This is a genomic window from Caballeronia sordidicola (assembly GCF_001544455.2).
Lineage (GTDB): Bacteria > Pseudomonadota > Gammaproteobacteria > Burkholderiales > Burkholderiaceae > Caballeronia > Caballeronia sordidicola.
This window is the reverse complement of the sequence record NZ_FCOC02000025.1, coordinates 1-86,183: the sequence shown is the minus strand read 5'-3', so window position 1 is coordinate 86,183 and position 86,183 is coordinate 1. Positions and strand designations below refer to the sequence as shown.

At 57.3% G+C, this 86,183-nt stretch carries 70 protein-coding genes and 3 pseudogenes; 41 read left to right on the top strand and 32 right to left on the bottom strand.

The features are described 5' to 3' along the window. Nucleotides 1-201: 201 nt before the first annotated feature. On the bottom strand, nt 202-1,650 hold the full coding sequence (gene mdtD / locus AWB64_RS26955; RefSeq protein WP_075643363.1) for a multidrug transporter subunit MdtD: 1,449 nt from the start codon (nt 1,648-1,650) through the stop codon (nt 202-204). Nucleotides 1,651-1,823: 173 nt separating this feature from the next. Between mdtD and AWB64_RS26950 the strand changes: the two genes are divergently transcribed. Continuing rightward, nucleotides 1,824-3,227 carry a CoA transferase gene (locus tag AWB64_RS26950; RefSeq protein ID WP_099050605.1) on the top strand — a complete coding sequence of 468 codons (1,404 nt, stop codon included), beginning with the start codon at nt 1,824-1,826 and terminating at the stop codon, nt 3,225-3,227. A gap of 12 nt (nt 3,228-3,239) precedes the next feature. On the opposite strand, the gene AWB64_RS26945 is transcribed toward AWB64_RS26950, so the two are convergent. The 6 genes from AWB64_RS26945 to AWB64_RS26920 form a co-directional block, all read right to left on the bottom strand. Continuing rightward, nucleotides 3,240-3,986, bottom strand: coding sequence for a GntR family transcriptional regulator (locus AWB64_RS26945; RefSeq protein ID WP_060858466.1), 747 nt, complete (start codon nt 3,984-3,986; stop codon nt 3,240-3,242). A 106-nt stretch (nt 3,987-4,092) separates the two neighbouring features. Next, on the bottom strand, nt 4,093-4,674 hold the full coding sequence (locus AWB64_RS26940; RefSeq protein ID WP_060858465.1) for a DinB family protein: 582 nt from the start codon (nt 4,672-4,674) through the stop codon (nt 4,093-4,095). A 121-nt stretch (nt 4,675-4,795) separates the two neighbouring features. After that, complete coding sequence (locus tag AWB64_RS26935) at nt 4,796-6,010, bottom strand: MFS transporter (protein WP_060858464.1); 1,215 nt, start codon at nt 6,008-6,010, stop codon at nt 4,796-4,798. A 199-nt stretch (nt 6,011-6,209) separates the two neighbouring features. Then, nucleotides 6,210-7,163 carry a LysR family transcriptional regulator gene (locus AWB64_RS26930; RefSeq protein ID WP_060858463.1) on the bottom strand — a complete coding sequence of 318 codons (954 nt, stop codon included), beginning with the start codon at nt 7,161-7,163 and terminating at the stop codon, nt 6,210-6,212. A gap of 133 nt (nt 7,164-7,296) precedes the next feature. After that, the gene (locus AWB64_RS26925) at nt 7,297-7,947 is read right to left on the bottom strand and encodes a 2-hydroxychromene-2-carboxylate isomerase (RefSeq protein ID WP_060858462.1); all 651 of its coding nucleotides are present in this window, start codon (nt 7,945-7,947) and stop codon (nt 7,297-7,299) included. A 74-nt stretch (nt 7,948-8,021) separates the two neighbouring features. Continuing rightward, nucleotides 8,022-9,485, bottom strand: coding sequence for a TAXI family TRAP transporter solute-binding subunit (locus AWB64_RS26920; protein ID WP_060858461.1), 1,464 nt, complete (start codon nt 9,483-9,485; stop codon nt 8,022-8,024). Between the two features lie 722 nt (nt 9,486-10,207). Here AWB64_RS26920 and AWB64_RS26915 point away from each other — a divergent pair. Further along, nucleotides 10,208-10,570 carry a BON domain-containing protein gene (locus AWB64_RS26915; protein WP_060858460.1) on the top strand — a complete coding sequence of 121 codons (363 nt, stop codon included), beginning with the start codon at nt 10,208-10,210 and terminating at the stop codon, nt 10,568-10,570. A gap of 247 nt (nt 10,571-10,817) precedes the next feature. Continuing rightward, nucleotides 10,818-12,941, top strand: a complete 2,124-nt coding sequence (locus tag AWB64_RS26910) for a D-(-)-3-hydroxybutyrate oligomer hydrolase (protein WP_060858459.1) — start codon at nt 10,818-10,820, stop codon at nt 12,939-12,941. An 8-nt stretch (nt 12,942-12,949) separates the two neighbouring features. Here AWB64_RS26910 and AWB64_RS26905 read toward each other — a convergent pair whose 3' ends face one another. Beyond that, the gene (locus tag AWB64_RS26905; RefSeq protein ID WP_060858458.1) at nt 12,950-13,678 is read right to left on the bottom strand and encodes a DUF2242 domain-containing protein; all 729 of its coding nucleotides are present in this window, start codon (nt 13,676-13,678) and stop codon (nt 12,950-12,952) included. Nucleotides 13,679-13,842: 164 nt separating this feature from the next. On the opposite strand from AWB64_RS26905, the gene vapB reads away from it, so the two are divergent. The 4 genes from vapB to groL all read left to right on the top strand — a co-directional run bounded on the left by vapB (nt 13,843) and on the right by groL (nt 16,775). Next, complete coding sequence (gene vapB / locus AWB64_RS26900) at nt 13,843-14,106, top strand: type II toxin-antitoxin system VapB family antitoxin (protein ID WP_060858472.1); 264 nt, start codon at nt 13,843-13,845, stop codon at nt 14,104-14,106. After that, a complete protein-coding gene (locus AWB64_RS26895; protein ID WP_060858457.1) occupies nt 14,103-14,528 on the top strand; it encodes a type II toxin-antitoxin system VapC family toxin in 426 nt (141 codons plus the stop codon). Before vapB ends, AWB64_RS26895 begins: the two co-directional genes overlap by 4 nt. A 206-nt stretch (nt 14,529-14,734) precedes the next feature. Further along, nucleotides 14,735-15,025, top strand: coding sequence for a co-chaperone GroES (locus tag AWB64_RS26890; protein ID WP_031362728.1), 291 nt, complete (start codon nt 14,735-14,737; stop codon nt 15,023-15,025). Between the two features lie 106 nt (nt 15,026-15,131). Then, complete coding sequence (gene groL / locus AWB64_RS26885; RefSeq protein WP_060858456.1) at nt 15,132-16,775, top strand: chaperonin GroEL; 1,644 nt, start codon at nt 15,132-15,134, stop codon at nt 16,773-16,775. A 126-nt stretch (nt 16,776-16,901) separates the two neighbouring features. Here the strand turns inward: groL and AWB64_RS26880 are convergent, their stop codons facing one another. The 3 genes from AWB64_RS26880 to AWB64_RS26870 form a co-directional block, all read right to left on the bottom strand. Next, complete coding sequence (locus AWB64_RS26880) at nt 16,902-17,261, bottom strand: hypothetical protein (protein WP_082850642.1); 360 nt, start codon at nt 17,259-17,261, stop codon at nt 16,902-16,904. Nucleotides 17,262-17,316: 55 nt separating this feature from the next. Beyond that, a complete protein-coding gene (locus AWB64_RS26875) occupies nt 17,317-18,057 on the bottom strand; it encodes a DUF72 domain-containing protein (protein WP_244164217.1) in 741 nt (246 codons plus the stop codon). A gap of 103 nt (nt 18,058-18,160) precedes the next feature. Then, nucleotides 18,161-19,030: a hydroxymethylpyrimidine/phosphomethylpyrimidine kinase gene (locus AWB64_RS26870; protein ID WP_060858453.1), complete on the bottom strand. Its 870-nt coding sequence runs from the start codon at nt 19,028-19,030 to the stop codon at nt 18,161-18,163. Between the two features lie 353 nt (nt 19,031-19,383). Here AWB64_RS26870 and AWB64_RS26865 point away from each other — a divergent pair, with 353 nt between their 5' ends. Next, the gene (locus tag AWB64_RS26865) at nt 19,384-19,554 is read left to right on the top strand and encodes a rubredoxin (RefSeq protein WP_025527884.1); all 171 of its coding nucleotides are present in this window, start codon (nt 19,384-19,386) and stop codon (nt 19,552-19,554) included. 388 nt (nt 19,555-19,942) lie between these two features. Next, a complete protein-coding gene (locus tag AWB64_RS26860) occupies nt 19,943-21,298 on the top strand; it encodes a hypothetical protein (protein ID WP_060858452.1) in 1,356 nt (451 codons plus the stop codon). Nucleotides 21,299-21,302: 4 nt separating this feature from the next. Here AWB64_RS26860 and AWB64_RS26855 read toward each other — a convergent pair whose 3' ends face one another. Continuing rightward, nucleotides 21,303-22,790: a cryptochrome/photolyase family protein gene (locus AWB64_RS26855; protein ID WP_060858451.1), complete on the bottom strand. Its 1,488-nt coding sequence runs from the start codon at nt 22,788-22,790 to the stop codon at nt 21,303-21,305. Nucleotides 22,791-22,819: 29 nt separating this feature from the next. Here AWB64_RS26855 and AWB64_RS26850 point away from each other — a divergent pair, with 29 nt between their 5' ends. The 10 genes from AWB64_RS26850 (at nt 22,820) to rfbD (ending at nt 31,009) form a co-directional block, all read left to right on the top strand. Beyond that, nucleotides 22,820-23,398, top strand: a complete 579-nt coding sequence (locus tag AWB64_RS26850) for a YqgE/AlgH family protein (RefSeq protein ID WP_060858450.1) — start codon at nt 22,820-22,822, stop codon at nt 23,396-23,398. Next, entirely contained in the window at nt 23,395-23,859 is a 465-nt protein-coding gene (gene ruvX / locus AWB64_RS26845) for a Holliday junction resolvase RuvX (protein ID WP_060858449.1), read from the top strand. The genes AWB64_RS26850 and ruvX overlap by 4 nt, the downstream gene beginning before the upstream one ends. Then, a complete protein-coding gene (pyrR, locus tag AWB64_RS26840) occupies nt 23,856-24,371 on the top strand; it encodes a bifunctional pyr operon transcriptional regulator/uracil phosphoribosyltransferase PyrR (RefSeq protein ID WP_060858448.1) in 516 nt (171 codons plus the stop codon). The genes ruvX and pyrR overlap by 4 nt, the downstream gene beginning before the upstream one ends. Before the next feature lie 77 nt (nt 24,372-24,448). Continuing rightward, nucleotides 24,449-25,480 (top strand): aspartate carbamoyltransferase catalytic subunit, encoded by a 1,032-nt coding sequence (locus tag AWB64_RS26835; RefSeq protein ID WP_060858447.1) that lies wholly within the window; start codon nt 24,449-24,451, stop codon nt 25,478-25,480. 3 nt (nt 25,481-25,483) lie between these two features. Then, nucleotides 25,484-26,785 (top strand): dihydroorotase, encoded by a 1,302-nt coding sequence (locus AWB64_RS26830; RefSeq protein ID WP_060858446.1) that lies wholly within the window; start codon nt 25,484-25,486, stop codon nt 26,783-26,785. Between the two features lie 15 nt (nt 26,786-26,800). Next, nucleotides 26,801-27,610 (top strand): lysophospholipid acyltransferase family protein, encoded by an 810-nt coding sequence (locus AWB64_RS26825; protein WP_099050604.1) that lies wholly within the window; start codon nt 26,801-26,803, stop codon nt 27,608-27,610. A gap of 1 nt (nt 27,611) precedes the next feature. Next, on the top strand, nt 27,612-28,679 hold the full coding sequence (rfbB, locus tag AWB64_RS26820; RefSeq protein ID WP_060858444.1) for a dTDP-glucose 4,6-dehydratase: 1,068 nt from the start codon (nt 27,612-27,614) through the stop codon (nt 28,677-28,679). Continuing rightward, entirely contained in the window at nt 28,669-29,562 is an 894-nt protein-coding gene (rfbA, locus tag AWB64_RS26815; protein WP_060858443.1) for a glucose-1-phosphate thymidylyltransferase RfbA, read from the top strand. Before rfbB ends, rfbA begins: the two co-directional genes overlap by 11 nt. Then, on the top strand, nt 29,547-30,098 hold the full coding sequence (gene rfbC, locus AWB64_RS26810) for a dTDP-4-dehydrorhamnose 3,5-epimerase (RefSeq protein WP_060858442.1): 552 nt from the start codon (nt 29,547-29,549) through the stop codon (nt 30,096-30,098). Before rfbA ends, rfbC begins: the two co-directional genes overlap by 16 nt. 8 nt (nt 30,099-30,106) lie before the next feature. After that, nucleotides 30,107-31,009, top strand: coding sequence for a dTDP-4-dehydrorhamnose reductase (gene rfbD / locus AWB64_RS26805; protein ID WP_060858441.1), 903 nt, complete (start codon nt 30,107-30,109; stop codon nt 31,007-31,009). 35 nt (nt 31,010-31,044) lie between these two features. Here the strand turns inward: rfbD and AWB64_RS26800 are convergent, their stop codons facing one another. Further along, on the bottom strand, nt 31,045-31,911 hold the full coding sequence (locus tag AWB64_RS26800; protein ID WP_060858440.1) for a symmetrical bis(5'-nucleosyl)-tetraphosphatase: 867 nt from the start codon (nt 31,909-31,911) through the stop codon (nt 31,045-31,047). Nucleotides 31,912-32,350: 439 nt separating this feature from the next. Here AWB64_RS26800 and gmd point away from each other — a divergent pair, with 439 nt between their 5' ends. Beyond that, a complete protein-coding gene (gene gmd, locus AWB64_RS26795) occupies nt 32,351-33,388 on the top strand; it encodes a GDP-mannose 4,6-dehydratase (protein ID WP_060858439.1) in 1,038 nt (345 codons plus the stop codon). A gap of 11 nt (nt 33,389-33,399) precedes the next feature. Beyond that, on the top strand, nt 33,400-33,993 hold the full coding sequence (locus AWB64_RS31755; RefSeq protein ID WP_157766716.1) for a hypothetical protein: 594 nt from the start codon (nt 33,400-33,402) through the stop codon (nt 33,991-33,993). Nucleotides 33,994-33,995: 2 nt separating this feature from the next. Here the strand turns inward: AWB64_RS31755 and AWB64_RS26785 are convergent, their stop codons facing one another. From AWB64_RS26785 to AWB64_RS26775, 3 genes are read right to left on the bottom strand one after another with little or no spacing between them, the layout of a single operon-like run. After that, nucleotides 33,996-35,111 carry a glycosyltransferase family 4 protein gene (locus AWB64_RS26785; RefSeq protein WP_060858437.1) on the bottom strand — a complete coding sequence of 372 codons (1,116 nt, stop codon included), beginning with the start codon at nt 35,109-35,111 and terminating at the stop codon, nt 33,996-33,998. Between the two features lies 1 nt (nt 35,112). Continuing rightward, nucleotides 35,113-35,862, bottom strand: a complete 750-nt coding sequence (locus tag AWB64_RS26780) for a glycosyltransferase family 2 protein (RefSeq protein WP_060858436.1) — start codon at nt 35,860-35,862, stop codon at nt 35,113-35,115. 11 nt (nt 35,863-35,873) lie between these two features. Continuing rightward, a complete protein-coding gene (locus AWB64_RS26775) occupies nt 35,874-36,827 on the bottom strand; it encodes a GDP-L-fucose synthase family protein (RefSeq protein WP_208603321.1) in 954 nt (317 codons plus the stop codon). Nucleotides 36,828-37,463: 636 nt separating this feature from the next. Between AWB64_RS26775 and rfbF the strand changes: the two genes are divergently transcribed. The 8 genes from rfbF to AWB64_RS26735 all read left to right on the top strand — a co-directional run bounded on the left by rfbF (nt 37,464) and on the right by AWB64_RS26735 (nt 44,661). Continuing rightward, nucleotides 37,464-38,240, top strand: coding sequence for a glucose-1-phosphate cytidylyltransferase (gene rfbF / locus AWB64_RS26770; RefSeq protein WP_060858435.1), 777 nt, complete (start codon nt 37,464-37,466; stop codon nt 38,238-38,240). Continuing rightward, nucleotides 38,237-39,310, top strand: a complete 1,074-nt coding sequence (gene rfbG, locus AWB64_RS26765) for a CDP-glucose 4,6-dehydratase (protein ID WP_060858470.1) — start codon at nt 38,237-38,239, stop codon at nt 39,308-39,310. The genes rfbF and rfbG overlap by 4 nt, the downstream gene beginning before the upstream one ends. 12 nt (nt 39,311-39,322) lie before the next feature. Next, a complete protein-coding gene (gene rfbH, locus AWB64_RS26760; RefSeq protein WP_060858434.1) occupies nt 39,323-40,645 on the top strand; it encodes a lipopolysaccharide biosynthesis protein RfbH in 1,323 nt (440 codons plus the stop codon). A gap of 9 nt (nt 40,646-40,654) precedes the next feature. Further along, a complete protein-coding gene (locus AWB64_RS26755) occupies nt 40,655-41,479 on the top strand; it encodes a transketolase (RefSeq protein ID WP_060858433.1) in 825 nt (274 codons plus the stop codon). Beyond that, complete coding sequence (locus tag AWB64_RS26750; protein ID WP_060858432.1) at nt 41,476-42,393, top strand: transketolase family protein; 918 nt, start codon at nt 41,476-41,478, stop codon at nt 42,391-42,393. Before AWB64_RS26755 ends, AWB64_RS26750 begins: the two co-directional genes overlap by 4 nt. 3 nt (nt 42,394-42,396) lie before the next feature. After that, a complete protein-coding gene (locus AWB64_RS26745; RefSeq protein ID WP_060858431.1) occupies nt 42,397-43,332 on the top strand; it encodes an NAD-dependent epimerase/dehydratase family protein in 936 nt (311 codons plus the stop codon). 71 nt (nt 43,333-43,403) lie between these two features. After that, a complete protein-coding gene (locus AWB64_RS26740; RefSeq protein ID WP_208603320.1) occupies nt 43,404-43,727 on the top strand; it encodes a GtrA family protein in 324 nt (107 codons plus the stop codon). After that, a complete protein-coding gene (locus AWB64_RS26735) occupies nt 43,720-44,661 on the top strand; it encodes a glycosyltransferase family 2 protein (RefSeq protein WP_060858430.1) in 942 nt (313 codons plus the stop codon). The genes AWB64_RS26740 and AWB64_RS26735 overlap by 8 nt, the downstream gene beginning before the upstream one ends. A gap of 155 nt (nt 44,662-44,816) precedes the next feature. Here AWB64_RS26735 and AWB64_RS26730 read toward each other — a convergent pair whose 3' ends face one another. Both AWB64_RS26730 and AWB64_RS26725 read right to left on the bottom strand, forming a co-directional pair. Beyond that, entirely contained in the window at nt 44,817-46,460 is a 1,644-nt protein-coding gene (locus tag AWB64_RS26730) for a DUF6311 domain-containing protein (protein ID WP_060858429.1), read from the bottom strand. Nucleotides 46,461-46,815: 355 nt separating this feature from the next. After that, a complete protein-coding gene (locus AWB64_RS26725; protein ID WP_060858428.1) occupies nt 46,816-48,459 on the bottom strand; it encodes a DUF6311 domain-containing protein in 1,644 nt (547 codons plus the stop codon). 218 nt (nt 48,460-48,677) lie between these two features. Here AWB64_RS26725 and AWB64_RS32800 point away from each other — a divergent pair. After that, nucleotides 48,678-48,985, top strand: a pseudogene (locus AWB64_RS32800) (hypothetical protein); the annotation flags it as partial. Between the two features lie 1,340 nt (nt 48,986-50,325). On the opposite strand, the gene AWB64_RS26720 reads toward AWB64_RS32800, so the two are convergent. Next, a complete protein-coding gene (locus AWB64_RS26720) occupies nt 50,326-51,612 on the bottom strand; it encodes a class I SAM-dependent methyltransferase (protein ID WP_060858427.1) in 1,287 nt (428 codons plus the stop codon). Between the two features lie 301 nt (nt 51,613-51,913). Between AWB64_RS26720 and AWB64_RS26715 the strand changes: the two genes are divergently transcribed. Next, nucleotides 51,914-53,827: a hypothetical protein gene (locus tag AWB64_RS26715; RefSeq protein ID WP_060858426.1), complete on the top strand. Its 1,914-nt coding sequence runs from the start codon at nt 51,914-51,916 to the stop codon at nt 53,825-53,827. Between the two features lie 146 nt (nt 53,828-53,973). Here AWB64_RS26715 and AWB64_RS26710 read toward each other — a convergent pair whose 3' ends face one another. From AWB64_RS26710 to AWB64_RS26675, 8 genes are all read right to left on the bottom strand, one after another. Then, nucleotides 53,974-54,828: a glycosyltransferase family 2 protein gene (locus AWB64_RS26710; protein ID WP_060858425.1), complete on the bottom strand. Its 855-nt coding sequence runs from the start codon at nt 54,826-54,828 to the stop codon at nt 53,974-53,976. Further along, the gene (locus AWB64_RS26705) at nt 54,825-56,474 is read right to left on the bottom strand and encodes a glycosyltransferase family 4 protein (protein ID WP_244164215.1); all 1,650 of its coding nucleotides are present in this window, start codon (nt 56,472-56,474) and stop codon (nt 54,825-54,827) included. The genes AWB64_RS26710 and AWB64_RS26705 overlap by 4 nt, the downstream gene beginning before the upstream one ends. Before the next feature lie 6 nt (nt 56,475-56,480). Continuing rightward, entirely contained in the window at nt 56,481-58,028 is a 1,548-nt protein-coding gene (locus tag AWB64_RS26700) for a class I SAM-dependent methyltransferase (protein ID WP_157766715.1), read from the bottom strand. A gap of 2 nt (nt 58,029-58,030) precedes the next feature. Continuing rightward, on the bottom strand, nt 58,031-58,867 hold the full coding sequence (locus tag AWB64_RS26695) for a class I SAM-dependent methyltransferase (protein ID WP_060858423.1): 837 nt from the start codon (nt 58,865-58,867) through the stop codon (nt 58,031-58,033). Between the two features lie 25 nt (nt 58,868-58,892). Then, complete coding sequence (locus AWB64_RS26690; RefSeq protein ID WP_060858422.1) at nt 58,893-60,206, bottom strand: hypothetical protein; 1,314 nt, start codon at nt 60,204-60,206, stop codon at nt 58,893-58,895. Continuing rightward, on the bottom strand, nt 60,203-61,648 hold the full coding sequence (locus AWB64_RS26685) for an ABC transporter ATP-binding protein (protein WP_060858421.1): 1,446 nt from the start codon (nt 61,646-61,648) through the stop codon (nt 60,203-60,205). The genes AWB64_RS26690 and AWB64_RS26685 overlap by 4 nt, the downstream gene beginning before the upstream one ends. Beyond that, nucleotides 61,638-62,462: an ABC transporter permease gene (locus AWB64_RS26680; protein ID WP_060858420.1), complete on the bottom strand. Its 825-nt coding sequence runs from the start codon at nt 62,460-62,462 to the stop codon at nt 61,638-61,640. The genes AWB64_RS26685 and AWB64_RS26680 overlap by 11 nt, the downstream gene beginning before the upstream one ends. A gap of 72 nt (nt 62,463-62,534) precedes the next feature. Further along, entirely contained in the window at nt 62,535-63,950 is a 1,416-nt protein-coding gene (locus AWB64_RS26675) for a mannose-1-phosphate guanylyltransferase/mannose-6-phosphate isomerase (protein ID WP_060858419.1), read from the bottom strand. Nucleotides 63,951-64,824: 874 nt separating this feature from the next. Between AWB64_RS26675 and AWB64_RS26670 the strand changes: the two genes are divergently transcribed. From AWB64_RS26670 to AWB64_RS31750, 8 genes are all read left to right on the top strand, one after another. Further along, entirely contained in the window at nt 64,825-65,982 is a 1,158-nt protein-coding gene (locus AWB64_RS26670; protein WP_060858418.1) for a glycosyltransferase family 4 protein, read from the top strand. Between the two features lie 201 nt (nt 65,983-66,183). Next, nucleotides 66,184-67,143, top strand: coding sequence for an NAD-dependent epimerase/dehydratase family protein (locus tag AWB64_RS26665; RefSeq protein ID WP_060858417.1), 960 nt, complete (start codon nt 66,184-66,186; stop codon nt 67,141-67,143). 9 nt (nt 67,144-67,152) lie between these two features. Beyond that, nucleotides 67,153-68,178 carry an MraY family glycosyltransferase gene (locus AWB64_RS26660; RefSeq protein ID WP_060858416.1) on the top strand — a complete coding sequence of 342 codons (1,026 nt, stop codon included), beginning with the start codon at nt 67,153-67,155 and terminating at the stop codon, nt 68,176-68,178. Beyond that, on the top strand, nt 68,168-70,036 hold the full coding sequence (locus AWB64_RS26655; RefSeq protein ID WP_060858415.1) for a polysaccharide biosynthesis protein: 1,869 nt from the start codon (nt 68,168-68,170) through the stop codon (nt 70,034-70,036). Before AWB64_RS26660 ends, AWB64_RS26655 begins: the two co-directional genes overlap by 11 nt. Before the next feature lie 608 nt (nt 70,037-70,644). After that, nucleotides 70,645-71,073 carry a transposase gene (locus tag AWB64_RS26650; protein WP_060858414.1) on the top strand — a complete coding sequence of 143 codons (429 nt, stop codon included), beginning with the start codon at nt 70,645-70,647 and terminating at the stop codon, nt 71,071-71,073. Next, nucleotides 71,049-71,399 (top strand): IS66 family insertion sequence element accessory protein TnpB, encoded by a 351-nt coding sequence (gene tnpB, locus AWB64_RS26645; RefSeq protein WP_060858413.1) that lies wholly within the window; start codon nt 71,049-71,051, stop codon nt 71,397-71,399. The genes AWB64_RS26650 and tnpB overlap by 25 nt, the downstream gene beginning before the upstream one ends. A gap of 121 nt (nt 71,400-71,520) precedes the next feature. Further along, nucleotides 71,521-73,119, top strand: a complete 1,599-nt coding sequence (gene tnpC / locus AWB64_RS26640) for an IS66 family transposase (RefSeq protein ID WP_060858412.1) — start codon at nt 71,521-71,523, stop codon at nt 73,117-73,119. Nucleotides 73,120-74,026: 907 nt separating this feature from the next. Then, a complete protein-coding gene (locus tag AWB64_RS31750; protein ID WP_157766714.1) occupies nt 74,027-74,206 on the top strand; it encodes a hypothetical protein in 180 nt (59 codons plus the stop codon). Between the two features lie 746 nt (nt 74,207-74,952). On the opposite strand, the gene AWB64_RS26630 is transcribed toward AWB64_RS31750, so the two are convergent. The 4 genes and pseudogenes from AWB64_RS26630 to AWB64_RS26615 form a co-directional block, all read right to left on the bottom strand. After that, nucleotides 74,953-75,408: a hypothetical protein gene (locus tag AWB64_RS26630; RefSeq protein ID WP_157766713.1), complete on the bottom strand. Its 456-nt coding sequence runs from the start codon at nt 75,406-75,408 to the stop codon at nt 74,953-74,955. Nucleotides 75,409-78,606: 3,198 nt separating this feature from the next. After that, the gene (locus AWB64_RS26625; RefSeq protein WP_060858409.1) at nt 78,607-78,948 is read right to left on the bottom strand and encodes a hypothetical protein; all 342 of its coding nucleotides are present in this window, start codon (nt 78,946-78,948) and stop codon (nt 78,607-78,609) included. A 170-nt stretch (nt 78,949-79,118) separates the two neighbouring features. Beyond that, nucleotides 79,119-79,572 (bottom strand): annotated as a pseudogene (locus AWB64_RS26620) (zinc-finger-containing protein). A gap of 327 nt (nt 79,573-79,899) precedes the next feature. Further along, on the bottom strand, nt 79,900-80,364 hold the full coding sequence (locus AWB64_RS26615) for a hypothetical protein (RefSeq protein ID WP_157766712.1): 465 nt from the start codon (nt 80,362-80,364) through the stop codon (nt 79,900-79,902). A 2,212-nt stretch (nt 80,365-82,576) separates the two neighbouring features. Between AWB64_RS26615 and AWB64_RS26600 the strand changes: the two genes are divergently transcribed. After that, complete coding sequence (locus tag AWB64_RS26600; RefSeq protein WP_082850638.1) at nt 82,577-83,791, top strand: integrase domain-containing protein; 1,215 nt, start codon at nt 82,577-82,579, stop codon at nt 83,789-83,791. A 796-nt stretch (nt 83,792-84,587) separates the two neighbouring features. Here the strand turns inward: AWB64_RS26600 and AWB64_RS26590 are convergent. Further along, a complete protein-coding gene (locus tag AWB64_RS26590) occupies nt 84,588-85,607 on the bottom strand; it encodes an IS110 family RNA-guided transposase (RefSeq protein WP_060858404.1) in 1,020 nt (339 codons plus the stop codon). A gap of 248 nt (nt 85,608-85,855) precedes the next feature. Here AWB64_RS26590 and AWB64_RS26585 point away from each other — a divergent pair. Beyond that, a pseudogene (locus AWB64_RS26585) lies at nt 85,856-86,183 on the top strand (helix-turn-helix domain-containing protein); the annotation flags it as partial.

The window sequence follows — 86,183 nt, the reverse complement described above, 5'->3', positions numbered from 1 at the left end:
CGTGCACGCTTGGTCTCCTTAAGAATTAGCGGTTGGAAGGCGTTTTCTTTGCTTCGTTTCTTTTTCGCCGTTGGAAAAAGAAATGAAGTCCCGCCACGGACAGTGGCTAACAGTGCTAAAAAAATCAGCCAAAACAGAACGCGCGAAAGCCCAAAACGCAGCAACCCCCACCCAATCCCACCCTCAAGCGCCAGCGAAACCCTAATGCGCCTCCGAAGGATCCGTCTCCATACTCTTAACGGCTCGAATCTCCGGCGCAAGCTGCGCAAAAATCCACGCTGACGCGGCAGTAATCACGCCCACGCAAAGGAACGTAGCGTGAAAAGCGGGAAGTGAATTCGTCTCGGTGACCTTCGGCAAGATCCCTGTAAAAGTCGCAAGAACCGCCCCGGCGATGGTCACGCCAAGACTCATCGAAAGCATCTGCACGAGCGAAAACAGGCTATTGCCGCTGCTGGCGCCCCCCGTACCGAGATCCTTGAGCGTGAGCGTGTTCATCGCGGTGAACTGAATGGAATTGACGCCTCCAAAGAACGCCAACTGTATCAACCGCAACCAAAGCGGCTGCCCGGCGCTCGTGAGCGAAAAACTCGCCATGGTCAACCCGACAAGCACCGTATTCACGACCAGCACGCGCCGATACCCCCGCGCCATGATCAGCTTCGTCACAATGCGCTTGGACACCATCCCCGCTGCGGCCACGGGCAACATCATCAGGCCGGCTTCGAAAGCGGAATAACCCAGGCTGATCTGCAGCAGCAAAGGCAATAGATATGGCATCGCGCCGCTGCCAATCCGCGCGAACAGATTCCCAAGCAAGCCAACGCTGAACGTATGGATCTTGAACAGATCGAGCGAAAAGATGGGCTGCGGCACCCGCACCGCATGCAACCCGTAAGCGACAAAACAAGCAAGGCTCAGCACCAGCAACACAAGCACGATGGCGTGCTGCAAGCCAAGATCGGCGAGGCCATCGAGCGAAATGGTCAGCGCGACCATGCCAACGGCGAGCAGCAGATAACCGGCAAGATCGAAAGGCGCGGTGGCGGGATTGCGGCTATCGGGCATGAAAAGCCGGGTCGCAACGCAACCGATCACCCCCACGGGCACGTTGATCAGGAAGATCCAATGCCAGGACGCAATCTGCACGATCCAGCCGCCAAGCGTCGGCCCGATAAGCGGTCCAATCAGCCCGGGAATCGCCACAAACGACAACGCCGATAAATATCGCTCAGCGGGAAACACGCGCAACACGGCAAGCCGTCCGACCGGCAGCAACATGGCGCCGCCCACGCCCTGCACCACGCGATAGATCACCAGTTGCATCAGCGTATGGGCGTTCGCGCAGAGCAACGACCCAATGGTGAAGATCAGGATGGCGCTGAAGAACACGTGCCGGGTGCCGAATTTATCGGCGAGCCAGCCGGAAAACGGGATCACGGTCGCCATGGTCAGCGAGTAGGCAATCACAACGCCCTGCATGCGCAGCGGCGCTTCGCCAAGACTGCGCGCCATGGCAGGCAACGCCGTGTTGACAATGGTCGAATCGAGCGTCTGCATGAAGAAGCCGGTGGCGACGAGCCACAGCATGATCGTGAGCGCTTGCGGAGAAGGGGAGGATGCAACGTTCGAGCGGATTGTGACGGGCATGAAGGCGGCCGGCGGAAGGAGTGACGTGATTTTACGTGGATGCGCCAGAGGAGCGGGCAGCGATTTACCGGGCCCCGCAGGTAACGTGCCGCCTGCCTATACCACCCGGACGCCATACAATCGAGACTCGTACGAAGTGAGCATACTAAGTGAGCATCCTGAAAGGAGCCGCCATGAATTTCGCCTTGAATCCGCTTACGGCGCTTTGGCAACTCGCCGGCCGCAATGCCGAAACGCTCAGCTATCTCACGCTGTCCGGTGACGAACGGCAATTGCCGTCGGTGTATCGGGTGAGCGCGCTGGCCTCGGCGAGTATCGGCGCGGCGGCGCTCGCCGCCGCCGATTGCTTCCGGCAGCGCACGGGCCAGATGCAGCATGTCGAACTCGACGCCCGCCGCGCGGCAATTGCGTTTCGCAGCGAACGCTACCTGCGCATCAATGCCGATCCCGCGCCCGAGCTGCGCGATCCGCTGATGGGTTTCTACGAGACGCGCGATGGCCGATGGATCCAGCTTCATACGAACTTCAAGCATCATCGCGATGGCGTGGTAAAGCTGCTCGGCTGCGCGAACGATCACGCCGGCGTGAGCGAGGCGATCCGCGGTTGGGACGGCGCCACGCTCGATGAAGCGCTCGCCAGTGCAGGCCTTTGCGCCGCGCTGATCCGCACGCCGCAAGAATGGGCGACGCTGCCGCAAGCCCGGGCGATCGCCGAAACGCCGCTGCTCGAAATCATGAAGATTGGCGATGCGCCGCCTGAGCCCGTCGGCCAGCCTGACGAAGGCGGCATTCAACGGCCTCTATCCGGCGTCCGCGTGCTGGACCTGAGCCGCATCATCGCGGGGCCGGTGGCGGGGCGCACGCTTGCCGAGCACGGCGCGGACGTCCTCCTGATCAACGGTCCACATCTGCCGAACATTGCGCCGCTTGTCATCGATAACGGCCGTGGCAAGCGCTCCGCCACAATCGATCTGCGCGATGAAACCGGCCGCGAAACGCTGCGCGCGCTGTCGAAACATGCCGATGTGTTTCTGCAAGGCTATCGTCCCGGCGCGCTTCAGGACAAAGGCTTCGGCCCGGAGGAAGTCGCGAGGGACAGGCCGGGTATCGTGTACGTGACGGTCTCGGCGTATGGACACAAGGGACCGTGGTCGCAGCGCCGAGGGTTTGACAGCCTCGTGCAGTCGGCGAGCGGCATTGCGTGGACCGAAGCGCAAGCGGCCGGCCAGACGAACCCGCGTCATTTGCCCTGTCAGGCGCTCGATCACGCGACCGGTTATCTCGCGGCATTCGGCGCGATGACCGCGCTGCAGCGCCGCGCGGAGGAAGGCGGAAGCTGGCATGTCCGTGTGTCGCTCGCGGGGACGGGGCGCTGGCTGCAATCGTTGGGATTGATCGAAGACGGGCAGAAGATCCACGATCCGCAAATCGACGACGTTCGCGATGCGCTTCAAACCATCGAATCGCCGTTCGGCTCGCTCACGTGTACACAGCCGCCAGAACGCATGCCGATGACGCCGCCGTTCTGGAGCCTGCCGCCTGTGCCCATTGGCACGGACGAGCCGCGCTGGACATAGAACCGGGTCCGATTACTTCCGCAGCTCCGCGACGAAGTCGTAATAGTCGTTGCGGCAGTAGGTATCGGTGAGTTCGATCGGGCGCTGGTCGGCCGTATAACCTACGCGTGTGATCAGCAACAGCGCGTCGTGCGGCGCGATCCCCATTTGCGCCGCGATTTCATCGCTCGCATTCACCGCGCGAAAATGCTGCAAGGCGCGCACGATAGACAGATTGCGCTGCTCGAGAAAACTGTAAAGCGAATCGCCGACAGCTTGTGGATCAGGAATCAGCGCCGCCGGAAAGGTCGAATTTTCCACCGCCATGACAATGCCATCGGCCGTACGCAAGCGCCGCAAGCGTGCAACGGCCGCCGCCGGCGACAATCCAAGTTGGATCACTTCGTCGCGATTCGCGGGTTCGATCACGCGCGAAAGCCACTTCGAGCCGGGCGTGAAACCACGTCGACGCAGCATCTCGCTGAAGCTCGACAGGCGCGAAAGCGGGTCTTCATAACGCGGCGTGATGAACGATCCCGCGCCTTGCGTGCGTCGTATGAGTCCTTGTTCGACCAGCAGCGCAATGGCCTTGCGCGAGGTGATCCGCGATACCCCCAGCGCTTCCGACAGCACCCGCTCCGAAGGCAGCGCTTCGCCAGCGTTCCAGCGGTTATCGTGGATCGCGTTGCCGAGCTTGCGGGCGAGTTGCAGATAAAGCGGCGTGTCACTGTCCGGGTCCGGGCGCAAGTCGCGCCAGCGGTCTTCCGATGTGGAGTTCATAGAGCGCAGGAAGTGAGGACCAAGCGGCGATTCTAAGACAAGCAGCGCAACGGTGGTTTGGTTTCGTTCGCAATAGCAAACAGTCCGTTGCCGGTGATCCCGTGTTTCAGCCCCAGACTTGCCGCTCGCTCAGGCCCATTTCGGCGAGGTCGGTGGCGCGTAGCGCGGTGTCCATCTCGCAGAAGAATTCGTCGAGTTGTGGCGGCGCGACCGCGGTTGCCGAGAGCATGGCGTGCGCTTGCCCACGATGATGGATCTGATGCTGAAAGAGATGGCCGAGCAGCCGCGTGCGCGTTTCGCGCTGCGTGGCGCGCGGGCGTATGATCGTGACGGGGCGCTCGAGGGTGGTATCGGTGAGATGCTTGGCGTATTCAATCAGCCGATGATCCGCGAGCCGTTGTTCGCGCTGCAGGTCCGCACAGGCCGCGTAGTGTTCTTCCGGCTCGAAGAACGTCGCAATGTCGCCGTTCGGAGGCTTGCCGTGAAGTTCTCGCTCCAGTGCATCGATGTAAAGCCAGTCCACCGTCAGGTTGTGATTGAGCGTCGCCTTGATGGACGGAAAGAACCCCGTTCGGGGCGCGACGAACGCTTCCTGGCTTAGTTGCGAACACGCTTTCAACAAACGATGGTTCGCCCACGCGTTGTTATAAGCCATGCTGAGAAAATGGCGGGATAGCGGATTGGACATGAGCTTGGCTCCCGAAGCAGGATCGCCGGAAAATTATGGCATGCCTCGAAGTCCTGCCGGCCAATGCAAAACGTCCGCGTAAGCGGACGTTCTCAACGCGCTTTGCCGAATCGCCGAACCTTCAGGCCGTTGCCGCGCCGCCCAGTCCGCGCCCGGTGCGCATATACAGCGCGACCGTCAGCGCCACGCCTGCCGCCGATGCAATCGCCGCAAACAGGTACACGGAACTGAAGCCGAATTCGCCGGCGACATATCCGGCCAGCGGCCCGGTCACGCCCAGCGAAAGATCGAGAAACACCGAATACGCCGATAACGCCGCGCCCCGGCTCGCAGGCGGAACAAGTCCGACCGCTTCCACGCCGAGCGCCGGAAAGATCAGCGCGAAACCGAAGCCGGTCAGCGCCGCACCGGCCAGCGCGAAGGCCGGATCGGCGGCGAGCCAGAGCATCAGCAGGCCGACGCACTCGAACGCGAACGAGACAATGGCCACGCGAAAACCGCCAAACATCTTGATGGTGTTGGCGAACAACAGCCGCGCGCCGACGAACATCGTACCGAACACGGTCAGCGAAAGCGCTGCGTTCGGCCAGTTATGCGCGGCGTAAAAGAGCGTGATGAACGTGGCAATGGACCCGAATCCCGCCGATCCCAGCGCGAGCCCCATGCCGTGCGGCAATACGCGAAAGAACACGCTGCGGTACGACATGCGCTCGCCGTGAACCACCGGCACGGGCCCCATGCGCGTGGCGAGCCAGTAGCCGAGGCCGCCGAGCGCAATCACGAACGCGCCCAGCGATGCAAATCCGAGCGCGTGCTCCATCGCCACGCCAAGCGGCGCGCCAAGCGCGAGCGCGCCGTAGGTCGCAATACCGTTCCACGAGATCACGCGTCCGCTCTGGCTGGGCCCGACCCGTCCGATACCCCACGTGATCGCGCCCGTTCCGACCAGACTCTCGCCGAAACCGAGCACCAGGCGGCTCACGATTAGCAGCGCGAGACTCACCGGATGCCACTGTTCGGCGAGCGCGGCGCAGAGCAGGAGCACGCCGCTGATCGCGCAGGCGGTCAGTCCGCGCAGCACGGTCTGCTTCGGGCCGATGCTGTCGGCGGCGCGCCCCGCGAGCGGACGCGAAGCCAGGGTCGCGAAGTACTGCACGCTGATCGCCACGCCCGCCATTATCGATCCGTAGCCGAGGTCCAGATGCACGAAACCCGGCAACACCGCGAGCGGAATGCCAATGGTCAGGTAGCAAATGAACGTGAAAACGACGACAGCGACAATTCGCCCGGTAATGGCGAAATCGGCACGGCGGGACAACGGAGCTTCGGTGGACATTGGGGTAAGTGCGGGGTTGATATTGCTGAAAAAGCGTGATTTTCCCACAGGTTTGGCCGCGGCGTATGGTCTGTGCGATATTTCTGCAGTCTCTTAATGCGCGGAGATCCTTAACCAGCAAGGGATTGGCGGATTTTCGCGGTCCCATTAAAAGTTTGCTGCGGCGCGGAATCGATACCGAAAACGAAATTCCTACCGCTTAATCCGGCGCAGGTTGGCCGGTAAGCTCCTGGGAAACATCGGTCATCAAGGCTTGCAGCCAGGTCAGATCGGTTGGGCGGCTGACATCGGGCAGGGACATCAAATAGCTTTCGATAGGCGGAAATTCGATCGGCGACTCCATCACCACGAGCGGCAACAGCGCTGCATAGTGCAAGGCGAAGCGGCGTGTCGCGGTGAAGATCAGGTCGGATTGCAGCAGCGTTTGCGGCACGAGACCAAAGTAGGGCAGCGTGACCACCACGCGCCGCTTGATGCCGGCGCTCGCCAGGCCAATATCGATGGGATGCCGTTTCGCCCCGCTATAAGCGGTCGGCGCGAGGTGCGCGGCAAGCGCGTAACGCGCGGCTGTCAGCGGTTCCCGCGCGAGCGGATGCCCACGCCGCATGAGGCACACGAAGCGATCGGTGAAAAGCGCGCGGCGGGCAAAACGCGGTTCCGGGTTTTCCCAGTTGCCGACAACCAGATCGAGATCGCCGTCGTCCAGCGCGCGTTCGTGATCGAGCGTGGGACTGAGCGATTCGATTTCCAGCCGCGCATTCGGCGCCGCCGTGCGGAATGCGCGGATCATCGTCGGCATGAAAAAGTCGTTCAGATAATCCGGCGCGGCCACACGGAACGTGCGTCGCGAGGTGGCGGGATCGAAGACGCCATGGGGCGTCGCGACGAACTCAACGTCGCGCAGCGCGCGCTGCGTGGCGGGCAGCAGGGACGCGCCATACTCGGTCGGCACCATTCCCTGCTTGCCGCGTACCAGAATTGGGTCGCCAAGAAGGTCGCGCAGACGCCGCAGCGCCGTGCTGATGGCCGGCTGGGTCTGGTTTAGTCGCAGCGCGGCTTGCGTGACGCTGCGCTCGGTCAGGAGCGTCTGCAGGACGCGGATCAGCCAGATATCGAGGGAATCGGTCGATGCTGAATCGTCGGGATCGTTCATTGGCGAGGAGCTCGGGCGGGCCCATACGTGAAACATGGCGATGCACGCCGGAGCCGCTACGGTAAGCCCGGCCCGTCCCGCGCGCCATAGCGTGGCCGCTATGCGCGGGATAGGAGCAGTTGCCTGAGCCGCGTTAGATTTGCGGCGCGGTCCTCGGCAGGTTGCTGATGCGCTGTACTTCGGCGCCGTCGAGCCAGTTTGGCGACCGGGCCACGTAGAGCGCCATCGGCAAGGTGTCTTCGCCCCAGAACAATTGCTGGTTCACCACGAAGGTCGGCACGCCGAACACGCCGAGTTCGATCGCCCGCTCAACGTTTGCCTGCAGCGTCGCCTTGACATCCTCGAGTTCGATCATTTTTGCGCCGTCGGGCAGACCGACATGGCGGCAGAGATCGTCGAAACCTTCTTCCGTGGATGGATCGCGGCCTTGTTTCCAGATAAACCGGAAAATCTCGCGGATACAGCCAATTTCCCCGCCCGACGCCACTGCCAGCCGCAGCGCCTTGCTGGAATTGAACGGATGCGACGGCGGCATCTTGAACGGAATGCCCAACTGTTCGGCCCGAAACAGCGCGTACCGGTACATGAAGACGCGCTTGGGCGGGATGGAGCCGGGCATCGGCTGGCCCCAGTGCTTGAGCAGCAACAGGTAATCGATCGGCAGCACCTCGAACGGCATGTTCGGCCACTTTTCATGCTGTTCCAGCAACAGATACGAAAAGGGAGAATTGAAATCGAAAAAAAAGTACGGCTGGCGCGGATCGGTGGAAGGCGAGGCGCTCATCTGAATCTCCCTGGCATGTGGTGCCCTTCACGCGGCACCTGAAATTCAGGTTGCCGTCGTTTCAGCTTTCGATATTACGTGGTGTGCTGAACGCTGTCTGCCTGTGTGTCGCGCGCGGCGCTTTGAACGAGGGTCAAACGCTGCCGTACGAAGCCGATATGTTCCCGCAGCACATAGAACTGGTCGGCATAGGCGAGCGGCATTTTCATCTGATTCACCTTTCCTTCAATGTCGTCCAGACGCTCGATCAAGGCGTCGCGCTGGACGGTGTCCGGGTCGGTCATCGCTTCGCGCTCGATGGCGATCAGCGCGCCATAGATCTTGTAGATGCGCGATCTCACGCGCCACCGGTAAAGTCCCGGCACGAGCCGGAAGCCCGGGATCAGCACCACGATAATCGGCACCAGCAGCACGATCACCCGGTCCGCCAGGCTCGCGATCCAGAACGGCAAGGTTCTATACAGGAAGCCCTTGCCGGATTTGTAGTAACGCTCGGCGTCGTCGCTGATGCGGAACTCGTGCGCGAGCGGCGCGGGGAATTCGTTGGCCGACTGCATCAGGTTCGCGCGGCCGTGGACTTCCTTCGCAGCTTCGATCAGGAGGTCGGAAAGCGCCGGGTGCAGGCCGTCCCGGGCAATCAGTTCGGCGGTGGGCGCGATCAGTCGGATGCGATGCGCGGGCAGGTTTTTGGCCAGATCGAAGGCGCCCATCGGCAATTCGAGCACCTTCAGGTAGGGAAAGCGGCGCGCGTAGGCGTCGGCCTGGGTGAAGTCGAAGAAATGGATGCCGGGCGTCCTGTACAGCTTGCCCATGGTCGGCGGCTGCGCCGAATCGCCCGTGAGAAACGCGGCGTCGATAGTGCCGTTCGTCAGCGCGTCAGCGGCGGCGTCGCCCGCGAGCGGCAGCAATTCGGTGTCGCCGCCCGGTTCGATGCCGTTCGCTTTCAAGACCGCCAGCGCGAGCGCCCGGGTGCCGCTGCCTTCGGTGCTGATGGCAAGGCGCTTGCCCTTGAGTTCGGAGAGCCGCGTGAGCGGCGCCCCGCGATAGAACACCGCCAGCGGCACGTACGACACGCTGCCGAGCGAGACGAGGTTCTCGCGTTTGTCGGCCGCGCCCGATGACGCTCCGCCCGGCACGCCGGCGGCGGCAGCCGACATGCCGCCTTGCACGAAACCCACGTCCACGTTCGAATTCGGATCTTCGAGTTTCTGCAGGTTATCGAGCGATCCTTGCGATTCCAGCACGTTCAGCGTGATGCCGTTGCGCGCGAGAATCTTCTTGTATTGCTGGGCGTTGTTCCAGAAGGAACTGCCCTTGGTTCCCGCCGACATGGTCAGCGTGCTGGGCGGCGCGGGCTGGATCAGGCGCACGGCAAGATAGATGGCCGCCGCGCTGACCAGCAGGATCGGACCGAATGACACCGCGAGATCGCGCCAGGAGATGGCGACGAAACGCGCCATGGAAGGCTTGATGCGCCGGGCGCGCGATTTTGGCGGAGCGTCCGGAGCGGAAGGTTTCTGGCCGGGAGATTGGATCATTGTCGAGTGCGTTGAAGCGGGGCTTGAAGCGCCACGCCAAACCATTAAAGCCGCGAGTCTTTTAAATACGGAAATAAAAAAGCGGATAAGGAAAAGGGAAAACCCTTATTCACTAAACACAGGGGTTATTCGGTATTCGCGTGAATATCGCCGGGAGAATGCAAGGAGAATGGGCGCACTGCGGTTACGACCCAATGCCTGTTTCAGCCGGCCCGAATTGTCGCCGATGGTACATGATCGGAAATCCGGCCGAATCAGGGGCACGCCCTAAGCCATGTTTATCCAGTATGAATTTTGTCGCGAGCGTCACGATAAACCCACGGATGCGTGTCATCGTGTTAAATGCTTTGCGCTTCTTGCAAGGCTGGATTAAATTGACGTTCGCCGCCGCAGAACCAGCGTCCGCGCCGCCCAACCGGCATTTCGGAGCAAACACTCCGTGCAGAACCGGCAGCGTCGCGCGATGTGCAGCAGCTCGTGTCCTGAGTCAACGGAGTGATATCCGTACAAGAACGGCCGGACATTCGTTTTTTTTTCGCCAGTCTCTCGCAACACCGTGTCGCCAGCATCGCCGGCTTTACCTGTGTGTTTCGACTTTCAAAGGTCGGGATTCATTGGGCGGGCCGCAAGATGTCGTAGCAAGCCGCTGGGTTGATGCGGTCCAAAAGAAGCACAAAGAAGTACAACTTTGCGAAGTCCAAAGCGAAACAAAAGGAGAAACCATGAAAGCAGTCGATATGTTGAAGGCGCTGGGCGTCGTGCTGTGCGTCGCGGTGGCGTCGAGCGCTTATGCTCAATCAAGCGATGCCGCGGCCACCACGGACGCGGCAACCGCCAAGGCTACGGCCAAGACCACCAAGAAGACCGACCGCAAGCTCGGTCTGGATGTGCGTCGTGCGTTGGGCAAGGCGCAGGGCATCGACGTGTCGAACATCTTCGTGCGCGCACGCGGCGGCGCTGTGACCCTGACGGGTTCGGTGCCGGACGGCGCGCAGATTCCGCAGGCCGAAGAAGTCGCGAAGGGCGTCGCCGGCGTGAAGTCGGTGTCGAACAAGCTGTCGCTCGCACCGCAAAACGGTTCGTGATGCAGGTCTGAACCTGCCGCCTTCCGAATGCCGCCGCATTGCTGTTGGCAACGCGGCGGTTGAAGGGGTTAAGTGGTTCAAAACGGGCTCCGGCGCTTCATGCGCTGGAGCCCGTTTTTATTTGCCGTCCTGATTTTGAAGGGTGGCCGGGTATTGCCGGGTAGCAGCGCCGCGCCGGTTTGTGTTTGAGTGACGCCAGTGCGTGGAGAACAAGCGCGCCCGGACAATAAGAATTCAGGGAGATGCCATGAAGCTATTCTTGGAGGCCACGACGCCCGTCGTGGCTGCGGCACGGATAACGGCGCTTGCTGCCGTGGCGGTTGGACTCGTGGCTTGCCACGGCAACGACGACAACAACAATGGTTCGCAAACCAATTCATTGCCGAGCTTTATTTCGGGTAGCGTCCGCACGCAAACCTACGACGGCAACACCGACGACCTCCTGACAGCGGGCCTTGGCAAGACCGGGCTGGCATCGGCGAGTGTGCCTGCCGTTGCCAACGCCTTGTCACCGACTGCGGAGGAGCTTAGGCGGCTCGCGATCTATTCGAACTATCGCGCGCTCGTGGATATGTCCGCGAACGGCGGCTACGGCCGTTTCTGGGGACCCAACGTGGACCTGAACGGCAACGATACTCTTGGCGAAGGCAAGATCGCCGGCAAGGAATATCTCGCCTTCGCCGACGATGGCAGCGGCAAAAAAAACGTGAGCCTGCTCGTGCAGATCCCGGCGAGTTTCAATCCGGATCAGCCGTGCATTGTGACGGCTACATCGTCGGGTTCTCGCGGCGTGTACGGGGCGATATCGGCGGCGGGTGAATGGGGCTTGAAGCGCGGCTGCGCGGTCGCCTACACCGACAAAGGCAGCGGCAACGGCGCGCACGAACTGGCGACGGACCTCATCACCCTGATAGACGGCACCTTGTCCGGCGCGGCGGCCGCGGGCAAGACCAGCGAGTTCACGGCGAATCCGGGCGCGACGAGCATCGCCGCGTTCAATGCGCAATTTCCCAATCGATACGCTTTCAAGCACGCGCACTCGCAGCAGAATCCGGAGAAAGACTGGGGCACGAATACGCTTCAGGCGATCCAGTTCGCATACTGGGCGCTCAACGATACCTACGGCTCACTCGACGGCACTACCCGAAAGACGCGATATAACCGCGGCGATGTGACGACCATAGCGGCGTCGGTGAGCAATGGCGGCGGCGCGTCGCTTGCCGCAGCCGAGCAGGACACGCAAGGCTGGATCACGGCTGTCGTGGTCGGCGAGCCGCAGATCAACCTGAAGGTTCCTTCGCAGGTATCGGTGCGCCAGGGCGGCGTGCCGGTGGCGTCGTTCGGACGGCCGCTCGCCGACTACATGTCGCTCGCCAACCTGCTGCAGCCTTGCGCGGCGCTCGCGCCGGCGGCCGCCGGCGCGCCTTATCTCACCGCGTTGCCGCTGACCACGACGACCGCCATACGCACAGCCCGATGCGCGTCCCTGGCAGTCAACGGCGTGATTTCCGGCGGCGATGTGACGAGCCAGGCGAACAGTGCATTGGCCCAGTTGCATCAGGCCGGCTACCTGACGGACTCGGACCTTCTGCAGGCGGCCATGTGGGATTCGCAGGCCGTGCCCGCGGTTGCCGTGACTTACGCCAATGCCTACACGCAGTCGAGCGTGACCGACAACCTGTGCAACTTCAGTTTCGGCACGACCAATGCGCTTACCGGCGCGGCGGGCGTGACGCCGCTCGTTTCGCCCATGCCAACGGTCTTTGGCAACGGCAACGGCGTGCCACCGACCAATGGCATCAATCTCGTCTATAACGCGGGGAATTCGGGCGCGGCGGATCACCGGCTCGCCACCGCCGATGCCAGTTTTGCCGGCGCGTTCTGTGTGCGCGGCTTATGGACGAACGGCGACTCGCGGATGACGGCGAGCGTCGATGCAATCCGGGTGAATGCGAACCTGCGCGGGAAGCCGGCGATCATCGTGCAGGGCCGCTCGGACACGCTCGTGCCGATCAACCATGCGTCGCGCCCGTACGCCGCCATGAACAAGCTCGCCGAGGGCAACGCGAGCAACCTGTCGTTCTACGAGGTGACGAACGGCCAGCATTTCGATGCTTTCTTAAGCGTCGCGGGTTTCGATAATCGCTTCATCCCGCTGCACTATTACAACCTGCAGGCGTTGAACCTGATGTGGGCGCATTTGAAGAGCGGCGCGCCGCTGCCGCCTTCGCAGGTCGTGCGTACTGTGCCGCGAGGCGGCGCGGCGGGGGCGGCGCCGGCTTTGTCGGTGGCGAATCTGCCGGCGATTTCCGCCGCGCCCGGTGGAAACGAGATCACGTTCGGGGGCGGCGCGGTGAATGTGCCGAACTAGGACGCGCTTCAAGGCGTTGGCGATGACGCGGGCGCGGGCGCTGGCTGTACCGCGGCCGTTGCTGCCGTTGCTGCCGTTGCCGGCGCATTCACAACCGGCGTCTGCACGACGATAGGCGTCGGCGTGAGTTCAGGCGAATTCAATATCAGCGATGGCGCGAGCGGACGGCTGGTGACATCGTCGCCGGGAATGGGGGAACTGCGCGGCACGGTGCGCAGATAATGGCCGACAAGACCAAAAAACCGGTCATAGAACTTCCCTGCGGGCACGGTTTCGCTTGAGATCTTGACCATGGAATCGCTGTTCGAGCGGATCGGCAGCGACAGCGACCCGAGCACGCTCAATCCAACGCTCGCCGATGTATCGCTTTTCTTCAGCGTATAGCCGTCCTGCACGGCATTCACATACGCGATGCTCGTATTGCTCGCATTCTCACCGGGCGTGCAGACCACGTGAAACGACACTACGACGTGCGTTTCCGGCGTTGGCTGGAAGTTCTTGGTGGCATCGACGGTATCGGGTTGCGCCATGGTCGTCATGTAACCCTGGCTCAGCAACGCCCGGCGCGACGCTTCGCAGGTTTCCTGGCTGGTCGCGTCGTAGTTGTGCGCGAAGGGACTCACGCCGGTGGAGAACATTTCCGCCTGATAACTCGGCGTGGGCGCGGCCTTGCCGCCGCATGCAACGAGAAACAGCGCGGGCAGGGCGAGGACGAGGCGGGAAAACGGGTTGTACATGACAGTCGGCGGGACGAAACAAAGGACATCGGCGGCGTAGATTGTAGTGCGGGGCGAGGGCGGACGTAAAAGGCATTAATTTACAAGGCATTAACTTGACATATGTCGACATACGCCTTACCTTTGATTTCTCGCAGCGCGTTTTCAACACGGAGGGGTTTTCAATGCGAACCGTATCTATTTTCAAAAACAATGCAAATCAGGCCGTCCGAATTCCAAAAGATATGCAATTCGAAGGAGTAACCGAACTTGAGATCCAACGTGAAGGGGACACCATTTTGTTGCGCCCGGTTCGGCCAAACTGGACTTCGTTCGCTGCCGAACCTATCGCGGACAGCGACTTCCTGATGGAGCGATCTAACGTTATCCAGACCGGACGCTTTGATCTCTCCGGCATGGATGATGAATCAGGAGAGCCTGCCCGGTGACACAGTTGTACATGCTCGACACAAATATTTGCTCGTTCATCATGCGAGAGCGCCCAGCGGAAGTCCTGGCCAAGTTGCAAAACTGCGTTAATGCCCAGAACAGAATCTTTATTTCTGCAATTACGTACGCAGAAATGCGTTTTGGCTCGATCGGGAAAAAGGCTTCGCCAAAACACGCCGGCCTGGTTTCCGCATTCGTTGCACGGCTGGACGGAATATTGCCTTGGGATGGCTCGGCCGTCGATGAAACAACGCGCGTGAGAGTCGAACTGGCAAGTAGAGGCACGCCGATTGGCGACAACGATTCCGCGATTGCCGGCCATGCGTTGGCCGCCGGTACTGTCTTGGTGACGAACAATGTCCGGGAATTCATCCGCGTGCCCGGCCTGCGGATCGAGGACTGGGCGACGCCCGCACCCTAGTACAACCGCAGCCTCGCGCCCTCGGACATCTATTTATCGTCTTTCTCCCACACCCTTCTTGAAATTACCGATCGCTGTGCCATATACTTGGCACTCGTCGCACGAGAGTGCTAACAGTTTTCCGGCCGGTGGTTTCATATGCGGTTCAATGAGCCGCCGTACGGGTTTCCCGCGTTTTTATAGTCTCAGTTAAGAGAGGAGTGTGTATGAACCTTCGTCCTTTGCACGATCGCGTCATCGTCAAGCGTCTGGATCAGGAAACCAAGACTGCCTCGGGCCTTATCATCCCCGACGCTGCAGCCGAAAAGCCGGATCAAGGCGAAATCCTGGCCGTCGGCCCGGGCAAGCGCGATGACAAGGGTACGCAAAACGCCCTCGACGTCAAAGTGGGCGACCGCGTGCTGTTCGGTAAGTACGCTGGTCAGACCGTCAAGGTCGACGGCAATGAACTGCTCGTGATGCGCGAAGAAGACATCATGGCCGTTCTGGTCAAGTAATCACCTTCAAGCCTGCGGCTCCCGGGCCGGTGCGATCGAGTCGCTCATGCGAGTCTCGCCCAGCCTGGAAAAGCCCGAAAACTGAAACGAATCAAGGAGTTTGAATATGGCAGCTAAAGAAGTCGTATTTGGCGATATCGCCCGTGCAAAGATGGTTGAAGGCGTGAACATCCTGGCCAACGCGGTCAAGGTCACGCTGGGCCCGAAGGGCCGCAACGTGGTTCTGGAACGCAGCTTCGGCGGCCCGACGGTCACGAAGGACGGTGTTTCGGTCGCTAAAGAAATCGAACTGAAAGACAAGCTCCAGAACATGGGCGCGCAAATGGTGAAGGAAGTTGCTTCCCGCACCAGCGACAACGCCGGCGACGGCACGACCACGGCTACGGTTCTGGCCCAGTCGATCGTCCGCGAAGGCATGAAGTACGTTGCATCGGGCATGAACCCGATGGACCTGAAGCGCGGCATCGACAAGGCAGTGACCGCTGCTATTGAAGAACTGCGCAAGATCAGCAAGCCTTGCACGACGAACAAGGAAATCGCTCAAGTTGGCGCGATTTCGGCCAACAGCGATTCGTCGATTGGTGACCGCATTGCAGAAGCAATGGACAAGGTCGGCAAGGAAGGCGTGATCACGGTTGAAGACGGCAAGTCGCTGGAAGACGAGCTGGACGTGGTTGAAGGCATGCAATTCGACCGTGGCTACCTGTCGCCGTACTTCATCAACACGCCGGAAAAGCAAGTTGCCGTGCTCGAAAACCCGTTCGTGCTGCTGCACGACAAGAAGGTTTCGAACATCCGTGACCTGCTCCCGATCCTGGAACAAGTTGCGAAGGCTGGCCGTCCGCTGCTGATCATCGCTGAAGATGTAGAAGGCGAAGCACTGGCCACGCTGGTTGTGAACAACATTCGCGGCATCCTGAAGACCGTTGCTGTCAAGGCTCCGGGCTTTGGCGACCGTCGCAAGGCCATGCTGGAAGACATCGCGATCCTGACCGGTGGTCAAGTCATCGCTGAAGAAACCGGCCTGACGCTGGAAAAGGCGACGCTGGCTGAGCTGGGTTCGGCCAAGCGCATCGAAGTGGCGAAAGAAAACACCACGATCATCGACGGCGCTGGCGAAGCGGTGAACATCGAAGCGCGCGTGAAGCAGGTTCGCACGCAGATCGAAGAAGCAACGTCGGATTACGACCGTGAAAAGCTGCAGGAACGCGTAGCCAAGCTGGCTGGCGGCGTTGCAGTGATCAAGGTTGGCGCTGCTACCGAAGTCGAAATGAAGGAAAAGAAGGCACGTGTTGAAGACGCACTGCACGCAACGCGCGCGGCTGTGGAAGAAGGCATCGTGGCTGGCGGCGGTGTTGCGCTGATCCGCGCTCGTCTGGCACTGAAAGACCTGAAGGGCACGAACGCCGATCAGGACGCCGGCATCAAGATCGTGCTGCGCGCAATGGAAGAGCCGCTTCGCCAGATCGTCACGAACGGCGGCGAAGAAGCCAGCGTCGTGGTGGCAGCGGTTGCAGCCGGTACGGGCAACTTTGGCTACAACGCAGCAACGGGCGAGTACGTCGACCTGGTGGAAGCCGGTGTTGTGGACCCGACCAAGGTGACGCGTACGGCACTGCAAAACGCGGCATCGGTGGCAGGTCTGCTGCTGACGACCGACTGCGCCGTGTCGGAACTGCCGAAGGAAGATGCGCCGATGGGCGGCGGCGGAATGCCGGGCGGCATGGGCGGCATGGGCATGGACATGTAATTTCGGCGTCTGCCGGAATTGCGTGAGAACGCGGGCTTCTTCGGGAGCTTGCGTTTGCCTGAAGAAAAACCCGCATCGGGCAACCGATGCGGGTTTTTTCATTTCATTTGACCTGCGAGGCGCGCGCTATTTGCTGTTCTGCTCGCGCATCTGTTCGGCGGCCGCCTTGTAGTCGTAGGTTGGATAGAACTCCGTTCTGTAGCCGCCCCACGCGGTGTTTTCGATAGCGCGGTTCACTTCGCGCAATTTGTCGGCGGGAACGCGCAATGTCACAACCTGGCCGATCCCCATCATCACGTACCACGAAACAACCTGAACGCCCGGTGGCGGAAACGCCTTGAAGTAGCCCTGTTCCTTCAACTGCTGGTTGATCTGCGGCAGCGTTTTGGATTCATCGTGCTTGAGGAAGATGGTGAGCAGGAAAGTTCCGTCGCCGACCGGCGCGGCCGTATTCGTTGCGCCCGGCGCGGGCGCTGTCTGCGCCATTGCCGATGTCAAACCGCCAGCCAGAAACAAAGCAGCGCTCAGCCACTTCATGTACTCACGCATCGATTTTCTCCTTTGCGGCAACAGGTCGTTTGGGACGGGCATTCACTGCACGGCGGCTTTTAACGCGTAACGCGTTGAACTGCGCGGCGCCGGCGGCGGTGTTGTCGAAGATGCACCATACCTCGCGCGCTTTCTTCGCCCGGTCGTGCAGCGTGAGCGCGAGGGCATCGAGATAAGGATATTCATAGGATGACCGATACACCTCCGGCGAGCCATGCAGCCGGAAGTACCCAAGAGACGTATCCGCCCGATGCCTGATCGCGCAATCGTCGGGCTGCGGATCGGCATCTACGTAAGCGATGGTTTTCGACTTCAGCAGCGTGGCGGCGTCTTTCGCGAACCAGCTTTCGTGACGTGCTTCCAGCGCAATGGGAATCCGGGTGCGCTCGCGCATCGATGTAAAAAACGCTTCGGCTTCGTCAGCGTTGAACGCGAGACTGGGCGGCAATTGCACGAGCCAGCAACCGAGTGCATCGCCCAGTTGGGTTGCGGATTCGAGGAATGCGTCGAGCAGCGGTTCGCAGGAAACGAGACGTGCATCGTGCGTAATGGCTTTCGGAATCTTCACCGAAAAGCGAAACGTGTCCGGCACGCTGTCGCGCCATCGCGCATAGGTTTCGGGACGATGCGGCCGATAAAAACTCGAGTTGATTTCAACGCACGTCAGCACCTGCGAGTAGCGGGCGAGATGCGTGCCGTCGCCGGGGAAATGTTCGCCGACGGCATCCGACAATCCCCATCCGGCGCAACCTATGCGGACTGCACCGGGGTGTTTCTTGAGTGACGGGAGCGAAGCTTTGCGCAGCGGCATATTTTAGTTTCGCTCCAGTTCAGTGTCAGTGGCGTGCTTCGCCGGGTGCGACGGGCGGCGCGTCGACCACCACGGGCGGCGTCTCTTCGTCATCGTTCGAACGGGCCCAAAAGAATCGATCCGGCAAATAAGCGCCCATGCCGGGCCTGAAGGCGGCTCGCGTCGCCTGAAAAACGTATTCTTGCGCTTCGCGCGCGGCTTCCGCCGGTTCCTGCCCGTTTGCCAGCAGCGCGGCAATCGCCGAGCCGAGCGTGTCGGTAATCCCCATCATGCGATGTTCGGTGCGATCCCATGTGTCCTGCCGGATCTGGCCTTCCTCGCCGTACAGCGTGTTGACGTGCCGGTGCGTGCCCGTTTCCGTTGCCAGGATGTACTCGCAGCCTTGTGACAGCAGATGCGAAATCGCGGCGTCGAGCGTGGGCGCTTCGGCGTCACCGTCGGGCTGCGCGAGTTGCAGGAGGGTAGCCAGATCGGCGACCAGCATGGTGGTTTGCGGCACCAGCAAATCGGCCATCGACTCCCGCAATTCGTCCGCAGCCAGCACGTGTTCGTCGTCGAGCGTGAAATCAGGGGCGAGGATCAGCGGCACGTCATCGTAGTCCGCAACGACTTCCGCTATGGCGCTCACGACCTCCGCGCGCGTCGCCGCGCCGATCTTGAACGCCGCCACGGGCATATCTTCCAGCAACATGCGGGCCTGGGTGCCCACGGTTTCGGGATCGAGACCGGTGACTTCGTCGCAGGTCGCGGAATCGCGCACGGTAAAGCCCGTGAGGACGGTCAGGCCGTGGCAGCCCATGCTCGCGAGCGTCAGGAGGTCCGCCTGCAGGCCGGAGCCGCCGGTCGGGTCGGACAGGCCGAAGGTAAGAACAATAGGAGGGGTATCGCTGGGCATCGAGTGACTTTTTCTGGTCTTTCGGCTAAAGCGGGTCTGCGCAGCCGGAAAAATGGGTTGGTGCAAACGGCACGATTATGCGGCCTAAAGTCGCCTCGCCACACCATCCAGGCACTTTTTCCGGCGATCAGGCGCAATCGGCCCGGAAGTTGAGCGAACAGAAACGGCGCACAGGGTGCAATACTTGCTGCGATGACGGGCGCGCCAGTCGCGACAGTGCGGGCGCATGCCGTTGATCCCGATCATGGTGAACACCCGGCCGATCGTCTAACGCTGCTGCATTGCTAGGCATCGCGGCGGCAAACCGGTACCATCATGCACTCATTTAACCGACTCCCCGACGCGACATAAGCATGGAATACAGAAGCTGGATGTGCCTGATTTGTGGCTGGATTTATGACGAAGAAGCCGGTTTGCCAGAGGAAGGCATCGCGCCCGGCACTCGCTGGGAGGACGTTCCAATCAATTGGACATGTCCCGAATGCGGCGCCCGCAAGGAAGACTTCGAGATGGTTCAGATCTGAGCACAGGCTCGGGCGGGTTGCAGGAAAACCGGAAAAACCGCGCCGCATGGATGGGATGCCGTCATGCGGCGCGCGTTGTTTACAGTAGTAGAAGCTCTAGTTTCAAACGCGCTGAGTCAGCGCGGAAAGGACGTGCGGTACAACGTGGCGCCACGAGGCGGCAAGCAGCGCGACCACAGGCGCGGGTTCTGGCTTGGAGTATCCGGCCAGACACGCTAAAAAGCGCCAATCCGCAGAAGTGTTCGGCCAGGGAAAACGATTCGGCAAACGTAGGTCCGGGTGTGTATCGCAAGATGTGAGCAGCATGTTGTAAGCGGGATGTGCCCGGGTTCGACCCTGATCCATCCGACGAAACGGCCTGCGCCGTCTGTCGGCTCGTGAGCGTTCCATGACTACTCTGTCCGGCTTGACCAACACGTTCCACGCATTGCCCAATCCGCGCGGCGGCGCGGTGCGGATTGCAGAAATGGCGCTGACCGACGCGCAGCACGCGTTCATGCGCGACGGCGACACGCTCGGTGTCTTGCGCCGCGCCATTGGCGCGTTGCAGGCGGCGGGCTGGCTGCCCGCGCAGCGTTTCGCCGAAACGCTGGTGCTGGTGTCGCCGCTCGCGGGGTTATCGGAGAAAACGCGCAACCAGTTTGCCGAGGCGTTACGCGACTTCGGATTCGCGGTCGAGCGCCGCAACTTGCGTGAACTGGCGTGCTCCACGCTGCTTTTCGATCACTATCGCGGGCTGCACGCGCTGATGGCGACGCATACCCGCGCGGCACCGGTTTCCTTCGATGACCTTGCGCTCGCTGGCCGCGCTATTGCGCCTGCCACGCTGCGGGCCGTGTCCGAAGAGCGCCTTGCGCGCGTGCGCGCGCATTACGAACGCGCGCTGCTGGTGCTGCTGCGCTCCAGGGTGGACGAGGAGACCGGGCGCGCCGAAACCACGTCCATCCTCGACGCGTGTCTCGCCGATCTCGCCGGCCCCGATCCCTACGACTTCTGGCGTCTTGCCGGCGCGGTGGTGCAGGCGCTGCGCTTGCAGCCAGACGCCGACAACGCCGCCGACGCTCGCCGCCTATACGCGCGCTTCAACCTGATACTCGCCGACCAGGCGCATGGCCTGACGCACGCGCCCAAATCCCTCGTGCGCGCGGCGCTCGCGTTGCTGTGGCGCGATTACGCGTTATATGGCGCGTCGGCGGAGGATTCCGCCCAGGTCGACGTGCTGCGCGACTACGGCCTGACTGTCCACTGGCATGTCGCGGGTACGCAGGCGTCCGAGGACGCGTGGGAAAAAACTGCGGAGCAGGCGCGCGATGCATCCACTCGCGACCTGGGCGTGCTGCGCGTGAACGCGGCGGCCTACGAGGATTTCCTGGCGAGCGCCGAGCCGGCCATCGGCGCATTGATCGAGCATGGGGCGGCAGCCCGGGAAGCGGGGCGTATCGATGTGCAGGCGGCCATCAAGGCAGCCGACGCCGCATACCGGCTGGGCTCGGCGGCATGCGCGCTGGGCCTGGGCCACGTCGCGCTGCTTGCCGACACACTGGGCCTTGCTTGGCGGCGAATTGCATACGAGGCGCAAATGATGACCGGCGGGCAGCCGCTGGATGCCGCCGTGCCCGAGCGCGCCGCTCAAGCGCTCGGAGCCATGCTGCATCAGGCGGCGGCCGGGATTGCGCCGTCGGAGGGCGGCGCATCGGTGGCGGCGCTGACGGTGATGATCGAGCGCGGCCTGGCGGTGCGCTGACTTTTCATTCGTCGTCGGCGGCGTCGGGTCCGAAAGAAGCGCTTTTTACCACCGCATACCGCGCCAGCGTGGTCTTGCGGGCGGTATCGTGATCGACTACGGGCATGGGGTACTCCGCGCCCAACGAGATTTTCGCCGCCTTCAGCGCGTCCGGCTTCGCTTTCCACGGTGCGTGGATGTCTTTGTCGGAGAGGGCGGCGAGTTCCGGCACGTAATGGCGTATGAACTTGCCGTTGGCATCGAATTTCTCCGACTGCGTGATCGGATTGAAAATGCGGAAATACGGCTGGGCGTCGCAGCCGCTGGAAGACGCCCACTGCCACCCGCCATTATTCGATGACAACTCGAAGTCGTTCAGCAGCGCTTCGAAATACTGTTCCCCGCGACGCCAGTCCAGCCCGAGATCCTTCGTGAGAAAACTCGCGACCACCATGCGCAGCCGGTTGTGCATATAGCCCGACGAATTGATCTGGCGCATGGCGGCATCGACTAACGGATAGCCCGTGCGGCCTTCGCACCATGCGGCGAAATTGCTGTCGGCGGCGTCGCCGCTTTCCCATTCGATACGGTCATACACCGCCTTGAACGCCTGGTGATCGCCGGGCACGCCGACCTGCGGAAAATGGTGCAGCACGGAAAAGTAAAAATCGCGCCAGATGAGTTCGGACAGCCATGTCTCGGCGCCCCGGTTGCCGTGGCGCTGCGCGTCATGCGCGGTCCGGGCAAGCGCGCGAACCGAGATCGTTCCGTGCCGCAAATGCACGCTGAGGTAGCTCGGACCTTTCACCGATGGAAAATCTCGCGTCCGGTCGTAATCGGCCATACGGTCGTGGAAATCATCGAATAGCTGATAGGCGCCGCTCGTGCCTGCGGGCAACGCTGGCGCGTGCTCCTTGCTGAACCCCAGCGCTTCCAGCGATGGAATCCCGTGCTTCACGCCGGCCGGCGGCTTGGCCAACGCGGACAAATTCTCTTCCGACGCGTACGGTTTCAGCGCATCCGGCGTAAGCGATGCCAGCCAGTTGCGCTTGTACGGCGTGAAAACCGTGTAGGGCTTGCCGGCGCCCGTCAGCACATCGTCCTGATGAAAAATGGTCTGGTCCTTGAACGTGAAAAACGCAACGTCCGCGCTTGCCAGTTTTTTCCCGATCGCCTCGTCGCGCGCTTTTGCGGACGGCTCATAATCGCGATTGGCGAATACGGCGTTCACGCCGCATTCGCGCGCGAGCTCGAGAATTTCATGCAATGGCACGCCATGACGCACGATCAGGCCGCCGCCGGCTTCGCGCAGCGACTTGTCGAGTTCGATCAGGCTGGCATGAATAAACGGCACGCGGCGATCGTTTTTCGATAAAGGCGACAGAATTTCGCGGTCGAAAACGAAGGCGCACAGCACCCGGCGACAGCGTGTTACTGCGTGATAGAGTGCAGCATGGTCTGCTACGCGCAGGTCTCGCCGAAACCAGACAAGTCCCAGTTCAAAGTCGGCCATCAAGTATCGCCTTTGTTAAAATCCGAATCATGTCCAAGACACCCGATCGCATCAACTTGACCAATCAGTTCCTGATCGCCATGCCCAGCATGGCCGATCCCACGTTCTCGGGGACTGTAGTCTACCTTTGCGATCACAGCGAGCGTGGTGCGCTCGGCCTGGTGATCAACCGGCCGACCGACATCGACCTCCAATCGCTTTTCAATCGAATCGACCTGAAGCTCGAGATCGAGCCGCTCGTGCATTTGCCCGTCTATTTCGGCGGACCGGTGCAGACGGAGCGCGGTTTCGTGCTGCACGATCCCGCCGATGGCGATGTCTACACATCGTCCATGAGCGTGCCCGGCGGCCTTGCCATGACCACGTCGAAAGACGTGCTCGAAGCGGTTGCGAGCGGCAAGGGTCCCGAGCGCTTCCTGCTCACGCTCGGCCATGCCGGCTGGGGCGCGGGGCAACTGGAAGAGGAAATTTCCAAGAACGGCTGGCTGACGGTGGAAGCCGATCCGCGCATCGTCTTCGACGTGCCTGCCGAGGACAAGTTGCAGGCGGCGTTGTCGTTGCTGGGGGTGTCGCTGTCCATGCTGTCGGGCGAAGCGGGCCACGCATGACGGGTGACGGCGGGGGTGACACACGTATTGAAGCTACGTTGCTTGCCTTCGACTACGGCGAAAAGCGCATTGGCGTGGCGGTTGGCAATACGTTGACGCAGCATGCGCGGGCGCTCACCGTGCTCGAAAACCGCAGCCGGGAGTATCGGTTCGAAGCGATTGGCCAGTTGATCGCCGAGTGGAATCCGCGCACCGTGGTCGTCGGCCTGCCCATGCACCCGGACGGCACGCCGCACGAAATGACCCAACTGGCCACGCGTTTTGGTAACCAGTTGAACGGCCGATTCAGTGTGCCGGTGAGCTGGGTGGACGAGCGGTATTCGTCGGTGGAAGCGAAGGCCGAATTGAAGCGCAACGGCGTGAAAACGAACGCGAAGGGCCGTTATGACGACATCGACGCCGAAGCCGCCCGCGTCATTCTCCAACAGTATTTCGACCAACTTTCCGACGATCGATCATGAGTTCCATTGACGCCGAGGCGTTGTACCGCGAGTTGCTCGGGCAGGTTCGCGCGGCTTATGGTGAATCGCTTTCGCAAGCCGGCGCTCCCGTGCTTGCCGGCATCTACAGCGGCGGCGTCTGGCTCGCCGAGCGGCTGGCGAAAGATCTTAACGTAGCCGGAATCGGCGTGATCAACGTGTCGCTGCATCGCGATGACTACGCGAAGAAAGGCTTGCATAGCCAGGCCAGCCCGACTTCCCTGCCGTTCGAAATCGATAACGCGAAAATCCTGCTGATCGACGACGTGCTGTCCACCGGACGCACCGTGCGCGCCGCCGTCAACGAGCTTTATGACTACGGCCGCCCGGCACGGGTCGAACTTGCCGTGCTCGCCGATCGCGGCGGCCGCGAATTGCCCATGGCTGCACGCTTCACCGGCGGCATGGTCGATGTACCGGCGAACGCCAATCTCGTGCTCACGCAGCGCGACGACGGTTCGCTTTCGTTCAGCATTGAAGCACGCACGGAATAAAGCACGTCCATAAGCGCGCGCAGGCACGCGCGATAAGCATCTCTTCTTGTCACGAATCAAGCACGACCAGGATCCACATGAACACGGCCACTCAGGGTTCTGCCGAAAGCCGGGCGCCGGACAGAAAGCCGGCGGCAACGCGTCCCGGCTTTCTCAAGGGCAATCCGCAGCTTACGAAAAACGGCGAACTCAAGCATCTGCTCACCATTGAAGGACTGCCGCGCGCCATCGTCACGCATATTCTCGATACCGCCGAACAGTTCGTCAGCGTGACCGATCGCGAGATCAAGAAAGTGCCGCTGCTGCGCGGCAAGTCGGTCTTCAACCTGTTCTTCGAAAATTCCACGCGCACCCGGACCACGTTCGAGATCGCCGCGAAGCGCCTTTCAGCTGATGTGCTGAACCTGAATATCAATGCATCGTCCACGAGCAAGGGCGAGTCGCTGCTCGACACCATCAACAACCTTTCGGCCATGCACGCCGACATGTTCGTCGTGCGTCATGCGTCGAGCGGCGCGCCGTATCTGATCGCCGAGCATTGCGCGCCGCACGTGCACGTGATCAACGCCGGCGACGGGCGCCATGCGCACCCGACGCAAGGTCTGCTCGACATGTACACCATTCGCCACTACAAGAAGGATTTCCGGAATCTGCGTGTGGCAATAGTCGGCGACATCCTGCATTCGCGGGTTGCGCGTTCGGACATTCATGCGCTGACCACGCTTGGCGTGCCGGAAGTTCGGGCTATCGGGCCGCGTACCTTGCTGCCGGGCAACCTCAACGAGATGGGCGTGCACGTCTATCACAACCTAGACGAAGGCCTGAAGGGTGTCGACGTGATCATCATGTTGCGGTTGCAGAACGAGCGCATGAGCGGCGCGTTGCTGCCTTCGGCGCAAGAGTATTTCAAGTCGTGGGGATTGACGCCCGAGCGTCTCGCGCTGGCTGCGCCCGATGCCATCGTGATGCATCCGGGACCGATGAATCGCGGCGTCGAAATCGATTCGCAGGTCGCCGATGGTCCGCAGTCGGTGATTCTCAATCAGGTCACCTTCGGGATCGCCGTGCGCATGGCGGTAATGGGCATTGTTGCGGGCAACAGCGATTAATCCATGAACATACATATCCAGGGCGGAACGCTCATTGACCCGGCCGCGGGCACGGAAACCCTTGCCGATGTGTTTATTTCGGCGGGGAAGATCGTGGGTATTGGCAATGCGCCCGCTGACTTTCACGCAACGCGCACCTTCGATGCAAAAGGACTCGCCATTGCGCCGGGTTTTGTCGACCTGAGCGCGCGGCTTCGCGAGCCCGGATTCGAGCACAAGGCGACGCTCGAATCAGAAATGGCGGCGGCCGCGGCGGGCGGGGTGACGAGCCTCGTGTGTCCGCCCGACACCGATCCCGTTCTCGATGAACCCGGTCTCGTGGAAATGCTGCGTTTTCGCGCGCAGAAGCTGCATCAGGCGCATGTGTATCCGCTGGGCGCGCTGACCGTAGGGCTCAAGGGTGAAGCAATCACCGAAATGGTCGAGTTGACGGAATCGGGATGCATCGGCTTTTCGCAGGCCGACACGCCTATTGTCGATACCCGCACGCTGCTGCGCGCGCTGCAGTATGCGACCACTTACGGTTATGCCGTGTGGCTGCGGCCGCAGGACGGCTACATGGCGCGCGGCGGGGTGGCGGCAAGTGGCGCGGTGGCGTCGCGGCTCGGCTTGTCGGGCGTGCCGGTTTCGGCGGAAACCATTGCGCTGCACACCATTTTCGAGCTGGTCCGCGTGTCGGGCGCGCGCGTGCATTTGTCGCATTTGTCTTCTGCGGCGGGCGTGGCGCTCGTGCGTCAGGCAAAGGCCGAAGGCCTCGCCATAACCTGCGATGTCACCATCAACCACGTTCATCTGACGGATATGGACATCGGTTATTTCAACTCGCAGTTTCGCCTCGATCCGCCGCTGCGCTCGCAGCGCGATCGCGACGCGATTCGCGCGGGACTGGCCGATGGCACCATCGACGCGATCTGTTCCGATCACACACCGCTCGATGACGACGACAAGCTGCTGCCTTTCGCCGAAGCTACGCCGGGCGCGACGGGTCTGGAACTGCTGCTGTCGCTGACGGTGAAGTGGGCGCGCGAGGCCAATGTGCCATTGTCCAAAGCGCTGACGCGCATCACGAATGCGCCGGCCAGCGTGCTCAAGCTGGACGCGGGACGCGTTGCAGTGGGCGACACGGCCGACCTTTGCCTCTTCGATCCCGCCGCCGAATGGCTGGTCGAACCGGCCACGCTGAAAAGCCAAGGACACAACTCGCCGTTCCTTGGTTATGAACTGCCGGCGCGCGTGAAGGCGACGATTGTCGCGGGACATATTGCGTATGACGCGCCGCATGAAACGCTTTATGAAACGCGATAGCGGCTGGGGATCCTGATCATGTTCGCCTTTCGCAAGCTCCATATTGTTGCGCATCTGCTGCACGGTATGTTCACCGTGGCGACGCGCTTTCCCAAGGCGACGCCGCAAACGCGCATGGAACTGAACCGCGCATGGTCCATTGAAATGTTGCGTCGATGCGGCATGAAACTCGTGGTTCACAACGATCAGGCGCGGCTCGACAGCGGCGCGCTGGTCGTCGGCAATCATGTGTCGTGGATCGATATCTACGTGGTCAATGCATGGCGGCCGACGCCGTTTGTATCGAAAGCGGAAGTGCGGCAATGGCCGGTGGTCGGGTGGCTTGCACAGCAACTCGACACGATCTTTCTTCAGCGCGAAAAACGCAGCGATGCAAAACGCATCATGCATGAGCTTTCCGAGCGCCTGAAGCGCGGCGAATTGATGTGCGTGTTCCCGGAAGGGACTACATCGGCGGGCACGGAGTTGCTGCCGTTTCATTCCAATCTGTTCCAGGCGGCAGTGTCGGCGGGATGTCCCGTACAGCCGATTTGCCTCATGTACGAAGATGGGAATGGCAGGCAGTCGGAGGCGCCGGCTTATATCGATGACCTGACGCTGGGTTTTACGCTCGACGCCATGCTGCGCGACAAGCCGCTGACCGCGCATCTTTACGTCTGCGACGCGATCGCCGCGGGGGCTGATCGAAGGGTGCTGGCGAAGGATGCGCAGGCGGCGGTGGAGACGGCGTTGCGCAGGATGCAGGCGGGGTTGAGCGTGGCGCCGGTGGTCGAGGAAGAAGCGGCCCATTCTGCGGATCTTGAAGGGCTTACGCCCGGGCACTGACATGATTCTTGTGACGGGCGGAGCTGGCTTTATAGGCGCGAACTTCGTGCTTGAGTGGCTCCGCGCGTCGAGTGAAGCCGTGCTCAACGTCGACAAGCTGACCTACGCCGGAAACCCGCTCACGCTGAAGCCTTTGCAGCACAATGGCAATCACGTTTTTGCGCGCGTGGACATCTGCGACCGTGCGGCAATCGATGCGCTGCTTGCTCGCCATCGACCTCGCGCAATCCTGCATTTCGCGGCGGAAAGCCACGTGGACCGATCGATACATGCTCCCGCCGAGTTCGTGCAAACCAACGTGGCCGGCACATTCACGCTGCTCGAAGCGGCGCTTTCGTATTGGCGCTCTTTGCCCGATGCCGGACAGGCGGCGTTTCGCTTCCTGCATGTATCGACGGATGAAGTCTTCGGTTCGCTCGCGCCCGGCGACGCGCCTTTCTCCGAGACCGCACGGTACGCGCCGAACAGCCCTTATTCCGCGACCAAGGCCGCTTCCGACCACCTCGTGCGGTCGTATCACCACACGTACCGCTTGCCCACCATCACGACTCACTGCTCGAACAACTACGGCCCTTATCAGTTTCCAGAGAAGCTGATACCGCTGATGATCACGAACGCGATCACCGGCGAGTCGCTGCCGGTATATGGCGACGGCATGAACATTCGCGACTGGTTGCATGTCAGCGACCACTGCGCCGCGATCCGCGAAGTGCTGTCGCGCGGCCAGATCGGGGAGACGTACAACATCGGCGGCTGGAACGAAAAGACGAACCTCGGCGTTGTGCACACAGTGTGCGACTGGCTCGACCGGCTGAAGCCGAGAGCGGCGGGGTCATATCGCGATCAAATCGCGTTCGTGAACGACCGGCCGGGACATGACCGGCGTTACGCTGTCGACGCTCGCAAACTCGAGCGGGAACTCGGCTGGAAGCCGGCGGAAACGTTCGAAACGGGTATCGAGAAAACGGTCCGCTGGTATCTGGACAATCAGGCGTGGGTTGGCGACGTAGTTTCCGGCGCTTATAGAACGGCATGCTTCGACACGGCAAGGATCGGCGATGGCGCGTAAAGGCATCATTCTGGCCGGTGGCACCGGAACACGGCTTTATCCAATCACGCACGTGGTCTCGAAGCAATTGTTGCCCGTGTATGATAAACCGATGATCTACTATCCGCTATCCACGCTGATGACAGCGGGGACTCGCGAAGTCCTGCTCGTTTCGACGCCGCACGACGCGCCGCTGTTTGAAGCCATGCTCGGCGATGGAAGCCAGTGGGGCATGGACATCCAGTACGCCGTGCAGCCAACGCCCGATGGGCTAGCGCAGGCGTTTATCATCGGCGAGCGGTTCATTGGCGCGGATCCGTGCGCATTGATTCTCGGCGACAATATTTTTTACGGTCAGGATCTCGACCGCCGCCTCGCGCAGGCGGATGCGAGAACAGAGGGCGCTATAGTCTTTGCGTACCATGTGCAGGATCCCGAGCGCTACGGCGTGGTGGAATTCGACGCGGATTTTCAGGTGGTATCGATTCATGAAAAGCCCCGGGTGCCTCGCTCGAGTTACGCGGTCACAGGCCTTTATTTCTACGATAACGACGTTTGCCGGATCGCCCGCAACATCAAGCCATCCGCGCGCGGCGAACTGGAAATCACCGATGTCAACACGGCGTACCTCGCGCAACAGAAGCTCGAGGTTCAAATCCTGGGCGGCGGTTTTGCATGGCTCGACACCGGCACGCCCGACTCGCTGATCGACGCTGCAACATTCATTGCAACGTTGCAGAAGCGCCAGGGTTTGATGATTGCGTGCCCTGAGGAAATCGCTTTTCGCAGTGGCTGGATCGATGGCGAGCAGGTCTCGAAGCTTGCCGCGCCACTCGCGAAAAACGCTTACGGCCGATATTTGCTCAACCTTCTCACGCATCAAGTCGCATGGCCCTCAAAGTAATCGCCACCGCGCTGCCGGAGGTCGTGATCGTTGAACCGGAAGTATTCAGCGACGCCCGCGGCTTCTTCTACGAAAGCTTCAACAGCCGCGATTTTGGCGAGCATGTGGCGGCAGGCATGGAATTCGTGCAGGACAACCATTCGCGTTCGGCGCGCGGCGTATTGCGCGGACTGCACTATCAGATCGAGCGTCCGCAGGGGAAACTCGTTCGGGTCGTGGAAGGGGAAGTGTTCGACGTCGCCGTCGATTTGCGCAAAAGCTCGCCTCGCTTCGGCCATTGGACGGGCGTGAGTCTATCGGCGGAGAATCGACGGCAATTGTGGATTCCACCAGGGTTCGGGCATGGTTTCGTGGTGCTGTCGGCATCGGCGCAATACTTGTACAAGACGACGGATTACTGGTATCCGGAACATCAGCGAAGCATTGCATGGAACGATCCGGCAATCGGAATCCAGTGGCCGATAGATTTCGAGCCAATGCTTTCTGAAAAAGATGCTGCGGCGGTGAGACTGGCCGATGCCGAACATTACGCATGAGCGCTGCAATGACGGTCCGGGATTTGCCGAAGCCGACCATTCTGCTGACGGGCGCGACCGGCCAGATTGGTTTTGAACTTGTGCGCAGTCTGCAAGGCTTGGGTCGTGTCGTGGCGTTCGATCGTGCTGGACTCGATTTATCGGACACTGCGCGGATAGGACAAGTGGTCAGCAATGTCGCGCCCGCAGTGATTGTGAACGCGGCGGCTTATACCGCTGTCGATGCAGCGGAAACCGATGTTGCTGGCGCGATGCGATTGAACGCGGAAGCGCCGGAAGCGCTGTCGCGGGTGGCGAAACGTCTCGGTGCGTTGCTGGTGCATTACTCCACGGACTACGTGTTCGATGGCGTCAAACCCGGTGCGTACGTGGAGGATGACGCGACGAATCCGCTGAATGTCTATGGCGTCAGCAAACTGGCGGGAGAGCAGGCGATTGCGGCGTCGGGTTGCGCGTATCTGGTTTTTCGCACGAGTTGGGTCTACGGCGCCCGGGGCACGAACTTCCTTCGGACCATGCTGCGGCTTGCCGCCGAGCGCGACGAACTCAGCGTAGTGAACGATCAAATAGGCGCGCCAACGTGGTCGGGAACCATCGCCGACGAAACGGCCATCGCGCTGTCGCAGCTACTTCGCGGTCAGCGCGAAGACTGGTTTCGCCGCTCGGGCGTCTACCACCTCACGGCTGCGGGATCGACCTCGTGGGCTGGTTTCGCGCAGGCGATCTTCGATAATTCGAGGCAGCCGGCCAAGCCCGTGATCAAAGGCATTCCAACGATTTCGTACCCGGCTCCCACCGTGCGGCCGTTGAACTCAAGGCTTTCAAACGGCAAGCTGGCGGATGTTTTCGGCATCGAGCCGTCCCCTTGGGACGAAGCGCTGCGCCAGTGCATGGCGCAATCGCAGCTTTGAGGCGGTGATTGCGTTAATCAGGCGTTAGTCGTGCATCAGTCGATTACAGCGCGGCAGTTCGAGCAATCGACCTGCGTCACTTTGCGTTCGGCTGGGTCGCTTGCGAGCCGGATTGCCGTGAGTTGTTCGCCCCAGACGCAACCCGAGTCCAGTCCGATGATGTTGTCGCGAACGATCAGTCCGATCGCCGCCCAATGACCAAAAATGACGGTTACGTCCGATGTCCCGCGCGAAGGCACGTCGAACCACGGCATGAATCCGGCAGGACCCGAAGCTACGCCGCCGCTGGACGAGAAATCCATGTCGCCTTCGGGCGAACAAAAGCGCAGGCGCGTGAGCGCATTGCATATCACGCGCAGCCGGTCGGCGCCTTTGAGCTTCGGTTTCCATCGGGTCGGCTCGTTGCCGTAGAGGCTCGCGAGCGTTTCCTTCCAGTTGGGCGCGCGCAGGGCGCGCTGGAATTCGTCGGCGAGTTCCAGCGTGGTCGCCACGTCCCATTGCGGCAACACGCCGGCGTGGACCATCAGCATGCCGTGATCGAAATGCGCGATGGGACGATGCCTGACCCAGTCGAGGAGATCGGCGGCGTCGGGCGCGGCGAGGATATCGTCGATGGTATCGCCTTTCTTCGATTTACGAATACCCGCCGATACGGACAACAGATGCAGGTCGTGATTACCGAGGACGGCAACGGCGCGGTCACCGAGCGCGATCAGGTCGCGCAGCGTAGCAAGCGATTCCGGGCCGCGGTTGATGATGTCGCCGGCGAACCACAGCGGCGTGGTGTCGCTGGGCGCGGTTTTCGCCAATAGACGCTGGAATGCTTCGCGGCAGCCCTGGATGTCGCCGAAGGCGAGGGGGACCGTCGGATGGGCCGGATTTTGCGAAAATAAAGATGCCATGTAGGAATGATGCGAAGAATGAATCTATTACCGGCCCGGACGTGGCGGGTGAGCCTTATCAGGACAAAGTTGCGGGTGGTGCTGACGCTGCAAACCGACATGGCATAGTAACCGACGCAGCGAAGTGTCTGTGTAGTCGGATGCGGACTTCGTGAGACGGAAGAGCGCCATATTCACCGGGCTTTAATAATTTTTGAACAGTTTTTTCAGTGCTTACAATCGGGGCGTTTACGAGAAGTTTTCCCCGCCCGGGCGGCGTAAAGCTTGCTACGGGGGTGTTTCGCATTCATTGCCAGATTTGCTTGCCTGTGCTCACGGCCGGATAAGCATACGTCTAGGCCGACGAAGCGGTTTGCGCGTCGGATATAATCAGCACCATTTTTAAGCCATTCTCCACCATTGCGCCGGATTTGCTTGATGGTGGGTTTTTCCAAGGGAGATGGAATTGACGAGCGCAGTTGTTACGGGCATTACGGGGCAAGACGGGGCGTATCTCACTCAATTGCTGTTGGAGAAGGGATACGACGTACACGGTACCTATCGGCGCACAAGTTCCGTCAACTTTTGGCGCATGGAGGAACTTGGTGTCCTGAACCATCCGAAGCTGAACCTAGTCGAGCACGATCTGACCGATCTGGGCGCAACCATCCGCTTGCTCGAAATGGCCCAGCCTCGTGAAGTGTATAATCTCGCGGCACAAAGTTTTGTCGGAGTCTCGTTTGACCAGCCCGCTACCACGGCAGAAATCACCGGCGTAGGCGCGTTGAACCAGCTGGAAGCAATCCGTGTTGTTGATAGATCGATTAGGTTTTATCAGGCTTCTACTTCCGAGATGTTCGGGAAGGTCCAGGCAATTCCTCAAAAGGAAGACACACCGTTTTATCCGCGTAGCCCCTATGGCGTCGCGAAGCTGTATGCCCACTGGATTACGATCAATTATCGTGAGTCGTACGATATTTTTGGTTCCAGCGGCATTCTGTTTAATCACGAGTCGCCGTTGCGCGGCCGAGAGTTCGTGACGCGCAAGATCACCGATTCAGTGGCAAAGATTGCACTTGGCAAGCTGGATGTGCTCGAACTGGGCAACATCGATGCGAAACGCGACTGGGGCTTCGCTAAGGAATATGTCGAGGGCATGCATCTTATGCTTCAGGCCGACGAGGCGGATACATTCGTGCTTGCCACCAACCGGACAGAGACGGTTCGCGATTTCGTCACCATGGCGTTCAAGGCAACTGGTGTTGAATTGAACTGGCGCGGCGCGGGAGAAAAGGAAGAGGGCGTCGATTCGAACGGCAAAGTGCTGGTACGCGTAAATCCGAAGTACTACCGTCCGGCCGAAGTTGAGCTGTTGATCGGCAACCCCGCAAAGGCAAAGGAAAAGCTTGGATGGGAACCGAAGACTACACTGGAGCAGCTTTGCAAAATGATGGTCGAGGAAGACCTACGCCGCAATAAGGCGGGTTTTTCGTTCTAAACGAGTAATTCGTGCATTGGGACCAGGCTAGTGTTTCGTCAGATCGGCCGAAATACAGTGGAACCACCAACCCAACTGATTTTGTGGGAGGTGGCTCTGCTGTCGATCGGTGTCGAGAGTACTCGCGACTCGAAGATAATACTGTCAAGCGTTTGGTCGGTTATGCTGATCAAATCGATGCCCGAATTCTTATTCACGCCGTTATTGGTTCTTCGGCCGGCATGCTGCGATTCCTCATAAAAAGGGCGATCTATGCACTTTGTCATCGTGAACCATCGATGAGCCGGGTAACCTCGCGCAGCTTGAATTTCATTTGGAATCCAAGGCGCGTTCAAACTCGCGAAGGAAAAAGTGAGGAGACGAATCTGTTTCCGACGAACGACTGGTTTTCGGAGACCGTCAACTTTCGCTTTGAGTTTGAGGAGGTGATTTACCGTGGTCTTATTAGTCACGCGGCTTTGCGCGAGCACTTTCACGCTGCGGATACCGACGATGGCCCCATGAACGCTTTCGTTCTCAATTCAGCACTCATCGCCGGCATTGCGGCTACACGGGTTCGCACTGCCGAATCTGGCGTGGTCAGGATCGAATCCTGCGATATCTGACGTCAGCGTGAAGACTCGTAAGCAATTCGCTTATACAGATCGACATACGAGTCGGCCATCTTGTCCGCAGTGAAAAGCTTGCAGAATCGTTGCTGCGCCGCAGATCCAAATCTCACTGCGAGCGCTTCATCGTGCCACATCTGGTCGATTGCATTTCGTAGCGCGGCGCGGTTGCATGGGGGCACGACAAGCCCGGTTTCATTAGCCATGTTCACATAAGACGTTCCAGTGCCAATTTCGCACGAGATCATCGGCTTGCCGAACATAGCTGCTTCCAGCAGTGAAATGCCGAATGCTTCCGATCTCAGATGCGACGGAAAGAGGAGCCCATAGCACAGCGTAAGCAGGGCGACCTTGTCTTCATCAGGCAGTGCGCCGACGAAATGCACGTTGCGCAAATCCAGCGCTGCAGCCTGCGACTTCAATTCATTCTCGAGAGGGCCACCACCCAGGATGACGACGGTGTAGTCGGAGCCCTTCAGGGCGTCCAGCAGGACATGCAAGCCCTTGTAGTAGCGCAGCATGCCAACGAACAGAAAGAACTTGGGTCCGACGCGAGCCCGCCATTTGGCCACTCTGGCTTCAGTTGCGGGAGGGTAAGCTTGCGTGTTTAGCCCGAAAGGGATCACCTCGACCTTGTCTGCGAACCGCTGCAATACCACGCTGCTCTTCGCGTACTGCGGCGAGGTCGCAACGATGCGCGTGACGCTGCCGAGAAAACGCATCATCAAAGGCCGATAGAAGTGCAGGAGCGTTTTCTGCCGGACTATATCCGAGTGATAGGTGACGACCGTCGGCTTGTTCAAACGTGTGAGGAAATGCGCCATGTCCATGAACGGCCACGGGAAGTGGTAGTGGATCACGTCCGCGTGCTGGGAGAGTTCCTTCAACCGGGAGAGTGACGACAGCGAAAATGCCGACGACGCAATATTGAGATCGAGCCGCGCTCGATAGTGCATGTGGTCGCCCAGATCCACTGTTGACGTGTTGCGGCTGACGGTGAGTACGTCGCTTGCTACACCCCGGCGGGCGGAGCCGCTGCAGATCTCACCGATCACCTGCTCGATGCCACCCATCGTATCCGGCTTATAGGTCTTATAGAAATGAAGAACTCGCATGCTAGCGGATGAGGGTCTTCCACCAGACGGCGTAAGGCTGGGCGAGCCACCACTTCAACGGTACATGGCCATGATGGCGGCGCACTGTCTCCATCGCTTCCTTGTAGTGCAGGCGGCGATGAATACGCGTTTTGGTTTCATCGTGGTTCCGGTTGACCGCGACTTCTTCATCGACAAAACCAAGCGGACCACCGGTGCGATAAAGACGCCACCAGAGGTCGTAGTCGAGCGCCATCTTCAGGGACGTGTCGAGGCCTCCGACTGCGGTCCAAGCGCTGCGCCGGACCAGTGACGCTGGCTGGGTGATGACGCAGCGTGTTGCCATGCGGCGCTCGTTAAACGGTTCGACCCACGCGGGAGTGCGCCGACCAGTAACCTCATCGAGATGCAGCGCCTTGCCGTACGCGGCTGGCCACATGGAGTGCCGCTCTAGTGCTGCGACGAGTTTGCCGAGGCCACCGGGCAATAAGAAGTCATCGCTATTGAGCCAGCAAACATACGGTGCTGTACCCAGGGCAATGCCTTCGTTGATTGCCGCAGCCTGCCCGTCGTCCTTGTGACTACGCCAGCCTGCAAGCTTCGATTCCCAATTTCGAATGATAGAAACCGAATTGTCTGTCGAGCCCCCGTCCATCACGAAGATTTCGGTGGGGACACTTTGCGAGGCTATCGATCGAAGGGCGTCTTTGAGGAAGCGCCCTTGGTTGAACGAAGGAACGACGACAGTAACGGCGGGCTTGCGATTGGGCATACGTTGGTGAGCTACCGCTTGTCCCCGTTCAGGAAACTTTGATAGGCGAGGCGCAAGCCTTCTGGCAACTCGGTCTTCGCTTTCCAGCCGAGCGCCTTCAGTTTGTCAACAGACAGGAGCTTGCGCGGTGTGCCGTCGGGCTTTGTGGTGTCAAATGTCAATTTTCCGTCGAAGCCGACTGCCTCGATCACCGCTTGCGCTACTTCGCGAATCGTGACGTCCGTTCCTAGGCCGATGTTGAACAGGCCGGACGGCACACCGGATTCCATCATGAAGACGCAGGCGTCGGCCATGTCGTCGACATACATGAATTCGCGGCGCGGCGTACCTGTGCCCCAGACGACCAGTTCGTGATCGCCGCGCAACTTCGCTTCGTGCGCCTTGCGAATCAGCGCCGGCAACACGTGGCTCGTCGCGAGGTCATAGTTGTCGTTGGGACCGTAGAGGTTGGTCGGCATGGCGCTCGCGTACTGCGTACCATATTGGCGGTTGTACGCGTCGCAGAGTTCGACCCCGGCAATCTTAGCGATGGCATACGGCTGATTGGTCGGTTCGAGCGGACCGGTCAACAGGTAGTCTTCGCGGATAGGCTGAGGGCACTCACGCGGGTAAATGCAGGATGAACCGAGAAACAGCAGTCGCTGGACACCTGCTTCGTAGGCCGAATGGATAACGTTGTTCTGGATGGCGAGGTTCTGAAAGATGAATTCGCCAGGATACGTATTGTTCGCGTAGATGCCCCCGACTTTCGCCGCCGCGAGGAAGACATAATCCGGTTTTTCGCGCTGCATGAACGACCGCACGGCGTGATTATCTTCAAGATCCAGTTCCGCGCGCGTCGCACTCAGGACGTTTTCATAGCCGCTGGCATTCAGGCGGCGGACAATTGCTGAGCCGACCATGCCACGATGACCGGCGACGTAGATTTTGGAAGCTTTGGTGATGGTTGCTGTGGTCGTCGACATTACTTTCCTCGTACTCCTTTTGAACGTTCCCACCGATCATGCGGTACTTGCATTGTGCGCGCATTCTGCGTCGGCGCTGCAAGCACCGGGCGCACCGCGCGCCGTATGCGGCATTTTTCAACAAACTCACATCATATCGCCAATGCGTCGGCGACATTTAGGTCTTGGTGCGCCTCGTGGTACCCTCCGTCGTCCGTGCACAACAGCCTGCCCCGCGCCGCGGTGAAACTAGCGGTCGCTTTTTGCCGACAGCCAAGGGGTCAAGCGAGGGCGATTCTTTGATCAGTTTGCTATTGGTTTCGAACCGGGCTATCATTATAAGCAAATTTCCCGCTCATATGTTTTTCATTTCCGATGTCTGTATCGATGTTGATTATGGGGGCACAGGGATTGTTTAATGAAAAAAGAGATAAAAATTGGATAAGCTTGTTATTAACTCGGTTCATTGTGATTTGACAGCTAAATTAACTTTAAATTAAAAATCCGAGTAACGCTTCGTCCTCCGGATAATCTAGATTAATATATTTTGATAGTTTCTAAATTTTAACAAGCGTTATTTTTTAAAACGATGTTTCGAGATTGCTATTTCGATAGCGACATTTGGTTAATTCGCGAAATATAAGGAAAGCGTCTTTAATGAAAGCTGTAATCCTCGCTGGCGGTCTTGGAACTCGAATCTCTGAGGAAACGCACCTCAAGCCGAAGCCAATGATTGAAATTGGGGGGAAGCCGGTCCTCTGGCACATAATGAAGATCTATTCACATTATGGGATTAATGATTTCGTGATTTGCTGCGGGTACAAAGGTTATGTGATCAAGGAGTATTTTGCAAATTACTTCCTCCATATGTCGGATGTTACGTTCGATATGGAGCACAACCGGATGGAGGTACATCAGCGCTTTGCGGAACCGTGGCGAGTGACGCTCGTGGACACGGGCGAAGAAACCCTCACCGGGGGGCGTTTAAAGCGGGTTGCGCAATATTTGGATCGCGATGAACCATTCTGTTTCACTTATGGCGACGGTGTTGGCGACGTGAATATCAGCGAGCTGATTTCGTTTCATAAGTCTCACGGTTTAAATGCAACCCTCACCGGCGCGAATCCTCCGGGTCGATTTGGTGCTTTGGATATTGCCAGCGACGCAAAAGTTACCGCATTTCGTGAAAAGCCCACGGACGCAAGCGGTATGATCAATGCCGGGTTTTTTGTGCTCTCCCCTGAAGTTATCAACTACATTGACGGAGATCAAATAAGTTGGGAGCGTGAGCCTTTGGAGCGCCTCGCCAACGAGGGTCAGCTCGCGGCATTTTCACACCATAGTTTTTGGCAACCGATGGACACGCTCCGGGATAAGAATTTTCTCGAGGAACTTTGGGCAAGTGGTAATGCGCCGTGGAAGGTATGGAAATGAATCCAAAGTTCTGGGCAGGCAAGCGCGTTTTTCTAACGGGCCATACGGGTTTTAAAGGTAGTTGGATGTCTCTCTGGCTGCAAAGTCTTAATGCCGAATTGACGGGTTTTGCGCTGCCGGCGCCGACACACCCTAGCCTTTTCGAAGAAGCCAGGGTAGCCGACGGCATGAAATCAATAACCGGTGACATCCGTGACCTGGCTGCAATCCAGCGAGCCATTCTTGATGCGCAGCCGGAAGTCGTCATACACATGGCCGCACAGCCGCTGGTGCGTTACTCATATCAAAACCCCGTGGAAACCTATGCGACCAATGTCATGGGCACGGTGCATCTGTTGGAAGCGGTCCGCGCTGCTCCGGGTGTGAAAGCTGTTGTCAACATTACCACTGACAAATGCTATGAGAATCGTGAGTGGGCGTGGGGTTATCGGGAAAACGAGCCAATGGGAGGCTACGATCCGTATAGCAACAGTAAAGGATGCGCGGAGCTGGTAACGTCGGCGTATCGTTCTTCGTTTTTCAATCCGGCGGCCTACTCACAACATGGTGTTGCCCTTGCAACTGTCCGGGCGGGCAACGTGATCGGTGGCGGAGACTGGTCTCAGGATCGCCTGATTCCGGACATCCTAGGTGCGTTCGAGGCGGGTCGTGTAGTCAGCATCCGCAATCCTCACTCCATCCGACCGTGGCAACATGTTCTCGAGCCGTTACACGGTTATCTAACCCTCGCCGAACGGCTTTATGCCAACGGTCCGGATTACGGGGAGGGTTGGAACTTCGGGCCTATCGACGATGATGCAAAGCCGGTCGGCTGGATCGCAGAACAAATGGGTCAAATGTGGGGCGCTGATGCAAAGTGGCAAGTCGACGCAGGCGATCATCCGCATGAAGCAACTTATCTAAAACTTGATATCTCCAAGGTTCGTACCCGCCTTGGATGGCGCCCTTCTTTGCGGCTGACCGAAGCCTTGAAGCTCGTCGTCGACTGGTCCAAGCAGCGCCAGCGCGGTACCGACATCCGCACGCTAACGCTGGATCAGATTCACGCCTATCAAAATTGCGACGAATAACTCCCCCTTACCATGCAAAACGCCAATACAAACGCCATTCGCGCGCAGATCGCCAAGCTGGTTGAAGAATATGCGGCCATCGCGCTCGCATCCCAACCCTTTCTGCCGGGGGCATCTGTGGTCCCGCCGTCCGGAAAAGTGCTTGATGCCTCGGAGCTTAAGCTCATGGTCGAGGCGTCGCTTGACGGCTGGCTGACCACTGGTCGATTCAACGACGAATTCGAAGCGAAGCTCGCTGCGTTTCTCGGCGTGCGATATCTCATTACCGTAAATTCCGGCTCGTCGGCTAATTTGGTGGCGTTTACAACGCTCACTTCTCCTGCGTTGGGCGAGCGCGCAATTAAGCCGGGCGATGAAGTGATTGGCGTTGCAGCAGGCTTTCCCACCACGGTCAACCCGATCCTTCAGTTTGGTGCCGTGCCGGTATTTGTAGATGTCCAAATTGGAACTTACAACATCGACGCGAGCAAGATTGAAGCCGCGATCAGCCCTAAGACGAAAGCGATCATGCTGGCGCACACGCTAGGGAATCCGTACAACCTGGAAGTTATCACTGCGTTGTGCAAGAAGTACAATCTCTGGCTGGTGGAAGACTGCTGTGACGCGCTTGGCTCGACTTACAACGGTCAACTGGTGGGGACCTTCGGCGATATTGGAACATTAAGCTTCTACCCGGCGCATCACATCACAATGGGTGAAGGCGGCGCGGTCTTTACGAATAATCCCGACCTGAAGCGCATTGCTGAAAGCTTCCGCGATTGGGGCCGCGACTGCTATTGTGCACCGGGCAAGGACAATACTTGCGGGCGTCGTTTCAGTCAGCAATTCGGTTCCTTGCCGGAAGGCTATGACCATAAATACACATATAGTCATCTCGGCTACAACCTTAAAATTACCGACATGCAAGCCGCATGCGGCCTCGCTCAACTTGAAAAGGCGTCGCGTTTTATTGCGCAGCGCAAGGAACATTTTGCATTTCTCAAGGAGCGTCTGGCTAGCTGCGAAGAATTCCTGATTCTGCCGGAAGCCACGCCAAACAGCGATCCGTCGTGGTTTGGTTTCCCAATTACCTTGCGCGAAGGCTGCCCAGTCAGTCGCGTCGATTTGCTGCAATACCTGGATCAGAACCGGGTCGGAACCCGTCTGCTGTTCGCAGGTAATCTCACGCGCCAACCGTACATGACGGGACGCAATTATCGCGTGAGCGGTGACCTAACCAATACCGACATTGTGATGAACGACACCTTCTGGGTTGGTGTACAACCGGCGCTGACCGAGCCAATGATGGAATTCTCGGTGAGTAAGATCGAAGCATTCCTGGGCGTAAATTTCTGAGTAGTGACCATGACGAGTTCGCCAAATCCCGCCTTCGACGTCAAAATGCTGCGGACAACCGTGCTAGAGATGGCTTACGCCGGTTCGACCGTTCATATCGGCTGTGCGTTTTCGATTATCGAACTGCTTGCAGTGTTGTATCGGAATTATCTGCGGTATCCGGGCAACAACCCGCATGCATCGGATCGGGACTACCTTGTTCTAAGCAAGGGCCACGGGGTGATGGCGCAGTACGCCTGCATGCGTGAGCTGGGATGGCTTCCTGATGAAGCTTTCACGGGTTACTTTTCGGATGGCAGCAATCTCACGGGGCTATCCGATTCCCGTATCCCAGGGCTTGAAGTTACGTCGGGTTCACTCGGGCACGGATTTTCCGTCGGCGTGGGTCTTGCGATGGGCGCGAAGCTGAGTGGCACCGGCCAGCGCACGTTTGCCCTGGTTGGCGACGGCGAGCTCAACGAAGGCCCCATCTGGGAAGGTGCGCTGTTTGCGGCACACAACAAGTTGAAGAACTTTATGGTCATCGTCGACGAGAACGGCTTCCAGGCGATGGGACGCACCGACGAGGTTCTTGGACTGGGTTCGATCCAGGCGAAATTCGAGAGCTTCGGATTCGAGACAATGACAGTTGACGGACACGACGAACGGGCTATCGACGAAGCGATTGTCCAGCTCAGTTCGAGCACATCAAATGCGCCGAAGGCCCTTGTCGCGCGGACTGTCAAAGGTAAAGGCGTGCCATTCATGGAAGGGGATAACATCTGGCATTACACGCGTTTGAATTCGGAAACTTATGAAAAGGCCTTGGCGGCCGTCGCCGGAGGCGTGCAATGAGGGACGCATTTTCTGACACGCTCGTCCGGCTTGCGACCGCGGACCCTAAAGTCCTTCTTTTGACAGGCGATCACGGTTACGCGCTTTTCGACAACTTCCGCAAATCATGTCCGAAACAGTACATCAACGCAGGCATCGCCGAGCAAAACATGATCGGCATGGCTGCGGGGCTGGCACGCGCGGGTTTTCGCCCCATTGTCTACGGACTCAGCGCGTTCGTGCCGGTGCGCGTATTGGAGCAGATCAAGCTTGACATCGCGCACGACCTTCTACCGGTGATTCTGATCGGTGACGGAGCGGGCTTTGTCTATGCCCAGCTTGGAACGAGCCATCAGTCCACGGAAGATATCGCGTGTGCGCGTTCGATTCCGGACTTATCGGTGTATTCGCCCGCTGATCGGTTTGAGTTGACCGCTTGCATGGAAAGGGCCTACAACGCCAAGGCGCCCATCTATATCCGGATGGGCAAGTCGGACCGTGGCGACGTGCATGTTGACAACCTTCCCGAGGGCATCAATGGGCTGCTGGAGTTGAAGCGCGGGGAGGCCCAGAATATTGCGTTTATCGCGACCGGGTCGATGGTGCGAACCGCGCTCGATATCGCACGGGAGCGCTACCCACGCGCCGCGGTCTGGAGCGCGCCGGTTATCAAGCCAATCGATAAATCCCAGGTCGTCGACATCTGCCGCCTTAGCAGCGTGATAGCCGTGCTTGAAGAACATTCGGTGCTGGGCGGTCTCGGGTCGGCCATTGCCGAAATTGCGTCGGAGCTTGCGCCCACGCGTGTGCTTCGCATTGGCGTCCGCGACCAGTTCTCGCAGCATTGCGGATCATATGCGTATTTGTTGAAAGAGCACGGGCTTGATCAACCGGGGATCGAAAAGAGGCTCGAAGACTATTTGTCGGCGAACTGAGTCATGCGCATTGCTATCCTTGGCGCAACCAGTCAGCTCGGTAAAGACCTCACCTTGTCATTCATGACGGGTGCCGATGAATTAGTGCTATTCGCCAGACGCCCGGGAGCCGTCACACAGTGGCTCGAGAGCATCGGCGCGCCGGGCCGGTATCAGGTCGCCGACTTTGACCGGTTCGACCAGCACGATCGATTCAACGCAGTGATCAATTTTGTCGGCGTAGGTGATCCCGCGCAGGCGGCAGCGATGGGCGCGTCGATTTTCGATATCACGCTCAAGTTCGACGAACTCGCACTGACCTACGTCCGTGCGCATCCCGAGTGCCGCTACATTTTCTTCAGTAGCGGCGCTGCTTACTGCTCTCGCTTCGATCAGCCCGTTGATGCGTCGACGCGCTCGCTGGTTGCGATCAACCAGCTTCGCCCGGAGGACTGGTACTCGATCGCAAAGCTTCACGCAGAGTGTCGTCATCGATCACTGCCGGAGCTGCCGATTGTCGATATACGCGTGTTCAATTACTTCAGTCGCACGCAAGACATGACGGCGCGTTTTTTTATCACCGATACGGTTCGCGCCATTCAATCCGGCAAAACTCTCGCGACATCCGCGGAGAACATCACACGCGATTATCTGGGACCGGACGATTTCTATCAGCTCGTGCAGCGGATTTTAAACGCGCAGCCGGCGAACGATGTAGTGGATTGCTACACGAAGGCGCCGGTCGAAAAGTTGACGTTACTTTCGGAATTGCAGCAGCGCTTCGGACTGAAGTATAGGGTAACGACGGATCCTGCGGTAATCAATGCTACTGGCGCGAAGATGCATTACTATTCGACGAATCGCAAGGCTGAAGCATTTGGATATACGCCCACCAAAAATTCGCTCGACAATGTGCTCGATGAGTTGGCCCTGGTATTTTCCACGGGTAACGGCCGGTGATCAAAGTCGAGAGGTTGGCGTTTCGTGACTTACTCCGGCATCAGTTTGTGCGATTTCTGATGGTTGGAGTCTTGAACTCCGCATTTGGATACGCATGTTTTGCGGCGCTCCTCTATTTTGGACTTCACTACGCGCTGGCGCTTCTTCTGGCGACAATACTGGGTGTCGCATTCAATTTCAAAAGTACAGGTGCGTTGGTTTTTGGTTCACATGACAACCGGCTGATCTTCCGTTTTGTCGCCTCGTATGCCGTGGTCTACGCGGCCAATGCCCTTGGCATCAAAATGATGGCGCAGATCGGGTGGCCACCCTATGTGGGTGGAGCGGTCATGATTCTTCCTATGGCTGTATTGGCATTTTTCCTGAACAAAAGGTTCGTATTTAACTATGGCTAAGCTGATAAGCATTGTCACTCCCTGTTACAACGAGGAAGGCAACGTGGAGGAACTCTATCGGCGTATTGCCAAGGTGATGGAGAATTTGCCGTACGAGTACGAGCACATTTGTATCGACAATTGTTCTACAGACAGCACGGTTGCTAAGCTTAAAGTTTTGGCAGCACAGGACAAGCGGCTGAAAATCATTATTAATGCCCGAAATTTTGGTCATATAACGTCGCCTTACCATGCGTTGCTGCAATCGCATGGCGACGCTTGTATCCTCATTGCTTCCGACTTGCAGGACCCCCCCGAGATGATAGTAGACTTCGTCAGGAAATGGGAAGAGGGTTTCAAAACCGTGCTCGCGGTCAAGCCGGAGAGCGAAGAGTCGACGGTAATGTTTTTTATCAGGAAAACGTACTACCGCATGATCTCGCGGATTTCGGAAGTTTCGCTGGTGAATAATGCGACCGGCGCGGGTCTGTTCGATAAAGTTGTTATCGAGATTCTTCGAAAACTGCAGGATCCCTACCCGTACTTCCGCGGACTGCTGTGCGAGATCGGTTTTCCGATTGCAACGGTTCCGTTCAAGCAGCCGAGGCGGCAGCGAGGTGTGACGAAGAACAATTTCTACACGCTTTACGATATAGCCATGCTTGGGATCACGAACCATTCCAAGGTTCCACTCCGTCTCATGGCTATGGGCGGTTTCCTGCTCGCTATCATCAGCATGCTCGCCGCGCTCGGTTTCCTGATAGCGAAGCTGATCTTCTGGAATTCTTTTCAACTTGGCGTTGCACCCATTCTCATTGGGATGTTTTTCTTCGGCGCGATCCAAATGTTGTTCATTGGGTTACTTGGAGAATACATTGGCTCCATTCACACGAAGATTCGCAATATGCCACTGGTTATTGAGTCAGAGCGGATTAATTTCGACGTGCCGGAGTAACAGCGCTTTGGTCGATAGGTTTGCGCAGGCCAGTGGCACCCCTTCACTGATACTGAATTATCTGCGATACGACAAGCTGCCTCCGGGCGGCTTGTTTTTTTAGAGGTCCGAAGAACACTCACGTAATTTATTTTTCCGGGCGAGCTCGACGACTTCTATTGCGGCGAGGACGGTACTTCGATCACTTCCGCGTCGCCCACTTTACGAGTTGGCCAGTGCAGCGCGTGCAATTGCTCGGTCAGGACCGCGGGCGTACCGCTTTCCACCACGATAGATCCCACGCCGTGGTCTATACAAAACGCGAGCACATTTGTTTTGAAATCGGGCTGTGGGACAGGCAGTGTCGCTGCGGAAAAATAATCGATGGCAGGCCAGGCCTCAAACGCCTTCGGCGTGAAGCCGACATAACCGCCTGCCATTTTGAAGCGGAAGTCCGCACGTAGCTGCCACAAAATCGAGTTGCCAGCGCGTCCGTATGGAAGGACGACGACTGTTCCTCTCTGGTTCAGGCGGTCGACACTGGCGGGATCGGAAAAAACCGTGGGCGTGCTGTATGAGACGAACGAGAAGGCACCGGGGTTGGGGAGGATGAAAATGGCAGCGAGCAGAGCGAATGCATACTTTACACGGGAGGGTGATCGAGCGAGCCAGGCGCTTACGAATACGGCGATGCCGAGCGATGTATAGAGCGCAAATCGGCTGGGTAACGCGTGCTTTAGAAGGGGTAGGAACATTGCGATGATACCGGGCAATGGCATCTTGAAATGATGCCCGGCGATCCAGACGATCGGACCGAGTGACATGAGGGCTGCGATCAGTGTTGTCCAACCGAGCGGCCGTCCCCATGCTTCTTGTCTGGCACTGCGGAACGCGATGATGGCGACGACGATCAGGGGGACGCCGAGATATGCATTCTGTTCGGACGCGGTTGCGCTAAAGCGACGCGTGAAGCTGGCGAGTGCGTCTCCGCCTAGCCAGACTGTTTGCATTGGTACAAGAAAGCCGAGCACGTCGTTTGAAAAAACGATCGGGCTATTGATGATCTTTGGAAGCTGTTTCGAGCCGAGCCACAGGCTGTAGAACGCGGGAGACAGCAGAACGATACATATGGCGGCAGAGATCAATGTGTCGATTGCCAGTCCTTTCATGTCCAGGCTGGTGCGCATGGACAGGTAGAACGCGACGTAAGCGACAGAGCCGAAAAGCGCTGACGTTGCGAGGACTTCCATCGAGATTCCGAATTGCAGAAGCACAATTAGCGACAGCGTAGTGACGAACGACCGTTTGCTAATCTCGCGGTTCGCGCGGCGAACCGCCATGAGAGCGATCAGTGGAACCAGCGCAACAACCGTCAGGCTGATGTGCCCGAGTACATGGCTGCTGATGTAAGGCGAGAACCCAAAGATGAAACCACCGATAGCCGCGGGCCGCCCGTTCTTGACTAGGTATCGCAACAGCAGGAAGGCGCTGTACGCGTTGAGTGCGGGAGCGGCGAGGCAGAGAACGCTCCAACTGGTCTCGGCGCCCTTCAAAGCGGTCACTGGCCACATGAGGATCGCGAGCGTGGGGATCGAGTTTGCCCACAGCACGCTGAAACCCGTCGGACTCCACAACAAGTGAGTCAGGAATGGATCGACCCCATGCGATATCGCGTAGGGCCACCACTTCAGAAACCAAATGTACGCGATGGGATCCGTTCCAGGTTGGAAGACGCTTCCAGTGCTAATGCCATGACTGAAAAGCGCGAGCGAAGCGGCAAGGTATCCGACAAGCGGCAGGACAACGGAGAGTCTACGCATTTGATGGCGCGTCCGAAGAGCGGAGCATCCACACCGAAGCCGCTGCACATCGGTTTTCAATAAGCGTCGCATCCTCACACGGCGCGGGCGCGGAGAGAAGATTATGCAGTTTCATGAATCTCGTAGGCATTTATCGGTACATGCGCCTCGATCCGGGACTGCTGGGCAGCAAAATGGTCGCACGACGAAATCGGCCGGAAACTGTACGTAAGCATTTCCGGTCGCAGCTTGTGGCGGAAATGTCAGCCTTTTAGTCTTTTCACAACACTGTATAGACCTTCGTTCAGGCGAGTCTTGGCGCCAGCACGATGGCAGTCGAATCGAAATTTGCGCGGAAAGCATCGGCGCCAAATGTTCAAAGATTAGGAACCCTGACAACAGTCGTATCCCCATACGCATCTTTCGGCCAAGGGAGATTCGATACTGCCGTTGCCAAATACTTTGAGGCCCCCGGCGCAAGAACGATCGCGGTGACACGGTTGCTCGCGCAAAATTCTGCGACTGCCTGATTAAAGGAGTCTTGGTTTGGGGCTTGCTCGGCATCATAGAGATACATCATCGCTTTGTACTTCCATTGCGACTGCGGCACGAACCCTACATATCCTCCGGCCATCTTGAACGCCATGCCTGAGTTGAGTTGCCATAACATGGAATTGCCGAGATAGCCATAGGGAAGTACGACAGCGTTTGCGTTCGTACCTAGCGCCTGCATTACCTCAAGCTTCGAGAGCGCGGCCGGTGTGGTGACATCTCCGAACGCAAACCATTTTGGGTTGGGCAGTAGAAAGAGAAGCGAGGCGAGCGTGGCAGCGTATCGCGCTTTCCTGCTACCTGTACTTATCGATAGCCAGATGCCAATGTAGATCGCTATAACTAGCGAGACATATAGCGTGAACCGCGTAGGTAGTGCATGCCTGATGATCGGAACTTTAGTGAATATCAACCAAGGGAGCGGGATTCGAGTATTGATGCCGGCAAACCAGAGGACCGGTCCCAGACTACAAACCGCAGTCACCGCGAGCGTAATCCAAAGAGGTTTTGACCATCGTTCCTGTGCGCTGGCGCGGATTGCCAGAATCAGGATTACGAGGATCCCTATTCCAATATAAGCGCCTTGCTCCGAAAAATTTCCGGTGAACCTAGCCGCCAACGATTGAAGTGAATCGCCGCCCAGCCATATTGTAGGGTTTGGAACCAGCAAGTTCAGCAGGTCAGCGGAGAACATCTTCGGACTATTGATGACGCTCGGCAGTTCTTTCGATCCGATCGCCATGTAATAGAGGGCGGGCGAGAGTACCAATACTGCTATTACACTAGCAATAACCGTATCCGTGGCGAGGCCGAATAGGTCATGCGAATTTCGATAACGGCCTCGAAAGATCAAAAAAGCAACAAGTCCGAAGAAGGCGGAACTGGCGAGCACCTCGGTCGATATCCCAAATTGCACGATCGCCATGGATGCCATAACCGTGATATAGGCTATACGGGTGAGTTCGCGCGCCGCACGCTTCACCACCAATAACACCGTCATTGGAACAAATGGAACAAGACTCAGGCTTATGTGCCCTAATTGCTGGGCAGTGATATAGGAAGCGAATCCAAAAATCAACGCCGCCATGAACGAGGGTATCGTCTGCTTCGTCAGGTAGCGAATCAGCAGGAAACAGGCATAAGCATTAAGTGCTGGCGTAAGCAAGTTGATGATGTTCCAACTTCGGACAGCGCCGAGCGTGAGGGTGATAGGCGAAAAAATCAACGCCAGAGACGGAATCGAGTTAGCCCACCACATTGGGAACCCGGTGGGATTCCAGATGTAGTCTGATACAGATGGATTGATGCCATGAGACAAGGCGAACGGCCACCAGTTCAGACACCAGATATATACGATCGGGTCACCCCCGGGCTGGAATATCTCTCCATTTCCAAACCCGCGTCCATAAAGCAAAAACGAAAGCGCAAGATATCCGAGCAGCGCTATGAGACTTGTTTTTCTGGTCATTGTGTTACACACACCCGTGCTGGACGGCGAATTCGTGGGTCCGAACCGCAAGGGCCGCGATAAAAATAACACGCCCAGCGATTTCCGTGTTCCTTAGCCAAAATTTTTTGAGGAGTCTACATCAAGTCTCTAAAACGGTGAAATCCTTAATTCGGCAATATGGGTAGAACGCGCGAAACACCTGTCAGCCTTCACGCGAAACGCGTGTCCAGCTTCCACGAAATACGCATGATACCCGTGAACACGCCTATTACGTCGTCTACGTACTCCGTACCAAGGGTACCCGCCAGACGCGGGTCAACGTCGCCGGCAGCCGAAGGGAAATCGAGGTTGGATTTGAGGCCGCCAAGGGCGAATGCGGCCTCGACAACATGAGGTGCGTCGCTGGCAGGGCTGGTACCGTCACATCACGCTGGCGTTGCTGGCGCACGCGGCGCTTGCTGGCTTGAGGGCACAGGCCAAAAAACAGCGGAAGGTTCACTGCCATTCAGCGTCCAGCAGATCCGCCGGTTACTGTGTCGACTGATGTGGCGAACGCTCCACTCCATTGAGCATTTGATGTCGCGGTCAATATGGCGGCGTCGACACCAGTACCGCGCCCGGCAATGCCATTACCGACGACGCGGCGGCGTGCCCTCGGCATATCTACGGCTGTAGTAATAAGCCAAGTCCACCGACCATGACCCAGTCGTATGCTCAGACGACTAGAGCGTCTCCCCAGATCTCGAAGGAAACACCCGCTCCTCGTATTCAGGCAAAAATTTTCCTTCATGTTGCAATCGCATGTTGCAACCGGGGAACGCAATATGCTGAATATATCGATGAGTGGATTCAATTCCTTCCCAAGCGTTGTATTCCGCTTTGCTAACAACCATGTTACCGCCGCCATAGAAGCTGACTACGTACCGCGGAAAGGCGGTTGGATCACAAACCGGATAATTAGAACGAATCGGTGCGTCTTCGGTGGGAGTTGTTATGACTGCATCGGTCATGGGAAGTAAAAAGGTAGGTTACACATTTTGGTATTATAACTAAGTGACTACATTGTAGTTTGCGCGGAGCCGCAACTGGTCGCTAGCGTTGGTTTCTCGCACTGGACCGCTCTCGTACAGGAGGGACGTTAATCCGGCGACCAAGGCCAAGGAGCGTTGCGTCGCGCATGTGACTGCTGTCGACATCCGTGCGTTTGTAACGTGGTGCCATCGGGAAGTACTGAATAGTTACCGACTGCCCATTCAACAGTGCGATCAAATTTAAAGCCAGTCTGGTTTGGATGGTTTCGCTTACAGCCATGCGAAACCCGTCTTGATATCTGAGTTTTATTGCCATGGCCCCGATACTTAGACGTTCGCCCTTCGTGAACTGACGCGAAACATCTTCGCGCTTAGCTATTTATCTCATTGGGCTGGTGCGCTGAGCGTCGCCCGCCGTGGTGCGGCCAGATTTTTCGTAAAGTGGATATCCACGTGCCAACGCCCGAAATTGATGAGCGACTCTCGCCGTTCTCCTCTCCTAAGTCTCGCTTGCCTGCCCAAATTCCACTCGAGCCGCCGGGGTTTCGTGCTCCAATCTATTTGCGCGTACGAGACATGATGTCGACGATGTTGAACGTGCTTTCGCGCCCACGAAGCTCTTGTTTGAACCATCGGGAGGCTCCATGGAGCGAATGCCGTAACGGTGTCGCCACCGAATCCGGTACATTGGCACGACTTGCTGCGGCGGGCTTCGAACTTCCCGGAAGAAGACATCGCAACGACTAGTCTTGTTCCACCGGTGCCGATTGCATCGAGATCGGGGCTGGTAAAACCGAGGCGTCACGGGAAACCATCATCGTTCGCGTAATGCCGCCGAGTGAGCACTTGGTGATCAGATCCAGTGGAAGCCGACTGCCAACATAACAGCTACGCCGAGCGCGATCGCTGCGATGCCGCCCGCGAGCATCCTGAATTTGCGCGTGAGATTGATCGCGATTTCAATTCGGAAAGCCTTGATGCTGTCTTTGATTTCGATGGAATCAACAGATCTCAGTTGCCAGAGGGCAGCCTTCAGTTCGGTGATTTCCGTGCCCGACATGACGCGCATCGCTTCTTTCAATTCATCGAACTCTCCCCGCACCTGATTCAACGTGCTCAATACGTGGTGAAGCCCTTCGCGTTGTTCGACAGCGACGGCTTCAATAGTCAAGCCCTGCTGTTTGTCGATCCCGGCTACCCGCTGGTCCAATTGCTCGAACCGCCGGTGAAGTACGGCAGCACTCCGTTCTATAGCAGACAGTTGCGCCGTCATCGCGGCGTCGAATGCCTGTGGGTCGAATGCGGGTAGAGCGATTGCCGGCCGAGGGTCCAAATTTCTTTTGAGTGCCTCGGACAGGTCCAGCAGCGCCTTACTTCTTTCGGACTGCGCGTCTGGAGGTTCAACAAACTCGGTAATTTTTTTTGCAACAGCGATGCTCGTTAATCCGGTCGATGTCTCGTAAGCAAGCGAAATGGCATGCCGCACTTGCTCTAGCGAACCGTCCGTACTGCTGATTTCGGTGAGCGGCATCTGTGTCAGGCGAAGATACTGTCCGACGCTTCCAAAACCCGCCCGCTGCATCAATTTTTGCTGCAACGACCACGGCATATCCTTTTCAGTCGTGCCGTATTTTTTCATGACCGCAATGCTGTCTTCGGTGGTCGAGTGACCAGCGCCCGGTTCAACAGTGACTAGAATCCCGCCGTCGTTGAGCGCGGCGAAGATATTCTTTACGACCTTGAACTCATCGTCGGCGTGATGGAGTGAATCGTAGATTACGGCTACATCGAAACCGGTGGGAACGGTGCCTGCCTCGTAATCGCAGACCTGGAACGAAAGACCATCACGCGCCCGGCGGTTGGCAAGTTCGATCATGTCGGGGCTGATATCGAGCCCCAGCACCTCGTAGCCGCGACTGGCGAACAGTTCGCTTGTCCATCCGCTTCCAACACCAACGTCCAGCAGTTTGGCGGGCGGGGCAGGAAGAAGCCTCATCACTTGCGCAATGTCCATCAGATATTCGCCGCACCGTTCGTCCGAGAATGGTTTGCGTGCAAGATAGTCCATGAAGTCATCGGTGGAGAACGCTTCTACCTGCGCAACTTTCTTGATGTAATCAATTTCGTCAGCTTTTGCCATGTGTCTTCACTACGATGTTGGCTTAAGGTTGTTCGGAGGAGAGCAGAGGGTCTAAATCTGGTTCGCACATTGCCAACATAACGCAAGATCATAACAAAACGATGCAATAAAATCATGGACCTCGCGCTGTGGCCCGTATGGAGATAACTACCAAATACCGTCCAATTCGCCTGTAAAAAGCTGTAACATCCACCCGGCTTAACAATAGCCTTTACACAAACTCATGAATATCAGAATAGGTAAAAATCTGGGTTGGACAGCGCTCATTGCATATTGTGCCTCGGGCACTGCAGCGGTTTTCATGCTCATCCTTAGCATTAAAGGCCTCAGCCCGATCGATGATCATCACTTCCTGATCAATCTCTTCCAGGGTAAAAGGTTCGATCTGTATATCGATCGTCGTTTAGGTCGATTTTTTCCAGCGACCGCGCAGGAATACGCATTGGTATCAGCCGTTTTCGGACCCTCGTCATGGCTGTTTCATCTGATCGAGGCCCTCAAGACAGCGGCATGCGGAGCGCTGCTGCTCTATTGCCTCACCCAAACGGGTGTCTCGGCATGGTTTGTCGCTGCAACCTGGAGTGCTACGTTTTTTTCCATCGCCTTTGCGGATTCTTCGGTACGCTTGTTGGTCGGAGAATTGAACGACCTCCTTCTTACACTGATTCTAATTGCCGCTTTAATGCGCCGCGATCAGACCGCGGCGTATTCGCGCAAGCATGTTGTCTTTGTTGGCATCGGAGTCGTCGCACTGGTGGCGGGATTCTTTTACAAGGAGGTCATCTTCACGATGGCGCTCGTACTAGGGGCCGCCGAGTTACAGCGGTATCGCCTCCGCAAGGAATGCCCAATTCCGTTGTATCCCTACCTATTGATTGCGACCGCACTGGCCTATCTGGGCTGGTACGTATGGTGGCGCGGGATCGGTGCGGGCGACTCGTACATCAGCATTCATCAGATAGGTATCTGGGATGCTATTCGGACTTTTGCGCAAAACGATCCTGTCGTTGTGTTCGTGGTTTTGCCGATAGCAGCTATCCGCCTGTGGACGATTATTAGGCAGCCGCAGAGGCAGACACTGTACGACTCGTTTCTTCTGACAGCGTCCGCATACGCCTGCGTCTTCCTCATGCTGAAGATGTATTCATCCTATTATTTCCTGCCGGCCTATGGCTTTGGGCTGTGCGGGGCCGCTGGGGTGCTTGCTTCAACGCCGGCTAAACGGGCGCGAACTTGGGTGGGGGCCATTATCGCTTTACTGGCGGCGAATAATGCGACGGTTGCGTTCTCGGATATTCAGACGGTCAGGCAGGTCGCAAACAACTATCAGCGGTTCGTAAATGCGACTACGGACTGGATTGCCTCGCATCCGAAAAATGACGGGAGTCCGCGCAATCTCGTGCTTGTCGGAAGCAGCTTCGGCAGCCGGATCGAGATCGTCATCAGCTTGCAGCGTTTCTTTCGCTATGTCGGACTTTCCGATTCGATGTGGAAGGTCCGCGTTACTGAACCCACCACAAACGCCTTGGTCAGTTCGATCTATGGTTTCAAAGATAACGCATCCTATCCTCCGGGCGTCGGAGATCTTGTTGTGTACACGCCTTTTCAGGACGTTGTATCCCGGCCGCCGCTGTTGTCGCCCTCTTATCAGGATGTATTTCGCAGTGGGTCAGACTGGGCATTGCCTCGGTGGACGCTTTGGGATTGGACTAAGTTGTGCATTGCGAAGGGGTCAGCCTGCGCGTCATATGTCTCCGAGGCTCGCGAATATACCGGCTACGATGTCATGTTAAAGGATCGTGAACCGGCTAAATCTGACTCTGCATCGATTATTGCTGACCCGTCATATCGAGTAGGTCCCATTACGTTGCCGCAACGTTTGAAGGCGGGACAAGGCTACCAGCTGGCAATATTGATTCAAAACACCGGAAAACAAATTTGGCCAATTGAAGTTAGCCCGGCGTCGAACAAGATAGTGGATTTGAGTTATGCATGGATTGATCAGAAAGATAGTGTGGCCATGTACGGCGATCGCGCTATTTTTCCTGAGCCCATGCAGCCGGGGGACGTAGCAAAAATCACCATGACCATAAAGGCGCCGGTTACGCCTGGCCGATACAAGCTGGTGATAAGTCCATTGCAGGAGGGTGTCGCGTGGTTTTATACCGATCCGCTCAATCGCTCCAATGACAATCGCGAGTTCGATATTTTTTGATCAGGCTGCCCGGAAGTGTTTGGCAGCCGAGGGTGACTTTAGCGAATCTGAGGCTCGGAAGCGAGAGAGCCCCCGGCCAAGGGGGGTTCCGGTGTCACATAACAAGAGGAGATCGGTGCGGTATCGTCGTTTCCCGTTTGTGCGGATTACTTCAGAACCCACGAGTAAATCGACTTTATCATTCCGCGCGAGACTGTGTGGTTCCACTTAAGCGCGGCGGCGACCGCCGCGGCGCCGACTCGCAATGCGAACTTATTCCCGGCGATTTCGCGCGTATGCCGTTTCTCGACCACCGCATGAGCATAATTGAACAACCACCGATCCGGGACTGTACCGAACAACTTGACGAACATATCGTTGATCTCCGCATGAACCTTAATTCGTGCGCCGAGTGTCTTGTTATCGGCGTAAAGGCGGGAGCCGGCGAGCTTTTCATGGAGCAGCGCGAAGCGGACACCGGCTTTTCCAAGCCGTAACCAGTATCCGTAGTCCATGCAGTAGTTTAGCGACTCGTCAAGAGAGCCGTGCTGGTCGACGACACGCCGGCGGAAAAATAGTGCCGGCTGGCAGATGAAGCACGTTTCCTTCAATCGATCGAGATTCCAGTCCTCTGTCGGATAGGCTTCAAAAGCATGATCTTCCAGATTGATGTGATCAGCCAGTCCGTAGACCACGTCGATTTCCGGATGCTGTTCAAAGAAAGCCACTACTTTAGCAATCGCACCCGGGTAATAGACATCGTCAGAATTCAGCCAGCCAATGATCTCGCCGTCGGTCGCGGCGATCCCTTGGTTGACGGCATCGGTTTGTCCTTTGTCCTTCTTCGATACCCAGCGCACCGGCGGCTTGAACGCCTCCAGAACAGAGACTGTCGAGTCCGTACTACCGCCGTCGAACACGACGTGCTCGATCTCCGCGCCCGTTTGCGACGCGACGCTTTGAAGCGTGCGTTCAATAAATTGCCCCTGGTTATAAGAGGGAGTGACGACGCTGACTTTCATGCAGAAACCTTCTCTGGGAACAATTCGATGGGAGTGTTGCCGTCGGCAAGGATACTGCAGCGTTGCAACATTGCGGACAGCTCGCGCTGATCGTTGCCGAGCTTGTGGCGAGCGGGAACGAAGGTAGGCCTGATCTGTAGCTCGTAAAATCCGCCTGCGCCGTCCATGGGTAATGACAGTATTATTTCTGATCCACGCTTGATCCTGACTGCATCGCCATCCGGCTTACCTTCACGAAAACGCTGAACCGTAACCGAGCGCTGCGGTGCCCATTCGGGCGCGAGGAGCGTCACCTCCACACTGCGGGCTCCAAGGAGCGGGGCAGTCTGGATTCTCAGATTTTCCCCGACCCAGCCGTCCACGTGCACGCCAGTAATCAGGTTCTCGTGTCTCGAATTCGCCAGTGCAGAGACAAACAGATCCCAGTATTCGTTCGCCATGCGTTTCGAATCCGAGAATTCATCGACGCGTCGCCGTCCGGCTTCAACCAACTTTGCGCGTAAGGATTCGTCTGTGACGAGAGCAACCATGGCCGCGGCAATTTGCTCCGGAATGCGCGGATCGAACATGATGGCGGCGTCTGCCGCGACTTCAGGAAGCGAGGTCGTGTTGCTGCAAGCTACAGGCACGGCCGCCGTCATGGCCTCGATCACTGGCAGGCCAAACCCTTCGTAAAGCGATGGAAAAACGACGCCACTAGAGCAAGAGATCAACGTGGCCAGTTCCTCATTCGGCAGATAGCCTGGAAAGATGATCCGATCGCTCAAATTCAGGGCGCAAGCGGCCCGCTTCAACCAGTCGCGTCGCGCACCCGGCGCACCCGTGCAGACGAGCTTGATATAAGGACCGAGTCCGCCTTCCCTGCACGCCATGCCGAACGCTGTCAGCAACATTTCATGGTTCTTGTGCTTCCAAAAATTTGCCGGAAAGACGAGATACCTCTGGCGCGTGAGTTCGAGACGATCCAGTACCTGCGTGCTTTGCGATGCGTCAGGTGCGATCCGGTGAGCCATGCGCAAGTGGATCGTTCGAATGTGGTCCGGCTCCAGGTCGCCATGATCGATCGCAGACTGGCGCGAGTAGTCGGAGATGGCGGCCAGCGCATTGGCTCGGCGTGCTGCGTCTAAAAAAGTCTGGGCTCGTTGCGCAACGTCCTCCGGGGTGAAGAATTCAGGATAGGTCTTGTATTGCAGATCGTAGATCGTGCAGACCGTGGGAATGCGGGGTTCGAAATACGTTGGCGCGGTAAACGGACAGAAAAGCAGGTCGACGCCGAGCCGGCGCAAAAGTCCTTCAGTCCCACGGCGCTTGAGCCTCGTGTTAAGCCGATAAATCCCCCGGCTGAGAATCCGCTGGAACCTCGCGGGTATTTTCGGCATAACGCGTCCGGCGAGGTTCTTCAGGCGCGAGCGACCGGAATTCGCTGTCAGTGCGCCCAAGACCATGCGACGTTGCATGTTGGGCCGGTCGAGTTGGGCGAGTTCATCGTGAGATGCGGCCTGCGTTAACAGAATGAATTGCGTGTCTGGCCTCATCTCCGCCAACTGACTTAGCAAGTCGAGCACGAATATTTTGGCGCCACCATTTTCACCGCCTGGCAGTACCGGGGTGAGGTCTACTGCTATTTTTTGGGGAACTTGGCTCATTACTTCTTAATTCCGCTCGTCAATTCGATCTTCAGCACCATTTTCAATTAGCTTTTCCAATGCCCGGAATTGTTCGCCGCCCGCGACTTTCACTACCGCATGAATCGCCCGATGATGAAAGAAACGTCGCACTTCATCCAGTTGTGCCTTTTGGGCAGCACAATCGCCCACTGATCGACTCAGCGCTGTCTCCAAGGCCGACATTTGTGCGGTCATCGTGGACCTATCCTCTTCATACGCACGCAACATTTCCGTTAAACGCTCTAGCTGTTCGCCTCTCGCAGCGCGGTCGGCTTCCGATTCGTTCAACATCCTTGCCAAGGTCTCGACGTGCTCACCTCGCGCATTACGATCCTCTTCGGCTTCTTTCAACATCCTTGTCAAGGTCTCGACGTGCTCACCTCGCGCAGTACGATCCTCTTCAGCTTCCTTCAGCAAGCCATGCAACGTCGCAATTTGTTCAGCGAACCGGGTGGGATCTTCCTGCGCTTTATTTAACAAATCCGTTAAGGTTTTCAACTGCTCACCTCGCGCGCTGCGGTCTTCCTCAGATTCATTGAGCCGTCTCGCCAGTATCTCGAGTTGCTGGCCTCGCGCAGCTCGGTCGGTTTCCGCCTCTTTCAAAAGCCTGGTCAACTCATCAATTTGTTCGCCCCGCGCAATGCGATCTGACTCCGAAGCAAGTTCGCGCTCACGCAGATCGAGCAAGGCGAGGGTCATTCGCCCGACTGGACGCGACTCCAGTGCGGTACTTACGACATCTGTCGGCCGACATGTCAAGTGAGTCCTACTTACAACGAAAAACATGTCATAGTGTGCAAATATTGCGGGTTCGAAATGGATGAACCCTGCACCCAACCCACGGAACATTCTCGTGACGGATTCCCGGGTAAAGAGATATATGTGTTCCTCTGGAATCAACATCTCAAGGAAGCGATTCTTGCCCGCAACGAACTCTTCGTAGCTAGCACCGCCAACGAACTGCGGCGTTTGCACCAATAGCAATCCGTCTGGCTTTAAAAGCTCGAGACACCGTCCCATAGTAGTTGCCGGATCGGGCAAATGCTCGAGAACGTCCATTGCGACAACCACATCAAGGCTGCCGGGCGTGATGTCTAGATTCTCGATCGGTCCCAGCGAAATGGGTACACCAAACGTTTTTTGCGCGAAGTCAACTACCCACGGGCTTAATTCGACACCCGACGCATCGAACCCGGCCATTCGCATCAAAGCGACGAAACTGCCGTGTGAGCAGCCCAGTTCTAACGCTTTTCCATCAGATGGCGAGCGATATTTGAGCAGCGTTTTTAGCCAATGTAGATTTCGCTCGGTCAGGTCAGTACGTGCTCTGGAAAATATGTCGGCCGTACCAAATTCGTCTTTCTGACGCTCGAGCCAATAGTTCTTGCCATAGAAGTCAGACTCGTCGTCATGAACTAACAATTTTTCAGGTGGCATTTCCAACAGATACACCAACGTGCCGCAAACCGTGCATTCGCCATAATTAGGACCAAATGGTTGATAGTCCGTGTTTCCGCACCAGCATGCGCGCATGATCATCCCCCGGGTTTGCGAATCACGAAAACGGCGCCGCAGGTGTCCTGCCAGTTTGTCTCCATATCTAACAGGCCCTCAAATACCTTGCGAAATGCCGCAGGGAAATTTGCGTTGGCAGAAAGAAACGGATAGACAATGTCGCCCAGTTCGCCGCCGGACTTTCGCTTGAGGTGCCAGAGGCTGTCCATCAATAGGAAGATTCCGCTATTGATCCTCGGCAGGATAGGCACGAGCGCCTCCACCGCCAGTCCTGCACGTTCGAAGCTTTTGGTCCATTCGTCGATAGTAAGTGGATTCGCGAGATGGTGGTACTCAAGGAAATCTTTCTGGAGCGAATGGGCAATCTTGTCGTGTCCTGCCATTGCAACCAGATTCGACAAAAGAGACCACTCGACAAACCTGTTAGTGACAACGCTGCCTACCAGCGTGCCATTGGGTTTGAGACAACGATAAATTTCCGCCAGGACCGTGTCGAGATGATCCATGTGCTCGAGCGAGCAGTTAGCGAATACGTGATCGAAGCTTGCGTCGGGTTCGGGGACATTGTGCGCGGCTGTAACATAGACATCGCGATAAACGCCGCTATTGCGGCCAAGTTCGGCGACTACTGGTTCCATGTCGACACCGACAACATTCTTCGCGTCCGGCCAGATCAGGTTGAAGTATCGGCCGTCGCCGCAGCCGAGATCGAGAACGCGGCCCACGATCGAAAAATTTTGATAAGCAGCATATTCCCAGGCGCGCCAGTGGCTGAGTGAAGGCACATGCGGATAAAGGACGCTGACCGCATCATAGCCTTCCAACAAAGAGTCGATTGAAAGAGTGAGAGTTTTCATTTCGAGGTTTGCCTGGTAATAGTGTTTACTTTTCGAGCAGGATGATGCACCGCGGATGGGGGTCGGACGGTACGATCGAATAGGTCCGAAAGTGCAGCCTCAGCGCCTTGATAAAGTTGTCAAGCGTGTACCAAGGCAACTGCTCAGGCGACCAAAGCGCCACGTGTTCGTCGTCGGCCGGAACGAACTCCACGATCGCGCGCCGCTTCGCTAGTCGCGCAATGGCGCCCGCCATTCCTTCGAAGGATACCCGCTGCTTAAACGCCAGATGATGCGTGACCGCCATGACCATCGCCGTGTCGCATGAAAGACGATCCTCCGCTCCCTGGATACTGTTAAAAATTCCCGATGTGCCTATTGGCCAAAGCAAATCATGGAATAACGGAAGAATGTCTGCTCCGCTCTGACGAGTCCGCGAATACAGAGCATTCAAGCACGCTTCCTCGATATCGCAGGCGAGCACGCGTTTGCCAAGCGAAGCCGCAAGTTCGCTGTGCAAACCATTGTTAGTGCCGATATCGATCAGGGTTCTGCCCTGGTCGTCCTCAAGTATCCGATGAACAATGCGGTCTTTTTCACGCAACGATGACATGTCTACGAGACTCGACAGACGAGGCTGTGCGTAGGCCGACCATTCGCCCTCGACATGTGGCAGCACGAGGTTGGCGACATAGTCCGCAAGCGCCTCGAACGTCTGGGCTGTTAGCGCCTCGCACGCCGCGTGTGCGATCGCGTTCGCTTCGGCAGGCTCGTTAACTAAAAAAGGTTGTTCGATGATCTGATTGCCGACGCCTACCTTGTGTTCCCGCAGCATCGCGCGGGCGATTGGAGCATGCCCGATGGAAAACGCATGCAACGGTGCGAGGAGGAACTGTCTGAACTGCTTGTACCAAAGCGACCAGTTTATCTCCTTGACGGGCGCAATTGATCCCCAGTCCACGAAGTACGGCCGCGATCCATCGAACAAAACGTTCCACGGATGCGCATCCTTTAGGCAGAGGTTCGATTTGAGCAGAGCAGCACTTACTTTTAATATGCAAAGCGCCGCCTCGCGGAGCGCTTCGCCGCACCATTCTCCACGCAAAGTCACGAACGGAACCCTCTGATGCTCAATGACGAGCGGCGAGCTCTTTATAGTGAAGTCGCTCGGCCAAGTAGGTACCAGACCTTCATCGAACAGGTTTTGACTTCCAGCTAGCTCGATTGTGTCCTTCACAAAACCGGCATAAGCCGGGGAGATGGCTCGGAAAACCCGGTTGTCGAAATGGAAGACTTTGCCTACTGGATCAACCACGGAACTAGATTCGAATCGAATTTGATCAGCATGGAGTTCTATCATGTGCCTTCCTTCTCAACGCTTGTAACAAACAGGTCGCACGCGCCAGGTAGGTTCGCGAGACCGTGATGAGTCAACGCGATCCCGTCGCGGCGCAGGCCGACGGTAAAAGTCCCCGCATTACCCACAGAGAGTACGCGGTGTATCGAGTTAGACAGGTCGCCGTGAGACATATGTTCGCTGTGCCGGTATGTGTCGGCATCGGTGGTCGCCAGTCCAACTACAAAGCTGTACTCCCCCGGTGCGAGATCAAGCGCAATGCGCTGCCGATACCGCAGCGTTTGTCCAACGTGTGCGGAGTCCGGCGCATTCAGTTTATGCTGAATAGAGTTTTTGCCATGAACAAGCAAGCCTTTTTCATTCGCGATCGTAACCCCGAGGATTGGAACGTCGATATCCCTGAGCAGCCGATATTCGACAAAAAAGTCGGCCGTGTCGCCCATTTGGAAAACGCGTGCCGCTTCACCGGTTTCATCGCAGAGCGCTACCCCGATGAATTCTGCCTGCCCGGTACCTACGATATCCACTTTGTCGGTTTCGAAAAAAGCGTCGTCGGAAGGCCAGTCGAAACCCCGAGAGGCCGGCTTTTGATCGCCGCGTAGTTTCAACTTCTCCGCAATTCGCGTACGCGCCGTGATGCCTGGCACCGCATCACGTTGGAGCGCCATGTAACGACGGATGGCGGGTACGGGCTCCCCACTAAACATCTCCTCGCCATTGTTGAGTACTAGCACGCGCGTGCAGAACTGCGTAACCGTTGCCATATCGTGCGTCACGAGAACCACTGCAGCGCCACCGTCCACCAGTTCGCGAAGACGAGCAAAGCACTTCTGTGTGAAAAACACGTCGCCCACGGCGAGCGCCTCGTCAATGATTACGATCGATGCGTCGATGTGTGCTTGCACTGCAAACGCAAGGCGCACGAACATACCGCTCGAATAGGTCTTGACCGGCTGATCGATGAACGAGCCAATATCGGCAAAGTCGACTATCTGATCGTACCGCTCCTCTATTTGCTTTTGCGTTAGTCCGAGAATCCGCCCGTTTAGAAACACATTTTCGCGACCGGTGAACTCTGGATTAAAGCCGCTGCCCAGTTCGAGCAAGGCGGCGATGCGCCCGTTGACCGCAACACTGCCGTTTGTGGGCGTTAGCGTTCCCGCGAGGAGTTGCAACAGCGTGCTTTTGCCGCTGCCATTCCGGCCAACGATCCCGAGCGTTTCTCCCGCGCGCACTTGTAGCGAAACATTGGTCAGCGCCCAGAATTCGCGGAAATAATGCGGCGGTGGCTTGAGCTTTGAGAGTCTGAAGGCACTCATGGTCCGATTGATCATTCGGAAGAGGCGCGGAAGGACGAGCTGCTTGAGTCGGTCTCGCGGCGTCTTGTAGATTTCGTATCGTTTGCTGAGATTCTGAATATCGATGACAATTTCTTTAGACGACATCAGCGAAACCCCGACGCGATTTCTGAAACCACCAATATCCCGTCTGAAAAACGACGAGGCCTGCTATGAGGCTGATGCCCCATGCTTGCCACTCAAACGACTTCCCCCACAGTAGTAGATTGCGTACCTGGATCACAGGCAGGGTAATCGGATTCCATATCAGGAACCCCTGATATGCTTTAGGCAACGATTCGATTGGATAGAACACCGGCGCGAGAAACATTGATATCGTGACGAGCATGCCAATCACTTGCGACAGATCTCGCAAGTACACTCCCAGCGACGCAAGAATCCATGACAAGCCAAGGATCATCAGGACCAAAGGAAATAGCGCGATCGGAATCAACAAGCCTTCTATATGTAGTGTTGCGCCGGAAATCAGGCAGAATCCGATCAACGCGGCGAAGCTCACGAGAAAGTGCAGGAAGGCTGAAAGCAATGCCATCCAAGGCAGCATTTCGAGCGGGAAGACTACCTTCGTAACATAGTTTGCGTGGCCAGTGATAAGCCCCGGAGAACGATTCAGACATTCCGCAAAGAACGTATGAACGATTATTCCCGAAAACAAGACAATGGCGAAAGCGACCTTGCTTTCATCGCTGTGACCACCCCAGCGTGCCTTGAATGCCACGCTGAAAACGAACGTATAAATTGCCAGCATGAAAAGCGGATTGAAGAGCGACCAGACGACACCGAGCATTGAGCCTTTGTAGCGACCAATGAAGTCCCGCTTCACTAGATCACGCAGCAAGTGCCGGTGCTGTGCGAGACTTCTCAGCATCGCGGCTGGTGATGCAGCGTATTTATCACTCATTAAACTAACCGGCCTCAATAATGGAAACCGCAAGCCCCGGCGAGATGCCGTTGCTCGACCGTACTGCGATTATCAGGTGCGCCCGTAGATGTCCTGGAATCGGACGATATCGTCTTCACCCAAGTACGGTCCGCTTTGAACCTCGATCATGACGAGGCTCAGGATGCCCGGGTTTTCAAGCCGATGTCTGTGGCCTGCAGGAATGTAGGTGGACTCATTGGTATTGATGAGCAGTTCCGCGTCGCCATTCACCACCTTCGCCATGCCGCGCACGACGATCCAATGCTCGCTGCGGTGATGGTGCATTTGCAGGCTCAGGCTCGCCCCCGGCTTCACTTCGATGCGTTTGATTTTGAAATCGTTGCCTTCCTCGAGAACGGTATACGTGCCCCATGGCCTGTGCACCGTCCGATGCAGACGGTAAGCCTCATGGCCCTTGATCTTCAACTGTGAGTAGATCTGCTTGACGTCCTGGGCACTTGACTTGTGAGCGACAAGAACCGCGTCCGGGGTGTCGATCAGGATCAAATCGTCCACGCCAACCGCGCCCATGAGCCGGTCATTACTGTGGATGATGCAGTTGTGGGTGTTGTGCATGAGCACGTCGCCCTGGATTCGGTTGCCGTTTGTATCCGGCTCGTCCAGATTACCTAGCGCAGTCCAGGAGCCGATGTCGCTCCAGCCCACATTGCACGGAACAACAGCGATTTGATCAGACTTCTCCATGATGGCGTAGTCGATCGACAAGTCCGGCACCAGCTTGAATGTGTTGGCGTCCAGCTCCAACTGGGTGTATCCCTTGCCTTCGGCCGACCGCGACTGCCTGGCGCAAGCGGCCGTGGCGTCAAGAATGTCCGGGCAGTGCAGCTTCATCTGCGCCAGCATTGCGCCCGCAGCGAAACAGAACATGCCCGAATTCCAGAGGAAGCGCCCAGAGTCCACATATTCCCGAGCTACCTCGATTGATGGTTTTTCGACAAATCGAATCACCGTGTTGCCTTCCGCCTCGATGTAGCCATAACCCGTCTCAGGGCTATCAGGATGAATGCCGAAGGTCACCAGTTTGCCTGATGCCGCTAGTTGGCTCGCCGTCCGTACGGCCTTCTCAAACGCCGCTTGGTCCGCGATCACATGATCTGCAGCGAGCACCAGCATGAGCGCGTCCGGGCCGTGTTTCTCGGCGACTTGCAGTGCGGCAATCGCGATGGCTGCGGCCGTATTGCGCCCGCAAGGTTCCAGCACGAAAGACACTGGTATCCCGGTCGTATTGACCGCGCGAAATTCATCTTGCGTGGCGAACAGCAGTTCACGGTTCGTGACGGTCAAAATTTCCGTCAGCCCTGAAAGCTGTGCACCCCGCAGGAAAGCCTTTTGCAAGAGACTCTGTCCGTCCGCCAGTCGGATAAACGGTTTTGGGTGAAGTTCGCGCGAAACGGGCCACAATCTGGAGCCAGCGCCGCCGCAAAGAATGGTCGTAATTAACTGCATGGACGTCCTTAGTAGGTCTTTTGGCTGTACGCCGTAAATGTGCTTATTGGTCGAAGGACAAAGTCAGATGCACTTTCACTATCGAGCGCGCCGGTCGTCGCTTAAGACTGCGTACGCGCGACATAACTGGGGAACGGGTAATGATGGAAAGTTCCTTTTGCGACCAACGCAGCCCGCGTCGTTTAATAAGACATAGGATTGTGTGCTGAACGCTCATTCAGCCATGCGACCGGTGGAGCGTTGACAAAAGGGACGCAGCATTTCGAGATCCAGCGGGGCAGTGTAGCGCACCAGCTTAACGGCTCGATAACTTGCCAGCCGCGCGCGGCCAACAACCGGCGCGTGTCACAATAAATGGGTCGGGCGAACTCGCTGGGGCGTTTCCCGCATCGGTTTTCGCGCTAACACCCTTTGCTGACTAAGCTTGGAGTATAGCAAACGCAATTAGAGCCCGGCAATTCCGGGCGCCCTGTAGACGTCGGATTTCACTCAGAAACGTCTCAGTTACATCTCAGTTGTAACAAAAAAAATCCTCTTTGCTTTAACTGCGATCTCTTTGCTTAAAAGTTGCGCAGATTGCAATCCGCACAACACTTGCTGGCGCCATTGCGTAATTCTTTCTAAAATAGTTACCTGCGGTAAAATCAGCCGCGGTACTGGTCGGCAACGGATGCTTTCGTACCCACGCTTGCGTCGCTTGCTGGTTGCCGCATCGTGTCCCCCGTGGTGGGTCAGCGCCGCAGGTACGTACCTAGAGTTGTTTGCGCGGGTTTACACATAAAAACGAAAACGCACGATTGAAGCTATTAAGGCTTTCAGAAGAAGATCGTCGGGCCACTCGTGCCTGGGATCAGCCGTGCAACAGGACTTGAGAATGCACATCGGATTCGATATTTCGCAGACCGGTTCCGGGAAGGCTGGCTGCGGTTATTTTGCGCATGCGTTGGCCCACGCCATGATCAACATCGCGCCTGAGCACAATTTTTCGCTTTATCCGAGCTTCGGCGATTTCTACTTTGACGCCCTGATGCCGGTCATGAATCCTTATTCGGGAAGGAGCGTTGAGTATGGTCCCCGCCATCTCACGCGAGAGACCGCACGCGCATTCTGGACCAGCGAGGACGCCGAGCAGTCAATCGGCTCGCCCGATATCGTCCATTCGAACAACTTCTGGTCGCCATTGCAAATGACGTCAAGCCGGCTGATCTACACGTTCTACGATATGGGTTTTCTCATCGACCCAACGTGGACCACCGAGGCCAACCGGCTTGGATGCTTTGAGGGCGTCTTTCGTTCATCGGTCACGGCCGATTGGGTCGTGGCGATCTCCGAAGCTTCCCGTGTGCACTACCTGAAGGTCTTTCCGCATTTCCCGGAAGATCGAATCCGCGTGATCTATCCGTGTTCGCGCTTCGCGGATTCATCGGCGGTGGGCAAGCGCCCGAAGGCGCTCGACGGTATCCCGGCGGAGGGTTTCTGGTTGAATGTGGGTACGGTTGAGCCCAGAAAGAACCAGCGGCGTCTGGCGCAAAGCTACGCTGACTATCTCGAAGCTGGCGGCGAGCCCATGCCTCTCGTGCTGGCCGGTGGCAAGGGCTGGCTCATGGAGGATTTCCAGAAGCATCTGGCCGAGCTTGGTATTGAAGCGCAGGTCGTGATGACCGGCTATGTGACGGACGAAGAGTTGATCTGGCTATACAGGAACTGCTACGCGAATCTTTACCCGTCACTGTTTGAAGGCTTCGGACTGCCGGTCCTCGAAGGGATGCAGTTTGGTGCGCCGACTATCACCACCACTTCGAGCTCGGTACCCGAGGTAGCGGGCGATGCCGCAATCCTGTTGGACCCCGAGGACACAAATGGCTGGACGCAAGCCATGCTTCGACTTGTAGCGAATCGCAACGAGCGGGACGCACTGAGCATTGCATCCGTGAAGCGGGCCGGGCAGTTCGACTGGCAGCGGAGTGCAGGCGATCTGCTGCAGCTTTACGAAGATGCAGTGGCGTTGCCGAAACGACAGGTAACGAAATGAGAGCAGTGGTTACCTTATAGTCAATGCCGCTTGATAGACTCTCGAAAATCATCACAGTTATTTCCGGCCGTTTGCAAAGCAGCCTTTCGGGATACTACAGAACTGAGGTCTATCGATGCCATGTTTCAGTACCAATGCCAGCAGGTCCTGTTGTCCTCCGCCTGCGTCTCGTAGCATCCGCAGTGGCCGTGAAGGGTGTCCATGAGCGCTGCCGTCCTCGTATCGGGCGCCAACGGATTCGTTGGGCGCACAGTAGTAAAAGCATTGATCGAACGAGGCGATGACGTCATCGGTCTGGTGCGGCGTCCGCAATCAGATATGCTGGGGGTGCGTGAATGGGTGCTTGAAGGGGACGGTTTTGCCGGCATCGAGGATCGCTGGCCTCCCAGCTACAGATGCGGCTCGGTCATTCATCTCGCCGCCCGCGTGCACATGATGCAGGACACTGCTACCGACCCGCTGGCCGCGTACCGGGAGACTAACGTCAGAGGGACTTTACGGCTTGCAAAAGCATCCCATGCGGCTGGCGCCCAGCGCTTTGTTTTTGTCAGTAGCGTCAAGGCGGTGGGCAATAGCGATCATGGCCGACCGCTGCGCGAGTTCGACCAACCCGCTCCGAATGACCCTTATGGCGTGTCTAAATTGGAAGCCGAGCAGGCGTTGCTTGCGTATGGTGTTGAAAGCGGTCTGGAAATCGTGATCGTGCGGCCGCCCCTGGTTTACGGCCCCGGGGTGCGGGCCAACTTCCTTCGGTTGATGCACGGGATCGCCGCGGGCGTTCCATTGCCCCTCGGCGCAATTCCTGCGCGGCGAAGCATGATTTTTGTCGGGAATCTCGCCCACGTTCTGATCCAGTGCGCAACTGATCCGCGCGCAGCCGGCCGCACTTTCAACGTCACGGATACCCATGACCTCACGGTAACCGAACTGGCTCGCATGCTGGCGGCGAAGTTGAACGCGCCCGCGCGGTTCTTGGCCGTTCCGGCATCGTGGCTTCGCTTCGCGGGCACGCTGACCCACAAGACAGAACAAGTGGAGCGGCTGATCAGCAGCCTGCAACTCGATACGAGCCTGATTTGCGAAGTCCTGAACTGGCACCCGCCTTATTCGACCGAGGAAGGTCTGTCGTTGACGGCGGCCTGGTATCGCTCGACACATTGAGACATCCGCATGCAGCTTGATTTGTCACACGCCGGTACGGCGGTCGATGCGTTCATTTGCGTACTCATAGGCGTGTGCGTGAGTGCGGTCATTTTGTGGACGTTACTTAAGACCGGGCTGGCGTGGCAGTTGGCCACTGATATCCCGAATGACCGCTCTCTGCACACTCGTCCCACGCCACGCGTAGGTGGATGGGGCGTAGTGCCCGCGCTAGCGCTGGCCATTTTTCTCTATGCACCCGATTTTCGCCTGATTGCTTTCGGCGCGTTGTTGCTTGGCATGATTTCCCAGATCGATGACCGGCGTGGCTTGCCGGCACGCGTCCGCTTTGCGGCTCATGTCTTAGTGGTCGCCGCGGCGATCGCCTGGAGCACCGTCGATACCGCCTGGTGGCTAGCGCTGCTCGCGGTAGTTGCTCTGGTCTGGGTAGTCAATCTCTACAATTTCATGGACGGTTCTGACGGGCTGGCCGGCGGCATGGCGGTATCGGGCTTCGGTTTTTATGCGGTTGCCGCGCTTGCGGCTCAGCCTTCTTTGGCGGCTGCGGCAGCGGGTGTCGCGGGGGCGGGTATCGGATTCTTGATTTTTAATTCTCATCCGGCCAAGATATTTCTAGGCGATGCAGGTTCCATACCGCTCGGTTTCCTCGCCGGCGCGCTGGGTTTCTGGGGCTGGCAACACGGCGCGTGGCCTATCTGGTTCCCGGCGATGGCGTTCGCGCCATTCGTCGTCGACGCCACTGTGACGCTTGGCCGCCGCCTGGCGCGGGGTGAAAAGGTGTGGCTGGCGCATCGCGAACATTACTATCAGCGGCTGGTGCAAATGACCGGAAGCCATGTCCGGGTTGCCGTGGCGTATTACTTGCTTATGTTGGGAAGTGGCGGGGCGGCACTCACAGCACTTCACGTGCCTCTTGCAGTCCAATGGATGCTGTTCGGGGCCTGGTACGGTGCCCTGGCGATGGTTGGCTGGCAGATCGACCGCCGTTGGCGGCAATTCACCCTTACTCAAGATAAGCATAACGATGCGAATTAAGCCTTCATGGCTCTCTTTAGCGGCATTTGGATTCGATGTCGTAGCGGTGGTCGTCGCGTGGCTCGCTGCGTATTCCCTTCGCTTCAATGGCTCGGTTCCCGACGATTTCTGGCACGGCGCCATCATCGCGCTTGTGTGGGTCGTGGTCATCTATGCGGTGATGTTTCGCATTTTCGGGCTGTATCGCGGCATGTGGGTCTTCGCGAGCTTGCCAGACCTCATGCGGATATCGAAAGCCGTCGCGAGCGGGGCGCTGATAGTGGTGATCGGCGCGGCCATGTTGCAGCCGTTGCCTATCATTCCCCGGTCAGTTCTTATTGTGTCGCCGTTGCTGCTGTTCATGGCAACGGGCGGCTCGCGCGCGTTGTATCGGGCCGTGAAGGAGTTTTATCTTTACGGCGGGCTGATCGGCAAGGGCAAGCCGGTGATCGTGCTTGGCGCCGGCACCGCCGGCGCGAACCTCGTGCGCGAACTCGCGCGTTCCAGCGAATGGCGCCTTGTCGGCCTTCTCGACGACGACCCCGCCAAGTGCGGCCGCGAAATCCTTGGTCATAAGGTTCTGGGATCAATTGGCGAATTACCGCTCTGGGCAGAACAGCTCAAAGCCGATACCGCGATCATCGCGATTCCTTCCGCATCAGTCGGTGCCCAGCGCCGCGTCGCGACAATGTGTGTACGCGCGGGTGTTAAGGCGATGGTCTTGCCCGCACTAACCGTGCTCACGCAAGGCCAGGCGTTCCTTTCGCGCGTTCGTCAAATCGACCTTGAAGATTTGCTTGGCCGCGAACCGGTGAAGATCGACATGCCGCACGTGGAAGCACTGCTGCATGGCCGCGTGGTCATGGTGACGGGGGCGGGCGGGTCTATCGGTTCGGAGCTGTGTCGGCAGATCCTGCGCTTTTCGCCGGCGCAACTGGTTGCGTACGACCTGAGCGAATACGCGATGTATTTGCTGGTCGAAGAGTTGCATGAGCGGTTCCCGGAATTGTCGGTGATTCCAGTTATTGGCGACGCCAAGGATTCCCTGCTGCTCGACCAGACCATGTCGCGCTTTGCGCCGCATATTGTGTTTCACGCGGCGGCGTACAAGCATGTACCGCTCATGGAAGAGCAGAATGCATGGGCCGCGGTGCGCAATAACGTTCTGGGCACATTACGGGTGGCGCGCGCGGCAATTCGTCATCAAGTCAGCCATTTCGTGCTGATTTCCACCGACAAAGCCGTCAACCCGACCAACGTTATGGGCGCGAGCAAGCGGCTTGCGGAAATGGCGTGCCAGGCGCTGCAGCAAACCGCGCCACGCACGCAGTTCGAGACAGTGCGATTTGGCAACGTGCTAGGCAGCGCGGGCAGCGTGATTCCGAAATTCCAGCAGCAGATTGCGAAGGGTGGACCGGTGACGGTGACACACCCGGAAATCACGCGCTTTTTCATGACGATTCCCGAGGCCGCCCAATTGGTGTTGCAGGCGTCGAGCATGGGGCGCGGCGGCGAGATCTTTATTCTCGATATGGGTCAACCGGTGCGGATCGTAGACCTCGCGCGCGATTTGATTCGCTTATATGGTTTCACGGAGGAGCAGATCCGAATCGTTTTCACGGGTTTGCGCCCAGGCGAGAAGCTATACGAAGAATTGCTCGCCGATGACGAGACCACTACCCGTACACCGCATCCAAAATTACGCATCGCGCAAGCGCGCGGAGTTGCTGATCACTTTCTCGATGAACTGCTGCCGTGGCTAATGCAGCATCGCGTGTTGGCCGACGAAGAAGTGCGTCGTGACCTGCGGCGTTGGGTGCCTGAATATCAAACGTCTATCCAGCCGGTCTTGCAATCTATTCAGTCTGCGAATCGGTAATCCACCTCCGCATGCGATTTCGATAAGGTCCAGGCTCGGCAGGCTTAGCCGCTAGGGAGGGTCTGTTCAGATCCTACTCACCTCTGTTTTACCGTAAGGCGCTCCAGCACGTTACTTAGGACGTTTTCCACAAAGTCCGCATCGTCGGGGACATGCAACCTTCTTTTCGACGCAGCCCCGTCCATCGGCTCGCTCGCGTTAGTAAAGCCCTTCATCAAAAAGTCAACGGAGTTCGATTATGGACCTGAGGATATAGTAGACATTATGTAGTCCCGATTGATAGGTCACTACTCAACGCTAAAGCGCCGGAGATTTTTTTCGTAGAGGTTTCAAAGGAAGCTACCGTAAAAGGCACTCGACAGCATCTTAGCTCCGGGATTTGGCAAGGATCTCCGAAAAGTGCCAGGGCTACGACCTAGTTTCTCGCAACGTTGGTATGCGCAGCCTCTGAATACTTGACTTCATATTGGACGGGACATCATAAGTCGGCTCTCCATATGGTGAGCGAAAACAACCGGATGGAAAACCGTAAGCGGTCCGTTGTCAGCGTCTAGCGGAAGCGCCTCATAGTGGCGACCATATGTCCACGTAAATCAACGTGGACATCTATGACTGACATCACCTCAGAGTTAAAAGCGCGGCTTATTGTAGGCCGCAAGCAGGACGGTCGATGCGTGTACGACCCGAAAGCCAAGCGAGAACTGATCGAGGCCTGCAAGGTGCCGGGCGTGTCCGTCGCACGTCTCGCACTGGACCACGGATTAAACGCGAACTTGTTGCGTACGTGGGTTACGGCTGATAAAAAACGGCGGGCGAGCACCGGGATCGTGCCGGTGGCTAAGACCTTGAACCCGGCGGCAGCGGCTTTCATACCCGTGCTTCCAACTCAGGCCCAGCCAAGGGAGACTGCACCTCGCTTGGAGATTCGATTTCCCAACGGCATCAAGGTTGAATTCGATGATGCTCGTGACGATCAGTTGCTGTCACTACTAACCACGCTGAGTACCTTGCCATGTTTCGATTCGACGAAGGCTTGAAGGTCTTCCTTCACCGCGACGCCATCGACGGTCGTAAAGGGATTAACGGGTTGGTTGCATTGGTCGAGCAAGCATTGAAACTCGACCCGTTCGCTCCCGCGGTTTATGCCTTTACCAACAAGCGGCGCGACCGTGTAAAGCTCGTCCTGTGGAACCGAACGGGCTTCTGGCTATTGATCAAACGGTTAGAGGCAGACCGCTTTGCATGGCCCCGCGAGGCGGCAGTTCTTGAGCTGACGGTGGAACAGTTGCACTGGCTGCTCGACGGTGTCGACCTGGCGGCCATGAAGAAGCATTCGGCCCGTCACTACATGCGCGCGAGCTAGCCGCGCTCACGCGTACGACCGGTGCATCTCGTTCATTGTCTGTCCCATCCACGAGACGCCGGTCAGATGTTTAGAAATTCCCGTAAACCTACGAAGGCTCGCGATTGGCTATTGTTACGCCATGGCCCGCGACATTCACAAACCCCACTCGATCACCGCCGAAGAGCTCACCGAGCTCATCGCTGAGCGTGATGCGGCGCTTGCCGATAGCCGAGCGTTGCGCGGCGAACTACGGGTGACCAAGGTCGAACGCGACCTTCTCAAGGAACAACTCAAAGCGTTCCAGCGCCAGTTGTTTGGCGCCAAGAGCGAAGCACGTAGTGCTGAGCAGCGGGACCTGTTTCTGAACGAAGCCGAAGCGCTTGCCCCCACCGCAGCGACGGCGCCGGCACAATCTGACGAAGCTGAAACTGAGGTCGCGGGTCATAAACGTAAGAAGCCCGGTCGAAAGCCGCTCGATCCTGCTCTGCTGCGTGAAGTGATTCGCTACGAATTGCCCGAATCAGAACGTACCTGCCCAAACGACGGCACGACGTTGATCGAGATCGGCGTCGAAGTCAGCGAGCAGCTTGACATCGTTCCACAGCAAGTACGGGTGATTCGTCACGAGCGCGTGAAGTACGCGTGCGCAGAGTGTGACCAGGGCATCAAGGTTACGCCGGCGCGTTTGCGCATCATCTCGAAGGGTTTGTTCACCGAAGCGGCGCTGGCCTGGTTCGTGGTGTCGAAGTTCGTGGATGGGTTGCCGCTGTACCGCATTGCGGCGCTGCTCAAACGCTTTGGCGGTGACATCTCGCGCAATACGCTTGCGGCCAGTGTCGTGCGCCTGGGGGAGGCGGTGCAGCCCATCATCAATTTATTGCGGGATCACTTACTCGACAGCGAGATTGTGTTCGGTGACGAGACCACCGTGCAAGTGCTCAAGGAGCCTGGGCGAGCGGCGCAAACCAAGAGCTATATGTGGTGCCAAATCAACGGCAGCGGGCGACCCGTGCGGCTCTTCGGATATGCACCCGGGCGTGGCACGCAACACGGGTCAAACCTATGGGCAGGCATGCGCCACGGCGCCGTGCTGATGAGCGACGGCTACGAACCATACAACGCGATCGCGCAAACCCATGGCGCCGTGCATTTAGGTTGCTGGGTTCACGCGAGACGTTACTTCGTGAAAGCGGAAGACGGGTTACCCAAAGAGGCGCGTGGTGTACATCAGCCGTCCACGCAATTCATCCATCTCATTGCCAAGCTCTATGCGGCGGAGTCGCACGCGCATAAGAAGTCCAACTGGCGAGCGCGCTTACGTCGGCGCTACAGTCGTGCAGTGCTCACGGAAATCAAGAGACTCCTTGACCACCATCTCGATACGACTGCGCCGAGCGGAAAATTAGGCGAAGCCCTGAAATATCTTGCCGGTCAGTGGCCAAAACTGATTCGCTATGTGGAAAACGAAGCGTGGCCCATTGATAACAATCCAGCTGAGAATTCGATTCGTCCATTTGTAGTCGGACGCCGAGCATGGTTATTCGCTGACTCTGTGGGTGGGGCTAAAGCGAGCGCGAACCTGTACTCGCTCGTCCAAACGTGTGTCGCAAATCGTGTCGACGCTTATCGATATCTGGTCGACCTATTTACGGCGCTGCCCTATGCCAAGACCGCCGACGACTACGAGGCCTTGTTGCCTTGGAACCTCGGCAAACCCGAACGGGATGCCTCGGCATAATCTATTCCAGTCCGAGGTGTGTCCTTCACCGACCGCTTACGGAAAACCTATGTCGCCCTTCGAGTACGTACGTGCCGCATATCGCCTTCGCCGTAAGCTCGCGGTTGAACTACTTATGTTATTGGCGCTCGCTGTAATTGTCACTTATCACGTAATGACCGGTTCAGTCTTGGACTGCGTCTTGCGTTGAGTCCAGAGGCCATCACAGCCGGTGAAGACGGGTGACCCTCGATCATCAACACTGCCCTGCAGTGGTCGACGAAACGCACATCTACGCATTCAAATTTTCGAAAATGTTCAGGATAGTTTGGAAGTACCCTGTCGTCCACTCAGAATGTCCCCGTCAGAGCATCACGGCTATATGTATTAATACGTCTCCTTTCTAATGCCGCTAACGCAGCGCTCGCTGCGAGGGCCCGCTAGTGATAGAACTCTGTGCCCACTTCATCTTTTTGCGTCGCACGTGATGTTGCTGAGATAACAGACGTCAAGTGGTGTATTGCATCTTCGCTAACCTAAACAAAATTCACACGGAATCAGGTTGTGTCGGAAATTTCGTTATGCAAAACAAAGGAGGAAGGTGTCGTTGAACCTTATAAGGCGGTGCCCATCTTCGTGCTGAATTGCCGTCTCCCGTTCCATAAAAAAATTCCCACGGTTAGGATAATTCTTAGCTCTCTCAGAGCTGGTTGAGCTGCGCGGGCACTTCGTCGATATTTAAAAAATTTAGTTATCCTATCTATTAGGTATTCGATTTGTTAAATACGTATGAATTTGTCGAGGTTTGCGACCACGCGTCGACTAATCGGGATTCAAAAAAGATGCCTCTATACCGTACTTGTTCCAGCCTTGACTTTCGCCGTGGCCTGCGACGATGAAGAAATCGGGTCTGCTATTGGAGCACCCGATGTCAACCATCGATTGGAGCAACACTATGACGTTACTAACAAGTCTTCGCGAGCTTGACTGGACTCGCGGCATTCGATTCTGGATTCTTGTCGCAGCGATTTTCGCCACGTCAGAAACCGCATTTTTATTCCGGCGTGCGGCGCTCATGCATCGTAAGGGCGGGGGCGACAATGTATAGTAGATTTATAGGACTACATTGGATCGTTCGCCGTGTGATTCTCGCCGTGATGTTCTATGTGATTTTCGCGGTCGATATCGGTTGTTTCCCTAAAAGCGATTTCACAGTTTCGCTTATGCTAGTTTCTTTGGGCGGTCTGTATCTCGCGATCGGCCTAGGTCGACCAACCCTCATCTTCATTCGCCTATTGCTCAAGGTCATGATCATCTTGCATTATTGGGTGAATCGATAATCTAGAAAGAGAAGGATGATGTTCAGCCAGCGCCTGCTTTTCTTGTAGTAGGGCGTTGGCCAAATCGTGGGAATGATAGCTAAACTATCGAAAAACCGTTGACCGGTAAGCAAATTACCCCGCTCTTGGCGGCAGGCATGAACCCCATGGTATCGCTGCCGTCACGACCGCGCCGAAAGCGTCTGTCTACAAAGCGGCGTGCGCAACCCTCGGGAAATGCGGTAGTGATATTTCTGCCGTCTCAGTTGCTGGGTTTGCGTACAGCGACGCGACGCCGGGAACGGATATATTTCGTTTTGGATTTGGGCGCGGGACATCTAAAAAAAAGCCGCGCCCGTACAGGGCGCGGCGCGTTCTAATTCACCTATTGGCGGTAACAAAAACGGGCGCTACTCTTCTTGACGCGCTCGTCGCCGATGGTCCTGCTCGATCCTGCGACCGTTGTGAGAAGTCCATGCGAAAAATAAAGCTATTAAAGCTGCTGCACCAATCACCCCAATAGAAAAGTTCATCGTTAATCCCTCTTGCAGTAAAAACCTGCGATGCCAAGAAGAGCGGCGCAAATCAAGAAACTAGCGACATCCTCAACTGCGGCGAGATTCCAATTCGTTACAGAAGCTGCGCTCCAGCAGGCCCCCGCCAACGAGGCGACGCTAAGCAGATGAGCCAGGTGCCCGTTTGAGTGCCGCTGGGGTCGATTAGGCGCGAAGATTGATCGAAATCCTTCGACATGAATCCGATCTTTCTCGCGCGCGAGGATATGTTTTCCGTCACTGCCTTGGACCACTGAGAAATCGTGCCCGCTCAAACTGATCGAGATAAAGGGTGCGGCTTCGGTTTTCGCCATTTCTAGAAAGATTACTGTCAGGCGGGAGCTGAAATGCACCTCGCGGGTCGTTGGGTCCAGCGAAACGCGGTCTTTAATGATAGTGCCGCATGAATATCGGATCGTCACTGGAACAAGCTTCATTACGTTAAACCTCTTCGGAAATGCGAGCATTCTCCCCGACGGGAGTTCTCCCGCGGGGTTAGCGCTACAAATTACATAGCGCGGAAAAAAAGCTGAAGGGCTGGCCAATTACAAGAGATAAATCTTCGGAGCGACGATTGCACGATCGTCGCAACGAGCGCACTTCCGCTGTCGCCTAGTCGCTGGGAGCTTCAGTCGATACCATCTAAAAGATTGCTTAAAATACGAGTGACGAGACGTAAAAGCTTCGCCGGAGTTCGATGCGCGTCAGCGCGGGGATTCACAGAGTATAGAGTTCCGACGACGTGTCTTAGTTTGCAAAGCTCGCAAAAACCACATGCCTTTCTCGTCGAATCATCGATTTTGGCACTTCGGCATACCGAAGGCGGACGATCTGCGTGGTCCTACTAGCCCAATTTTCAGCCCCCTTATACCTCATGATTACCCACATCTTGGTGTGCGAAGGCTTGAGTCGATGCTTGTAAATAAGCGGAAGCGAGATTGGCTTGTGTGCGTCCTGTTTGTTATCCGCCGATGTGGCTGTGGCCGCGTAGTTGGCTTCATGTGACGTGCTTTTTTAATTTAATTACGTTTTCGGTGCGGCAGACGCGCTTAATTTGGCTAGTTTGAAGCTGCCCCCCCACCACGGCATATAACCCATAAAAAAACGGCGTCGCCGTAAGGTATTGTTTTTATAGCGAAATCGCTCGTTAAAAAAAGTGCTAGTCGGAGAAAGCTGTGGATGTTTGTCCGGCAAAAGCGCCCACCGCTTGATAGCCGTCCGCTGACAGTGGTTGACACCAACCCTTCAGATAAACGCCACGCGTCTAGTAGCCCGCACATACGATCGACCCTCCCGAGATGGCCTGTACTGTTCCCTTTCATGCGCATTGCTCAAGCAGTGTGGGCGTGCAGTCCAACCCAAGGCTTTTCCCAATCCAAACTTGGGAGGCCAAACTCCATCGCGGCATGCGCACTTGCACTGCAAGTGCTCGTAGATTATCGCGGCCGGCTCGCCGGTAAGCCAGTCACTAACCGAGGCTCTTATCTTCGCTGCGTTTGTAGCCGAGGAGGGACGCGCTCGACGTTGCGCGAAATATGGCGTGCCGCCGAGCGTGCCCACGAGGAGGCATTCAAAAAGGTCGGGCCACGAGCCTAGACAAAGTCAATGAAATCTGGTGCCCACTGGGTTGGTACCTTCGTGACTTGACCCGCACGTAATTGCCGCTGTTGACGCGCCGTTTATTCTTGATCCGCTATCTCGAACGTCTGACGACAGGGAAATGCGCGCCGCCGTTTGCGCAATGCCCGCGCCGTAACCTAGGGTGACATCCTCACGCCGCGCACAGGCTCCGCAAAAAGTCGCCCCTTGGAAATATTCACAAAGCCAGCCTTACGGCTCATCCTAAGCTCTCCACGCAATGACAAGCGCTGTAATGGCCCAGATGCAAAGTGAACGGTCTGCACCACTTTGGAACAGATCATGATGTGGTCAGTTTTTGCGTGCAAAAATTAATAAGTATTTGAATATTATAGGGATTGACAGGATTTCTAGCGTGGTGCGGTCTGGACACAACACGCTCAAAACGCCGCACCACTTGACCCACCCATACCGGTTACGGTCATCATTGCCAAAGCCCGCAAATCGAATTGCGGGCGAGGCGGTCGTGAGGTTGCCGATAAAGCAACCTCGGATTTGCTCATTCGTTCATCTGGACAATCCCGCGCGCTTACACCTTCCATACCTTGTACGGCATGGGCGGCCTCGTGCGCTTCGTTGGTTTGCCCGCCGGATGCAGAATGTGCGGTTCTCTCGATACCTTCCTAGCGCGTTCGCGAGCACCGAACACTAAAGCAAGCCCCGAAGAAATAGATCTGAGCCGATCGCGCGTCAAGCTCTCCGCACGAGATAGTCGTGGCCCGGCATTCGAATCCGCTGTCTCGGGCACAATCACGCTCGGTGTGCAATTTACACACTTGTGTGCACGCTAGCCAAAGTGGACGAATCTCACGCCTCGCGTTCCTTCGCCAATCGATGGTCTGCCTTTCCCGAGACCCCTTATACGGCGTATAAGGGGTAATTGAGAAAGCTATGGAAAAACATATCCCTTTCCGAGCGAAACATTACGAAATACTGTCAAATATTAAATAATCTCTGTCCCGCCCGGTAGATAATGTCCTTTAGGCGACGGTGCCTCGTTGACCGTCTGCTCCGGCTGTTCTCTTCCGAATGTGCGCTGCCCAACTGGAACAGGCGCGTTTTCGCGGTGAGCACAGACTAACAAATCACGACGACTGCTCGCCTGACGATTTCAGCCGGCAACAAGTTGGTGAATAGTGCAGGGTTTCTTTTCGATATGCCGCGCCGTTTTCGGTTATCGGTAATCCTTCTTAAAGACTCGAAGCTCGAGATGCTGTCGCTCGGCGCTTTCGTAACGGCTCGTTAGTTTAAGCGTCGATGCGGCTGCCATTCGCGTTGGTCGGCATTATCAAGCGATCGCGCAGAACGTTTCTTATGCTTCGCGAGAAATACGATCCACGCAGCGCACGAGTGACCCACTTAGGCGAGGCGTGATCATTGCGGTATTCGTAGGCGCTAGTGCAATTGCGAACCGCCATCGCGGACGCCGCCGCAGTCGTCACAATGATTTTGGGGCAACAGGTATGCCGCACGGCAACACGCGTTCAAAACGCTAGCCTTTCAGACCCCTGAGCAGTGATCAGGGGGAATCGGAACTGAAAATGTCTGAGTGGTTGACGAGCACGCTTACGGCCGAAACGCAGGCGTAGTTTCATGCAGAGTCCTGCCGACATTTTATTCGCTGAGACCGGCGCGCTTGATCGTGACGGATTGCGCTACGCCTGTCGCCCAGGTTCAGATCTTTGAACGGGGCGACTTACCGGAGATCACGCCCCTGCGTGGCAATGGAAAGGTTTTCACCGAGCCTATTGAAATGCGGGCTGAGCGAAGGACTCACCTCGGCGTTTCTGGTTTGCCTGACATATACGGCGGGCCGGTTCCTGTGCAGGTGCCGTAGTTCGCGGGTTCTCCGGGCGTCGACTACGCCGCTACCACGGGCGATGAAAGCGTCGGTCGGACAAACGGTGGAGGTAATTTGCTGAACCCGGCAAACGCTGGCCTTATTTGGCAAAGACAAACCCCGGCCTCGTGTCAGGTTTTGTCGTTTACAGGAACGTTCAGGCGCGTTTCTTTTGCGGCAGCGGCTCGGGTTCGCCGGCTTTTAGTCGCTCGAGGCGCTCGCTCGCCCCTGCGAGCACACCAAGTGGGGCGCCGTCGAGTTGCGCGTCGTGCATTGCCAAGACAGTCGCGACGCGGGCGCAGCCATCGGCATCGATCTGCCAGATGGCTTCGTCCCGACCTTTCACGAACGCCGCGTTCAGTGCGGCTTCAGCGTCGAGCCACGTTTGGCGCGAGATTTGACCGTATCCCGCCTCGGCGACGAACGAGGTCAGAATCAGAATTTCGGTCAGTGACTGCACGCCATTTAGCCAACCGTGCCCGTCGATCAGCGCTTGCAACGCGCAGTGGGCATGCAGCGAGAGAAGATCCGCCTCCCGTTTAGTGATTGGAACGAGAGAAAGTTTCGCGAGGCGCGCGCGGGTAGCTTGCGGGCTGCGGTTAAAGGGAAGGGTACGGGCCAATGAATAGGAAAAAGGGTTACGTTCACCGGTTAACGAACGGTGGATGCTTATGCTGAAGGGGCGTGATCCAGACGCGAACGCCCGAACTGCTCAATGACGCCGACCGCTGCACGACATTGGTCCGCGTCGAGTTGGTGGATCGTGCACGCTTTCTCGTCAATCTGCAGGGCATTCGCGAGCCACCGATAGCCTTTTGCGCGCGCCTCGAAGATTGATATTGCGTCGCGCCGCGCTTTTGTCACGGCCATCGGTTCGAGCGCTGCATGCAGCTTTGCCTTCCACTCGCGAAGCTCGGCATTCGCAAGTCGCCCAAGCGGCACGTTCCGGGTACTGCGCGAGTAAGCTCCGATCCACGCTTGACAGACCTCACAGAGCCACCGCGTGCCGCAGTCCTCGCGATACTGATAGCCCTGGCTTCCGAAGCTAGCCAATACTGCGGGCGCACCACAGTATTGGCAAATGACGTTGAGGTAACGGCTTGACCGGACGGGCGACGCGCATGGTGATCTGAGTTTCAGGAGACCCTGATCGGCACTCAGGGTCTCGCGGCACATTGTTTTTTATAAGTGTTTGATTATAAATAAGAAGATTCGAAAAATCCCCCGGATAACAAAATAAAAAATCTGGAAAACGTTTTTCGGGCATTCCGGGCTTCCGTCATCTGTTTTGACGGTCGGGTGCTGCAAAAGAGATACGTTTTATAGCGTCTTTGTGAGAAAGACCCTGTACGGCGATCAGGGTGTCGCCTCTTTCAAACCACGCAAAGTGCAAAGGGGCGCTCGATTCCCCCCAGCAGCCGCATCCAAGTCTCTGAACCGCTAAGGCCAGCTATGACGGGCTATCGACATTTGCGCTCGAAGTATCCGGATGGGTGTTAAGAAAGCCGCCCTCGACGTTGGCACAGGCGGATGCGCAATTGGACGTCTGCACGCGATATTCCGCTTCCAGAATACATGGCGCACTGGCGTACATCCAAAAAAACCGCGGACTATGCACAGTCGCGGCATGCAATCCGATTGCCCTCTTGAGACGGTGGGCAATGAGCGACGAGAAAAAATAAAAACGACGACGGCCGTGGCCGGCGATGAGTGATTCAATCCAAAGACGCGAGTGCCGCAGGCCACTGCAGGTTTGGCGTGCCGTCGTCACCTTGACATTGCCGCCAAGCCGAGAAGATGGATTATCACCAATAAATCTTTCTTCCAATGCGCACAAATCATGTTTCTGCCTCCGCTTCATGCCTTGCCTTATTTGAACGTAACGTCGTCGCCTCGTGTCGGTTTCATCAAGCACTCACCATCAGTAGGACGCAATCGTATTCATACAAAGATTGTTTAAGATATTTCAATAGGACTACAGATCGAGTTAGACGTACTGACGAGCACGAACAATCGCATCGCGTTAATTGGGTCACGCAGGCATTGTCCGCGACGATCCGGCGGGCGGAGGCAGTACTATGAGGGGCCTTATTAAACGTCGGTTGGTCCTGAATCAACCGAAACGCCAGCCGTCAATGTTCGCTGATGCAGAACTCAGGCACCTGGACGCTGTGATTCGATATGCCGTCGTGCAGGCCGAAGGCGGCCGTCCTATCACTTTCAACCCCGACTACTGGCGCGAACGAATTCGAAACTTGGCACATGCATACGAGCTTGTTCCGGCTCAACGCATGCGTCTCAAGGGAATCCTCACACTCTTGGATTTGGCTCAAGATGCACTTGCCCCGTTTAACTATGACCGATGCAAATGACCTGGCGGGGCTTGTCCAAATCGGATGACGCGTAAACGCGGTCCAGATCATCGCCTCAACTTATGGGGCATCGCGTGCGCTAAGTCGGGCGAGAAAAGCGTCCTTGTGGCGTCGCCGAAACACTGTGCGGGACGTCCCAACATCCGGGCCCATTGCATGTCGTTCGGTTCGGTGATTGCGATGGGTCCGCTCTCCCGCATTGGTGCTTTCGGTGCTTTCGGCGTCTCCTGCGATGGCGTTCAGGCGGCGGCACAACCACAGCGTCGACGCGGTGTCAGAGCCCAACCCGACGAGCTTTCCTTCTCTACAATTCAGAGGATGACCCATTGAAGCCTTTAAAAGGGAAACCTTGTAGTTATCCGCATAAGGGTATCTCCAGCTCATGCGCAGGAGCTTTTTGACAAGGCTTGGCGCCGATTCAACTGGTGGTGCGACGCGACAACTGAGTGCGCAACTTGCTCCGTATTGTTTTTGGGCGGACGCTGCGACACCGCAGTGGGCGTGTCACCGCCATTGAGCGCCGTGTATGCCCCTGCATCACCCTATGGGTTGTGTCGGGAAACCTAAAAACGCGCGCGTAGCGGCTTCGTGGCTCACAGATAACGCTAATTTCAGCCGCTTGCGGCGAAAGACATAGCAAATTCGTGAGCTTTGCAAGTCAGTGCGCGCCGCACGTAGCGGTACGATTCATTCATACACCGCGCCATCGACGCATCGACCCGAGCCTGAGGGCCCCAACTCCGTTACAACGCTTTCCAATGAACGCCATCTTCATGAAAGACGTCCCAGACGTCCGCTACTTGCATCACGTGCCGCCGTCCCGACACCTGGACGTCCTAGGCATATCGACCGCCCATGATCCGCAGCTAAGCGCGGAGCGTGCGACTAAGAACGAGCGTGTGACCGGACTCACTGCCCTCGAGGACATTCAGCTCGCCCCTTCAGCATTGTCGCTGGGCATGGTGTGGGTTGCCCGATACACCGCGGCAACGATGCACCGGCTTGCCAGGGGTGGGAAACTTCATGTACGAAGCATGTACGAGTTTCCGAGAACTAATCGATCGGCACGCGCAGCCGAACCAAAATGCGCAAAAAGTATTGCTTAACTGCCGCCCTAGCGTGCGTCGGTTGAGTAGCCTAAGTCGGTATATCGACTTGGGACCATCGGAACGCAGCCGCTTCCCTGCGTCGGGTGGATCGAACAATCATCGCTAAAGTCCTGGAATGCAAGCGTGTAGTTCCTGCAACCCAACCGTCGTATCGATTGGCACGACGGTTTACCCAAAAGCTACGACAACAAACACGTCCGATTTAAAGCGTTGCGCCACTTGTTGAAAGTATCGAATTTAAAAATGGCTAAAAATAATCAGACCGGGCTTCTGTTCGATGGATAGCCGCATGCTTATGGCACGTTCACGTACGGGCCACCCTGGGTGTATTAAGTGCGATTAGTTTCGCGTCGGCGCGTCGACGAAGCACGCTTGTCGCTTGGTTTCGAAAACTGAGTGCCTTGGCCACGTATATGTGACGTGCTTTTCGACCATTGACAGAAAACGAAGCTCTACTGAGTGCACTTTCTTGTGCGGACTTGCTAGGCCTGACCCGCGTCTTATGGCCGGGTCGCATCCGCAGCCAACCTAGTGCCCCTTTCACGAATCGTGGCTTCGGATGTTGAAAAGTTTCAGTCAAAGTAAGTCTTTTTATTCCGATCTGTGCCGCCTTGATGCGGCTCCAACTTAATCAGAGGCATATCAAGTGAAAGTGGTTATCAATTTTCGCACCTTACTCGAACGGTCTGGTCTCCCCAAGCGCTTAACGGAGGAGCTTGAAAAGCTCTTCCAAAAATTTTTATCTAAAGCGCATAGTAAAACACGGGTGACGGCGAATGCCATCTCAATTAAAACACAGGAGCGGCGCCTCTTGTCTTTGATCGCTGGTTTCAAAGAGCTAAGGCGCGATGGCTTTGCAATCGAGACACCGTGGAATATCTCGAGCAAGCATATTCGGCATCTGGTTAATGTGTGGGTGATTAAAAATAAACAGAGCCCAGGGACGGTCGAAAACAAGCTCACGTATTGGCGCACGCTGGCTGCATGGATGGGCAAACACCAGTTGGTGGGTACGGTCGACGACTACATTGCACGCCCCGAAGGATACCGGCGGTATTACGTGGCGCAGCGGGACAAATCGTGGGAGGCGGCTAACGTGAATGTTGACGGGGTCATTGCACGCTTAACGCATAACGACCGATGGGTCGCACTTCAAGTCGAGCTGCAGTCTGCGTTTGGCCTGCGTGCACAAGAGAGCATGCTGCTGCGCCCACTTCAGTGTCTGCGCGTGTCTGGCCATCTTCACGTGGCCGATGGGACCAAAGGCGGGCGTGCGCGTGTGGTGCCCATTGATGCTGAGTGGCAGTATGACTTGCTTATTCGGGCTGCGCAGATGGCAAACCCCCGCACAGGCTCGATGATCCCCGAAACCCATACGCTCAAACAATGGTATCGCCATTTTTACAAGGTGTTGGGTGACGAGGGCGTATCGCAAAAGGGCCTAGGGGTGACGGTGCACGGTTTGCGCCACGCCTATTTGCAGCGCATGTACGAGCAAGTGACCGGCGTGCCCGCGCCGATTAAGCGTCCTGATCACAAACCCGATCCGCAATTGCACCAGTTAGCGATGGAAAAAATTGTCGCTGCGGCTGGACATGGATTGGCGACCAAGGCGAGTGCCTACATCTCTTCGTTTGCGGCAATCCGGAGGATTGATGCTCCGGTGGTGAGTTGCGAGCAGGCGCTCGTCGCGCTCGCGGCAGCAAAAGGCAATAAGTCGCACGCTGCAAAGTCACTGGGCATTTCTCGCCAGGCGCTGTATCGCGTGCTTTCTAAGGTAAGCGATCCAAGCGCTCACGTGAGCAGCGGACCAGAAACGCGTGACGACGATGACGACTCCGAGGAGAGCTTGACGGTCTAAAGTTCCGAGTCCCACGACGTGTCGTCCTTTTCGTTGGAGCGGCAGCTTGATGTTTAGCCACTTCTGCATGGAGGGCGATCGACGTGGCTCGCCGGCTGCTTGACTTTGTTCTTCTTTGCTTAGGCTGGTACGGTCTACTTCGAAGAGGAGATTGTCTTGGTCGGAACAGCTTTGAGCGATTGCATTGGTCGGCGTTGGGCCGAAGGTGCAACGGAACAACGTAAAGTAAATGCACCTTCGCGTATCCCCGATGGGGACAAGGCAGTGGAGCTCGTCTTGACCGTTTTCAAGCAAGCGCTGCGTCGCCTGGGGATAGGCGACTATGTGATACGACGCGGCCTGCGCTTTGTCCATGCGCTACATGCGCAGTGCGTAACTACGGATCTGGATATCGTGGTTGTGACATCATTCGGCGCGTTCGTCGTATGTGTAATGTCGTTTCAGGGAAGCGTCGAGCCAGGCCCCAACGTCGAGACATTGATCGCCGCGGGCCCGGGCGGTCACCCAAATTCCTCTATATGAACGGCCCCCTTTGCGCCGGGCTTTCTTGTGCGTTGAAGAACAGGATAGGTTGCAGCTCTATATGCGACCTTCTTGCAGCCGGTATAGCCGCTGCGGGTCTCTATGAAATCCGCTGACTCGTGCCTCATTCCGGGTGAGAGCTCGAAGCTCGCTGGAATTTCCAGGTTTCACGAATCCCGGTCTTACCTGTGCTGTCATTACACTCGATTGCCAACGCAACTTTACGACGGGATTATCCAACTCGATTGAACTGCTCGTTAAGCGGAATGCTTGCTCAAGCCGACTTCAGGCTGACATGATCTTTCGTGTACGGTCTGGCGTGCGCCAGTACTGCCCAGATGATTCGCGCCATCTTGTTAGCGAGCGCGACCATCACCACGTTCAGTGGTCTGCGCTTTTTCATCTGTTCGATCCATTCTGTAGGCTCCTTCGTGTGAAACAACACGCTACGAGCGCCATGAATTAGCAAGGTTCTCAAATAGGTGTCGCCACGCTTGCTGATCCCAAGCAGTTTTATTTTGCCGCCTGAGCCTGTTTGCCCAGGCACCAGACCAAGCCACGCTGCAAACTCGCGTCCCGATCTGAACGATTTCGGATCACCCATCGTAGCAACGGCAGCTGTCGCGGTCAGCAGGCCAACGCCGGGGATGGCAGCGATTGCATTGCACGCCTTGTCCTCTTTCATCCATGTCTGCAGGCGTCGTTCAATTTCGGCAATTTGTTTATCCAGTGCTGTCAGCCCGTTCCATTGTTCACGCAGGGTGTTGATTAGAATCGCCGGTAGACGATCGACCAACCGTTGCAACACACTTGGTATCGCCTTGTCCAACGCGGCGCGCCCCTGGGCCATCACTTCACCGTACTCAGTCAGCAAGCCACGGAGGCTATTGATCTGCATCGTGCGAAACTTCACGAGTTGCTGCCTCATCCGATGCAGCGCAAGAACGGCTTGCTGTGCCTCCGTCTTCACTGCAACCGCTTTGCTAGGCATTTGTGTTGCCATCCAGATTGCGCGCGCATCGGCAGCGTCATTTTTGTTGCCGGTATTGAAAGCCTTAACGAATTTAGCTGGCATCAGCTTTACCTCGTGACCCATTTCGATGAGCCGCCGTGCCCAATGTTGCGCACCGCTACAGGCTTCCATTCCGATCCTACAAGGCGCACGATTTGCGAAATGCTCCAGGAACACTGCGCGCTTAACCGGCTTGTTCACGATTTCACCGGTGTCTAGGTCGACCCAGTGCAACTGGATGACGTTTTTCGCAATGTCCACACCAACGGTCGTATGCTTCATTTTGGATTCTCCGGTTTGCCTGTGAAGATCTCCATCATCTAACGATTTGGGCACTTTTACGCGGTCGGCCGACGGAAGTGCGTCCCCCGCACGATCTTGTCGACGGGTGGGGGCCGTTCATTTCATTCCGGGTGTGGTCACTTCAAACTCCTCCACCCTTGGGCTCGAGCTAGGCAATTTGTAGCCGCTGGTCGCGCCGTGTAGCAGGACGTTATTTTTACCTCCTTGGCCAGCCTTGGAGGTGGGAGTTGAACGTCTTGAAGCAGCATCAGCAAAGTACCGTGTTCACGCTTCTGGAGCTCGGGAAGAGCCAGCGCGAGATTCACCGGATCACCGGAATCGAGCGCAAGACGATTCGCCGCTACATGGCGATCTTCGCGGCGCGCGCGTTTACGCCCGCAAATTCCCCCACCCCCGCGACCATCGGCTCAGAAGACGCGGGCCAAACTCCTCCACCGCCGCGACCACCGGCTTTTCAGGCAGCGGCCGTCAAGGAGCACAACTTCGATTTCGCCCGTTCATTGTGCGAGCCCCATCGGCAATGGATCGAAGAGCAAGTTCGCTTGCAACGAAACG

Excerpts from the sequence above, each read along its gene's own strand:
- mdtD (WP_075643363.1), bottom strand. The coding sequence starts at position 1,650 with ATGCCCGTCACAATCCGCTCGAACGTTGCATCCTCCCCTTCTCCGCAA.
- AWB64_RS26950 (WP_099050605.1), top strand. The coding sequence starts at position 1,824 with ATGAATTTCGCCTTGAATCCGCTTACGGCGCTTTGGCAACTCGCCGGC.
- AWB64_RS26945 (WP_060858466.1), bottom strand. The coding sequence starts at position 3,986 with ATGAACTCCACATCGGAAGACCGCTGGCGCGACTTGCGCCCGGACCCG.
- AWB64_RS26940 (WP_060858465.1), bottom strand. The coding sequence starts at position 4,674 with ATGTCCAATCCGCTATCCCGCCATTTTCTCAGCATGGCTTATAACAAC.
- AWB64_RS26935 (WP_060858464.1), bottom strand. The coding sequence starts at position 6,010 with ATGTCCACCGAAGCTCCGTTGTCCCGCCGTGCCGATTTCGCCATTACC.
- AWB64_RS26930 (WP_060858463.1), bottom strand. The coding sequence starts at position 7,163 with ATGAACGATCCCGACGATTCAGCATCGACCGATTCCCTCGATATCTGG.
- AWB64_RS26925 (WP_060858462.1), bottom strand. The coding sequence starts at position 7,947 with ATGAGCGCCTCGCCTTCCACCGATCCGCGCCAGCCGTACTTTTTTTTC.
- AWB64_RS26920 (WP_060858461.1), bottom strand. The coding sequence starts at position 9,485 with ATGATCCAATCTCCCGGCCAGAAACCTTCCGCTCCGGACGCTCCGCCA.
- AWB64_RS26915 (WP_060858460.1), top strand. The coding sequence starts at position 10,208 with ATGAAAGCAGTCGATATGTTGAAGGCGCTGGGCGTCGTGCTGTGCGTC.
- AWB64_RS26910 (WP_060858459.1), top strand. The coding sequence starts at position 10,818 with ATGAAGCTATTCTTGGAGGCCACGACGCCCGTCGTGGCTGCGGCACGG.
- AWB64_RS26905 (WP_060858458.1), bottom strand. The coding sequence starts at position 13,678 with ATGTACAACCCGTTTTCCCGCCTCGTCCTCGCCCTGCCCGCGCTGTTT.
- vapB (WP_060858472.1), top strand. The coding sequence starts at position 13,843 with ATGCGAACCGTATCTATTTTCAAAAACAATGCAAATCAGGCCGTCCGA.
- AWB64_RS26890 (WP_031362728.1), top strand. The coding sequence starts at position 14,735 with ATGAACCTTCGTCCTTTGCACGATCGCGTCATCGTCAAGCGTCTGGAT.
- groL (WP_060858456.1), top strand. The coding sequence starts at position 15,132 with ATGGCAGCTAAAGAAGTCGTATTTGGCGATATCGCCCGTGCAAAGATG.
- AWB64_RS26880 (WP_082850642.1), bottom strand. The coding sequence starts at position 17,261 with ATGGCGCAGACAGCGCCCGCGCCGGGCGCAACGAATACGGCCGCGCCG.
- AWB64_RS26870 (WP_060858453.1), bottom strand. The coding sequence starts at position 19,030 with ATGCCCAGCGATACCCCTCCTATTGTTCTTACCTTCGGCCTGTCCGAC.
- AWB64_RS26865 (WP_025527884.1), top strand. The coding sequence starts at position 19,384 with ATGGAATACAGAAGCTGGATGTGCCTGATTTGTGGCTGGATTTATGAC.
- AWB64_RS26860 (WP_060858452.1), top strand. The coding sequence starts at position 19,943 with ATGACTACTCTGTCCGGCTTGACCAACACGTTCCACGCATTGCCCAAT.
- AWB64_RS26855 (WP_060858451.1), bottom strand. The coding sequence starts at position 22,790 with ATGGCCGACTTTGAACTGGGACTTGTCTGGTTTCGGCGAGACCTGCGC.
- AWB64_RS26850 (WP_060858450.1), top strand. The coding sequence starts at position 22,820 with ATGTCCAAGACACCCGATCGCATCAACTTGACCAATCAGTTCCTGATC.
- ruvX (WP_060858449.1), top strand. The coding sequence starts at position 23,395 with ATGACGGGTGACGGCGGGGGTGACACACGTATTGAAGCTACGTTGCTT.
- pyrR (WP_060858448.1), top strand. The coding sequence starts at position 23,856 with ATGAGTTCCATTGACGCCGAGGCGTTGTACCGCGAGTTGCTCGGGCAG.
- AWB64_RS26835 (WP_060858447.1), top strand. The coding sequence starts at position 24,449 with ATGAACACGGCCACTCAGGGTTCTGCCGAAAGCCGGGCGCCGGACAGA.
- AWB64_RS26830 (WP_060858446.1), top strand. The coding sequence starts at position 25,484 with ATGAACATACATATCCAGGGCGGAACGCTCATTGACCCGGCCGCGGGC.
- rfbB (WP_060858444.1), top strand. The coding sequence starts at position 27,612 with ATGATTCTTGTGACGGGCGGAGCTGGCTTTATAGGCGCGAACTTCGTG.
- rfbA (WP_060858443.1), top strand. The coding sequence starts at position 28,669 with ATGGCGCGTAAAGGCATCATTCTGGCCGGTGGCACCGGAACACGGCTT.
- rfbC (WP_060858442.1), top strand. The coding sequence starts at position 29,547 with ATGGCCCTCAAAGTAATCGCCACCGCGCTGCCGGAGGTCGTGATCGTT.
- rfbD (WP_060858441.1), top strand. The coding sequence starts at position 30,107 with ATGACGGTCCGGGATTTGCCGAAGCCGACCATTCTGCTGACGGGCGCG.
- AWB64_RS26800 (WP_060858440.1), bottom strand. The coding sequence starts at position 31,911 with ATGGCATCTTTATTTTCGCAAAATCCGGCCCATCCGACGGTCCCCCTC.
- gmd (WP_060858439.1), top strand. The coding sequence starts at position 32,351 with ATGGAATTGACGAGCGCAGTTGTTACGGGCATTACGGGGCAAGACGGG.
- AWB64_RS26785 (WP_060858437.1), bottom strand. The coding sequence starts at position 35,111 with ATGCGAGTTCTTCATTTCTATAAGACCTATAAGCCGGATACGATGGGT.
- AWB64_RS26780 (WP_060858436.1), bottom strand. The coding sequence starts at position 35,862 with ATGCCCAATCGCAAGCCCGCCGTTACTGTCGTCGTTCCTTCGTTCAAC.
- AWB64_RS26775 (WP_208603321.1), bottom strand. The coding sequence starts at position 36,827 with ATGTCGACGACCACAGCAACCATCACCAAAGCTTCCAAAATCTACGTC.
- rfbF (WP_060858435.1), top strand. The coding sequence starts at position 37,464 with ATGAAAGCTGTAATCCTCGCTGGCGGTCTTGGAACTCGAATCTCTGAG.
- rfbG (WP_060858470.1), top strand. The coding sequence starts at position 38,237 with ATGAATCCAAAGTTCTGGGCAGGCAAGCGCGTTTTTCTAACGGGCCAT.
- rfbH (WP_060858434.1), top strand. The coding sequence starts at position 39,323 with ATGCAAAACGCCAATACAAACGCCATTCGCGCGCAGATCGCCAAGCTG.
- AWB64_RS26755 (WP_060858433.1), top strand. The coding sequence starts at position 40,655 with ATGACGAGTTCGCCAAATCCCGCCTTCGACGTCAAAATGCTGCGGACA.
- AWB64_RS26750 (WP_060858432.1), top strand. The coding sequence starts at position 41,476 with ATGAGGGACGCATTTTCTGACACGCTCGTCCGGCTTGCGACCGCGGAC.
- AWB64_RS26745 (WP_060858431.1), top strand. The coding sequence starts at position 42,397 with ATGCGCATTGCTATCCTTGGCGCAACCAGTCAGCTCGGTAAAGACCTC.
- AWB64_RS26735 (WP_060858430.1), top strand. The coding sequence starts at position 43,720 with ATGGCTAAGCTGATAAGCATTGTCACTCCCTGTTACAACGAGGAAGGC.
- AWB64_RS26730 (WP_060858429.1), bottom strand. The coding sequence starts at position 46,460 with ATGCGTAGACTCTCCGTTGTCCTGCCGCTTGTCGGATACCTTGCCGCT.
- AWB64_RS26725 (WP_060858428.1), bottom strand. The coding sequence starts at position 48,459 with ATGACCAGAAAAACAAGTCTCATAGCGCTGCTCGGATATCTTGCGCTT.
- AWB64_RS26720 (WP_060858427.1), bottom strand. The coding sequence starts at position 51,612 with ATGGCAAAAGCTGACGAAATTGATTACATCAAGAAAGTTGCGCAGGTA.
- AWB64_RS26715 (WP_060858426.1), top strand. The coding sequence starts at position 51,914 with ATGCTCATCCTTAGCATTAAAGGCCTCAGCCCGATCGATGATCATCAC.
- AWB64_RS26710 (WP_060858425.1), bottom strand. The coding sequence starts at position 54,828 with ATGAAAGTCAGCGTCGTCACTCCCTCTTATAACCAGGGGCAATTTATT.
- AWB64_RS26705 (WP_244164215.1), bottom strand. The coding sequence starts at position 56,474 with ATGAGCCAAGTTCCCCAAAAAATAGCAGTAGACCTCACCCCGGTACTG.
- AWB64_RS26700 (WP_157766715.1), bottom strand. The coding sequence starts at position 58,028 with ATGCGCGCATGCTGGTGCGGAAACACGGACTATCAACCATTTGGTCCT.
- AWB64_RS26695 (WP_060858423.1), bottom strand. The coding sequence starts at position 58,867 with ATGAAAACTCTCACTCTTTCAATCGACTCTTTGTTGGAAGGCTATGAT.
- AWB64_RS26690 (WP_060858422.1), bottom strand. The coding sequence starts at position 60,206 with ATGATAGAACTCCATGCTGATCAAATTCGATTCGAATCTAGTTCCGTG.
- AWB64_RS26685 (WP_060858421.1), bottom strand. The coding sequence starts at position 61,648 with ATGTCGTCTAAAGAAATTGTCATCGATATTCAGAATCTCAGCAAACGA.
- AWB64_RS26680 (WP_060858420.1), bottom strand. The coding sequence starts at position 62,462 with ATGAGTGATAAATACGCTGCATCACCAGCCGCGATGCTGAGAAGTCTC.
- AWB64_RS26675 (WP_060858419.1), bottom strand. The coding sequence starts at position 63,950 with ATGCAGTTAATTACGACCATTCTTTGCGGCGGCGCTGGCTCCAGATTG.
- AWB64_RS26670 (WP_060858418.1), top strand. The coding sequence starts at position 64,825 with ATGCACATCGGATTCGATATTTCGCAGACCGGTTCCGGGAAGGCTGGC.
- AWB64_RS26665 (WP_060858417.1), top strand. The coding sequence starts at position 66,184 with ATGAGCGCTGCCGTCCTCGTATCGGGCGCCAACGGATTCGTTGGGCGC.
- AWB64_RS26660 (WP_060858416.1), top strand. The coding sequence starts at position 67,153 with ATGCAGCTTGATTTGTCACACGCCGGTACGGCGGTCGATGCGTTCATT.
- AWB64_RS26655 (WP_060858415.1), top strand. The coding sequence starts at position 68,168 with ATGCGAATTAAGCCTTCATGGCTCTCTTTAGCGGCATTTGGATTCGAT.
- AWB64_RS26650 (WP_060858414.1), top strand. The coding sequence starts at position 70,645 with ATGACTGACATCACCTCAGAGTTAAAAGCGCGGCTTATTGTAGGCCGC.
- tnpB (WP_060858413.1), top strand. The coding sequence starts at position 71,049 with ATGTTTCGATTCGACGAAGGCTTGAAGGTCTTCCTTCACCGCGACGCC.
- tnpC (WP_060858412.1), top strand. The coding sequence starts at position 71,521 with ATGGCCCGCGACATTCACAAACCCCACTCGATCACCGCCGAAGAGCTC.
- AWB64_RS31750 (WP_157766714.1), top strand. The coding sequence starts at position 74,027 with ATGTCAACCATCGATTGGAGCAACACTATGACGTTACTAACAAGTCTT.
- AWB64_RS26630 (WP_157766713.1), bottom strand. The coding sequence starts at position 75,408 with ATGAAGCTTGTTCCAGTGACGATCCGATATTCATGCGGCACTATCATT.
- AWB64_RS26590 (WP_060858404.1), bottom strand. The coding sequence starts at position 85,607 with ATGAAGCATACGACCGTTGGTGTGGACATTGCGAAAAACGTCATCCAG.